The organism is Mucilaginibacter sp. KACC 22773 (assembly GCF_028736215.1).
GTDB lineage: Bacteria > Bacteroidota > Bacteroidia > Sphingobacteriales > Sphingobacteriaceae > Mucilaginibacter.
The window spans coordinates 4613722-4729064 of record NZ_CP117883.1 but is presented as its reverse complement, the minus strand read 5'-3'; the positions used below and the strand labels follow the sequence as shown (position 1 = coordinate 4729064).

Sequence of the window (115343 nt, the reverse complement as noted above, 5' to 3'; positions counted from 1 at the left end):
GGTTTTTGCTCCCTTAATGTATCCTGCGAAATGGAGAATAACGACGAGGGTGTTGCCCCGCTGATAGAAGCGTGGCCGGGCTATGCACTCATACGCCTGCAGGCCTTACGCGCAAAGGCCGGTACCCGATTCTATCCCTAACACATCTAAAACCGGGGTACTGACAAAATCCTGTCAGTGTTCGGGCTTATGCAGGCCAAAAGCGGGGATTTGCAATCAAGTATTTAAAAATCAGTTAGTTGTTGAAATGTTGCTTTTTGCGTTCTGTTTTATCCGAACACTTAATTGCTTGTTTTTCAACCATATAAGTGTTCGCCCCCGAACCCCCCTACTTATTTCCTCACAAAACCGAACACTCACAAAAAAGGGAGAACCTATACAGGCCCTCCCTCAAATCAAAACTATTAAATCAAAATGTATTAAACGCCCGGTTCGGTTGTGTTATCAAAATGGAACGGTTGCTTGGGTTGGTTAAATATTTGTTCCTCAGTATGTTTGCGTGGTTTAACTACCATCCAGGCGCCAAAGGCCATGATAGCCAGCGGCCATACTATGCGGTCGGCATCGGGGATGTTGTCGTCGAGCAAAAAGGCAATGCCAATCAGCGTAACAATTATCCATGATGGTTTCCTGAAATTGTATTTGGCACCCATGTAAGTACCCCAGGCAATCATCCACATTGGCCAGCTAAACAGCCAGTCGGGTATAAAAAACAAATCGAATTGGTTTATCAGTAAAAGGCTGCCAGCTACTAATAAAATGGCCCCTGCGGCTACTTTGCTGTTGTTTGGGGCGTTCAGGGTGTTTATATCGTTGTTCATCGTCGTAAGTTTTAAATTATACCCTAAAAGTACTGCGCTATATAAGCCACAGCAAGCCAATATTGGCGAACAGGGTATAACAACCCGGTAAGCAAGGATATTTTGTCGGTGAATGGGGCTATCGTTTTTGCCGCAAAATTTGACAAACAAATGCCGCATTGTATGATTACAATAATTACATTGGCCTACCATAATATTGCGATGGACGATTCTGATATATTGATCATAGGGGCCGGTGCGGCGGGTTTAATGGCTGCACGCACGTTGGCAAAAGCCGGTAAAAAAGTTACCGTACTGGAGGCCCGCGACCGCATTGGCGGCCGCATTCACACGCTCGAAAATGCATCGGGCCAACAACCCCTGGAACTGGGCGCCGAGTTCATACACGGCGATTTACCGCTCACAAAATCATTATTGGATGAGGCAGGCATTGCTTATAACCATGCCGGCGCATCTATGTGGCGGTATGAGGATGGGGAGTTTAAACAGAACGAAACCTTTGTTGAACATTGGGATGCCTTCCTTAATAAACTGGGTGATTTAGAGCAGGATATGAGCATCAACTGTTTCCTGCTTCGCGAATTTAAAGGCGAAAAATACCGGCGTTTGAGGGAATCGGTACGCCAGTTTGTATCCGGATATGATAACGCCGACCCCAAAAAAGCAAGCTCGTTTTCGCTGCGCCGCGAATGGCAATCTGAAAACGATGGAGCACAATACCGGGTACCAGGTGGCTACGGTAAATTGGCAAGTTTTTTGGCCGGTGAGATAATTGCTGCCGGTGGGCAGATACACCTGAATGCTGTAGTAAAGAAAATTTATTGGCAACAGCATTGTGTAAAAGTGGTTAGCAGTGTTGGCTGTACGCATTCGGCAAAGCAATTAATTGTGGCTTTACCCCTTGGCGTTCTGCAGGTTAACGCAGGCGATTCCGGGGCGATCAGTTTTAATCCCGAGATTCCGGATCATACCAAAGCCATCAATGCTTTAGGCTTTGGGGCGGTAATAAAAATCCTGCTGGAGTTTGATGAGGCTTTTTGGGAAGACAAGCAAACCGAAAAGCTGGCCGGCAAAAGCCTCAGTAACATGGGCTATTTATTTAGCACCGAGGAAATCCCCACCTGGTGGACACAGGCGCCCCGGCATACCAATATGCTAACCGGCTGGATAGGCGGCCCCGAAGCTGCCGAAAAAACGGATACCCACAATACCGAAATACTAAGGCAAAGCCTGCAATCATTAGCCAATATTTTTAACCGCGATGAGGAACAACTTAAACAAAGGCTTCGTAACTACCACATAGTGAACTGGACGGCAGATGAATTTGCCCGTGGCTCCTACGCTTATGATACGGTGGAAGCCGGCCAGGCGCGCTCCATTCTACTTGAACCTGTAGAAGATACTATTTTCTTCGCCGGCGAATACTTATATAATGGCACCGCTATGGGTACTGTTGAAGCAGCATTGGATAGCGGGTTGCGCGCTGCGGAGCGGATTAAGCAATTCTGAAAAAGATTGGTCTTTCTACTTTTAAGCAGCAGGTATTAATATTTTCAATTAGGGATACGATAGTAACTAAATCTTTCGTTATAGGCGGATAAGTACCTTATCCAATGTCCAGATTATTCCTGACCCTGCTGTTTTCTTATTTAATTATCGTAAACCCGCGGCCCAAATTGCCGGATAGCAAGCGGGCCAGTGATGTGCGCGCTACGGTATGGCCCCGATTACAAAGAGAATTAAACGATAGGGGTTTCAAAGGGGAAGCACCCATTTACATCCGTATTTTTAAAGACCAGGATGCGCTTGAGGTTTGGAAAAAGGCAGGCAATAAATATAAGTTGTTTAAAACTTACGAGATTTGCTACTACTCGGGTAATCTGGGCACCAAAACCAAAAAAGGCGATAATAAAAGCCCCGAAGGCTTTTATACCATCGAACCAAAACAATTAAACCCGGCAAGTAAATATTACCTGGCCATTAATGTGGGCTATCCCAACAAGGTTGAACAGTTAAAAGGGTACACCGGCGATGCTATTATGATCCATGGGCACTGCGCATCTATTGGTTGTTACGCCATGACCGATGCGCGGATTGAGGAGATTTATACCCTTGTTTATAAGGCTTTCGAAGCGGGCCAGCAAAAAATCAACCTGGATATATTCCCATTCAGGATGGATAACGCGCACATGGATTTTTACAGTCATCAACCGTACATGGCTTTCTGGAAAACGCTTAAGCCCGGATATGAGAAGTTTGAAAAAACGCATATGCCCGTTACCTACTACATCAAAGGAAAGAATTATGCGTTTTAAGTTTTAATTGGAGACCAAGAAAAAAGTCCCCTTGCAATACGCAAAAGGACTTGATTTTCAGAACCCTCTCATTTGTAGAGAGTAGGGTAAAGCTTACGCTTCGCTATTATATTTTATTTCGCCAACATGTTTGTCAATCTGCCAGCGGCCGGTGCCTTCTTCGCCAATAACTTCAAACAGTTCAAGGGCGCGGCGTGCTTTGTATTCTTCTTCGCGCTGCTCTTTCAGGAACCAGTTTAAAAACTCCATGGTTACAAAATCTTGCTCCTTCATGCAGCGGGCATAAATGTTTTTGATAGAATTGGTAACGCTAATCTCCTGGTCCAGGGCCTCCTCAAACACTTCACGGAACGAATTATATTCCTGTTTAATGCCGGTGACCTCCGGAGATGCAGAATTGCCACCCATATCAAGGATGTATTTAAAGAATTTTAACTGGTGCATTCTTTCTTCTTCGGCTTGTTTAAAAAAGTAATCGGCCGAAAAATCGTAGCCATTACGGTTGCACCAGGATGCCATTGATAAATATACAGACGAAGAGTATGCTTCTTTTTTTACTTGTTGGTTTAAAAGCACTTCAATCTCGGTAGAAATGAGGCTTTTTATGCGGAGTAAGTCTTTCATGATGGATTAAATTGATTGGTTATTATATGCTTACGCAGGATGTTATACAATAATACCGCTATAATTTTATATTGTTCAATATAAAGTTAATATGAATTTAATCTAAATAGGTGAGTAGTGAGGTGAATTATGTTAAATATTTAAAACAATCTTCATCAACTTCAACTTGCCCTAATGACTAATGACTAATGACTAATGACTAATGACTAATGACTAATGACTAATGACTAATGACTAATGACTAATGACTAATGACTAATGACTAATGACTAATGACTAATGACTAACTTATCGTGTAATATGTGGTTTAACTCCAACATTACAAAGGTTCCTTCCAGCAGTTCTTTCAGGGCTATAATTTGTACAAGGGTTAAAACGTAGCAGTGGTCGCAGGCGCAAATAAAGATGATCTCCACATCGGGATCTTTGGTGGTATTGAGCAGGGCATGCTCGATATCTATATGATAAACTGCTTTACGGAGCTTTAATAAACAACGATAATCAAATTTGGCAACCTTACCGGCAAAATCAACATACCAGCAACGCTCTTCATCACATTGATAAATGGCTCCTTTTGTTGTTTTAAAAACATCGGTCCAGTGAGTTGTTTGGGCAAGCGTCGCAATCATATAATATTACAAAGGTTGTGTTTATTTATAATTAATCCAAATAGTATTAAGCTTTTTTTTGCAAGCATTTTTCCGCATCAACAATTATTAAAATTTTCGCACAACAAATCAATTTTATTATAAATTTGAAGCGCGGATAGGCCCAAAAGCCGTCCGCAGCCAATTACACTTTTTTTGACCTGTTTTATAGTATGAAAAAAACTTTACTTTTTGCCTTATGCAGCCTTGTGCTTGCGTTGGGTGCATCGGCACAAATGCCTGCTTTAGAGCGTGTTGAGCCTATGTCGTGGTGGGTGGGTATGAGCAACCCTAACCTGCAATTGATAGTGCATGGCAACAACATTGCCGGCCGGAATGTAGTAATTAATTACCGCGGCGTAAAGCTGAAAGCGGTGCATAAAGTAGAAAATTCAAATTATTTATTCCTCGATCTGCAGCTTCTTTCTTCTGCAGTTCCGGGAACGTTCCCGATAAAATTTACAAAGGCCGGCCAAAAGGACCTGGTTTACCAATATACGCTAAATAAACGTGACAAATCTGCCGGCCGCATCCAGGGCGTAACCAGCAAGGATCTGATCTACCTCATTATGCCCGATCGCTTCAGCAACGGAGATGAAAGCAACGACTCATTTGATAATATGCGCGAGAAAGGTGTTCATCGCGATTCGATGTATAGCCGCCATGGCGGTGATATCCAGGGAGTGATAAACCACCTTGATTATTTAAAAGCATTAGGCATTACTGCAATCTGGATGACCCCGGAAATTGAGAACGACGAACCGCACGCATCATACCATGGCTACGCCGTTACCGATTATTATAAAATAGACCCACGTTACGGCACCAACGAGCTATACAAAAAATTTGTTGAAAAATGCCACAGCATGGGCATTAAGGTAATTAAAGACCTGGTGCACAACCATGCCGGTACCGAAGGCTATACCATTATGGATATGCCAATGAAAAGCTGGGTACACCAGTGGCCAACATATACCAAATCAAATTTCAGGGATGCCGCAGTGATGGATCCGCATGCTTCGCCAATGGACCGCAAACTGATGGCCGATGGATGGTTTGATCATCGGATGGCCGATATGAATCAAAATAACACTTACGTACAAAACTACCTTACACAAAACCACATTTGGTGGGTGGAATATGCAGGTATCGATGGTTTCCGCTTAGATACTTACCCGTATAACGATCCGGCATATATGGCCAAATGGGCGCAGGATGTTAAGGCCGAATTTCCAAAGCTTTCCATTTTTGGCGAAACGCTGGTATGGTCGGCAGCAAACCAAGCCTTTTTTACACAGGGTAATACTGTTAATCGCGGTATGGATACCCACCTGCCTGGTGTAACCGATGCCGTATTGAAAGACGCTATTTACGAGGCCTTAAACGGTAATGACGGATGGACAGATGGCGTTGGTCGCCTATACTCCGTTATAGCGCAGGACTTTTTGTACCAGGATGCCACCCGTAACACCATATTTATGGATAACCATGATATGAGCCGCCTGTTATCTGTTGTGAAAGAGGATTTTACGAAATATAAATCAGCCATGGCCATGTTGCTGACCATGCGTGGCGTGCCGCAGTTATATTATGGCGACGAGATCCTGATGAAAAACTATTCTGATCCGGATGGCCTTGTACGTGAGGATTTTGCCGGCGGCTGGAAAGGGGATAAAGAGAATAAATTTACTGCCGATGGCCGTAGCAAAAAAGAAAACGAGGCCTTTAACTATGTAAGCAAGCTGGCCAATTACCGCAAAGGCACAACCGCACTGCAAACCGGAAAAATGATGCAGTTTGTACCCGAAAAGGGAATTTATGTATACTTCAGGTATGATGCCGCCAAAACGGTGATGATTATTTTCAACAGCAGCGATAAAGATCAAACTACAACAACCGACCGGTATTTTGAACGAATTGGCGATGCCAAAAAAGCCCGCAATGTGATAACTGACGAGCCTGTTGACCTGGCACAAGTGAACATACCTGGCAAAACAACTTTGGTGCTCGAAATATTACCCGGCGGTACTCATTAAAAATTATATCTTAGTGGCTTTGAGCCGCGTATCTAAAAAGTTACAATGAACAATATTAAAGCATGTATTTTCGATCTGGATGGTGTAATTGTTGATACAGCCGTTTATCATTATAAGGCCTGGAAACAATTAGCCAACTCCCTGGGCTTCGATTTTACAGAACACCAGAACGAACAATTAAAAGGCGTAAGCCGGGTACGCTCGCTCGAGCTTATTTTAGGCTGGGGAGGCGTAACCAAAACTGCTGCAGAGCAGGAAATTTTGGCTACCCAAAAAAATACCTGGTACATGGAAATGGTTAACCAGATGAAACCCGATGAAATACTGCCCGGTGCAAAGGAGTTTGTAGAAATATGCCGCAAAGCAGGTATCAAGATAGCCTTGGGCTCGGCCAGCAAAAACTCGATGACCATCCTCAACAAAATTGGTATTACCAATCTTTTCGATGCGGTTATTGATGGCAACAAAGTAAGCAAAGCCAAACCCGATCCTGAAGTTTTTTTAGCAGGAGCCAAGGCCCTAAGTGTTGAACCCGAAGAATGCGTGGTATTTGAAGATGCCATTGCCGGGATAGAGGCAGCTAAAGCCGGCGGTATGAAGGTAGTTGGCATAGGCCAGCCCGGCGTACTGGATGCCGATTTGGTAATCAGCGGGTTAGATAAAATGACGTTAGATAAATTATTTAAATTATAAGAAGCCCCACCCAACCCTCCCCTAAAGGGTAGGGCTTTTAAAAGTCTCCCCTTTAGGGGAGATTTAGAGGGGCTTAATGCATTGTTATGAAAAATTACATTAAAGTTGATGAGTGGAAGATAATCGAAGAGGGCTTTGATGCACATCATCACCAGGTATCTGAAAGCATATTTAGTTTGGGTAATGGCCGCATGGGCCAGCGAGCCAACTTTGAGGAGGCATACAGCGGCGAAACCCTGCTGGGCAACTATGTTGCCGGGGTATATTATCCCGATAAAACCCGCGTAGGCTGGTGGAAAAACGGCTACCCTGAATACTTTGCCAAAGTGCTGAATGCCGCTAACTGGACAATTATTGATGTAGTTTTAGGTGGCGAACAATTGGATTTGGCCAAATGCGAGGTTACCGGCTTCCGCCGTGAATTGAACATGAAGGAAGGTTACCTGAAACGTACATTTACCGCAAAAACCGCATCGGGCAAAGAAGTATCGGTTGAAGCCTGCCGCTTTTGCAGTATGGTTGATGATGAAACGGCTGCTATCAGGTACACAATTACTCCATTAAACTTTAGCGGTACCATCGCTATTACCCCGGCTATTGACGGCGATGTGGTGAACAAGGATTCCAACTACGACGAGAAGTTTTGGGACGAGGTGACCAAAGCTAACCAGCCTGATGGCGGCTACATAGTAATGCGCACCAAAAAAACCGGTTTTGAAGTAGCTACCGGTATGAAATTCAGTGTTTTGAAAAATGGCGAAACTATCCGGCCAAAAACAACAACGATATCGAAAGAAAAATACGTAGCATCAAAAATTGAATTACAGGCACAGCAGGGTCAAAGCATCAGCATTATTAAGTACGTCGCTAACCTGTCGTCACAAAATCATAAACCCGAAGAACTGGTTGCCTCGTTGGCAGCTACTTTAAATCGCATTAGCGCTAAGGGCTTTGAAACCATGCTTGCCGAACAGGCCGCTGCCTGGGCCGAAAAATGGAAACACAACGATATCATTATCGAAGGTGATGAATCGGCTCAGCAAGCCATCCGCTTTAATATTTTTCAGCTTAACCAGACCTATACCGGCGAAGACGACCGCCTGAATATTGGCCCGAAAGGCTTTACCGGCGAAAAATACGGAGGCTCGACCTATTGGGATACCGAGGCTTATTGCGTACCTTTTTACCTTGCCACCGCGCCGCAAAAGGTTACCCGCAACCTATTGCTTTACCGTTATAAACAATTGGGCAAGGCTATCGAGAATGCGGCTTTATTAGGTTTTAAAAACGGGGCAGCATTATATCCCATGGTTACTATGGATGGTACCGAATGCCATAACGAGTGGGAGATCACCTTTGAAGAAATTCACCGGAATGGCGCTATCGCTTACGCTATTTTTAACTACGTGCGCTATACCGCCGATGAAGCATACCTGGCCGATTATGGCTTTGAAGTGCTGATAGCGATAGCCAGGTTTTGGTCGCAACGGGTAAGCTGGTCGCAGGATAAGCAACTATATGTAATGCTGGGTGTTACCGGGCCAAATGAGTACGAGAATAATGTAAACAATAACTGGTATACCAGCATGCTGGCCGTTTGGTGTATGAAATATACCATGGAAGCTGCCGAAAAAGTGAAGACAGCCGATAAGGCTAAATACGATGCCCTTGCGGCCAGGATCGGCCTGGATGAGGCTACAGAGTTTAGCCGTTTTGGCCACATTGTTGAAAATATGTACCTGGGCCACGATGAAAAGCGGGGCATATTTTTACAGCAGGACGGTTACCTGGATAAAGAACAGATATTAGTAAAAGACCTGCCGGCAACAGATCGCCCGTTGAACCAGAAATGGAGCTGGGATAGGATACTGCGCTCCTGCTACATTAAACAGGCCGACGTATTACAGGGCATTTACTTTTTTGAAGATGATTACGATATAGATACAATCCGCAGAAATTTTGATTATTACGAGCCACGCACGGTGCATGAGTCGTCATTGTCGCCATGTGTGCACGCTATTTTAGCTGCCAAATTGGGTGATGAGGCTCGTGCTTACGAATTTTACCTGCGTACTGCCCGCTTAGATTTGGACGATTACAATAACGATACCGAAGATGGCTGCCACATCACCTCAATGGCCGGCACGTGGATGGCTGTTGTGGAAGGTTTTGGCGGTATGCGTGTAAGAGATGGCAAACTGTTGTTCCAGCCGTTTATCCCCGAAAAATGGGCGTCTTTTTCGTTCCATATCGGTTTCCGTGGGGCTTTGCTAAATATCAAAGTAAGCAAGGAAGGCGTGCAAATCAAAAACCTGTCTGATGTGGCAACCACGGTATCTGTTTACGGAAAAGATCAGTTGGTAAATGCCAACGAGGAATTATTGGTTGAGGCATAATGAAAAGCAATAAACTTTTCTCCTGTTTTATAGCGGTATCAATGATTCCGTTAATTTCGCTTGCGCAGACGAAACATCACCCTAAAAAAACGAAAATGGAACAAACCGCAGCCAATCATAAGCTGATCATATACCAACTATTGCCACGGCTTTTTGGCAATACTAAAACACTTAACAAAACCAATGGCTCAATTGAAGAGAATGGCGTTGGCAAGCTAAACGACATTAACGATAAAGCCCTTCAGGAAATTAAAAAAATGGGCTTCACCTATGTTTGGTATACCGGCGTAATTGAGCATGCCACCATGACTGATTATTCGGCTTACGGCATTAAGGCCGACGATCCGGATATTGTGAAGGGCAGGGCAGGTTCACCGTATGCCATTAAGGACTATTATGATATTGATCCTGATCTGGCCGTTGACGTGAAAAACCGCATCCGTGAATACGAGGAACTCATCAAACGTACCCATGCCAGCGGTTTAAAGGTGTTGATGGATTTGGTACCCAACCACGTGGCCCGTACTTATGCATCAGATGTAAAACCGGCCGGCGTACGCGACTTCGGTCAGGATGATGATAAAAGCAAAGGCTTTAGCCCGCAAAATGACTTTTACTACATACCAGGGCAATCATTTACGGTTCCGCCGGGATACAATCCCGGCGGCGATGAATTTAAAAGCCCTTTAAAGGATGGTAAATTTGATGAGAATCCAGCCAAAGCAACTGGTAACGATGTGTTCAGCGCATCGCCATCTATTAATGATTGGTTCGAGACGATGAAGTTGAACTATGGGGTTGATTACATGGATCATCGCCGAGGCCACTTCGACCCGGTGCCACCGCTTTGGAATAAAGTTTACGATATTTTAAAATACTGGACTGCCAAAGGTGTTGATGGTTTTCGCTGCGATATGGTAGAAATGGTGCCTATTGAATTCTGGGCTTGGGTAATTCCAAAAATGAAAGCGGAGCATCCCGGCATCGTTTTCATTGGCGAAGCATACGATAAAGGCAAATACAGCGATTATATATTTAAAGGACATTTTGATTACCTGTACGATAAGGTTGGCTTGTACGATACTATCCGCAACTTAACCCGTAACGATTACCACACCAATACCTGGGGAATAAACGCCGTGTGGAACCACGATAGCAAAGGTATAGACGAACATATGCTCCGTTTTATGGAAAACCATGACGAGCAACGCATTGCATCGCCTGATTTTGCGGGCAACCCATGGCTGGCCGTACCGGGTATGATAATAACAGCTACCCTAAATACCGGGCCGGTAATGATCTACTTTGGCCAGGAAGTTGGCGAACCCGGAGCAGGTAGTGAAGGCTTTAGCGGTAATGATGGCCGCAGCTCGATATTTGACTATTGGGGTGTGCCCGAACACCAGAAATGGCTTAACGGCGGCGCTTATGACGGCGGTAAACTATCTGATAATCAGAAAAAATTGCGCGACTTTTATAGTACCCTGCTTAACGCCGTACACAACAGCGAAGCCATTAAAACCGGCGCTTTTTATGAACTGATGATGGCTAATGAGCACCAGCCTGGTTTTGATACTAAAATGTACGTATACCTGCGTTATACCAATAATCAGCGTATATTAGTGATAACCAATTTTAACCGGGATGCCCGCAAATTAAGCGTAAAACTCCCGGATGACCTGTTACACAAACTAAATATAAACGGCAAACAGCAATTTACCGATCTGCTCAGCGGCAGCAAATTCGGCACCAGTGATATTAAAAATGGTGTTGAAGTAACTGTAGGGGCCAGTAGCGGGTTGATGCTGGAGTTTTAGTATTTTTTATATGTTATTGCGAGGTACGAAGCAATCGCGAACTATGCATATCCGATTTGCATCCTTGCGATTGCTTCGTACCTCGCAATGACATATTATGGAGTATGCCAGCCATAAAAGACTAATGAACTAATGAACCAGTGAACCAATGAACCAAAAAGATGAATAAAGTATTACAAAAGCCAAGATTAAGTTTCTGGCAAATCTGGAACATGAGCTTTGGCTTTTTGGGTATCCAGTTTGGCTTCGCGCTGCAAACCGGGTATGCAAGCCGCATATTGCAAACCTTTGGTGCCGATGTGGGTAACCTGTCGTTTTTTTGGTTGGCAGCCCCGCTTACCGGGATGATCATTCAGCCAATTATCGGGCATTACAGCGATCGTACCTGGAACCGTTTGGGCCGGCGTCGCCCTTATTTTTTAACCGGCGCTTTGCTGTCTGGTTTGGCGCTTTGCTTTTTGCCGAATTCATCGGGGCTTGCATTTTTAATCCCGCCCATAATTGTTGGCGCAGGTATGCTCATGCTGATGGATGCATCCTTTAACGTTGCTATGGAGCCGTTTAGGGCATTGGTTGCCGATAACCTGCCCGATAGTCAGCATACTGCCGGGTTTTCCATGCAGACTTGCCTGATAGGCGTGGGCGCCATTATGGGTTCGGTATTGCCATCTGTTTTAAGCGAATGGCTTCATGTGCCTTCAGTTGCGGCAAAGGGCATCGTACCTGATAATCTGCTTTATTCATTTTATGCCGGCGGGCTGATATTAATCGGTTGTATTTTATGGACGGTTGTAAAAACAAAAGAATACCCGCCCGAAGAATATGCTAAATTTCATGAGCCAGATGCAGAAACGGTAAAGCGAAGCGGCATTATGGAATTTATAAATGATTTGGTAAACATGCCCAAAACCATGAAACAGCTTGGTTTGGTACAGTTTTTTTCGTGGTTTGCCCTGTTCTCCATGTGGGTTTGGACAACCCCTGCCATAGCTACACACATATTTCATCTGCCTTCGGGCGATACATCTTCACAGGCTTATAACAATGCCAGTGATTTTGTAGGTAAAATGTTTGGCGTATACAACGGCGTTTCGGCATTGTACGCACTATCATTACCGTGGATAGTTAAAAAGATTAACCGGAAAAGAACGCATGCTTTTTCATTAGCCATGGGCGGTATTGGTTTAATTTCGGTGTTTTTTATTGAAAACCATAATTTGTTGTACTTGTCAATGGTTGGCGTAGGCTTGGCGTGGGGCAGTATTTTGGCCATGCCGTATGCCATATTATCAAGCTCGATACCGGCAAAAAAAATCGGGGTTTACATGGGGCTGTTCAACTTTTTTATCACGTTTCCGCAAATAGTAAGCAGCCTTAGCAGCAGCCTTATTATCAAACATTTGTTTAATAGCGAGTCGATTTACGGTTTAATTATGGGTGGTGTTTTTATGTTTATCGCAGCTATATCGGTGTTTTTTGTGCAGGATGGTAAGAAAATTCAAATAATAGAGGTTTCAAATTGAAGAAAACGTTAAAAACTACCTCGGTTAATGATTTTTCCTCAAATCAAATGTCGTATATTGCGTAGTAAGTACACATTATACATATTTGCACAAACCCCGTTAAATAATTTGAATGGAAAGTAACACACCCAATCCGGAAGAGCTAACCAGTAAGATAGTTGAAATTAAAAACTTGCTGGAAGAAGAAGAGGAAGAGGAGTTTCATCACCTTAATAACCCAGCCGATGGCATAAAACCCATCATCAAAAAATACCTTGGCATACCAAACCATGCCGATCAGATAGGCAATAAATTTTACTTTACAGATGGCGATGCCAAAGTAGAAGTTGTTGTTGTTACCGACGAGATTATCCGTGTAAGATTGGCGCCGCATAGCGTTTTCCTTGAAGAATTCTCATACGCCGTTCCAAAGCTGGAGCATAAAGCCGCAGCCTTCACCCTGTATGAGGATGATAACGAGTTTCGTGTAGCAACTAAATCGATAAATTGTCATATCCGTAAAAAGGATTTTTTCATTTCGTTTTCTGATAGCAATAACCATGTAACCAGTTCAGACGCCGTACCTATGCACTGGGAAGAGAATGTTCAGTTTGGTGGTTATTACGTGTTTTGCACCAAAACATGCGCTAAAGATGAAAGCTTTTTTGGCCTGGGCGATAAGCCTACCGAGCTTAACCTGCGTGGTAAAAGGCTGAAGAACTGGAACACCGATGCATACTCCTTTGCCTGGAACCAGGATCCGCTTTACCGTAGCATTCCTTTTTACATCAGCGTAAACGAGGGTATTGCCCACGGTATATTTTTTGATAATACCTTTAAGGCGCATTTTGATTTTGGCGCCGAAGACAAAACCAAAACCAGTTTTTGGGCTGATGGCGGCGAACTGCAATACTATTATATCCACGGACCCCACATGATGGATGTGGTAAAAAGCTACCACATTTTAACAGGCACGCACCCAATGCCACCGCTTTGGGCGCTGGGTTATCACCAGTGCCGATGGAGTTATTATCCCGAAGCCAAGGTACGTAAAATTGCCAAAGGTTTCCGCGAAAATAAGATCCCCTGCGATGGTATCTATTTAGATATCGATTACATGGATGGCTACCGTTGCTTTACCTGGAATAAGAAATACTTCCCGGACCCGAAGAAAATGATCAGCGAATTGGCTGCAGATGGGTTTAAAACCGTTGTAATTATTGATCCGGGCATCCGTGTTGATGATAACTATTGGGTGTTTAAAGAAGGTAAAGAAAATAGATATTTTTGCCGCCGCAGCGATGATTACTTTATGGAAGGTCACGTTTGGCCGGGTCGCTGCCAGTTTCCGGATTTTACCAACCCCGAAGTGCGCGAATGGTGGGGAGGCTTATTTGAGGAGTTGGTAGATATGGGCGTGGCCGGCGTTTGGAATGATATGAACGAACCTGCCGTGTTTGGAGCAGGCACGTTCCCGGATGATGTTAGGCATCAATACGATGGGCACCGTGGGTCGCACCGCAAGGCACATAATGTTTACGGAATGCAAATGGTACGCTCAACCTACGAAGGTTTGCGCAAGATCATGAAAAACAAACGTCCTTTTACTATAACCAGGGCGGGATACTCGGGCGTACAACGTTACTCATCCGCGTGGACGGGCGATAATGTGGCCTCATGGGAACACCTCAAATTAGGCAACATCCAATGCCAGCGCCTATCAGTATCGGGCATCCCTTTCTGCGGTACAGATATTGGCGGTTTTAGCGGCGAGCCTGATGGCGAACTATTTACCCGCTGGATACAGTTGGGCACCTTCTCGCCTTTTATGCGCGCGCACTCTGCAGGTGATACCAAAGAGCGCGAGCCCTGGAGTTTTGGCGAACCGTTTACCGAAATCAATCGCAAATTTATCGAGCTGCGTTACAGGCTTATTCCGTACTTATACTCTACTTTTTGGGAGCACCACCGCTACGGTTTCCCTATTTTGAGGCCGGTGGTAATGCATGAGCAGGATGTGTTGTTAAACCACTTCCGCCAGGATGAATTTACCTATGGCGATAAAATTTTGGTTTGCCCGGTAATGGAGCCAGGCCAGATAAAACGCAACGTGTACCTGCCAAAAGGTAAATGGTTCAATTACTGGACATTTGAAGTGCTGGAAGGTGGTAAGGAAGTAACCGTTGACACCCCGCTGGAAACCATGCCGCTGTTTGTAAAGGCCGGATCGGTAATACCCGAATACCCGGTGATGCAATACACAGGCGAAAAGGAAATTGAAGAAGTTAAACTGAACGTTTACTATACCGATTACGAAGTAAACTCTTTCCTGTTTGAAGATTACGGCGAAACTTTTGCCTATGAGCAAGATATTTACCTTGAAAAAAAATTTGTGGTAAATGGCAACTCAAGAAAGCTAACCATAGGCCAAAGCATGGAGGGACTGTACACTCCACGCTATGAGGGCTATCACTTTAACGTTATCGGCTTACCATTTAAGCCACACAAAATAATGGTCGACGGTAAAAATGTAACAGCTTTTACCATCAACGCTGATGGCACCATGGAGTTTAAATACAGTAAAAAGTTTAAGCAGATAGAAATCTCAAAATAACAAAGCATAAAAAAGCCGCCCTAAAAAGGCGGCTTTTTTATGCTTTGTACAGTTTTAAATACCAGGTCAATGTCTTAACTCCTGATTCTTGTCTCTTGATTCTTCGCCACCCATCCTGCTTTAAAAAATAAATCCCTTAAACCCTGCATAATGTCATAATCCTGTTATATTTGATTTTATATAAACCAAACTCAATCCTGTAATTTGGGTTATTGTTACAAGCCCCTACAGGTTATCTATATCATGGCCAAAAAAACGAAGACAACCGACACCCCGCTACCGGAAGAAAAGCCTGTAAAAGAAAAAAAAGCAACCAAAGCAAAGGCAAATAAAGTTGAACCCGAAGTTGTTGCAGACACCGCTAAAAAAGCTGTAAAAGCTAAAGCAGCGCCAGTTGCGAAAACAACCAAGCCCAAAACCGCTAAAGTCAAAGTTGCCGAAGCGGTACAAGCCACAAATACTGTAATATTAAAAGCCGTTGAGCCATATAGCCGCTTTACCGATTTTGATATCAGTTTATTTAAGTCGGGAAAGCACTTTAAGCTTTATGAAAAGTTTGGCTCGCACGTGGTGGAATATCAGGGCGTAGTGGGTACCTACTTTTCCGTTTGGGCGCCAAACGCGCAGTATGTATCGGTTATAGCAAACTTTAACGGCTGGAACCGCGGTTCGCACAGTTTGAATGCCCGTTGGGATTCATCCGGCATCTGGGAAGGTTTTATCCCGAATGTGGGCGTAGGCGAAACCTATAAATATTATATAAAATCATCAACCGGCGAAGACCTGGAAAAGGCCGATCCTTTTGCCCTGCGCTGGGAAGTACCGCCAAGCACAGCATCCATAGTTGTTGATACCTTTTACGAATGGACCGATGGCGACTGGATGGCTAACCGCCATGAGCATAATGCGCTTGATAAACCTTACAGCGTTTACGAAGTGCACCTGGGTTCATGGGCCCGCAGCCCCGAAAGCCCCGACCAGTTTTTAACTTATACCGAACTGGCGCACAAACTGGTGCCATACGTTAAAGAAATGGGCTTTACACACGTAGAGTTTATGCCTATAATGGAGCACCCGTATTATCCAAGCTGGGGCTACCAAATTTCGGGCTACTTTGCTGCGGCTTCCCGTTATGGCTCGCCCCAGGAACTGATGTTTCTTATCGAAGAATTTCACAAGGCTGGCATCGGTGTAATCCTGGATTGGGTGCCATCGCATTTCCCGGGCGATATTCATGCTTTGTACAAATTTGATGGCACACACCTGTATGAGCATGCCGACGCCCGTAAAGGATTCCATCCCGATTGGAAATCGTATATATTTAACTATGGGCGTAACGAAGTTAGGTCATTCCTGATTAGTAACGCGCTGTTTTGGCTGGATAGATACCATGCCGATGGTTTACGGGTAGATGCTGTAGCATCTATGCTTTACCTTGATTACTCGCGCAAACATGGCGAGTGGGAGGCAAATATTTATGGCGGTAACGAAAACCTGGAAGCTATTTCGTTCCTGAAAGAGTTTAACGAGGCCGTTTACAGTCATTTCCCATCAACCCAAACCATTGCCGAAGAATCTACATCGTTTACCGGTGTTAGCCGCCCGGTTTATTTGGGAGGCTTAGGTTTCGGGATGAAATGGATGATGGGATGGATGCACGATACCATCGATTATTTTAAAGAAGATCCTATCCACCGTAAGTATCACCATAACGAAATCACCTTTAGTACCATATACGCCTTTACCGAAAACTTTATGCTGCCTTTCTCGCACGATGAGGTGGTATACGGCAAAGGTAGCATGCTGCGCAAAATGCCCGGTGATGAGTGGCAGCAATTTGCCAACCTGCGCCTCATGTACAGTTACATGTTTACGCACCCGGGTACCAAATTGCTATTTATGGGTGCCGAGTTTGGGCAGGGTGATGAGTGGAATTATAGCCAGTCGTTACAATGGCATGTAATGCAATATCCTAATCACCAGGGTATGGCTGCAACGGTTAAAGCGCTTAACCAGCTGTATAAGGATGAGCCTGCGCTGTATGAAAAAGCCTTTGACTTTACCGGCTTTGAATGGATAGACGGTGGCAACGCCAACGACTCGATACTGGTTTATGGCCGTATGGGGCATAACCGCGCCGACGACCTGGTAATTATCCTGAACATGACCCCGGTACCGCGTTATAACTACCGCATTGGCGTACCCGCAGGCGGCAAATGGCAGGAAGTATTTAACTCAGATGCTCAAAACCTTTGGGGCAGCGGTATCATCAATTACGACGCGGTAACTGCCGATGCCGAAAAATGGCATGGCAAGGATAACTCCGTTAACATTACCATACCCCCTTTGGCAGCCACAGTATTTAAAAAAATACCCGATGCACCTGCCAAATACGAACTAAAGCGATAAATAACGCCAAATCGCTATAAATATATTCAACCATTTATTAAGCTTTTGCGTTTAATAAATGGTTGAATATTCATATTATACATTTACCTGCCCATGAATCCCAAATTTCGTAACCTTTTTATTGTAGGTGGCTCGGTAGCCCTGGTGTTGCTAATTATACAGGTATTCATGACCTACCCCGATATAAACGCCGTAAACATATTATTAAACGCCTTGCCCGCCCTGGTGCTTTATTACCTGGCCTATAAAACCTACCATGAGCATAAGGATGGCGAATTGATGTAAAATATATCCATATGCTTAACCTCTTTGTTTTTGGCACAATATCGCTGGCCATGCTTATCCTGGGCTATCAAATAAAATATAAAAAGAAAGCCAGCCTTATATCCGGGTTTGATGAAAACCTGGTGAGCGATGTTAACGGTCTGTGTAACTGGGTAGGCAACCTGATGCTTATCAACGCCGCCATAGCCCTGCTCACCGGTATCGGCATGACTTACCTGCCCGCCCAAATGAACATTGCCTTAATATTTTTTGTGGGCGGCATCCTGGCAACCTCTGTTTTTGCCATTGCAGGCAAGCGCAGGTTCAGGCGGCTGTAATACATAATATAATGCTAGCGCCCTGGGTTAACCTCTCTTGTGCAGGCCTTGGCCACATTAGCCAATATCCAAACTATCACTATTGCTCAAATCGTTTAACAACATTCCTGCCCGTTAGCAAAGCATACTACCGCTCCGACAGATTGAGGGCGGGCAAAAAAAAGCTTGCTTCCAATTTATCGCTTACCATATTTGTTAAAATATTATCCTTAAATCAGAGCTCTCATTCAACCATATCTTAACCCAAAATGGTAGTTAATCCATCTTTTTTTAACAAAAACAGATGAATGAAGCTAAAATCCGGCTAATGATTGCTAAATTGTTAGTTCAATATTTTAGTAATCCACCGTACTTTTGATAAAAATAAGAAACAATGATAACTTTTGACTGGAAAGGCGTATTCCCTGCGGTAACCACCAAGTTCACCGATAACGACGAATTAGATTTTGATGCTTTTGATGTAAACCTTGCAGCGCAGCTTGAAGCTGGTGTTGACGGATTTATTTTAGGCGGTTCATTAGGCGAGGCCAGCGTGCTTACCGATGATGAAAAGTTTGCGTTATTAAAGCATACCATTGATTATGTTGATGGCAAAGTACCTGTAATACTAAATATTGCCGAGCAAACCACCAAAGCAGCTGTAGCCTGTGCTAAAAGAGCTTTTGATACCGGTGCCGATGGTTTAATGCTGTTGCCACCAATGCGTTATAACAGCGAAGAACGCGAAACTTTGGCTTACATAGGCGCAGTTGCCGAAAGCACCGAACTGCCTATCATGATATACAACAATCCTGTTGATTATAAAATTGAAGTTACACTGGATATGTTTGAAAAACTATCGGTTTATAAAAACATACAGGCGGTAAAAGAATCAACCCGGAATGTATCAAATGTTACTAAAATGTTTAACCGTTTTGGCAACCGCTACGCCATATTTACCGGTGTTGATCCGTTAGCCATGGAAAGCCTTGTAATGGGTGCCGACGGCTGGGTTGCAGGTTTGGTTGATGCTTTCCCTAAAGAAACTGTAGCTATTTACCGTTTGGTAAAAGCCGGCAGAATTGCCGAAGCTTTAGCCATTTACCGTTGGTTTTTGCCGGTATTGGAATTGGATATTCATCCAAAACTGGTTCAGTACATTAAACTGGCCGAAGTTGCAACTGGTATTGGTACCGAAAATGTACGCGCACCGCGTTTACCGTTAATTGGCGAAGAACGCACCAAAGTGTTAAAGATCATCAATGATGCATTAGCTGTTCGCCCGGAACTGCCTGTTGGCAGCTGGGGTAAGTTGAGCGAAGTTGAAGCTTAATTAAATCTTTTATAAATAAATATTTGAAGCTTAAGGCTGGCTTTTTGCTTCCGGCCTTAAGCTTTAAGCTTATATATGAGTAGTAAAACATTTTTTTGTATAGATGCGCACACCTGTGGTAACCCCGTGAGGGTAGTGGCAGGTGGCGGGCCAACGCTTAAAGGCGATAACATGAGCCAAAAGCGACAGCACTTTTTAAAAGAGTACGACTGGATTCGCACCGGGCTGATGTTTGAGCCAAGAGGGCATGATATGATGTCGGGAAGTATCTTGTTCCCGCCCCATGATCCGGCAAATGATGTGGCCGTTTTATTTATTGAAACAAGTGGTTGCCTGCCTATGTGTGGGCATGGTACCATTGGTACCATAACCATTGCTATTGAAGAAGGACTGATTCAGCCTAAAATACCCGGCATAGTACGTATGGAAGCGCCGGCCGGCCTTGTTTTGATAGAGTATAAACAGGAAGAAAAAAAAGTTACTTCGGTTAAGCTCAGAAACGTGGCAGCCTATCTTGCTGCCACCAATCTGGAGGTAGAGTGCCCGGATCTGGGTATGCTAACCATCGATGTCTCTTACGGGGGTAATTACTATGCCATTGTTGATCCGCAGCCAAATTTTGCAGGGCTTGAAAATTATACCGCCGGGCAGCTAATAGCCTGGAGCCAGGTATTGCGCAAGCGTATTAACGAAAAATATAAATTTGTTCACCCACAGGATCCTACTATAAATACGTGTACCCATATACTATGGGCAGGCGCAACATTAGATAGCACTTCTACCGCCCGCAATGCTGTATTTTATGGCGATAAGGCTATTGACAGATCGCCTTGCGGCACCGGTACATCGGCACGTATGGCACAATGGTATGCCAAAGGCAAGCTGAAAGTGGGCGAACCGTTTATACACGAAAGCATCATTGGTAGTAAATTCATTGGCAAGGTTGAAGAGGTGGTGAAGATTGGCGAACTGGATGCCATTATTCCGAGTGTTGAAGGCTGGGCAAAAGTTTACGGTTACAACACCATCAAAATAGACGATGACGACCCGTATGCACATGGTTTCCAGGTGATATAATAAAAAAAGAAGTTGGGTGTCATGGTGAGCCTGTCGAACCATAGTGGGCATGGGCAAAGGCTTCTGCGCGCCCTTCGACAAACTCAGGATGACACATACGAATAATAACCGTCATTGCGAGGCACGAAGCAATCCCGAACAATGTGGGACTTAGCATGTAGGGGATTGCTTCGTGCCTCGCAATGACGGTATAAAAAATAAAAAATGGCAAAAGTGCTGATCATAGGTGGTGGAATTGTAGGTTTAAGTTCTGCATATTATTTACAAAAGGCCGGGCACCAGGTTACCGTGCTGGATAAAGGCGACCTGACTGATAGCTGTTCGTTCGGTAACGCGGGTATGATAGTACCCAGTCACTTTATTCCGTTGGCAACTCCGGGTATGGTTTCGCAGGGCATTAAATGGATGTTTAACAGCAAGAGCCCGTTTTATGTAAAACCATCGTTTAACCCGCAACTTATCTCCTGGGGATTAAAATTCCTTCAAAAAGCAAATGCCGGGCACGTAGAGCGGTCTGCAACACCTTTAACCGAGCTTTCTTTACTGAGCAAAAAGCTTTATGAAGATCTGAGTAAAGAATCGGAATTTGACTTCGACCTTGTTGAAAAAGGCATCCTGATGTTTTACAAAACCGAAAAGGCCGGGGAAGAAGAAGCTCACCTGGCCGAAAAGGGTCGTGAACTGGGTTTGGATATGGCAGTGCTTAGCCCGACCGATTGTATCAGGCTGCAGCCTAACCTGGAGCTTGATGTATTAGGGGCGGTGCATTACCGTTGCGACGCACACCTATCGCCAAATAAGCTGATGGCGGCGCTGGTAAAATACCTCAAGAGCGCGGGGGTAAATTTAATTACAAATAAAGAGGTTACTAAAATTGAAACCGTTGCAGGTAAATTAACCAGGGTTTTATCACACAATGAAGAATTTACAGCCGATGAATATATTGTTGCGGGTGGCTCCTGGTCGCCGGCGATAGGTAAATTACTGGGCGTTAAAATATTACTAATGCCGGGTAAAGGCTATTCTTTTAATGTGAAAGAAGAAGTTCCATCCATGCAGATTCCTGCATTGCTGGCAGAAGCACGTGTAGCTATCACCCCGATGAATGGCGGCCTGCGCTATGGCGGTACCATGGAGTTGGATAAAATTAACAGCCGTATCAACATGAACCGGGTAAAAGGCATTGTTGAATCGGTGCCTAAGTATTTTCCAGGCTTGAAACCGGCCGTGCCTGCCGAAAAAGATATCTGGTTTGGTTTCCGGCCATCATCTGCTGATGGCTTACCCTATATCGGCAGGAGCAACAAATTCAGCAACCTTGTTATAGCAACCGGGCACGGTATGATGGGCCTGAGTTTAGGAGCCGCTACAGGGTTATTAGTACAGGAAGTGATTTCGGGCACAAAAACCAGCATTAATATTGAAGCTTTTGCACCGGATAGGAGTTAGCAAAAAGTATAACTGTCGCGACGTTTTAACTCCTAAAAAAAAACAGACTTACGAAGTTTTTAAAACTTCGTAAGTCTTTCGGCGCTGATTCATTACTCCTTACAACGCCTCATCCACCAAATGTTTCAATTCGTAATACCTTTCGTGCCTCCCATCGTTTTTAATGTAAAAACACATCATAAAAGCCGCATAATGCTTATCGTTGTTTACCCAGGGGAAACTGCCAAATAAACCCGGACTACTTACTGCCGGTGTTGGGTTTTGCGGGCCGGACGCTTTCAATACCCACTCGCCGAAACCATAACCGGCATTGCCGGCTTCGTCGGGGGCATAGGCTATTTTTACGTCTTTGGTTATCCGGTCAATCTGCATTTCATTAACACTTTTTTCGGTTAAAACCCGTTTGCCGTTAATAGTGCCTTTGTTTAATATCATCACCAAAAAGTTAAGGTAATCATTAGGGGTGCTCCAGGCGCCGCCGGCGGGGAAGGCTACGGGGCCTTTACCAAAATCGGTATCAACCATACCACAGGGGCTGGCAATGCGTTCGGCAAAAAGGGTTTCAAAACTTTTACCGCTGATTTTCTCCATAACAGCTGCCGCCATTTGCAGGCCCACATTGCTATACCTGAACAATGAACCGGGCTTACCCTCGAGGGGCATATCCGCAATGTTTTGGATGGATTGATCCATACTGTGAATATCTTTCATATCCTGCAACGCCTCTTTTATGGGCGGCGCCTGGATGCCTGTAAGGTGCGATAGGCATTGGCTTATGGTAATACCCCCCTTGCCGGTTCTGGAGAGTACAGGCAGGTATTTGCCTACGGTATCAGTTAGTTTTAGTTTGCCTTCGTCAACAAAAGTCATCACCAAAGCCGCGCTAAACCATTTACTGCAACTGGCGACCGGAATTTTGGTAGTAGTGGTAAAAGCGTCAAGGTTGGGCGTTTTGCCCATTTTACGGGCAACCATTTTTGTAGCAAACCTTTGCTTCATGGTCATTTCATCTTTGCTGCCGGTGTAAATGATTTTGCCATCTTTATAAACTACCAGCACTGTACGGCCACCCATTTTCTCCGTATTATCGGCAAGCCATTGATCAACCTTTTCAAAATGATGCTGGGCCTTTGCATTGGATATAGCACAAAGCAAAAGGAGCACAATTATTAACTTTTTCATAATCTCGACATAAATGTAAAAGGCACTGTAACCCAGGGAGGCTGTACAGTGCCTTAAAAAAGCTATTGTTTTTCTTTAATCTTTTCCATTAGTTTCGCTTTCATCTCCTCCTCAAAGTCCTTGTATTGTTTAAACTGTGCCGGGGTGAATACGCCTTTTAACTCCTGGTCTTTTCCTTCCTGCAAATTCCTGGCTTGTTTCATTTTACTAAAGCGGCCATCGTCGCTTTTTATAATGGCTTGCATTTTACGGGCGTAGGTTAAATTAATGGCCTGTACTTTACTCTCCTGCGCGGCGTCCAGTTTTAGCTTGCTCTTCATCATTTCTGTCTGAAACTGGGCCCGTTGTTCCGGGGTGGAGTTTTTAAAATCGGGCATGCCGGTTTGGGCAGTTGCTGGTTTGCCCATCAATATTGTAACAGTTATTGCAGCGGCTATTAGCCAAAGTGCTTTTATAATTCCTTGTTTTTTCATTAGTCGTAATTTGGTTAAAAATACATTTTACCATTGAATAGCATAACTGGCGCCGCTATTTAAAAGTAGGGTAGCCTTATTGTCGCCAAGAAACGTGATGGTACCTGCAAAACTGAAAGATTTACCAGACGACGACGAGCCTGTTAGCTTAACCGCGGCGCTGCCCGATACTATTTTTAAAGTAGTTTTATCAACCAGTATGTTTGACGATGTAATGCTTAAATTGCTTGTGAAGGTGTATTTACGGGCAATTTTCGAGGTTTCGGTGCCGGTATGGGTAAAAGTGGTGCTTAAGGAATAAGTTGATGCAGATGGCTGCAAATTAGTGAGTACAAAGCCGCCTGTGCTACTGCCGTTTGACGACATGCGCGTGCCATCAAAAGTGTGCGAACCGGTAAAATTAAAGGTAAGCTGGCTGGGCACAATACCGGCGCAGGTGAGCATATAATTCCAGCTGAGATTGTAGCTGTATGACGGTGTTGCACCAGCCGCGCTTGTTTTGGTTAAGGTTGAGTCCTTTTTAACGCCGCAACTTAGTACAACCGTTTTATAGATAGTTACGGAGCTGTTTACCTGTAAGGCAAACCCGCCAGTTGTTGGCGTTACAGCATCGGTAGTAAGTTCTGCCGCGTCGGCTTCGGTAATAGACACGTCGGTGGCTGCAACGCCATCTTTTTTACAGGAGTTTAAACCTAAACCAAGGCTTGATGCCATCAGCAATATCACCATTGTTGTTTTTACGTTTTTCATGATATTAAATTTTAATGTTGTGTATATATTATTCAGTTTGATTTTTGTACGACTAGGGTATTACCTGCTGATAGCTTTGCTTGGCTAACACCGGCTTTTTGAGGGTGATTGTACCTGGGGAGCTCTTCATTTCAGAAAGCTTTTTATTTTTAAACAGATCTATAAACCCGCGGGCAACCAAAACAAATGGATTGTTGCTCACAAAACCGGTGGTTAGGCCATAGTTTACCTTTTCGGTTTCGGGCTGATAAGTGCCAAATAATTTATCCCAGATGATGAACACCCCTCCAAAGTTTTTATCAATATAAATAGGATTGCTGCCATGATGCACCCGGTGCGATGATGGTGTATCCATTACATGTTCTACCACGCCCAATGTGCCAACAACTTCTGTATGTAAAAAGAATTGATAAGCCAGGTTAAGTACATACGATATTACAATAAAGTCTGTTGGCATACCCAATAATGCTGCCGGAATAAAAAACAGCGGACTAACAATTGCCGAAAACCAATTAAGCCTGTAAGCTGCCGTAAGATTCATGTGCATAGCCGAGTGATGGATAAGATGGAAAGCCCAGAGCGGTTTCCAATGGTGCGAGATGCGGTGAAACCAGTAGTAGATAAAATCGGCGGTAAAAAAAGTGAGCAGGAAAACCCAGCCATTGCTGGGTAATGTGAAGGGCGCCAATTTGGCAAAAAAGCCAAGTATGGCTAACTGGTAGCCGGCGAAAAGGTATTTGGAGAACTGGAAGCCAACAAAAACAAACAGGTTTGAAAACGTTTCTTTAACGTCGTAAACGTTTTTATCTTTCTTCCAGTTCCAGATAATTTCGGCCGTTACAAGTAGTGCCAGGAATAATAATATGTATATGCGGTATGGGCCAATTTGATGTTTCATTTTCTTAATCGTTTGAATTATTTTGTCGTTTTTTGATTGACAATATAAAGTTGACCAGAAAATGCGGCTTAAGTTTGATGAAACCCGGCGAAGCTGAAAAACCGGGGGCCGAAGTGACTGTACTCGTTATTTCCGTTTGATAAATCCGAAATCGAACATCCGAAATCAAAAATATCAGCTATCTACCCATTTTTTAAACTCCGGCACCCTCGCTTTGCTGATGAGGATTTTCTCCGGTGGTTCGGGTTTCATTTTCAGCGACAGGCGCCCGTTAAAATAAAAGTCAACTTCGGTTAGCGCCTTGCGGTTGATGATGAACTGCCGGTTGGCACGAAAAAACATATCGGGCTCCAACTGTTGCTCCAGTTGCTCCATTGTAAATTCGATGTTGTATTGTTGGCCGTCTGTGGTTTGGGCGTATACTATTTCATGCGCGGTATAAAACCAGGAAATTTTAGCGGTTTCAACCGGGATCAGCTTATTCCGGAAATGAACCAGGAATGATTTTTTATGCGGTTTTGCCAATATTTTTACCTGTTGCAGCAGTTGCTCAAAGGATGGGTTCGCATCGCTTTTGGGCCCTTGCACTACCAGGCGTTTAAACTTGCTTAGCGACAGCTCAATTTCGGCCTCATCAAAAGGTTTAAGAATATAATCAATGCCATTATTTTTAAAAGCCTGAATGGCATAATCGTTATAGGCCGTTACAAATATCACCGGTTTCAGAATCTCGGCCTGCTTAAAAATATCAAAGGATACGCCATCAGCAAGGCGGATATCCATAAATACAAGGTCGTAGCTATCGGGATTGGCATTAAACCATTCCACAGCGTCTTTTACATCGGGTAGGGATGCCGTAATAATTATATTGTCATCAAGGTTTTGCAGCACATGTGCCAGGTTACGGGCAGTAACAGGTTCGTCTTCAACTATAACAACACGTAGTTTATTCATGTTTCAAAGGGAGCTTAACTGTAAAATGGCTGGTAGTTTGTTCAATGTCTATTTCCCGTTGCATCAATATTTTGTAGCGCTGGTTAAGGTTGGCCAGGCCGGTGCCGGTGCCATCTGCATCTACCGGGTTAAGGTTGTTACTTACAGATAATTCGTCGCCGCACATTTTAATGGTTACCTGCAATGGAGTTTTTAGGGTAGCGGCATTGTGCTTGGCCGCGTTTTCCAATAAAGGTTGTAACGATAAATGTGGCAGCTTATATTGGAGGAAAGCATCGCCCACGTCAATTAATAGCTCGAAGGCATTTTCAAATCTCATTTTTAATAATTGAGCAAATGATTTTACCATCGTTAATTCTTCATTAACTGTAACCAGGTTACTGGCGGGCTTAACTAATGCATACCTGAAAACCGCCGACAGATGTTTAATATATTGCTGCGCCAGGGCCGGGTTTTCGCGCACCACGCCCGATAAACTGCTCAGCGAGTTAAATAAAAAGTGTGGGTTAAGCTGCTCTTTTAATAACTCCAGTTCGGCTGTGGTATAGGCATTTTTAAGTTGCTCGTTTTCAATGGCCTGTTGTTTGTTTTGGCGCAGCAGCAGCACTATCTTTATAATAATACCAATTAGTAAAGCTGCTAAAGCGTACCGGGTTAAATATCCCAGCCAAAAGGCGCCCCTTATTTGGTTGGGGTTAAAGCTAAATACCCGTTTTTGCACGCCGCCTATCAGCACCATACCAACAAATGCAATAAAAAAATTGAGCGACAGATAGCGCAGGTATCTGTTATTGTCGCGATACCTTGCCAACCGGCCGCGGCCCAAATTGAGCGAGAATAAGAAGTAGCAGAAACCAAGCTGCGCCAATAATTGGTAGGCAAATTCCGCAGCGTTAAATCGCCAGTAATGGGCCACAATGCCATTTTCGCGCAGGGCGAGCAACCTCCCGCTATTAAGCATTACGGCTATCAGCAGCGAACAGTAAAACCATAACTGTTTCCCGGTTTTTTCCATCAGGTAAATCTAATTAAAGATAGCTACAGGCAACAGAAAATTTGGGTGAAGCTGAAAATTTGAGGGGCGAAGCCCTACCTAAACAGGCGCACCTAAATCCTCTCCAAAGGAGAGGACTTTAAAGCAGCAAGTTTACAGAAACCATGCAAATCAAAAACCCTTCCGTTTGGAGGGGGCAGTGTGAGTCTTTTCTTATCTTTTTACAAAAGTCCACTTAACTTATCGCAGCTTTTTAACATCTTTACGGTACACATATTTTAAGTACAAATGCAGCATTGGTTAGTAAAATCCGAACCCGTAAAATATAGCTGGGAAAAATTTAATAAAGATGGCCGTACCTTTTGGGATGGCGTACGCAACTACCAGGCACGCAATAATTTAAGATTGATGCAGGAGGGCGACCTGGTGTTGTTTTACCACAGTAATGATGGCAAGGAAGTAGTGGGTATAGCCAAAGTAGTTAAAGAAGCCTACCAGGACCCCACAACCGAAGACCCAAACTGGGTGGTGGTTGATCTTTCGCCGGTAGAAACATTGAAGAAGCCGGTAACATTAGAGACAATAAAAGCCGATGAACAACTGAAGGATGTTGGACTGGTAAGGCAAGGCCGGCTTTCGGTAATGGCATTAAAACGCGAGGAGTTTGACCGTATTTTAGAACTGGGCAGTTAATGGCCACACTATTTCCAATCAGCAGGCGGATACAAACGGTGTTTCTTATATCCATGTTATTTGGTCCTCAAATCACTAAGGCCCAATCGCCATTTGCCGGGCTGGAGAATTTGTTTGCGACACCTGAAAACTACGTGGTAAGGCATATAACAAACGCCCCGGTAGTTGACGGCGATATTAATGATGCAGTTTGGCAGCAAGCAAAATGGACAAATAATTTTGCTGATATTGAAGGCGACCTAAAACCCAAACCGCCTTACAAAACCAAGGTGAAAATGCTTTGGGATAACAACTATTTGTATATAGCCGCCCACTTGGAAGAGCCCCAGGTATGGGCCACTTTAAAAAATCACGATGATATTGTGTATCACGATAACGATTTTGAATTATTTATCGACCCATCCACAACAACCCATTCCTATTACGAAATTGAAGTAAACGCGCTGAACACCATTTTCGACTTGTTTTTAAATAAGCCATATCGCAATAGGGGAGGCGGTTTGATAGGCTGGGATGCTAACGGCCTGCGTTCGGCAGTTAAGGTGCAGGGCACGCTCAACAATGCTTCGGACACAGATGCCGGCTGGACGGTGGAAATGGCTATCCCTTTTAGTGCCATTACCATGGGATTTAAATCGCAGGTTCCTGAAAATGGCACCATTTACCGGATAAATTTTTCGCGGGTGGAGTATGATACCAAAATTGTAGAAGGGCGGAATGTAAAACTGAAGGATTCTGCCGGGCGCGATCTCCCGGAACATAACTGGTCATGGTCGCCGCAGGGCGAGATTGCCATGCACAGTCCCGAACATTGGGGGTATCTTTTGTTCAGCACACATGAGGCCGATGATGTAGCATTTACTATGCCTTATGCCGAGGAACAAAAGAAATATCTTTGGCTGGTTTATTACCGTGAAAAACAATGGTATAGGCAACATCATGAATATACTTCGTCGCTTGGTAAATTGGGTATCCACGGTAAGTATGATATTGCCGGTATCAGCAATAAATTAAAGCTGCAAAGCACCCAAAACCAGTTTGAGGCTTTTATTACCGACGCAAATACAAATAACACCTATACCATAAACCACGAAGGTTTTATAGAGCAATTAAACCCGATACACCATGAATAAGCGCGAATTTTTAAAAGCCGGTTTATTGGCCGGTGTTGCTGCCCAGTTGCCATTGCTAAGCACTGCCGCTCCGGTAAATACCGCGGGCATGAAAAAAAATAAAAAGAAAAACTGGATATGGATAAATCCTAACCTAAAGGATACGGATGAGGATTTAAAAACTAATTATGCAGCTTATAAAGCTAAAGGTATAACAGGAATATTTTTTGAAAACGACAGCGAGCGGCATTTTCGCGCTGCCAAAGCTGCCGGAATTGAGGCGCATCGCTGGATATGGACTTTTAACCGTGCCGAACTGTTAACCGAACATCCCGAGTGGTACAGCAAAAGCCGCAACGGCGATTCATGTGCCGATAAACCACCCTACGTAACTTACTACCGCTGGCTTTGCCCATCGCGCCCCGAAGTACAGGATTACCTGACTACTACCGTTGATAAGATACTGGCTTTAGATTATGTAGATGGCATTCACCTGGATTATGTGCGTTATTGCGATGTTGTACTGCCGGTGAACCTTTGGGACCATTACAAAATTGAACAAACCAAAGAATTGCCCGAATATGATTTTTGCTATTGCGAGGTTTGCCAGGCCAAATTTAAAGAACAATATGGCCTGGATGTAAAAGCAATACAATACCCGGATGCTAGCCTTTCGTGGCGTTTGTTCAGGTATGGTAATATTATCAGGGTGGTCAACAAAATTTCGGAGGTGGCTAAGCAGCATAAAAAAGCCATAACCGCGGCTGTGTTCCCAACCCCCGAAGTGGCACGCCGAAACGTGAGGCAGGACTGGACAAATTTTCACCTGGATGGTGTTTGCCCCATGATTTATCATGGCTTTTATAAAGAGGGGGTAAGCTGGATAGGTGATGCCGTGGCCGAAGGTGTACACTTTTTGGATGGAAAATTCCCGCTGTATGCAGGTCTGTATATATCGGACTTTAAAAATGACGACGAAGTGCGCGCCGGGATACAATATGCATTAAAGAATGGTGCTGCCGGGATTTCGTTTTTTGGTAAGGTGACGCCAACTATATTGGATATTTTGCACGAGGAAACGGGTAAGTAGGTGTGCAGATTATAGATTTCAGATGGGCAGATTGGTCTTTAGAAACTTACGAAGTTTCTAAAACTTCGTAAGTTTGGCCTCCACTATAATTGGTGATTACGATATGAACTACAGAAATTTCAAAAACACACCTATAGCCGAAGTTGGCCTGGGCACATGGCAACTGGGCAGTGCAGATTGGGGTAATGTAAATGACGAGGATGCTTTTGCTATACTAAAGGCATATACCGATGCAGGAGGTAATTTTATCGATACCGCCGATGTTTATGGCATGGGTGTAAGTGAATCCGTTATCGGCAGGTTTTTAAAAACAACAAATAAGGAAGTATTTGTTGCTACCAAACTGGGTCGCCGCGGCGATTCCCCGAATGGCTGGCCGCAAAACTTTACTTACGATATAATGAAGCGGAATGTGGAAGACTCGCTGAAGCATTTGGATGTGACACAACTATTTTTAGAGCAATTGCATTGTATCCCTACCGGCGAAATGAAATCGGGTAAAGTATTTGATCATTTACGTGCCCTGCAGCAGCAAGGCCTCATTAAACACTTTGGCGCCAGTGTAGAAACATCCGAGGAAGCGCTTATATGCCTGGAGCAGGAAGGCCTGGCATCGTTACAGATTATTTTTAACCTGTTCAGGCAACACGTGGCCGACGAGGTTTTTGCCAAAGCGAAGGACAAAGACGTTGCCATTATTGTGAGGGTTCCCTTAGCCAGTGGGTTATTATCCGGTAAATTTAACGGGCAAACCCAATTTGCCGCAAATGACCACCGTAATTATAACGCCAACGGCGAGGCCTTTAATACCGGCGAAACATTTTCGGGCATCGAGTTTAACGAAGGCCTGAAGCTATCTCAACAAATAAAACAAATATTACCCGACGGGAGTATGCCGCAATTGGCTATCCGCTGGATATTGGATCATCCGGAAGTTACCACTGTTATTCCCGGAGCATCAAAAGTATCGCAGGTTGATAGTAACGTGGGGGCATGTGCTTTGGAGCCCTTGTCGTCACATATTCATCAGCAATTAAGGAGTTTGTATGATGCTGAAATTATTGGGAAGATAAGAGGGCATTATTGATCCTCGAAATTTACCGGGTTGAGATCGTTAAATATCGAACACTGAATATCCAATATCGAATAATGAAGGCAAAACTTCGGTGTTGGATATTCAAAATTCATTATTCGATGTTACTACTATCCCAGTGTTTTATTTTAACTAACGGAATAGCATTTTAGATAGACTATTATCCCCTCAATTTATCCAGCAAATCGCTTAACTGAGCAGCTTCGTCAGCGGTGAGGTTATTTTCAAGAACTTTACGGGTTTTAAATTCTTCGTCCATTTTGGCAAGGGTTTCCAGGCCAAGGTCGCTTATGCGGATATCAACAGCCCGGCGGTCTTTATTATTGGTGCAGCGCGAAACCAGTTCTTTTTGGATCAGGCGGTCAACAATGCGGCTGGCGTCAGACATTTTATCAACCATCCTTTCTTTCAATAAATTAATCGTAGCTGGTTTTGGGTACTGCCCCCTTAGTATCCTCAGGATATTAAACTGCTGCTGGGTTAGATTGTACTTATCAAAATGGCAACGAAAAGCATTGTTTAACCACCCTGAAGTATAGGCAATATTGATAACTACTTTATGGTAATTATCCTCAAATTTGTTGCTTTGTATTTCGTCGTCTATCCGCATAATAGTTTATAATAACTAAAGTACAAATATGTTTATTTATTTTTAAAATTGAGGTACCCTAATCAGCTATTAGCTTTGCTAAAGCTTGTCCTCCGGGTCAGTTTTGCTGCTATTTGTTTGGGGTTTGCCATAGTCCCAGGGGCAATGCAGGCATTTGTTTTTACAGCAATAGCCGCGCGTTAAATGATAGTGCTTTGTAAAAACAAAATTGCCATCTTCATTAATATAATAATCAATGCCCTCTTTCAGCATCAGTTTGAATTTAAATATGCGAAATTTAGATGTGCAGAATTCAGGTGCGTATGATTCCAACATTTGCACATTTGAAATCTGCATATCTGCACATCATCAATTGAGTATTTTTACAAAAATCTCATCTTTAAAATGATTCTTCAAATGCCGGCCATCGCCATGCAGGGTCCATACCTGTTTGGGTTGGGTACGGGTTATGGTTTCCAGGATATCATTCCAGTCTACATGGTCGGATATAAAAAGCGTATCCTGGCTGTTTACCTGCAGGTTTTTCCAACCCGATGCAAATAATCGCTTTACACCCGTGGCCCTGATATAGCTATCAAAAGTAAATGGGGGCACTATATATACAAACTCATCCTGCACCTTCATTAGCTTACGGCCATAAACCTGGTATTTACCGGGGCGGTAGCCCATGTTTTCGTAAATGGCGTTAATAGGCATAATTTTATGATGCACCAGGATTTTTTTCCGGGGAGCGTGCTCGGTTATCAGGTTAATAAGCCGCTGGCTTTTGCCCAGTCCATAAGCGCCCAGCAAAATATTGATTTTGATATCGTTGATTTTTTTAATCTCCTCAACCGGATCGGGATGTATAACGGCCGGGTCGGCAAAGGTACTCTCTGTTATCAGTACATCAGTTTTTACCCACTCTATAGGTTCGCAGGTGGCATCAGGTTGTAGTTTGTAGTCGCCTGTGTATAGGTAACGCGTACCCTCGTACTCCATAAGTATTTGTGCCGAACCAAGCATGTGACCGGCAGGTATAAAAGTAATTTTTACCTTGCCTATTGTAAAAGGCTGGTTAAAGGGTACAATATGGAAAACTTTTGCGGCAGTGCGTTCATACCTTAGCTGCATTATAGTTGCCGTGGCGCGGGTGCAATACACATCGGCATTGCCGCTGACGGCATGATCGGCATGCGCATGCGTAACAACTGCATTTTTAGCGGGCAGTTTAGGGTCGAGGTAAAAATCGCCATACTTGCAGTAAAGGCCTTTATCATCTATAAGTACAAAATCGTCGAGTATCATTTTCAAGAGCTAAAAGCTTAAGGCGTACAGCTAAAAGCTAATGTTTAATTCGTTATAAGTTATGAGCAAGGGCTAAATATTTTTGGTGCAGGGCAATTACCTGCGGAATTACCAGCTGGCTATCGTCATTTATGATCACGTCATCGGCCAGTTTTTTCTTTTCGTCTTCGGGCATCTGGCGGCCTTCGCGCTTTTTAACTTCATCAAGGCTAATGCCATCGCGTTGTACAACGCGGGCTATGCGTTTATCCAGCGGAGCGGTTACAATGATAGAGCGATCGCAGGTTTTGTATGAACCGCTTTCGAATAGTATAGCCGCCTCGCGAATGATATAGGGGGCATCTTTTGCTTTCGCCTCAAGTGCTTCAAAAGCACTGAAAACGGCAGGGTGTACCAATGCGTTAAGTTTCTCTAACTCCGCCGGGTTATTAAAAACAATGGCCGCGATATGTTTGCGGTTTAATGAACCATCAGCAAAATAAGATTCAACACCAAAGGTTTGCTTTATGGCATCAATCAGTATAGCATCTGTAACCATAACCTTTTTTGCTTCGTCATCGGCGTAAAAAACCGGTACACCCAATAGCTCAAATACCTTTGCTACAGTGGTTTTTCCGCTGCCTATGTTGCCTGTTAAACCTATTTTAAGCATCTCATTTTTTGATGATAAAATCAATATTAGCCGGGCTTACCCTTACTATTTTACAAAAAGGAGGGAAGCGTGTCAGTTGTACCGGTAGGGTTGAATACCCGTGATCGCGCCAAAGATCAAGATCGGCGGTAGCCTCAAAAAGGTCGTCACTCATATCCTTGTAGCGGTTTAACGATGTGGTAAATGTTACTTTTACTTTTTGAGGAAACACCTTAACGTTGTCGTAATTGTGGTTGTTGATGAGTTTAACCGGGATATCCAAAGTTTTCTCGGTAAACTCGTCCACCGGGACAACCACCTGTACATTTTTGGGGTATATGGTTAAATTACCCTCGCTTACCGGCTGCAAATTAACGCGCGCGATGATGGTTTCATTTACATCGGCGGCTTTTATAGAATCAGTTTTCCATTCGCCTATTTTTTGCAGCCTATCGGCGGGACCGCTTATGGTCACATACGCAGGTTTAATAGATACGTTGCCCGATATGGCAAACTGCTTTTGATATTCGATACCTAACAAAGCCCTTACCGGTACTTTTTTGGTAAGCCGGTTGGTAAAATCAAAATACAGTGTGTCGGGGTCGATAGCTGTAATTTGTTGGTTAGCGTCCCGTTTTGAATTGATAACCTTTAGCTGAGAACTAAGCACAACATAGTTGCGGGTGTCCAACGGTGCCAAATCAACAATAATTGGCTTGTTTTCGGGCTTCAATTTCGAAAACAGCATTTGCCAGCCCGTACCCTGTATGGTAGCTTTCACACTATCGGTCTGTAATGGGTGGAAAGCACGTTTTTGCGGCGAGTTTTTGTAAACAAGAGCTTCATTAACCGCAAAAGGCAACGGACTCGATAGCGTTGTAAAAATCCAGGCAACAATGGCAAGCCCAAGGCAGGTAAAAAATACCGATAGCCGCCGCCGTTCTGTTGTGGATAGTTTTACTATTGCCATGTTGTTGAGGTTGTTATTGAGGTTAAAGGGTAAAGGCGAAAGGTTAAAGGTAAATGTTCACAGGTTGAACTGCTAACTACCAATCGCCTTTCGCCTTATTATTTAGATTAAGGATAAGACACCTTTATCCTTTTAGCTTTTACCTTTCGCCTTTAACGTTTATCCTTTCACCTACTTAACTACAGCCGGTGTATTCAATGCTTTTGACGCATCTAATGATATTGCCGATTTATCGAAACGGATTTTTCCGTTTTCAACTTCAACCAAAAAAGTACTATCATTAAGGTCGATGATGCGGCCATGTATGCCTGCTGTGGTTACAACCCTGTCGCCTTTTTTTAGTTCATCTACGTATTTCTTTTGATCTTTTTGTTTTTTAACCTGTGGGCGTATCATGAAAAAATAAAACACTACGATAATTAATACCATAGGTATTAACGTACCGTAGCTACCAAAAGCACCGCCTGCAGCGGCCTGTAAAAAAATTGTTGCTATCATTGTTTAAATTAATTGAAATTATTTGGTTAAAACCTCGCCAATAAGGTGTACCATAGTTTGGGCCGGTACGGTATTGGCAGTAACCGTAATTTGTTTGTCCTGCAGGCCGGTTTTGCCTGCACTATTAAAAGTAACCTTTATAATGCCGCTTTCGCCTGGTTTAACAGGAGCTTTAGGCCACTCCGGAATGGTACAGCCGCAGGTAGCATGCGCCTCGCTGATGATGAGGGGTGATTTGCCTGTATTGGTGAATTTAAAATCGTAGTTAACCTTATCGCCGGTTTTTATCTTGCCAAAATCATGGCTTTCTTTTTCAAACTTCATTACCGGCGCGTTAGCCGCGTTGGCGGTGGTTGTAGCTGCACTATCGGTTGTAGCCGCAGTACCGCCAGTTTTTGATTGGTTACAGGCCGATAATAGTAAACCTGCTGCTACTAAGCTTAAAAACAGTTTCTTCATTTTATATAGTCGGTTTTTATTTTAAATCTGTTAAAAATCGGGTGTTGAATTTTACAACTTAAAACCCAATACTTATAACTCAAAACTATTCAATCAATCCTCTGCCAATTTTTTTGATCTTATTTTCGGCCTTAAGGTCTATCAAAATCTTGTCTAAGATACCGTTTATAAATGAATTACTCTTAGGTGTGCTAAACTCCTTTGAAATTTCAAGGTACTCATTGATAGTAACTTTTACGGGGATCGAGGTAAAGTTGACAAACTCGGTAATAGCCATTTTCATCAGCAGGGTATCCATCATCGCAATACGGTCTGGTTCCCAATTAGTTGTTTTGGCGGCTATCAATTCCTGGTAAGGTTTATCAAAACGGATGCTTTTTGCAAAAAGGTCAACTACAAATTCGCGGTCTTCGGCCCAGTTACCGGTAATTTCGGCAAGGTGGTTTTGTTTAAAATCTTCGCTGCTAAAGTTTTTAAATGTTTTGGCAATCAAAGCTTGCAAAACATCTCTGTCTACCGGCCAAAAAATGAATTTATCCTCAAAAACCTGCTCGGCCAATGATGATTTTAAAATCACTTTTTTGAAAATAAATTTAATGATGTCTTTATCCGTTTGGATGGTGTCGTCGGTTTTGGCCAGGTATTCGGCATACTCTGGCGATTTTTTAAGGGTGGTGAACAGAGTTTTAGCCAGTTCGGGTTCAAAACCCCAGTCAACCTTGTATTTTTTTGAGGCGATAAGATAATCACGGTTATCATTCAGGGAGAGGATAAACCTGTTGCTGACAATTTTAGTATTGGCATTCAGGTCTTCGGCGGTGGGTAAATGTTTGTTGGCGCGCTCCTCTTTATCATTTGCGGCATAGTTTGCCACCTCTGAAATGAGTGATAACATCCAGATATACATTTCAAAAACTTCATCTATGCTTCCCAGCATGTTTTTTTCATACTGTTTAATGTCGGTGGTTTCCGATTGGTGGAACGCGTATAATGCCTGTAGTACTTTTACCCGTAGGTGCCTTCTGTTTAACATGTGTAAGAACGATTTGGCCGGCCAGATGGCCAGCGGTTTAAACTATAATTAATATGACGATTTTACTTTTTTAATATCCGTAATTCTTTTTTCTGCTATTTTATTTGCTGCTACGATAGTTGAAATGTTTTCGAGTTTCGAAAGCTTTAAAATATTGCGCGTTACCTCGTAAATATTCTCGGTAAGCTGCATGGTACGTTTTTTACTGAAACCCATTAACTCCGAATAGCAATTAATAATGCCGCCGGCATTAATAACGTAGTCGGGCGCAAATAGTATATTTTTATTCAACAACATTTCACCATGAACCGATTCATCCAGTAACTGGTTATTGGCCGATCCGGCTATGATGCTACATTTTAACTTATTGATGGTTTGGGTATTTACCGTGCCACCCAGCGCGCAAGGTGCATAAATATCGGCATCGATATCAAAAATACTGTTGTTTGATACTGCTTCGGCTCCGTATTTTTTAGCTATTTGCCCAACGCGTTCCTCCTGGATATCGCTGATGTAAACTTTTACCTTCTCATCGCGCAGCAGGCGTACCAGGTGCTCGCCAACATGACCCACGCCCTGTACTATTACAGATTTACCGGCCAGCGTATCGGTGCCAAATTGCTCTTTAACGCAGGCTTTTATCCCCATAAAAACACCCTGAGCTGCCACAGGCGACGGATCGCCACTGCCACCAAGAGTTTCCGGAATACCGGTAACATGCTGGGTTTCCATACGGATATATTCCATATCGCGCGGATTGGTGCCCACATCTTCAGATGTAATAAATTCGCCGTTAAGATTTTTAATGAAGCGGCCAAATTTACGCATCAGCGCTTCTGTTTTATCCCGGCGCGAATCGCCGATGATAACCGAATAGCCGCCGCCCATATTAAGCCCTGCTATGGCGCATTTGTATGTCATGCTTTTGGCCAGGCGTAATACATCATTTAATGCATCGCCTTCAGTTTTATAACTCCACATGCGTGTGCTGCCAAAAGCAGGCCCAAGGGTGGTGTCATGAATAGCGATGATAGCTTTCAGATTGGTATCCGGATCGCTGCAAAACACCACTTTTTTATGCCCGAAAATTTCGAGTTGGCTGAAAATGGATTGTTGTGATTGTTGATCGGGCATTAGTTATACTATGGTAAATGTTTTAAGGCGGCACAAAAGTAGATGTTTTTTTGGTTACGGCAAAGTTTATTAAAGCCTAAAGTAGTTAGTTCATAGTCATAAGTTAAATAAGGGCCATTCAATTACCTGAAACGAAATGTTATTAATGCAAACTATGGTCAGCATGTACAAGGATAACCTAAGTTTCCCGAGGGCAATAGCTAAAGAATACTTGCAGTAACGCATTATACTGTATGTCGCAAATGCACCCCGAAATTGTCTGTAACAGCCCATCTTGAAAAGGATATTTAGTTTTAGGTTTGTATATTGATGGTCATTGCTTTGCATTATTTGCTGTGCACCATTGCGTATGTTTCAAAACCCGGATTAATATGTTACTCCAAAACAAAAATGCTATTATATACGGTGCAGGCGGCTCACTTGGCGGTGCGGTTGCAAAAGCCCTGGCGGCGGCAGGTGCAAAAGTATTTTTAACGGGCCGTACGGTCGGCGCGCTGCGAATTGTTGCCGATGATATTATTGCCCTTGGCGGGCGTGCCGAAGTTGCGCAGGTAGATGCATTTAATGCTAACGCCGTTAAGCAACACATAGACACAGTTTTACAAATTGCAGGCACATTGGATATCTCTTTTAATGCCGTTGGGATTGATGTTAAACAGGGTGTTCCGCTGGTTGATTTATCGGCAGATGATTTTGTTAACCCGGTAACCGCTACCCTGCAAACCCGGTTTTTAACTGCTACTGCCGCAGGAAGGGTGATGATGGATCAGGGTTCGGGTGTTATCCTGTCGCTTACTGCAACGCCCGGTGGTATTGGTTATCCGTACACCGGCGGTTTTGCCGCTGCTTGCTGTGCAGTTGAAAGTTTTAGCTGTAACCTGGCATCCGAAGTAGGTCTGCATGGCGTGCGTGTAGTAAATATTCGTTCGGGCGGCTCGCCAGACTCCAGGGTATTTGCGGATGCCATTGAAGATCGGCCGGAAGTAATGGCCACAGTATTGAAACAGATGAAGGCTGATACAATGCTGAAAAAGCTGCCGCTCATGGCTGATATTGCCAATACCGCCGTATTCCTGGCGTCAGATTTAGCGGGCAACATAACCGGTGTAACTATTGATGTAACCGGTGGCACCACGGCGGCCCTCAACTATCGGTCGAACCCGGAAGTTCGGCAGGTGGCACGTCCCAAATTCGACAAAGACTAATAATCCAAAAGTTGGCTAATTTGATAACATAAAAAGTATTAAAAAAATGAAAGTAGTACGCGTACAATACACCACCCGGGCAGAGTTTGCAGCTATAAACCAGGCCAATATAGCAGGCGTTGTTGCCGAACTGAAGCAGTTAAACCACCCGGGGATCAAATACACCTGCTGGCTGCTGCCTGATGGCAAAACCTTTATGCATTTTGATCAGCTGGAAAATGAAGAAGCCCACCAGGCGCTGCAATCATTGGCCTCATTCAAAAAATTTGCCGATGAACTTTGGGCAAGCGAGCTGGAAGTAGAGCCAGTATTGGAGTTGTTGAATTTGGTAGCATCAACAGAGAAGTATTTTGGGTGATCGGTGCTGATTGCCGTTGGCCCGCGATAGTATCTCATTTCGCTAATGTGCCGAAAAAACCTGTGTCCAATACTTCCCGCTGGTGGCTACACCCATTTGGGTAAAATCGCCATTCATAATGTTTTGGCAGTGGCCGGGGCTTTTAATCCAGCCAACCATTACATCAGCCTCATTGGCATAACCTTCGGCAATATTTTCGCCGTAGGTAGAGAAAATATAATTTAGGCTCATCAGCCTGTCGCCGGTGTTGGTACCATCGCTGCCGGTATGGCTAAAGAATTGTTTCTCGTCCATATCATTACTGTGCCTTTGAGCGGCTACCTGTAGGGTATCGTTCCAAACAACGGGGTTAACCGGCGGATAATAAACAGTACCACAGGTGCAGCCCGACGCCCGGTAGTTGTTCACCAAATCCAATAATTTAGCTTTCGACGGATTATCGGGTGCCAGCACAGCCTTTCGGCAGGCGGTCCCCTGTACAATCACGCATACAAGGGGAAGTATCAGTTTCTTAACAATATTCAGCATGCCAGGTTTACCGGTAATAAGCCCCCAATTTAATTTAAAATAAGTTAATAACAACGGTGCCGGGAGTTATTGCGACAGTAATGTCAAGCTCTTTATTCTTTTAAAATAAACAAAGGAGCTACAACCTAAAACCATTGGCATGAAATTTAGACTGTCTGATATATATAACCAATGCCATGAGCAAGAATATACTAATTGTCGACGATGACTCCGAAATGGTTGAACTCATTTGCCTCATACTGATGGAAGAAGGCTACAATGTTTGGACGCTTACCAGCGGCGAAATGATTGAACAGACGATGGATACTTTTAAACCCGACCTGATCCTGATGGATGTAATGCTGGCCGGCCTGGATGGTCGTGAACTGTGCAAAAACCTAAAGGAAAGTGCCGAAACCAATCATATCCCGATAATCCTGATTTCCGGCTCGGACGAATTGCGCCTGGATGGCTACGAAAATAGCGCTCCTGACGATTTTATCCCCAAACCTTTTGATATCGATTCGTTACTGCAAAAAGTAGGTAACCAGTTGGCGGCTTAGGGTATAAAGGTTTGCATTCCCCTGCCAAATATACCTATCCGATTGTTAAATTTGTGGACTAAAAAATGGTCAGCAAAATAGGTTTTGGCGGAAGTTGCCACTGGTGCACCGAAGCTATTTTTTTATCGTTAAAAGGAGTAACGGCTGTTAAGCAAGGCTGGATAGCTTCTGATGGCCAAAATTCCACTTTTAGCGAAGCCGTTATTGTTGAATTTGACCTGAATACGATATCATTACAAACGCTTATTGCCGTGCATTTATATACGCACAGCTGTACTGTAAACCATAGCATGCGGGCTAAATATCGGTCGGCCATTTATACTTTTAATGAAGGGCAGGCAACTGCTGCTCAAAATGCCATTGAAGCCCTGCAACCGGAGTTTGAAGGCGCTATCATCACCAAAGTTATCCCATTCAAACGATTTCGGCTCAATAGCGATAATTACCTCAATTACTACTACAATAACCCCGATAAGCCTTTTTGCCAAAATATAGTGAACCCCAAATTGAGGGTGCTGCTAGCACGTTTTGCAGATGAGGCAGATGTCGGCAAGCTAATACACCTTTGAAGTCGGCCTTACACCTAAGTATTCAGTCTTGATACCTGATACTCGCTACTTGATACTCCTCCCCAAAATTGGCACATTTGTTAAAATTGAATTGTCATGAGTTTTAGCCTCGAGTCGCCGCGCCTTATTATCCGTGCCTTTATACCTGCCGACGAAGCGCCATACGTAAACACACATATGGACCCGGTAGTGAATGTGTATTTACCCGTGCGCAGTGCTGAACAATATAGCGAGCTATTACAGCTAAGCATGGCACAGCCCGATGCCGCGCTTAACCGCTGGGCTATCATTGAACGCGAAACCGGCAATTTTATGGGTAGCTGCCTGCTGCGCGAATTTAATGTGGGTGATGATACCGTTATTGAACTGGGCTACAGCCTGGCTACACCTTATTGGGGCAAAGGCTATGCTACCGAAATGGCAAAGCTGGTTGTTGACTATGCTTTTACTATCCCCCAAACCCAAAAAGTAGTGGCCGTTACCGACCAGGAAAATAAGGGCTCGCAAATGGTGCTGCTCAAAAGCGGCTTTAGCTACCAGGGGCTGGTTGACAGGTATGAGGGGCTTACCCTGTCGTATTTCGAATATCCGAAGAAGTAGCCTTTAGTCGAAAGTCTTAGGTACTAGGTCAAAGGGGATAAATTTAAACTTTTGACTTGAGGTTTGGTACTATTTACTTAACTCACCTGCTCCAACGGCAATTCGGTTACCGTTGTAGCCCGGTCATAAAACCCTTTAAGCAATTTTGTTACCTGTCTTTTCAGCTGCACCGCCTGTTTCTTGAGCAGCGCTACCGCGGTTTCGCCCTGTGTGGCTTCGGCGGCGAAAAGGTCGATAGTTACACTGTTATCGTGCCAGTTGCCAACCGCGTTTTGTACTTGTTCCAGGTAGTCTTCGTTAAATGGCATGTCAAGGTGGTCCCTTACAAGTCGGTAATTGTAAATCAGTATTTTAATTTGCTTGCGGCTGGTGTGCAAATCTTCGGCGAAACGATGCGTTTGCAAACCGGCAGTAATGCTTTCCAGTTGCTGCTGATAATATAAACCGATGTGTAGGTTTTTTAATTTGGGAATACGTTTTTTTACTTTACGCCGCGCCTTGCGCAAGGTAGCCAGGAATTGTGCCCCCTGTGCTTTAAATTGCCCGGCTAAAGTGTCCATTAACTGTTCCTGGGTTTGTATAAAATCCAACTTTATGGCTTGCTGGCCTTTGGCCAACTGAATATTAATGTAAGCGTTGCGTACCTCACCGGCCTGTTTAAAAATTTCGCGCACCGGTTTAAATAGTTTGATTGGGTTATGGTCGTTTTTGACACTTTCGGTCAAAGTAAAAAACGCCCTTAGTTTTTTTACCCCTGTGCGAAAATGGTGTAGGCTTTCCTGGTCGCCGGTTTTTATAAAGGCTTTTAAATGATGTGTCATGGAGCGCCATTCCTGCTCCATATATTTCTTTTCGTCCTTTTTCTTCATTTGGTAATCCGGGTTAATACGGCCTTTAATAACAGGGGTAAATTTGCATACTGCCTGTATGTTTCAATTGCCTGGTTTTGATTGCAATATGAGATGTTTTTTTTGAAACTTTTTAAACTTAAAAATGTCTTTTACATACAATTACTATTAAAATGAAAGCTTTTGAAATTCGCGTTGGCCAGGGCCAGCGGTTGTTAAAATTCCAACCGCAGGATAAAGTTAATCAATTTAAGATTTACGCGGCCGATAAGGCCGAAGATTGGATAGGTTATGAACAATCGCGGTCTGTAGATGTGCCACAGGATGGCTTGCTGGGTACTATTACAGTATATAGCGATCATCATTTCGATTTTGATGGGCCGGGTGCTTTCACCGGCCAGGACTTATTAAGCATTGCCGCGCAAATTGTAAAGCATCCGCAGTTTAAGGCCGAATAAAAAATACAAAAACAGGATAAGCGTTTTTTTAATTATATAAGCCATGAGTAAGAAAAAGACAATGCCCAACGAACCCGACGAAATGCCGGTTAATCCCGAAAGGCCCGAAATAAGGCAGCCAACCGACCCCGGCGAACCTGATATGCCCGAAGAAGGTCCGGAAAATATACCAAATGAATTGCCGCCGGATGAAACCGAACAGCCCGAGTTAAACCCGGATGAGTTTGAGAAATAACAACAATGTTAACAGGATAATGAGTGAAATTTAACTAACCTTTATTTCATTCATTATTTTAATAATACCTTTGACCAATAATTACAGCAGGGGCTAAATGAAAAAAATCTGTGCTTTGGCTTTTACCGCGTTTTACCTGTTATTAACAACAGGTGCTTATGCCTGCCTTTTGCATTGCACAGCCAGTTACCTGTTTACTAATATGGCCGCGTCCCGGCAAATGCACCAATCGCATCAAGACGAGGGTAAAGATCAGGACAAAGATGATGACTGCAAAAGTGGCGACTGCAGTTGTTGTTACCACCACGGTACTTATGTGGTAAAGGAAAATTTTAGTTCCAATTTTGATTTTCAATTTTCAATTGGCCAGGCGGCAGTAATGTTACCTGTTAAAGTGCACCTGTTTTACGTGCCGCAGATAATAGCCAAATCAAAAAACTGGCCAAGGGCCACCGGGCCACCGTTTGTGGCATCGCAACCCATTTATATTTATAACAAAACTCTTCTTATCTGATTCGGGCTTTTGCCGTACCCACCGGCCTTGGTTTTTATTGCCCGATTTTTTGCCCGAATTAAGTTGAAATTGCCGCCATTAATGCATTTGTGTTTGACATTTGCCTGTTCGCCAATCTGGTTTTAACCTGCGGCAAAATCAATAAATAACATAACTTAAAAACCAAATACTGTAAAAGATTAAGCTGACCTCAGGTTAAATTTGTACTGAAAATAAAAAGGAAAGCTTTTTAACAACAATTTAAAATACTGCCGAAACAAGTGTTAAGGCAGGTGATCTGTTTATATTAAATTACTAAAATCATGAAAAAGATATTTTTATTGGTTGCTTTTATCGCAACCGCATTTACCCCGCAACTTTTTGCACAGGATAACAAAGCAACGGCGCTTAGTACATTACTATCATCTTATTACGGCGTTAAAGATGCATTAGTAAAATCAAACACCGCAGATGCCGCTGCCAGTGCCGGCGAGTTTTTAAAAGCTGTTAACGGGGTTGATGTAAAGTTGCTGCCCGCTGCAGATGCTGCCGCTTTTAAGCCTTTGCAGGAAAAGCTGGCTTTTGATGCCAGGCACATATCCGAAAGTAAGGACATAGCCCATCAAAGGGAACATTTTGCCAATTTTTCTGCAAACTTCTTTAAACTGGCCAAGGCCGTAAAACTAACTGATAAGCCTGTTTACTATGCCTATTGCCCCATGAAAAAAAGCTACTGGCTATCGGCAGATGAAGCTATTAAAAACCCTTATTATGGCAATATGATGCTTACCTGCGGCAAGGTTAGTGAAACCATTAGCCCTGCAACAAAATAAATTATTAAATGCTGCCGGATAATTCCGGCAGCTTATTTTTTATTATGAAAAGATCCACAGTAATTTTATTGAGTTTCTTTTTGTCTTTTTCGGCCTATGCACAGCATATGGCTATGAAAATGGACGAAAAGGAGCCGCGCAAACCCTTTTACACCAAAGTGGGCAATCGCGAAATTTATCATTTGTACATTGCCGATACTACCGTAAACTACACCGGCAAAGCAAGGCCCGCCATGGCCATTAACGGCAGCATACCTGCCCCTGCATTGGAGTTTACCGAGGGTGATACCGCCGAAATATATGTGCATAACCAAATGATGATGGAAACCTCTATCCACTGGCACGGGCTTATATTACCCAATCGTTATGATGGCGTTTCGTACCTTACCACCGCGCCAATTGAGGCCGGGCAAACTCATTTTTACAAGTTCCCGCTGGTGCAGCATGGCACCTATTGGTACCACTCGCATACCATGACACAGCAGCAAAGCGGTATGTATGGGGCTTTTATTATCCATCCCAAACAGCCAGCCGAACAAAAGGAGTACACCTTACTGCTGAGCGATTGGACCAATGAAAACCCCGACCAGGTAGAACGATCATTACATAACCAAACTGATTGGTACGGCATTCGTAAAGGCAGTACTCAAAACTATGCGGAAGCTGTAGCCGAAGGGCATCTTAAAACCAAGCTAACCAACGAATGGAAGCGAATGGTGGCCATGGATGTAAGCGATGTTTATTACGATCGTTTTTTTAGCAATGGCAAAGCAGTTAATAACGCCCCCCGGTTTAAAAAGGGCGACAAAGTGAAACTGCACATCATTAATGGCAGTTCATCAACCTATTTTTGGCTAAAGTATGCTGGCGGCAAAATTACCGTTGCGGCTAATGATGGCGAGGATGTGCAACCGGTACCTGTTGACAGGCTGATTATAGCCGTAGCCGAAACTTATGATGTGATAGTTACCATCCCCCACGACGGAAGCTTTGAATTTTTGGCTACATCCGAAGATCGCACCCGGTCAACCTCATTATGGCTGGGAAGTGGACCGCAGTTTAAAGCCAAGCCCTTGCCCCGGCTTAAATATTTTGAAGGCATGAAAATGATGAACGACATGATGGGCATGGATGGCAACATGAAGAAAATGGATGGCATGGTGATGACCAACCAGGTAATGGACATGAATACCGTAATGTATCCCGAAATTACCGGCGACGGCACAGCCCCAAATGATACCACTGCAACCGCAAAAAAAATGAGCGATATGCCTGGTATGGATATGGGGGGCAGCACCGATATAGTTACCCTAAATTATGGGATGTTAAAGGCTATTAAGCCCACTAATTTACCTGCCGGCCCGCTAAAGGTTTTGCACTTTAACCTTACCGGTAACATGAACCGTTATGTTTGGACGATAAACAATAAAACGGTTTCCGAATCGGATAAGATACTCATCAAAAAGGGCGAGAACGTGCGCATCATCTTGTACAATAATACCATGATGCGGCACCCCATGCATTTGCATGGGCATTACTTTAGGGTACTAAACGGGCAGGGCGATTATTCGCCGTTAAAAAACACGCTGGATATTATGCCGATGGAAACTGATACCATTGAGTTTGCGGCTACGGCAAGCGGCGATTGGTTTTTTCATTGCCATATCCTTTACCATATGATGAGCGGTATGGGCCGTATATTCAACTATGAAAATTCGCCGCCTAACCCCGAACTGCCCGACCCGGCAAGCGCCATAAAAAAGATATATGCCGATGACCGCCGCTTTTTTCCGGCCGCTAAAATAGGCTTGGAAAGCAATGGCAGCGACGGTACCGTTAGCATAGCCAATACCCGGTGGAAATTATCAACTCTATGGCACCTGGGCGTAAACAACCGCAAAGGCTATGAAAGTGAAACCATGGCAGGCCGCTATTTTGGGCAAATGCAATGGCTGTATGCATATGCAGGGTTTGATTACCATTACAAAAACACAAACGATCAGGAAAAAAACCTGTTTGGCCAGCAAAGCAATAAAAACAACCGCCATACCGTAGTTGCAGGGGTATCATACATATTGCCCATGTTGTTTGTTGCAGATGCCCGTGTGGATGGCAATGGCAAATTCAGGTTTCAATTGGGGAGGGAAGATATCCCTTTAACCAGCCGCTTAAGGTTTACGCTTATGGGTAACACCGATAAAGAGTACACAGTTGGTATGCGGTATATTTTTACCAAATATTTCTCTTTATCATCGCATTACGATAGCGATATGGGCCCTGGCGGCGGGTTAACAATAACTTATTAAAATATAGATTAATATAATGATTTTGATCACATATCAGCGTGTTGATGGTCATTTGACCAGGGCTTGAAATAGAGGAGATTTGAATAAATTAAATTTCACAATTATGAAAAAGCTACACTTCCTTTTATTCATATTAACCATCACCGCGGCGGTTACGGTTAATGCCCAGGTTAAAAAAGATACAACTTTTAAAATTATCATTACCGATAAGGGATGGATCAGGGATGCAGGGGGCACTCAATTAGGCCATATTGATAAAGACAATATTGTGCGCAACAATAAAGGGCAAAAACTATATTTTATTGATGCCGGCGGTAACGTGATTGACGCTAACGGGAAAAAGTTGGGGACGGCAAAAAAGAACGGCTCCTACTATAATATCAATGGCGAAAATGTGCTGAATACCAAAGATCTGGATAAAGAAAAATGCGCCATTTTAGATCCAAAGGGGCATAACTTCGGCACGGCTCACCAGAATTATAAATTGCACGCATGTGCCGCACATTGTTATTTCCTGGAGCAGGAGAAGAAAAAGGCTGAAGCAAAAAAAGCCAAGGTTTAACAGTCTTTTTTTTTAACACGCGTTAGGAAATATTCGGGTTGGGTTTCGGTAAGCTCAGCCCCGGCTTGTTGAAATGATCTGTATAGGTTACAACTATAAAACTTAAAAGCTAAAGATGATGTATTACGGAATTTATGGAGGAATGCACCTCATATGGTGGATTGTTTGGATGGTATTACTGTTCTGGATATTTGCAACGCCCTATGATATTCCGGGGCAGCGGAGGCGAAAAGATACACCGCTGGGTATTTTGCAAAAGCGGTTTGCCGCAGGCGAGATAACTGCCGAAGAGTACAAGGAAAAGAAAAATATACTCCAAAAAGACAAGGCTGATTAATATGGAGATGAACAAAATGCAGGAGGGGATGGAGCATCATAAAATGCACGATAGGCATGATCAGCACATGGGAATGTCAGAGCATGACCACCACGCCATGATGATTGCCGATTTTAAAAAAAGGTTTTACGTGGTATTGGCGCTTACAGTCCCTATCATGTTGTTATCGACCATGATCCAGCATTTTATGGGGGTTAGCTGGCAGTTTAAAGGTTCATCCTACATTTTGTTTGCCTTATCGTCGGTGGTGTTTGTATATGGCGGCTGGCCTTTTTTAACAGGTTTGATAAGCGAGGCAAAATCCAGAAATCCGGGGATGATGTTCCTGATAGGTTTTGCCATTACGGTGGCCTATAGCTACAGTGTGGCAATCGTTTTCGGTCTTAAGGGGATGGATTTTTTTTGGGAGTTGGCTACCCTTATCCTCATTATGCTTTTAGGACATTGGATAGAAATGCGATCGGTAATGGGGGCGTCAAATGAACTTGAGCTGCTGGTTAAGCTCATGCCGGCAGATGCCCACATGGTAATGGGAGACAGCGTACACGACGTTAAAACAGATACGTTAAACGCTAATGATATTATCCTGGTAAAACCCGGAGAAAAAGTAGCGGCGGATGGTATTATACTGGAAGGCGAAAGCTACCTCAATGAATCTATGCTCACGGGCGAATCAAAGCCGGTACAAAAAGTAAAGGGTGATAAAGTAATAGCCGGTTCCATTAATGGCAACGGGTCGTTTAAAGTAACCGTTTCACATGCCGCTAAAGATTCCTACTTATCGCAGGTAGTTAAGTTGGTTGACGATGCGCAAAAATCAAAATCGCAAACGCAATTACTGGCCGATACTGCTGCAAAATGGTTAACAATTATAGCCCTAATAACAGGCATCGGCACATTTATGTACTGGTTTTTAACGGGGCAAACCATGGCCTTCGCCATGGAACGGATGGTAACCGTTATTGTTATTTGCTGTCCGCACGCTTTAGGGCTGGCTGTTCCGCTGGTGGTGGCCAAATCAACAGCATTATCGGCTAAACATGGCTTGCTCATTAAAAACCGAACCGCTTTTGAAAATGCCCGTAAAATAACCACCGTAGTATTTGATAAAACAGGCACACTTACTGTGGGCAAGTTTGAGGTATCCAAGGTGGTTTCGTTTAATAAAGAAATCAAACAGGACGACCTCATCCGCCTGGCTTCTGCCTTAGAACAAAACTCCGAGCATCCCATAGCCACGGGTATCCTGCAAAAAGTTAAAGACTTAAAAATTGCCATCCCGCAGGCACAAAACTTTAAGGCCATAACCGGCCAGGGTGTTGAGGCAACGGTAGATGGGAAAAAAATATTGGTGGTTAGTCCGGGTTATTTAAAAGAAAATAAGCTGGCCGTTCCCGGTGAATATAATGCCAACGATACCGAAACGGTGGTATTTGTAATGGTTGACCGGCAACTGGCCGGGTACATTGCCTTATCGGACGAGATCCGCCCCGAATCGGCAGATGCCATTAAAACCTTGAAGCAGGAAAACATCAGGTCTGTTTTGTTAACCGGCGATAACAATAAAGTGGCGGCAAGTGTAAGCAAAACTTTAGGTATGGATAGTTTCATCGCCGAAGTATTACCCCATCAAAAATTAGATAAAATTAAAGAACTGCAAAGCAAAGGCGAATTTGTGGCCATGACTGGTGATGGTGTTAACGACGCCCCCGCGCTGGCCCAGGCTGATATTGGCATTGCCGTTGGCTCGGGCAGCGATATTGCTGCCGAAACTGCCGGCATTGTACTGGTGAACAGCAACCCGAAAGACATTGTAAGCCTGATACTGTTTGGCAAGGCAACCTATCGTAAAATGATCCAGAATTTGATTTGGGCAACCGGGTATAACATTGTGGCGCTGCCCCTGGCTGCGGGTGTGCTATATAGCCAGGGTATTCTTTTAAGCCCGGCAGCGGGGGCGGTGTTAATGACAGTAAGTACCTTGGTTGTAGCTATAAATGCAGGTATGCTAAAAGTGAAAGAATAACAAACCCTAAACCAGGCTCCATCAACAAGCAAAATATTAACCAATATAAACCACCAGAAAAATGAAAAGAATGATGATTGCCCTGATTGCTGTTACCTTAAGTTGTAGCGCTATGGCACAAACCAAAACAACCGACACTACCATGCACAAGATGTCGCATAAAATGTCGCACAAAATGTCGCAGAAATCAATGCACAAAATGTCGCACATGTCGATGGATAAAATGCACGATTGTGTAATGATGAAAGATGGTAAAATGATGACCATGATGAATGGCAAAACCATGCCCATGACCGAAGCTAAAACCATGACAAACGGTACCATTGTTGAGGCCGATGGAACCTGTAAAATGAAGGGAGGCAAAACTATGAAGCTAAAAGAAGGCCAGTGTGTAATGATGAACGGCGAGATGCCAAAAATGCGGATGAAAAAAGATACTGCAGGGCACAAAATGTAGACTGGATTTAAAGAGCGGCTTATCGTTATTTGGTAAGCCGTTTTTTTGTGCCCGGCTGGGCACAAACTGCAGGTAATAATTCGGAATGTTTTGTTTTACTTAAAAATATTAACCATCAGTGGTGTACCACCCCGTACCAGGGTGTTTCACCCCGTACCAGGGTGTCTCGTCCGTACCGGTACAGTACACTTTGGTATGTCTCGTCCTAAAAAAAAGTTTACAGTTTGTCTTGTGTTATGCGGGTTTTCAATGAGTTAAAAAAAAAAGACTTCGGCGGGCCACTTACTTTTTGTGTAATGTGATATTATTGACAGCTGTAAGTCGGCATATGTTCAATTACCAGGACAATTCAGTATATTAATTAGCTTTTTTGTGTGATTAAACCATTAATAATTAAGCCGATGTTAGCACCATCATCTTAATTAAAAACCTAAAATAATGGCTAAAAAATATCACCGGGTTTATTTAAATAATAACAGGTTGGCTTTTGCATTTGTTGTTTTCATGTTATTGTTTTCAAATGTGCTTTTTGCAACTACTGTTACTGTATCTTCAATTGCCGGTTTGCAAAAGGCCATCAATTTAGCTAAGCCTGGCGATCGGATTTTGTTGGCCGATGGCGTTTATACAACAACAGAAGATATTGTTGTGAGTAATAAAGGTACCGAAAAGGAACCCATAACCATTGCCGCCCAAAGCCTGGGCCGGGCCGAAATTAGCGGACAAGGGGGCTTTAGCCTGATGAATCCGGCTGCATATATTACTATCCGCGGCTTTAAATTTACACACGTGGCGGGCCGCGCTAAAACTGGTATAGGCACAAACCATTGTAGGTTTACCCAAAATATTTTTGAAAACCCGGGTGATGGCGAGGAGCTTACCGTGGCCGGCAGCGACCACGAAATTGACTATAACACTTTTCAAAATAAAAATGCTATGGGACGCTTTATAGCAATCCGTGGCGAGGGGAAGCAAATTGCCGAAAGATTGCACATCCACCATAATTATTTTAACAATTTTGCAAGCCAGGGGGGTAAAAATGGCGCCGAAGCACTTCAGTTTGGCTTAAGCGGATTTAGCTTATCATCAAGTAATAGTATAGTTGAATATAATTTATTTGAAAAATGTGAAGGCGAGAATGAATTGATTTCGGTTAAAGCTTCGGCGGTAACGCTTAGGTACAATACCATTCGTGATTGCCCGGCACAGTTCACTTTACGGCACGGTAACAAAAGTTTGGTTTACGGCAATTATTTCTTCAATACACCGGGTCTTCGAATTTTTGGCGACGACCACCTGATTTTTAGTAATTATTTTGAAAACTGCAGTTCGGCTATTGTGGTTGGCAACGGTGATGGGGAAGTAGCTGATGGTGCACTGCTAACCGCTCATGACCGGCCCGATAGGATATTGATTGGATTTAACACCCTGGTTGATAATAAGCAAAATATTATTCAAGCAGAACGTAAGAATGGAATGGGGGCCACATATGTTTCGATAGTTAACAACATTATCCAGGGAGGGGGAGCAGCGGCAACTATTTCGGGGCCTTATACCAACCCGCAATGGGCAGGCAATATTTTGTACAATGTAAAAGATGCAGGCAATATACCGGCTGAAGGCTATAAAACAGTTGACCCAAAATTGCTTAAAACATCTTCAGGTACTTATCACGTACAAACCGGCAGCCCTGCCATCGATCAGGCAACTGCATCTTATCCCGAGGTTAAGGTTGATATGGACGGGCAGCCCCGCATTGCACCTTTCGATATTGGTGCAGATGAACTTAGCACGGCAACGGTTAATGCCCATGTTCTTAATGTCGCCGATGTAGGTTATAACGCTAAGCATTAAGCATAAGCGGACTTCCTAATTTAATCCTAAATGTCTCTTTGCATTATAAGAGATTAAATAATCGGGGTCGTTAATGTATTTTTTAATAAAAGCATCTGTCTTATTATCATTGAAGCTTTTTAAGTAAACAAATGCCGGTATTTTTTGATACTTATCATTAAATGTTAAAAATAGATCGATGGCTATATCGACCATTGCGTAATCTAAACTGATTTTAAAAATTGAAGTTGCAATTATCAATTTGACGAAATTATCAGGAGAGGTTATTAATAAATTATTAAATACAGGCAGGGATTTAGTTGATTTCATATAGGCCAATGTTTCAACTATTAATGTGTCGGCTGATTTTTTTTCAATTAATTTTTCCATTAACAATGATTCTACAAGCAGTCGTTCAGAATAACTTAACTGATCAATTATATGCATATTCGTAAAGCCTTCCCTATGCTGCCAATCTGACGGAGGAATAATTTGATTGATAAGTTGCGCTATTTCCATATGTTAATTTATTGCGATATCCGGGAGTTGTCTATTCAATGCTTTGTATGTCGTTGACCAAGGGCCAAAAGGCTAAAATTCTGTGCGGCAGCGATAAACGGCTACTCAGCTGGCGCAATTACTTAGTGGTTACAAAATGGATATTCGAAACTTTGGACTACATTCTTTCTGAAAATTTTAACTGTTAACTCCCCCTTTGCCTTAGAAATACTGTCGTTTAGTAAGCTATATTTCCAAAGTTGTTTTTTGATCGGAACACATGTGCATAAGTCTTTAATGGTATCGATGTTGTTCCCATGCTTTATTACAATATCCGCAAAACAAGGAGGGGTATCTATCTTTTCTACAATTATCCCATTAAACGATTTATCACGTTTCTCATCAATATCAGGTCCACAACCCAATATATAGATCAGCAATATTAAACCAACATTTTTCGCGATAGCTTCTATTTTTTTCATATTACCTATTGCCTAAGTTCTTCAACTTCTTTTCTTTTTTTGCCGATACTTATTCACTTTATAATAGAACGACCTAAAAGGTGAAACTTTCAAAATAACCCTTGGTCGCGCATATTAGCGACGAATATTTAACCTCCAATCAACTATCACTAATCCAAACGCCTGTATAGGCTTGCAAATAGGTATGCTGATCCATTGGGCATGGAGAAGTCTTTTGGCACATCTACCCTTACATTGGATGGGGGCTGAAAATTAACATCCTGGGGATAAATACAAAAGCCTTCGTTTTTTATATCAGGATCAACCAAATATCCAGGCGCTATTTTGTCTGTTTCAAAAATAAAAATCAACTCTTTACTGTCTTGCTTTTTACAGATATAAAGATTTGCAAATCCATTTTTTTGCTCCCGATCTTTTACAGGGTAGGCTTTAAGCAAGACTACCATTGTGCAATTTTTCTCTGTCGCTGCCATGGTGTAATGTTTAAGAACGATATTTAGCGGCGCGATGTTCTTACCATTATTTCTGCAACCGATAACAGCGAAAGTCAACACGAAAAATAATGCCACGCACGTTCTATTTAAAATTCCGCTGTTGCCGCAAACCCTACAGTACATTTAACCTCCTTACCACAATTAAAAATACAATATATAAAAACATCAGCCCGATTGCTGTTGGTTTCCTGTATTTTTCACTCACAACATTACAAGGCAAACGCATCTAAATAGTTAACAGCGATAAGCTGTTATTTATAATAGCTAACGGAATAAGCTTATAGCGTCGGGAAGGTATAAGCGTCAAACGATACCTTGTTTTTATTGGCTGATCGTGGTTAAATGATCCAGGTACCAAAAGGACTTGTATTGGCCAACAACGGGCACAAATATTTGGATGCACCTAAATTGCGTGAAAAGTTCAGTGTTAACCATGATAAAATATAAAATATTGATTATCAAATACTTATAAAAAATATATCTGAAATGTGTTAAGTTATGTTAACCCAAGTAAACGCATTGCCCTGTCATTTTAGGTATCTTCTTCGCAAATGTGACAATTATTTAATAACTTAGTATTGTGAAACGCACAGCACTCATTTTAATCACGGCTATTTACCTGTTATCCTGCGTGGGTATCGGGGTTAACCGTTTTTATTGCTGTGGCAAGCTGGCTTCTGTTACCCTCATTTATGGCGCAGCCGACAACGAGGCCCATAAAAAAGCGGATGACAGTTGTTGCAAAAACGAAAAGCAAAGCTTTAAAATTAAGGATACCCATGTAAACACCTCGTCGGTTGCATTACAGGCTTTATCGCCTGCGTTGTTACCGGTCGTTAACCATTGGATAGCAGCCATTATTGTTAAAGAATTGCCATCCGCTATCGCTTATCAGGCAAATGCCCCGCCGGGGAGCACTGATATACCGATTTATACCCTTAATTGCATTTACAGGATTTGATCCTGTTCCCTCTCCTTTTTTAGCCGTTACCCTATGTAACCGGGTTAGCCTTTAAATTAAAATACATCATCTTAATTTATAATTCACGCATAGGTTTTAATCTATGTTATTTATCCACTTTTCAATTTTTTTAATCCATGAAAAAAGTAATGCTGATGGCGGTAGCCATCCTGTTTTCTGCGGCAACTGTTTTTGCAGCCGGTGTACCAAACGGTAAAATGAGCGCCGATACCACCAAAAAGGCCAAGCCTGCAAAAGTGCAGTACACCTGTACTATGCACCCCGAGGTATTGAGCGATAAACCCGGCAAATGCCCCAAATGCGGTATGGCCCTGGTAAAAAAATCACCTGCTAAAAAGAAACCGGCAGCCATGAAAATGTAACTCATTAAGCCTGGCCGCCAACCAGCGGCCGGGCTTATCAAAACCATTAAGATGATTAACCAACTTATTAGCCTGTCGTTAAAAAACAGGTATATCGTTTTGTTTATTGCAGTTGCCCTTTTTGCCTGGGGTGCCTACGCGGTAAATGAAAACCCTATTGATGCTATACCCGATCTGTCAGACAACCAGGTCATCGTGTTTACCGAGTGGCAGGGCCGCAGCCCGCAAATTATGGAAGACCAGGTAACCTATCCGCTGGTAAGCAACCTACAGGGCATCCCGAAGGTTAAAGCCATCAGGGCAACCTCGATGTTCGGGATGAGCTTTGTTTATATTGTTTTTGATGATAAAGCCGATGTGTACTGGGCGCGCAGCCGGGTGCTGGAGCGGTTGAACTACGCCCAGCGTTTATTACCGCAAGGCATTACACCCACCCTTGGGCCGGATGGCACGGGCGTTGGCCATATATTATGGTACACGCTCGACGCCAAAGGCATCGACCTGGGCGAACAGCGGGCCCTGCAGGATTGGTATGTAAAACTGGGGCTGCAAACAGTACCCGGTGTAAGCGAGGTAGCCTCCTTTGGCGGTTTCGAAAAACAATACCAGATCAGCATCGATCCGCATAAACTCAACTACTATGATATTTCCCTGTCGCAGGTACTTAAAGCAGTTAAAAGCAATAACAATGATGTAGGCGGCCGCAAATTTGAAATGAACGGCACCGGCTATATTGTACGCGGACTGGGCTATATTAAATCATTGGCGGATGTAGAGAACATAGCCGTTGGTGTTAATAAAACCATCCCCGTTAGGGTAAAAGATATTGCCACCGTGCAAATGGGCGGCGACGAACGCCTGGGTATTTTTGATCAGGATGGCCAGGGCGAAGCCGTTGGCGGAATTGTGGTGATGCGTTATGGCGAGAATGCCGATAGGGTGATCCATGCGGTTAAGGATAAAATGGCTGATATTCAAAAAGGATTGCCGCCGGGCGTAAAATTTAAAATAGCCTATGACCGGAGCGAATTGATTGAAAGTGCCGTTAAATCGGTTAAGCATACACTGTTAGAGGAAATGATTACGGTATCCATTATCGTTATCCTGTTCCTGTTTAGCTGGCGCAGCGCTTTAAGCATCATCATCCAGATCCCGATAACTATAGCGGCCAGCTTTATACTGCTCAACGCGTTTGGGATATCCTCCAATATCATGTCGTTAACCGGTATTGCATTGGCTATCGGGGTTATTGTAGATAACGGCATCGTAATGGTCGAAAACTCGCACCGCAATTTATCCATCGCACAACAAAAAGAGCAATCATGACCACAGCCGAAAGAATCAAGATCATAGAAGCATCCTGTAAACAGGTGGGGCGCGGCGTTTTTTTCTCTACCCTTATTATTGTTGCTTCGTTTTTGCCCGTATTTTTATTAGATGGGCAGGAGGGGAAGCTGTTTGGCCCCCTGGCCTGGACAAAAACTTTTATCCTGGCCATTGATGCCATATTAGCCGTAACACTGGCTCCGGTACTTATCTCTTTTTTCCTGAAAGGGAAGTTAAGGACCGATGACCATAATCCCATAAACCGTGCGTTAGAAAAAATATACCGGCCAATACTCAGCTGGTGTGTAACCTGGCGTAAAACCACCATCGGCATTAATGTGATAGCATTGCTGGTAAGTATCCCGCTTTTATTGAGTTTGGGCAGCGAATTTATGCCGCCGCTGGATGAAGGCACTATCCTTTTTATGCCGGTTACCCTGCCCGATATTTCCAACGCCGAGGCCAAGCAACTTTTGCAGGTTCAGGACAGGATCATTAAAAGCATCCCCGAAGTAAAAAATGTGCTGGGCAAAGCCGGCCGGGCCAATACGGCTACGGATAATTCGCCCATTAGCATGGTTGAAACTATTATCCTGTTAAAACCCGCTGCCGAATGGCGCAAGGGAATTAAAAAAGAAGACATCATCAATGAACTGAATGCCAAACTACAAATACCCGGCGTGGTAAACGGCTGGACACAGCCTATTATTAACCGTATCAACATGCTCTCTACTGGTATCCGTACCGATGTGGGCCTAAAGGTGTACGGGCAAAACCTGGATACCATTTATGCTTTATCGAACCAAATGAAGCAGGCGTTGCAGGGTATAAGTGGCGTAAAAGACTTATATGTTGATCCGATAACCGGCGGCAAATACCTGGATATCCTGGTGAACAAAGATGCCATAGGCCGGTATGGATTAAGCGTCGATGATGTAAACGAAGTAGTAGAGAGCGCCCTGGGTGGCATGAACCTTACCCCAACCATTGAAGGGCGCAGGCGCTTTAGCATAAACCTTCGCCTGGCGCAGGATTACCGGAGTAATTTAGAGGATATTAAGCGCACACTGGTACAAACAACATCCTTTGGCCCGGTACCGCTATCGTCTGTGGCAGATATCAGCATCAGCGATGGCCCGGCCATGATCCAGTCAGAAAACGCACTGCTACGCGGCACCGTCCTATTCAACGTGCGCGACCGCGACCTGGGCAGCACCGTTCAGGAAGCGCAGGCCCGGTTAAATGCCATGGTTAAACTATTGCCCAAAGGCTATTTTATTGAATGGAGCGGCCAGTACGAAAACCTGATCCGCGCCGAGCGTACTTTAAAACTGATACTCCCGGTTGTGCTCATTATCATATTTGCCTGCCTGTATTTTGCATTCCATTCCATCCGCGAGGCCTTTTTTAGCCTTATCAGTATCCCCTTCGCTTTAATAGGCGGGGCATATATGGTATATTTTTTCGGGGTGCATTTATCGGTAGCGGTGGCTGTCGGCTTTATCGCTCTGTTTGGTATCGCTGTAGAAACGGGAATTGTCATGGTGATATACCTTAATGATGCCATGCAGCAGCTGGTTGCTTTAAGAGGGAATTCAAAAGAAAACATCAGCAGAAACGATCTGCGCGAATACGTAATGAACGGGGCGGTAAAACGGCTGCGGCCAAAGCTCATGACGGTTTGTGTTGCCTTATTTGGCCTGGTGCCCGTGTTGTGGGCAACCGGCACCGGCAGCGATGTAATGCTGCCCATTGTACTGCCTATGATAGGAGGCGTATTAACATCTTCCACCCATATTTTACTGGTTACGCCCCTCATCTTTTTGATGGTGAAAGAGTACGAGCTAAAAAAATATGGCAAGCTGGAAGTATTGGCTGTAAAGGAATAAAACCATGAAAACTAAGTATCAAATTATATATACACTGCTCATCTGCCTCACCGGCGCAACCGCGCGGGCACAGGAGCGCTTGCCGCTGGATAGTGTTTTGGCTAAAATAAATGCCAACCCGGCCTTGTTGGCATACGATGCCACGATAGGTGCGCAGGATGCCTACGCCACCGGTGCCAAAAACCTGGATGCGCCAAAAATCAGCGCCGGGCAATATCAAACACCATACCGGCTAAACCCAAATGGAGGGGCCCTGATGATACAGGCCGAGCAAATGTTTACCAACCCCGCCAAGCTGAAAGCAAAAGAGGCTTATATGCAGGGAATGTCTAAAGTAACCGCAGCCGATAAAGGCTATATGAAAAACCAGCTCATGGCGCAGGCCCGGCAATATTATTATGAGCGGGTAGTGCTCGAAAAAAAACTGGACCTGCTGCAAAATACAGAGGGTTTGCTGCAATACATGCTTAAAGACGCCAATATCAGGCTCACCTATGGCAAAGAAAAGCTGCCTAATATCTACAAAGCCAAAGCCGAACTGTTTGAGCTGGATAATACCCGCGAACAACTGAATAATGACATAAACCAACGAAACATTATGCTGAACACGCTGATGAACCGGGAGCGTCAAACCGCTTTTACCGTAGATACAAATGTTATCTACCAGGATTACGAAACCGCTATAGTTGATACCGTTGCATTGGCCGCGCAGCGCAGCGATATAAAAGGAATTAGCCGCAGTATCGAGCTGCAGCAATTGAACGCCCTGGTAGAATACAGCAAGCGTAAACCCGATTTTGGCATCCAGGCGGCGCACATGCAAAGTTATGGCGGGTATGCCAACCAATACGTTTTGATGGCTTCTGTTACGATACCTATTGTTCCATGGGCGTCTAAAGAATATAAAGCCAACCTGAAGGGCATCCGTTATGAGGTGGCAGCATTGCAGCAAAAAAAAGCCGACCTGCTTAACCAGACCCAGGGGCAGTTAGCCGGTTTAAGAACCGATATCGGCAGCAAAAAAAGACAGTTGAACAACTATAACCGGCATATCATTCCCGCACTGCAAAACGCTTATAAAACTGCTTTACAGGCCTACGACCAAAATACGGGCGACCTGCCCACCGTACTGGATGGCATAAAAAGCCTGCAAACAGCCCGTATGGCCGCCCTTGACCGGTTACAGGAACTTTTAACACTACAGGTAGCTTATGAAAGGGAGTATGAAAGCACTAAATAAAATCTTTGCAGTATCGTTGGTGGTTGCATATACGCTGTTGAGCGCCTGCAGCAACCCAAAGCCAGCCCCCGCTACACAAACCCAGGCCAAAAACGATGTGAAATATACCTGCCCCATGCACCCCCAAATTATGGAGGACCATCCCGGCAGTTGCCCCATTTGCGGCATGACCCTGGTGAAAAAAACAGGCCAGGCCAGCGAGGGATCGGGTATCAGCCTGGGTACGGTTTTACAGCCGGTTAACAGCAGCGTTGTTTCGTCGGCAACTGCTATTAAGCCGGTTCAAAAATCAATCGCTACCGAAATTTATGGCGATGGCTACCTTGATTTTGATACCCGCACATTTAATAATATAGCATCCCGGTTTTCGGGCCGGATAGAAAAACTGTATATCAAATATGCTTTCCAGGAAATACATGCCGGGGAGCGCATTTTTGATATTTACAGCCCCGATATGGTTACCGCCCAGCAGGACCTGGTATACCTTACCCACAACCCGCAACCCGAGCCCGAACTGCTCAACGCGGCCCGCCAAAAACTACTGCTGTTGGGCATGACCATGGCGCAGGTAAACCAGGTAGCTAAAACCGGTAAAGCTTTCTACAGCCTACCAGTGTACAGTCCTTATAACGGCCACGTACATGATACGCAGCACAGCCAGATGGCAGGAGCACCCGCCACGGAAACGCCTGTTAATTTTGCGGCTAATCAACCATTAACTATCAAAGAGGGCATGTATGTAACCAAAGGCCAAACCTTGTTTAATGTTGTTAACCCGCACAGCCTGTGGGCTATAGTTAAAATAGACCGGTCATCAGTCTCGGCTTTAAAATTAAACCAGCCGGTTCAATTGCGGCTGCCCGATATACCCGATAAAATCATCAACGGTAAAGTGAATTTTATTGAGCCAACCCAGCAGCAAGGAGATAAAACCACCAGTATCCGGGTTTATGTGGATAATATGGATCATAGCCTTAAAGTAAACAGCCTGGTAAAAGCAAAAATACAAACCGGCCGGGCCGAGGGTTTATGGATACCCAGGGAGGCACTTGTCAGCCTTGGGCAAACACAGGTGGTATGGCTAAAAAAGGGCGCGGCTTACCGTGTCAGCCAGGTTAGTACTGGTCTGGTAAATGGCAATTATATCCAGGTTACCCAGGGCCTGGCCCTTACCGATAGCCTGGCCTCCAACGCGCAATATTTAACCGATAGCGAAAGTTTTATTAAAATACAAGGCCATGAACAGTAACCAGTTTTTAAAATATTCATTTTTGATGCTGCTGGTGCTTAGCCTGTTTGCCGCCTGTAAGCAAAAGCCACCGATACAGGTTGCCAAAACAGCGGTACGGCCCAATGCTTACTACACCTGTTCTATGCATCCGCAGGTGCATGAGGAGCATCCCGGTAATTGCCCCATTTGCGGCATGAAGCTGATTAAGGTTGAGCTTACCGCCGCCGCCAATGCCGCTCATGTAAGCATCAGTCTAACCGCCACGCAGCAGCAGTTAGCCGCCATACAAACAGATACCATCGGCACAAAAAATACCGCTGGCGCAAAAATGCTTACAGGTACGGTAACTACCGACGAAACCGCCGCCCAGGAATTTAGCGCCAGGATTGCCGGACGGGTGCAGCAACTTTTTGTACGTGCCATTGGCGAGCAGGTAACCACGGGCCAGCCGGTTTATTCGCTTTATAGCGAGGATTTGCAGGAGGCCGAAAAAGAATACCTGCTGGCCCGGCAGCAACAAAAAATGCTGCACAACCCCGATGTTGATTATAAACAACTGATTGCCTCGGCCGAAAGCAGACTGCGGTTACGGGGGCTGTCGCAAACACAGATCAATAATTTGGCTGCTTCGGGCAAAGCCGCGGCCACAACAACCATACTGAGCAATGTAAGTGGAACCGTAAGCGAGATAGCGGTACACGAAGGCGATTATGTTACGGAAGGCATGACCGTTTTAAAAACCCAGTCGCTGAATAATTTGTGGGTGGAGGCCCAGTTGTATGCCGGTGAAGGCGGCAGCTATAAAGTAAACGACCAGGTAACCCTATCGTTCCCCGACCTGGACGGGCAAACCATCGACGGCAAAATAGCATTTATCAACCCCGAAATATCAGATGCCTCCAAAGTAAACCTGGTACGCATCAGTGTGCCAAACCCCAATGGCTTAATAAGGCCGGGCATGCTGGCTTACGTAAGCGCGGCTACAGGCAACCATCAATCGCTGGCAGTACCCGCATCGGCCGTTTTAACCGATGGCAAGGGCAGCAAAGTATGGATAAAAAATGCCAACGGCAGTTTTTCGCCCAGGAAGGTTACCGTAGGCCCCGGCAACCGGCAATACGTACCGATACTTTCCGGCCTAAACAATGGCGACGTGGTAATAACAAACGGTGCTTATTTATTGAACAGTGAAGCGGTGTTTAAGAATCTTTAATGTGAACTGCGGGTATACAAAAACACCCGGATGAAATTAAACATCCGGGTGTTGCATATTCACTACTTAGCATGGAATTTACCTATCAGCGGGCCACAAGGCAGGAGCCTTGCGGCAGCGAAAGTACTTACGGTAGCTGGGATGTAAAAACACCCGGATGAAAATTGACATCCGGGTGTTTTGTAAGTCAAAACTTCTCTCTTTCAAATGCTATTGCTTCATGAAAGGGCTTTTTTAGTACTTATCTTGATGAAAATCCAATCTTTCAAAGATACAAGGACAAAAAGAACTAAAAGATTGTTCAGTGATGCTTCATCTGCTATTTGGGTTCTGCTATAGGTCAGGTTATTAAAACAGATCATAACCAAAGTAGAGAGAAACAAACAAAATATATCCAAAGCTAAAAGATATATAACAGTATATTCTTTGAGCATACTTTTCCGAATGATCCTGTAATCAGCCCTGTAACACAATATTGAAAAAAATATTAAACCAGTAAACACATACTGTGCTACCGATATCGAACTTGTATAGCGGACGATTGATAACGATTCCACTAAGAACCGTTGCACAGGAAAATAAGAACGGTCAACGATTATGTAAAAAAAAATGAAAGCTGTGATATGAAATCCATATCTAAGCAGTGTTATTACTAAAAAATTATTTTTGAAACTCTCCATAATTAAATTTAGGTAACTGGCTGGCTGTCGGTATTGTAACAGGAAATATTACTTTATTTTCGGACCACACTTTTTGGCTTACTGTATCATAAATTTGTTCGACTCTCATCGTAAAAATAGAAACCCTAACCTTTTCGCTTCCATAATATTGAACCGCTTTCAATCGACCAGTTATACCATTAAACTGTACCTTTCCATACCACCTTTCAGCGGATACTGATATTGTGACATCCTGATATCGATAAACGAGGTCAAATAAGTAAAGTCCAGCGGCAATACCAAGTGCATCGAATGCAAAGCTACCACTTTTTTGGTATTTACCGTACCCACCAAAACCAGAACCTCCTGCCTTGGTTATTTTACCAATAATAAGTCCGATATCCGCTTGGACCATTTTTGTGGTATTAAGATCTATAGTCCAAGGCGATTTAGTAGTTTCTCTATCACTCATATCAATAGAAGAAAGATTAGTAAACTCTGATCCCTGTACATATTCAGATTCCATAATCCAAGGCATGTACCAAATAGGTTTTTCGTTTATGTATCCTTTGTGTTTATCCGAAAATGTTGACCCATGGCTGCCATCACCTCCACTATATTGGGCATCAGCTTGTCCCATTCCATTTTGCACGGTTTCCTCAATATGCGATGATACATCATGCCATCCCTGATGCGAGCGAATATATTCTTCAGCTAATGCCCCTGTGTAATATTCGTTGCCACCACCCACTGATCCTAAATTTGTATCCATGCCATCCGGATCAGTATTCCTGATCGGGTTATTCTCGACATAATTATATGGCGACCATCTCCTGCTTTTCTCAGCCAGCGGATCCAAATTCGTCCACCTTGCAATTGCCGGGTCATAAAACCTTGCGCCATAATCGTATACATTCAACTCGTCCTGCATCTCTTTGTTATTGTAAAGATACTTATTTCCCGCATTTTGCTGGCGGTGCACGTTTAAGCCAAAAGGGTAATAATCATCTTCGCCAACCTTACCATTTTTTTGATCAAACGTTACCCGGTTATTCCCCAGGTGATCTGTCAATGTATACTCATAGTTCGGCGAAGTCGTCGGGTTAAGCACCCGTCCTTCCTCTGTTTGTACAAAGTCTATTGTTGTTCCGGTGTACTGTATGCCGCTTATGTATTCCGTAACGGTGGTGCCCGATACCTTCCGCAGTTTTTGGCCCGAAGCATCGTAAGTATAGGTCAGGCTTTTTCCCGGAATGGTAGCAGGCAAATTCAGCAGGTTATAGTTGATCGTATTTCCCTGGCCATCGCTGGTTGCATTGCCGTTAACGTCATAGCCGTAATTCCGGGTAACGCTGTTGTTATTGCTGGTAACCCCTTGCAACTGGTTGCCGCTATAAACATAACTGAGTGTGCCGCTATTTGGCCCATAACGGGTTATCCCTTGTATATTGCCGTTCGCATCATACGTAATGTTATTTTCGCTAAATGCCTCTGCCGAATTACCCGCTGTTAACCTGTTCAACTGATCGTAATTGTAGGTAACAAATTTTTGCCCCAGGCTGCCCTTGTTATATAACTGTTCGGCGATGTTGCCATTATACTGCGGGCTCCCGTTATTCGCCGGCACCGGCGTGTTGTAATTAAGCGCCATGCTAAACAGTTTATCCGCGGCAGGGGCCACATTAGGATCGTTAATTTTGGAAAGCCAGCCGCGCTCATTATAAGCATAGCTTGTGTTTTGCAAAAATGATGCTCCGCTATTAGTGCTATGGAGGTGTTTGGTTTTTAATTGTCCTATCTCGTTATAATCTGCCTGGCTTAACAATACCTCCGTTCCGCCGTTAACCTGTTCTTTGGTTTGGGTCTTACGGCCCATATGGTCGTAGTAATATGTGTTGGCTATGGTCAGTACCGGGTTCGCGGTATTAGTAGTGTTATAATGTTTTCGCGTAGTATTGGCTACGGCATTAGTAAAGTCATAACCATTGGTTATCACATCATAATTGTTTACGTTAGGAGTGCCGCCGCCCAGGTAGTGTTGTTTATAAGTTTGGATGTTGCGCCCCAGGTCATCATAATAGCTTACAGCCCAAAGCATGTTGGCGGTGCCCAGTATATTTACTTTACTGCCGGTAAGCAGGCCTGTGGTTTGGCTGCTGGCCCCCGATGGCATGGTATTAAACACCGCGGGCAGCCCGGTGATATTACTAAAACTGTAATCATCATAATAATTTATGCTCAGGAAACTGTTAATGGCGGGATAGCTGCTGATGGCCGGATCATTGCTGATGACATATCCTATATTAACATCAGTTTTATCGCGGGTGTCCCATTGAACGGCAGCATAAATACTGGCCTGCAAAGTAGATTGCGCTATAACTGCGCCTGCATTCCACAATCCGGTCATTACTACCCTGCCTAAAGCGTCATACTTGGTTACTGTCCATTGGTTGGTTAACCGCTGCATAGCATTCTGGGTGAGTACCGGCTGGTCCAGTTTGTTATATACAACGTATTCCCAGCCCTTGCCAGGCAGTTTTTTTTGAATTAACCGGTTTTGCTCGTCGTAATTGTACTGGTAGCAAAGGTTATCAAGCGTAGTTTGTACAGGCGATACATTATCGGCATTGCTCATAGGCGGCAGTACAAAGGCAAGCTGTCCAAAATCATCATAAACATAATAAGTAGATAAAAACTGCAATACACCCCCCTTGTAATTAAAGGTTCGTTTCAGCACAACATGCCCCGCATTGTCTTTATATTCTTCTGTAGTGCCGCCCCGGCCGCTTTTCCAGTTTTCATCCTTTAAAACAGTTACAGACAACTGATTGGCCAAATAAGTAGCACCATTATTATTGAACAGTGTGCGGCTATGATCAGTGTTAACGGTTGCTGTATAGAGTAGTACCAGCATACTGTTAGCCGTATCACTTAAGGGAAGATAATTGTTGAACGTATAGGTTATTTTTTTGGTATGCCCGGTAGTATTACCGGCTACCGGTTGCCAGTCGCTACCCGGAGCACCCTGTTCTGTTGCCCGGTTCAATGGCGATGGTTCAAAGTTGGTTACTGCAAAAGGTTTGGGGTTATAAACTATGCCGTTGCTTTGCTGGGCGCCCGAAGCTGCAGTACTACCCGTAGGGTAATAAAAACTCAATACCCCGGCACCCGCAGTAAGGGCATCTGTTTTGTAGCCGCCATCAGTTGTAGTTGCCGCGTAGGGCAGGTATTTGTTTACTTCCCGGCCAAAAATGTCATATGCAAAAGGCTGCACAACATCTTTGTCTAAAGGAGAACCTTTAATCTGGATGTTTTGCAGCTGACGGCCCAACCCGTCAAAGTATTGAACTGTTTGCATCAGCTCGCAGGTACTCCGGTTAGCTAAACCGGCAACCGTGGTAATGCCGCCAATGCGCGGTACGGAGGTTAGTATATAATTTTTATTGGCGCTTAAAGCCGTGGTTTGCGGTACGCAATCGGGGTTAACGATATATAAGCTAAGGCTGCTTCCGCTGCCGGCTGCAAAGCTAAAAACAGGATTAAGCGTAATACTGGTATTGCTGTAATAGGAACCAGCTGTTGGTGTACCCGTCATGGGAGTGTTTACATAGGTTTGGGCTTTTGCGCCTATAGCAGGCAGCAAAAGGCCTAAAGCTAAAAGTACCAGCCTTAGCTTTGATTTTATAGTGATATGGAAAATGGCCATATGATAATGGTTTAAGGTTAATGCTGTGATTTAGTTCCTTGGTAACCTGTCGTTTTAATATATCCCGACATTTCTTTCAGCCCCGGTGCCGTTGCTAATATTTACATTTGTAAAATTGGCGTTGCTGCCAACAACGGCTGTTCTTCCACCCACATAAAAATTATGGGTAGTACTTGAATTAATGGTAGAAAGCGATACATTATAAGTTCCGGCAGGTAATACCAATGAAGAAGAACCCGGAGGGCATACATAACTCCTGTTATACCCGGTACCAGCAGAAAAATTTATTCCTGTCGAAAAATTTATTCCAATAGAATCTGATGTTGAATTACTAAATGTAACCGTTATCGGATCGGCGCATACGCAATTGGCATTGGCATAATTTTGCCCGTTGGCATTAACATCGTTTTGAGCCTGGTTGTCAGCATCGGCTTGCGAAATAAGTGAACTATAAGCTTGGGCCGGCACAACATAATATACTTGTCCCGGTGTTGCGCCGGCAGTACAGTTATTCCTTGTAAAAAGTACGGATAAAGCCGAATTGAAATATTTCACGACGCAAGTTCCGTTCGTATTGGCATATGCCTGGCCATATGAATACGCCGACTGTCCGTTGGCGTACATATCACTCACAACCTGTGCATCGGCATCTGCCTGGGATATTAAAGACGTGTACTTGCCGGCAGGAACTGTATAGGTTACCGCAGGGCCGGATACATAATTTCCCATGGGGCAATCATTCTTTAAAAAGCTTGCAGACTGCGAAGTACTTAAAAAAGGCGTGGTATAATGATAGGTATAGTTTTTAACGATATTACTATTCTGATCTTTAACGTTTACAAGTCGTGTAAATTCGTCGTATTCAAAATAGCTGCTTTTATAATTGGCATCTGTTGTACTCTCAACTCCAACCCCTTTGTAATAATTAGCGGTTATCATTTGTGCGCTTTGCGGACTTAACGCCACCTGGTCAACTAAATTACCATTGGTGTTAATGGTTACGCCAGTAATTCCGGTTAGGGCCCATTTGTATAGGCTCCAATTACTATTAATAGCAGTGCTTATGCCATTTACCGTTACAGAACCGCTTCCTTTTGCCCATAAGCTTACATTATAGTTACCGGACAATAAACCGCTTTTGGTGATAGAGCCGCTATAGCTTTTTGAGCCCGATTTACCTGAAGATGATGAAATACCGCTTAACGGGTAAGTCCAGTTACCTAAATCGTCCGTTTCAAACCCAGAGTAGGCAATGTTACTGAATGATGCGTTATCAGCTTTAGCCAAGGTATTTCCCGATTTATCTAAAATAATGGCTGATTTAATACCTCCCGGGTTTTCAAATTCGACCAGACGGCTCTTGTCATCATAAGTATTACAAGTTAAAACAGGTTGAAAATTATGATCTGCTGGCAATAAAACAGCGCCCGAGAATGAAATCGGTGTTAATAAGGGTCGTATTAACCGCGCGGTGTAAATTTTAAGAGGCCTGACAACACCGCTGTTTAGCGTTTGGTACTCTGTTACATTAGCTTGTGTCAGGTAACTACCTTCAGGTCTGGTTAGCCAAGATTCTGTTAACACCGGTTGATTAATTATGTTGTTGGTGACAAGTGTAGATAATGAGCCGCCCAGATTATAATCAAAAGGATAATAAAAATATTTTTTTACCGTATTGCCATCTGAATTTAACTGCGACGATGTACGAAGCATAAAATAATTGGCATCATAGGTGTTTTGCGTAAGCACTTCATTTGGCGTAACTGCACCGGTTGATGTGTAATTATATTCATGAGTAGCCCTCAGTTCCGCGCGCCCAACTATCGGATAGTAATTGCGATAAGTAAATATGTTACCTGAAAATGGGGCATTTACATCAGCCGGTGTAAAGTTGATTTTAGCATCCATTGATACATACAGCGATCTGTAATTATCGTCAATTTTTTGTTGTTGAAATACGTTATACTCATTTACAACCTGCCTGGTCATGGGCCCAGCCGAAGAAAAATAAGTTGTTTTTAATGGCAAGCCAACGGCCCAATTAGGCCTGTCTACCGGGCGGTAGGGATAATAGTCATTAGGATCCCAGGGGGTAGCGTAACTTAAGTCCGAATATTCATAAACAATCTTGCCATTACTGGAGCTGCCGTTTTGAAGCCATTCTTCAACCCGACGATATCCAGCAAAACTTCCATCTATACTGGACAGAGGGTTTGCTGGCTGTTCAAAATTATAGGTAGTGGTATTTGCCAAATGTGGGTTGGAAGGCCATCCGCCATCGTCATAATATGTGGATGCTACAAAGGTAAACAGTGGCGTTTCTCCTAAAAAACCGGAAGAAAGCCCATCTGTCTCCACATACTTATATTGTTTTACAATATCATTTTGTGAGCTTATTCCGTCATGCAGGGTACGTTTACTTATGCGTAATCCGGCAACGATAACATTTCCGCTTGTTCCGCGTTTATTGTTAAGTTCGTATTCAAACTCTTCTGACCCTCCTGTTGGGTAAACAATTCTTTTTATTATCCCTAATTTTGCATAATTCAAATCCGGACTTCTGTCTGCAGCAGGTCCCCATTGGGTTGCTACCATATAAGGGGTAGCATTTGTTTTACCATTATAATAGCCCCAATAATCATAACCGTTAGATACGGAGAATTCATTTAAGTTTTGATCTAAAAAATAATCAAAAGCATATATTGTTTGATGACTATTATTACTGCCGACTATATCAACCGTATTTAAATAATCGTTAAATCTTGTACCATCCTCGGGCCTTGCATTGCTATATTCAAAACGCCCTGGATGATTCTCACTAATACTCCAATGCTTGTAATTTAAAGCGTAAGTTTTAATTACTTCCTGTTGGGGGTTAAGAATTTCGACCGACTTTAATAATGGATCAAAGGCTGTCAGACTGGTGCCATCTAAAAAATATTTAAAGTTTATTTTGCTTTGGTCCGAAAAAGTGATGCTTTGAATATCAACTTCTTTTGCCCCGGGGCCCCCGGAACCCGATAGATCCCCCCAGGGTAAATCGGATCTTTTAACATATATGCCATTTCCAGATGCACCATGCCATATATCCCGTTGTATATATTGATAGGTTATGGTTTCTTCGGTAAAGGGGGCTGCTACTTTAGTTAGTAACCAGGATGAGGGGTACTCTTTATTGTAGTACTCGCCCTCGGGAGTTATGCCGGAGGTCCCTTCCTTTGTTAATTCAACCTGGTTAAAATAATATTTAATACCAGCTTCATCAATTATCAAAAATGAACCCAATTTAAATTCGGGAATTGTGCTGTTTGTAAAGTCTGGTATGATCTTTATTTTACTATCAGTAACTACTACAATCTGCTTGTCTTTCCCGATATAAAACTTACCCGATTTTCCCGGGATATTAAACTCAAAAATATCGTGTTGCGAGTCGGCGGTTCCGTTTGTATAATCAAATGTCGGATCACTGGGTGTTATCCTTTGAGCCCCGTCGGGTTTATAAGTTACCCCGCCGTTATATAAAACGCCGTTATACCTAATAGGGATGGTTCCATTATCTGAATTTGGGCCTGCCTGGTAATCATCAGGAATTCCCCTGGTATGCCTGATAATAACTCCACCTGCATGAAGCAACCAACCTTTGCCTACAATGCCGGGTTCATTGTCTTTTTTTAGCCCACCGCCGCCCGTATAAGTAAGCCCCATATTAAAGCTTAAAATAGACATTTTCTTTTCGTACAGCGGCAAATTAATGTTTGCCATACCCGTAAAATTATTCATCGGGATATTGTCGATCTTACTAAATGCAAACGCGTTAGGGGAGTGGGTACTAAAATTCCGGGTATAATCAGATTGAGCCTGGAGGGCTCCCACTATAAAAGAGGTGAAGAATAATACCAGCAATAAACGGTAAAACATAGTTGTTAGGTTTAAAGTGTGTGAAAAGGTTTTATTGTGATAAAAATCATTTTGGTAATTACAATGGTTGTATTCATTAAATCAATACATTGTCAAGAATTATTGCTAACGGTTAATTGGTTTTAATTTTTGATAGCAGACATGACTTTATTTGATTTTATTGACAAGCAACTCCATTTTCTTGTTTAACTGATCAATTTGTTCCTGCTGTATTTTTAGTTTTGTCTCAAGAGTATAATTATTTTGCTCCTGTGCTTTCACCTCTTTATCCTTCTCAATCAAATACAAAGTCAATTCCTCCACTTTTTTAAGCAGCAGCTTATTCATCTCGCCCAGGTTAATGCCATCTTTCTCAACTTGCTGCGCTGATGGAATTTCGGGCAGGTGGTGGTTTTGGTCGATATAGGTTTTTACCTCTGTTAGGGATGGTAAACGGTAGTCTTTATTAAACACATAATCGGCCCAATCGGCGTAAAGTTTAACGGTTACTGCTGTGGCTATTATACCGCCGTTTACACCAAGTTTATAGCCTTTGGTATCGGCAGTACCGATGCCCACATTCCCGCTGCCCGAAATAACAAGCTTATCTGATACGGTTCCTGCGTTATTGGTAGCAAAGCGCAACGAAGTAGTTGAAGTAGCATTTACAGCGCTTTCTCTGAACGAGTATATCTGTGCCCCCAAAGCATCGGGCGAAGGGGTTACGGGTGTGTAAAAATTTATGGCCGCGCCTTCGCCGGCCAGTTCATCGCTGTTATTTCCCCTGATTTCTAAACGCAACATCTCGGTAACAGCGCCCGGTGTCATCAGCTTACTTACATGCAAAGGTGCAGCAGGGGTTGTTGTGCCAATACCCACGTTGCCATTGTATAACCATGACATCACTTGCTGATCGGGGGCGCCATTTGTATTACTCGCTCCATTCACAAACAGATCTAATTTGCTACCCGATAGGCTTGGTCCGCCATGTCCTATCCTGAATTCAGCGCTTTCATTATAAGAATAATCAGAAGTTCCATTTCTCATAAGTTTAAATACAGATTTCGTTGGTGCAACAACTCCACCAGGTTTACTGTCCGATGATTCGAAAATCTGTAAGTTACTTGTAGGGTTGGTTGTACCAATGCCCACATTACCGGCCCCGGTGATCCGCATCCGCTCGGCGTTGACGCCGTCGGACCCTGCCAAATTGAACAGGAGTGCTCCCGGTACAATGCCGCTTGATGGAGCGCCATTGGCTACAAGGACAATCTGGCCCGAGCGTTGAAACGAGGTGCCATCATGTCCATAAAAGTCAAGCCAGCCAAGATAATCTCCACTAATCGTTGCAAGTGGTGCAGTTGCCGTGCCCCGGGCCCGTCCGAAATACAGGTGCGATCCCTGCCACCCGGTGTTGTTGAAAGATTCAATACCAAAATCGGCATACGAACCGCTGTTGGTACTTCGTGTAGTAGTATTATATATATGAAATGGGTAAGCAGGGGTGGTTGTACCAATGCCAACCGTATTAGTAATAGTGGTTGGGGTACCGGTTGTAGTCCATTGGGCATAAGAAAAATGGCAACCGAAAAGCATTATTGCGAGTGATAATAGATTTTTTTTCATTTTTTATTTGTTTAGGGGGTTAATTTATTTCGAGTTATTTTTTTCCAATTCACTTACCCGGGCCTGTAGTGCTTGTAGCAGCTTGTTTTTTTCAGTGTCCTGTTTATCCTTCTCAATCAAATACAAAGTCAACTCCTCCACCTTTTTAAGCAGCAGCCTATTCATCTCACCCACATTAACGCCGTCTTTTTCGATTTGCTGTGCTGACGGGATTTCGGGCAGGTGCTGGTTTTGGTCGATGTAGGTTTTTACATCGGTTAGGGAAGGCAGGGTGTAGTCTTTTTTGAAAACGTAATCGGGCCATCCGGTTGTTTGAACGGCTATGGCCTTTGCGTATGTGGTGCCGTTAGCATCAACGCGAAAAGTGATGTTATTCTTGATGTCAATATCCGTCAGCGTACGGGTAGTGGTACCGACTGAAGGTATCGGAGCTAAATATAAAGTCCCGGCAACATCAGAGTAAATTACACCACCGCCGTTGTGGCTACCGTCTCCTTCAATCGTCCAGTTTGCAGAATTACCGCGCCCTATACGCGCAGCGTTAAAGCCGATATAAGCCGTGCCATAATGCAAATCGCCGCCCGGGCAGCCCCCCGCAGAAAACTTGTAAGGGCCGCTATTAACCTGGAAAGTAGAAATAGGGGCTGGAGCAGCGACACCTACATTGCCGCCCGAACTGATCCGCATCCGCTCGGCATTGACGCCATCCGAGCCTACAGTTGTAAACAGGAATGCCCCAGGAACAATGCCGCTTGCAGGGGTTCCGTCAACCTTAAAAATAAGCTGTCCTGCACGTTGCGCCGTAGTGCCGTCATGACCATAAAAATCAAGAAGACTAAGGTAATCTCCGTTTTGTACTACCAAAGGAGCAGCTAAAGTGCCGCGGGAGCGCCCGAAATACAAGCGTGAGCCCACCAAGTTATTGTTGTACGAATCGAGGCCGAAATCAACAGAGCCCCCACTATTTGTACTTCGGGCTGTAGTATTGTATAAATGAAATGGGTATGAAGGAGCAGTAGTACCTATACCCACGGTATTAGTAATAGTTGTGAGGCTACCAGTTGTTGTCCACTGAGCATGGGCAAAAACAGAAACCAAAAGAAGTGCGATAGTGATAAAGATTGATTTTTTCATAATTAAAAAAGGGGATAATATCGAATGATAAGTTGATTTAATGATTTAAACAGGCACAGCCAGGGCGTGAATTAACAAGGATAATTCATGCTGACAATGCGGTAATTCCGGATAAATACAGTTGGTGAAAACATGCGAGATACGGGGCTTTTGAAGCCGGGTAGTACTTTAATCGCAATGGATTTAGTGGGTGTCGTCATTTTGATAAGGTTGTTAGGCGGTACTAAAATAGCTATCTGAATTGAATTGCAAAAGAAATGGAGATAAATATTTTTATATTTAATTAATAATATAAATGCGTCTAATGGAGGTTAAGAGTCAGGGGGCATGGAAAGAAGGATTGGCGCCCTAATATTAAACTCGTTCAACTTTTCGTGAACCCTAAATCTCTTGCCCGGATGCTACAAATTTAAACGGTCGGGTTAAAAACGGCGGTGACGCAACCTTGTCAGTAATTGATTACCAGCAAGATAAAAACGCGTTAGGGATAGCAGTGGAAAGCCCACAGCATGCGCGGGCCCTTGTGCGCCTCCGGCCTGCGAGGACTTGGAACGGATAGCCCGGTCCGCAGGCAACGCCATTAGGTAAGTTAAAAGTTAAAAATGGGCCGTGGGGGAAAAGATCTTTAATGGTATCCGAGGCGGGTGCAATCGGGTTTTAGATTTGCCAACCTCTTGGCGATCGGGCTTCAAAAATGTGGTGTATTGGAATATTTTTGATTATCCGTAACTACGGTGTGGTGGCATGCGTCTACATTGTATAATTAATACTTTTAGCTATGACAATGCCCCGTTTATTTTTCCGCATATTTTTTTCGGTAATGTTTGCCCTCGCGGGCAGTTTTAGCGCTAAGGCCCAATCTGCTGTTTTTAGGCCTAAGGATGCCGCATTGTTTAAAACTATTGTACATATGGATAGTGTAATGTTTGATGCCTTTAATAACCGCAACCTGGATGTGATGAAGGGCTTATTTACTGCCGATGTGGAGTTTTATAATGATGGCAAGGGCCTTACCGGTTATGATGGCACTATGGCCGGCTTTAAGGGTATTTTTGAAAACAAACAAGCCGCCGACCTACGCCGCGACCTGCTGCCCGAAAGCCTGGAGGTGTATCCCATGCCTGGTTTCGGCGCTATTGAAATGGGCACTCACCGTTTTACCCATACCGAAAACGGTAAGCCGGTAATTGGCATAATGAAGTTTGTACACGTTTGGCAGTTAAAAAACGGCCAATGGAAGGTTAGCCGGGTTGTGAGCGTTGGGCATTGATAAAAACTGTAAATTTTTAAAACCAATGGCTTAATAACCGGAGATGGTTGTTTGTTTATTGCTCTTATTTGATATTTTTTAACTGTTTTCCGGCTGCCTCAATTGCGTGTAAGCTACCAGCGGCCAGGAATTCCCGGCCCGTCGTAAGGATGCTCGAGCGCATTGATGATGCGCATGAGGCGGTGCCTGGCGCCGGCATGTTTAACTTCGGTGCGCATGGTTTCCAGGTTGCGGGCCACGGCTTCTTTCACGTCGTGCTGGGTGGTTGCCCTGTCAATTCTTAAAGTTTGGGGCAAATCTGCGGTTTCAAAATAAGCTGTCAACTCCTGCTCTGTCATGTGGCAAAGGTAAAAAAAGGAATCCGGGAATTGACCGGCTTTTGTCTTTTGCTTTTCTTCCTTTCGCCTTTCATCTTTTACCTTTCTCCTTTACACTTGTTATTTTCTTACATCAATGTTACTTTTCGGCCGACAACAATCCCCTCAAATTTTAATACTTTTGGTCAGCATAAATGAAAGACCTCGCATACCTCAATAAGTTTTTTTACAAATACCGCTGGCGGCTAATCCCGGGAGTGTTGTTTGTAATTATATCCAATATTTTTGGTGTACTGCCGGCCCAGGTTATCCGCGTAGCCTTCGACCTGGTTACCGAGAACATTGGCGCCTACCATCTTTTTGCCGGCTTTAACCGGCAGGGTATGATCTATGATATTTTTGGCAGCAGCCTGATGCTGTTTGGCGTGCTGGTACTGGTGCTGGCTTTGTTGAGGGGCCTGTTCCTGTTTTTTATGCGCCAAACCATTATCCTGATGTCCAGGCATATCGAGTATGATTTAAAGAACGAAATTTATAGCCATTACCAGCGCCTGTCGCTGGCATTCTACCGGCGCCACAACACCGGCGACCTGATGAACCGCGTTACCGAAGATGTAAGCCGGGTGCGCATGTACCTTGGGCCGGGCATTATGTATACCATCAATACCGTGGTGCTGTTTGTAATGGTAATTTATGCCATGCTTACCGTAAATGTGCGGCTGGCAGTATGGTCGGTATTGCCGCTGCCTGTATTAGCGGGCATCATTTACTATGTGAATAATGTAATTAACTACCGGAGCGAACAGATCCAGGAACGGCTGTCGGGATTGTCGAGTTTTGTGCAGGAAAATTTTTCTGGCATCAGGGTAATCAAATCCTATGTCAGGGAAGCCTTTGTACGGGAGAAATTTGCAGCCGAAAGTGAAAATTATAAAATGCATTCGATGGCCCTTGCCAAAGTGCAGGCAATGTTTTACCCCATTATGTTGTTGCTGGTTGGCCTGAGTAACGTAATTACCATGTATGTGGGTGGGGTAGAGGTAATGAAGGGCAATATTACATCGGGCAATATTGCCGAGTTTATTGTATACCTGAATATGCTCAATTTTCCGGTGATTGCCCTGGGTTGGGTAACTTCGCTGGTGCAGCGGGCGGCTGCCTCGCAAAAACGGATCAATGAGTTTTTGCATCAGCAGCCCGAAATCATTTCGTCAAAGGCGCCAGTACATGCTATTAAAGGGGCGCTTGAATTTGATAATGTATCGTTCACTTATCCTGATACCGGCATCCGGGCTTTAAAAAACGTTTCATTTAAGGTTGATCCGGGGCAAATGGTTGCCATTATTGGGCGCACAGGCTCGGGCAAATCAACCATTGCCAACCTGGTTATGCGCATGTATGATACTACCGGCGGACAGGTTTTGGCAGATAATATTCCCCTGCAACAACTTAACCTGGAAGGGTATCGGTCGCAAATTGGCTTTGTGCCGCAGGAGGTTTTCCTGTTTAGCGATACGATTGCCAACAATATCGCTTTCAGCGCCGATGTGCTTGATTTGCCGGTGGTAGAACAGGCCGCCCGGGATGCAGCTGTTTACAATAACATTATGGAGCTGGAGCACGGCTTTACCACCTTAATTGGCGAGCGCGGCGTAACCCTGTCGGGCGGGCAAAAACAACGAGTATCTATTGCCAGGGCCATTTTTAAGCACCCCCAGGTGTTGATATTTGATGATTGCCTTTCGGCTGTTGATACCCGTACCGAAGAGGAAATATTGAATAACCTTGGCCGTGTTATGCAGGGTAAAACCAGCATCATTATAGCGCACCGCATATCAACCATAAAAAATGCCGATAAGATACTGGTGATGGATAATGGCGAAATTGTTGAACATGGTAACCACGAATACCTGATGCAGCTTAAAGGAACCTATTTTGAACTGTATGAAAAGCAGCTGTTAGAAGAAGAGCAGAACGCCTAACTCCTCTGGTTGACTAACATCTAAGTTTCGCAGCAATAATAAATTTAACTTGCGCACAAAAAAATCATTGTTTTGTTTTAAAAGTTGCAATAAAAACGAATAAAATACTTGCACTTTGAATTTTTATTTATATTTATGCCAACCAAAACTAATTTCAGGGATATTTATGGGAGATTTTGACAATAGAGAACGTGAAGAGGTATTTTCTAAAAAGGTGAGAGCCGGGAAAAGAACGTATTTTTTTGATGTAAAAGCAACCCGCTCAAACGACTATTATGTTACAATTACAGAGAGCAAAAAGCGTTTGGAAGACGGCGTTTTTATTAAACACAAGATTTTTTTATACAAAGAAGATTTTGAAAAATTTGCCGAAGGTTTGAAAGATACTGTTGACTACATCAGGGCTAACCAGGATGTAGTGGAAAAGCGCTATGAATATAATGAAAATCCTGAAGTTGCCAAAGCTTCTGCCGATGAGGATTTTTCGTTTGAGATTTAACAACAAAAAGAATTAACGCTAAACTAATATAATTGAACCCTGCCCATAAGGCAGGGTTTTTATTTTAATGAAGCACTATTACATTCCGGCAGACATATCTTTTGCCATAGTTGCAGCAAATACTACAAAACATACTATTGCTAATACGTAAACGCAAATGAAAACTATGGTTACAATTCCCCATAGCTTAAAAAACGATTTTAGCTTGCCCAGCCCGGCTGTTATGTGGGCTGTATCCTTAAAGTTTACCCCTGCCTTTATTTTCACCGCAAACTGGTAAATATAAAGCGCGAAGAAAAAGTATAGCAGATCAATTAACAGGTAAAAAATAGTAACGTCGCCGCCAAAACCTGCCATCATTTTCAGGCCGGGATTGTATGGCATCGTTTCGGCCATTTTTGAAAAAATGGTACCTATTGATAAGGCTAATAAAGCAAATAAGCCACAAAAAATAAAGCCCAGGATACCTAAAAAGGTAGCCCATTTACCTGCCGATAGTAAATAGCTTTGCGCTTCGGCTGTCAGAATGATTTCGGTTGAACCAGGAGGGGTGATGTAGCTTTCGTCAGTTTCCATTATTAGTGTTTTAAGTTTAAGTATTTATTGTACTAAAGGTATATAAATATTTAAGCAAACAATAATTTTGACAGCAACGAAACTACAGCATTGTCCCCTTCATGAAAATTATGGCAACTGTAAAATAGATGATCAGGCCGGTAACATCTACCAATGTGGCCACAAACGGGGCAGAAGAGGTTGCAGGGTCGGCGCCGCATTTTTTGAGTATTAGTGGCAGCATTGAGCCAGCTAATGATCCCCATAAAACTACCCCTACAAGGGCGCTGCCAACGGTAAAACCTACCAGGATCCAATGAGGGCCATAGACAGGCGAAAACAGGTGCCAGATGTAGATTCGGGCAAAACCAATAACGCCTAAGGTTGCGCCCAGCATCAGGCCCGACATGATTTCGCGGCGCATCACCAACCACCAGTCGGCAACGGTAACTTCGCCCAGGGCCATGGCCTGTATAATAAGCGTTGATGCCTGCGAGCCGCCGTTCCCACCGCTTGATATGATGAGGGGAATAAACAGGGCCAGTACCACCGCTTTTTCAATCGAGCCCTCAAAATAGCCCATAGCTGTAGCGGTAAGCATTTCGCCAAGAAACAGGATGATAAGCCAGCCAACGCGTTTTTTTACCAGCCGGAATAAGTTGATATCAAGGTACGGCTCATCAAGAGCTTCGGTACCACCTATTTTTTGAATATCTTCTGTGTATTCTTCATTAGCTATCCATAAAATATCATCTACAGTTACTATGCCCAACAAAATATTCTCTTTATCAACAACCGGCAAAGCTGTGCGGTTATTCATTCTAAAAATATTGATAGCTTCTTCTTGCGGGTCGCTGGCGCTTAGGGCTATCAGGCGGCCGTCCATCAGGTCAGATACCTTGGTTTCGGGTTTTACCAATAGTATTTCGCGGATACGGATATCATCCAGTAAAATTCCATTTTCGTCAATAACATAAATTACATCGATGGTTTCGGAGTTTTTACCGTACCGGCGGATGTGCGACAACACCCTTGTAACATCCCAGTTTTTTTTAACGGCGATATAATCGGGTGTCATCAAACGCCCAACGCTATCTTCTTCGTAACCTAAAAGCGACAATGCCTCTTTACGGTTTTCTGGTGATAAATGAAGGATCAGTTTTTTAACAGCGTCGCCATGCAATTCGGCAAAAAGGGCGGTACGGTCATCCGGGGGGAGTTCGTTAACCAATTCGGCAACCCTTGGGCCCGATAGCTTTTTAATGATGCGCTCCTGCGTAGGGAAATCCAGGATACGGAATACATTAACGGCGCGGTTAAGCGAAAGTATTTCGATAAATAAAGGGCCGTGTTCAGGAAGTTCATCAATCAGTTCTTCAACATCCGATATATTAAGGCTGTTCAAATATTCCTGTAATTGGGTATTGTCTTCCTGTTCCAGTAACAATTCTATTTGCTCAACCATCTCTTCCATATAATTGCCCTCGTTTTTACATCGTATTATTAATGTGATCCTGTTTTTTAACGAGGGCAAAAGTCGTTTATTTTTTCAAATAATCGGGCAAAAAATTCTGTTATCTTTGCAGCCTTTTGGTTCATGGTTGATAGTTCATGGTTCATAGTCTTTGATGCTGTTTCAGACTGTTTATTTGGCCATGATCTATGAACCATCAACCATGAACAATTTTAGAAATTAGAATTTAGAGTTTAAAACAATGGGTTTACAATGTGGGATAGTAGGTTTGCCAAATGTGGGGAAATCAACACTTTTTAATTGCTTATCAAATGCCAAGGCGCAGGCGGCTAACTTTCCGTTTTGCACCATCGAGCCAAACGTGGGCGTAATTACGGTGCCGGATGAGCGCTTAACAAAGCTTACCGAAATAGTTCAGCCCAAAAACATAGTGCCAAACGTTATCGAGATTGTAGATATTGCCGGCCTGGTAAAAGGTGCCAGCAAAGGCGAGGGCTTGGGTAACCAGTTTTTGGCCAACATTCGTGCTACTAATGCTATTATCCACGTATTGCGCTGCTTTGATAACGATAACGTGATCCATGTTGACGGCTCGGTTGACCCAATACGCGATAAAGAGATTATCGATACCGAATTGCAGCTAAAGGATTTAGACTCAATAGAGAAAAAGATTCAGAAAGTTGAAAAAATGGCCAAAACAGGTGGCGACAAAGAGGCTAAAAAAACCTTTGATGTTTTAACCGTTTATAAAAACCATTTGCTTCAAGGCAAGTCGGCCCGTACAGCACCGGTTGCCGAAGAAGACAAAGAATATATTGCCGACATATGGCTTCTTACCGCCAAACCGGTAATGTACGTTTGTAATGTTGACGAGGGATCTGTAAGTACAGGTAATGCTTACGTTGAACAGGTGAAAGCCGCCGTAGCTGAAGAGAAAGCCGAAGTGCTGATCATATCGGCACAGATTGAAGCAGAAATTGCTGAATTGGAATCATACGAAGAGCGCCAGATGTTTTTAAACGATTTAGGGCTGACAGAATCGGGCGTTAACAAACTGATAAAAGCTGCTTACCGTTTGCTAAACCTGGCCACCTACTTTACAGCCGGTGTACAGGAAGTTCGTGCCTGGACAATTACCCAGGGCTTTACAGCACCGCAGGCAGCCGGCGTTATCCATACCGATTTTGAAAAAGGCTTTATCCGCGCCGAAGTTATTAAATACGACGACTTTGTGAGATTTAACGGTGTTGAAGCTACGATAAAAGAGAACGGTAAATTGGGCATCGAGGGTAAAACCTACATTGTGCAGGATGGCGATATTATGCACTTCAGGTTTAATGTTTAACTAAACCGGTAGCTGTTGAACAGCATAGAGCAGGAAATTAAAGGCGTTATCAAAAATAATTAATTCGTCTTTACGGCCGTGCTACAACAAAAAAGGGAAATGTGTCGAAAAGCATTTCCCTTTTTTGTGCTGAATTACGCATACAATAACCTCACCGCTGTGCTGTCAAAACCTCCTGCCGATAATGATTTTAACAATCGCTTTATCGGTATTTGAAGTAAAGCCGTAGCCTATGCCACCGTTAACTTCCCATTTGGGGTCGAAGTTGAGGTCGGTTGCTACAAATAGTTGGTGGTCCTGTTGGTTAAATGCATCATAATGAAAGAAGGGACCGGTACTTCCGTAGTACTCTAATCCAAGCGCTACTACTTTGGTTACATCGTAACTGCCTTTTACATTGGGCGAGAAGGTAAACCCACGGTTAACATCGGGGCCGGCGAAGCTTTTTTCTAATGTTGGATTGACGGAAATATATAATTTGTTCCATTTTTTATCCACAATAGGCCTTATTTCCAGTGTGCTTGTATTGGCAGAGAACGCGCTTTTTTGAAACCCAAATTCGGTTGAGATACTGACGCCCACCGGCCAGTTCCAGCTTTGTGGGGCTGCTACCCTTGGCCTGATGTGCGAGCCTACGTACGCAGTCCGCCCCCCATCACCTATTGAGTTGAAAAAATAAAAGCCGGTTTCAAACCATGGGGTCCAGCCGTGGGTTATCTCGATAGTTTCATGTACAACATGGTTGGTTGGTAATTCGCCATTGGTAGCTGTGTTACTTCCGTTAATGGTATAATTACTATGAAGCTCTACCATGGTATTGCCTTTTTCTACCGTTTCTGAACCATATACCTGGATTTCGTAATTATCCTGCGCTTTAAGTTGCAGGGTGATAAAGGCAAAGGCCAGTAAGCATAAATATTTCATTGACTTTGTACTTTTATAATGTACGCCAACGGCATACACGATAAAACTATAATGACAATCTGAAGCAAAACTGTAGTTAGCTGCTAAATGCTTATTGTATCACTAAGGTGACAAAACACCATCTAAAACGTAATTACAAAAGCGTGTAAACCCATTTCGTGATGATAATGGATGGTATAGCCGTAATGCTGGCAAATGTTTTTTACCAAGGTTAACCCCAGGCCGGTGCCTTGCGATTCTTTACCTTTTTGAAATCGCTCAAAAATCAGGTCGGTGTTTAAAGGATTAGCACCCCCGCTGTTTTTTATCGATAACAAATGCGCTGTTAATTGGATAATAACTATCCCCCCGGTAATGTTATGCCTGATAGCGTTGCTGAACAGGTTGTTTAACAAAATATCAACCAGGTATTTGCTGGCTAATATCTGCTTAGGTTCAAGTTGGTGCTGAAACAAAAGATTTTTGCTTTGCATCAATTCCTGAAATTGCTGCATCTTTTCGGCCAGCATAATGTCAAGCTCAATGGGTTCTTCCTCGGTTATGAGTTTGTTTTCCAACTTGGCAAGCAGCAACAATGAATTGTTAAGCCGGCTTGATTTATTAATTGAGCTATAAATATCTGTTATTTGTGCCAGCTGATCGGCACCCAAAGTTTCGTCCTGGATCAGTGTATCCAGTTTGGTTGTTACAACGGCCAGCGGTGTCATCATTTCATGCGATGCATTCTCTGTAAACTGTTTCAGTTTCAGGTAATCGTGCGTTACCCTTAACGACATCTCTCTGATGGCTTCATTTAGTTCGGTAAATTCATCCACCTGGCTTGGTTTTCCGGTAAATTGGTCAACATCAGCAATATTAAATTGCTTTATTTCCTTTAAAGTTAGCCGAAAAGGTTTCCAAAGGTCGTTAAGCAGGTATTTATTTGTTATAAAGAGCACAGCCAGCAGGCCGGCAAGCAGGGTAAGGGTAATAATAGTTATAACCTCAATAAGATACTTTTGGCCGGCCCTGGAAATGGTGATAACCACCTTGTAGTAGTTGTTATTGTTTACTTTAACCAGGTCTTCCACCGCGCGGCCGGGCTCTGCCCGTTGTTCCTTAGGGTTAAAATAAGTGGTATCAAAAAAACGCTTTTGCAATTGCTGCCGGTTTGTTTTTACAAATATGGCATGATCCCTGTCCAGGTCATACAATTGCGGGTTCTGGTCATTACTCCTGGCGTATTCTTCCGCTTCAGTTAATTGTTGCTGGAGGCCCCGGTCAAGCTGTTGCTGCGCTATATAGTTAATTGCAAAATAATAAATAACCGCCCCAAACAGTAAAACAGTTAGGGTGATATATACACTTGTCCGGGTGTAATGCTCAGATAGTTTCATGAACTCACAAATTTGTAACCAAGGCCGTATATCGATGTCAGATAATCTTTACCACCGGCATCCAACAATTTCCTGCGCAGGTTTTTGATATGGGTGTAAATGAAATCGAAGTTATCGTGCATGTCCATCTCATCTCCCCAAAGGTGCTCGGCAATGGCATTTTTGGATATTACTTTGCCCTTATTAGCAATAAAATAAAGCAGCATTTCATACTCCTTACGTGTAAGTATGATGGCGTTATCGTTAACTTCAACCGTTCTGCCCGGTATGTCAATTGATATTTCATTAAATACCACTTTGTTATTGGTATTTAATGCTTTCCGGCGGTATACAGCCATTAAGCGCGCTTTTAACTCGGCAAGATGAAATGGTTTGGTCAGGTAGTCATCGGCACCCAGGTTTAGCCCCTTCAGCTTATCATCTAATGAGTTTCGGGCCGAAATGATCAGCACAGCCTCGTTTTTGTGGTGGGCTCTTAAAAATTCAAGCACATCTAAACCTTGCCCGTCGGGTAAGCCTATATCCAAAAGCACGCAATCATAGTCATAGTCTGCTAATCTTTGCAGTGCCGTAGTCAGTCCGCCACAGCTTTCGCATATATTGCCGTCAACATTCAGGTAGCTGGTGATGTTTTCACGTAAGCTTTGCTCGTCTTCTATTACCAGGATTTTCAATTCGGTTTTTGTTCAAAGATAAAATGCGAAATTGAAGATAAACTGAAGTACGCATACCCATTTGCGGATAAAGATGTAGTAACTACAGATTTGCTTCATATTCTTGTGGTAATTTACAAAAAAAACAGCCTCAAAACGTCACTATACTGTTATCATCCAAAAAGATAAATCCTCCTTTATAACAATGCAGAAGGTACGGGCAGATCAAATTGGTTTGATAAATGGAATTGATTATCTTTTGGGCAAAACAGGCAGCTAAATAAAATTAACATGGCAATTATCGAACCTATCCGTGAAGATGTTACCCATCCGGGACATATCAAAAAATATTCGGCGCCCCTTCGCCTTTGGCATTGGATTAATGCCATTGTCATCAGTGGTTCGCTGCTTACCGTACTAATCAATGCGACTATTACCGACAGAAGGCCGGTAACAGCACTGGTTAAAGATGAGTTAAAACACGCGGGTGCCGTAGTAACCGACGACCAGGCCGGCTCTGTTGCCCATGCACTTGGCGATAGCGTATGGAGTATTCATACCTATTTTGGATATGGCTTGGCTGTTTTATTATTATTTAGGCTGGTGCTGGAGTTTTTTCAGTTGGCCGATCAAAAATTCATTGGCAAAATAAAAGGCGCTTACCGGCAATTTCAAACTATCAAAAAGGAAAGAGAGCTGGCGAGGCACGAACTTGCTGTGAAAAGCATTTACGCGGTGTTTTATTTGCTGCTTATTATTATGGCTGTAACCGGTTTATTCCTGGCTTTTGAAGATCTGCTGGCGCCATTCAAATCTATCAGGCACAGTGTTAAAGATGTTCATGGCTTTTGCATGTACCTTATTATTGCATTTATTGTTGTTCATATTGCAGGCGTTTTCCTGGCCGAGCGAAAAGATGACGGCAAAGGCATTGTTTCGGATATGATCAACGGAGGTAAATCATAGTGTCGTGACGGATAGTCTTTAGCCCAAAGTCTTAAGTTCTAAGTCAAAAATGAAAATTCAGACTTAGGACTTCAGACTTAACAATAGTACGTTTGTTATTTTCCGGTAATTAACTTTGCCATCAGGAAAGCGGCCCCAGCGGCAAGTGCGCCAATTATTACTACTTTAAAAGCGCCGCTTAATGCCGGCTGGCCTGTCATTTTACTTTTAAAATAACCAAATATGAACAGGCATATCAGCGTGACACCACAAGAGTAATATAAAGCCTCCTGGGCATGGTCGATGATGAGATAGGGAGATAAAGGGATAATGCCGCCAACAATGTAGGATAAGCCAATGGTAATGGCGCTTTTGGCCGCGCGGTTTGCATTGGGTTCTTCAAGGCCAAGTTCATAACGCATCATGAATTCCACCCATTGCTTTTTGTCTTTAGCAAGTTCATCGGCAATTTGTCGCTGCAATGGTTCAGAAAGGCCGAACCCGGCAAATACTTCCATTACTTCGGCTTTTTCCTGCTCGGGTAGTTTCTCTACTTCCTCATACTCCCGTTTTAATTCAGATTGGTAATGGTCTACTTCCGTGCGCCCGGCAAGGTAACCGCCTAAGCCCATGGCAATTGATCCGGCAACAATCTCGGCAATACCCGCAGTTACTACAAGGGTTGACGAACTGATGGCTCCGCTTAAACCTGCCGCCAAAGCGAAAGGAACCGTTAAACCATCGGACATACCGATAACAATGTCCCTGATGGTTTCCGAACTGGTTACATGGTGTTCATGGTGCATTTGCGCTGGTTTTTTAATAACGAATATACTATTGTTAAATAATAGTAGTAAGGCTGAATTATAAGTTAGAATTATTCTTGATTTAGAACCTAAAGGTTTCGACCAATTCTGTTCATGTTTTGAGGGTGGCAAACTAAACGGTGTTAGCTTGTCATTTTGCTGTTACTATGGAAATAACAAAGGACTACTCTTTTTTGAATAGTCCTTTGTTTAAATATCAAACGATAATTAGTGCTCCCGACGAGATTCGAACTCATATCGATGGTACCGGAAACCATAATTCTATCCATTGAACTACGGGAGCAGCGGCGCAAATATATAAAATTGATTTAATCCTTTTATCGTATTCCGTTTTCTTTTAACAACAGGGAAGAGCCAAATGAATTATGAAACGGGAATTACGATTCTTTAAGGTTGGTGCATACGAAAAGCTAATTAACCAAACCGCGGATACTTTCATAATACGCATCGCTCACCGGCAATTCAATATCCGTTAGTTGCGCCTTACGATTTTGGATGGATTTTATTTTACTTACAGGTACAATATAGCTGCGATGAATACGCTGAAATTTATCAGCGGGCAGCTTTTTCAACACTTCCTTTAATGTCATTAGAGTAAATACCGGTTTGTCGTTAGTTAAATGAATTCTTATATAGTTTTCCATGCTTTCAATATATTCAATGGCGCTCAGGTCAATCTTTACAATCCGGTATTCAGAATGGACGTACAGGCTTTCGTCTGCAGTATTCAATTTTTCATTTGCCCGGTTCTTATATTGATAAAACGCAAGGGCTTTTTCTATAGCCCTGGTAAAACGTTCAAATTCTATTGGTTTTTCAACAAAATCTACCGCCTCCAGTTGAAAGCCTTCATAGGCATAGTTGCGGTAGGAGGTGGTGAAAATAACCATGGGTTTTACAGGCAGCGACCTTAAGAGGTCGATACCCGAGATATCGGGCATGTTGATATCCAAAAAAAGGAGGTCGACCGCCGTGTTTTTTAAGAATTCGGCCGCCGAAATTGCGTCTTCGAATGTTTTAATGAGTTGCAGTTTGGGAAACCGCGATACATATTCGCCAATAAGCCGTAACGCTAAAGGTTCATCATCAATGGCTATGCATTTAAGGATCATGGTTAAGTTGGTAAAGTTAGCTGAACAATGTACTCCTGGTTATCGTTGCTGATATTTAATAAATACCTGCCGGTATATAAATGTTCTAAACGTTTTCGGGTGTTTTTGATGCCTATGCCGGTGCTGTGGTTATCGCCGTTACTTAAACCGAATATCCGGTTTTTACAATAAAAGTACAGGGTAGTTTCGCTGATAACCAATTTGATTTGGATAGTTGTGCTTTCATGTTTGCTAACACCGTATTTGAAAACATTTTCAATAAAAGTCATTAGCAGCAGGGGGGCTATTTGTTTTCCATCTATGTCGCCGTCTACCTCAAAATTAACAGCCGTAAGGCTACCTGTGCGTAAACGCTGTAGTTCAATATAGCTGCCTATACAATCAACCTCGCGCTGCAGGGGTGCAAAATTCCCGGTTACATCTTCGGTAACGTAACGCATGATTTTTGAAAGTCGCAAAACGCTGTCGGCTGCATGATCGTCCTTTGTTAAAACCAGCGTATAAATATTGTTCATGGTATTGAACAAAAAATGCGGATTGATTTGTGCTTTCAAAAAAGAGAGCTCGGCGGTCGCTTTATCCGCTTCGGCGCGGGCGGCCCTTTGCTCGGTAAGCAGCCATTCCCGGATAGTTTTAATGGCCGTACTAAAGGCTATTACCGTAAAAAAAATAAAGAAACTGGTAATATCCAACGGCTGCCCAAACGGCGACCGGCTTAAAGGTCTATCGCGATAGGATGGCAAGTTGGGGTTTCGTCCCGGAGGCTCCACGGGCTGATAATTCACGTTGCCGGGCCCATTGAAAGGCGGCCGGTTATTAGGCCGTCGGCTGTCGTCCTCTTTTTCCCTGATATGCAGCAAGCGGTCAAATGGCCTGATGCAGTAAACACCGAAGAACAGGGAAAAAACAGCAATTCCAAAGAAAATATGTTTTTTACGGAGCAGCAGCCGCGGAACAAAAAAGTAGGCGTTGCTGTAAAAAACCACCATAAAAGTAAGTCCGAATAACCAATAGTCGGGGCTTTGCAAAAGGACGATGTCACCGTCAAAGCTGCCGCCTCTATGCAGAAATATGAGCGGGATGGCCATGAGCATAACCCAGCCGGCAAAATGCAGGATGATGGAAATAGCTTTAATTTTTGACATAGAGGTAAAGTAACACAATCAGTCCGGCATGAAAATAAAAACATCGGTGGTTGACTTGAATGTATAGATGAAATGGCAAATATACAGTTTAACAGTTGTTTCCCCCCTTATTGACCCCGGCAACATGACTTGAAATTATACAGGGTTTGAGCAACAATAGCCCACTCACCACTAAAAAAAGGCCATTCATCTATACACCCTGTTTTAAATTATGGTTTGCCGCTACGTTTACGCTGGGTTTAAAAAACACCTGTGTATTTATCAATTTAACAAATAGTTAACTCATGAAAACTAAATTATTTATCTTATTACCGGCCATCAGCCTAAGCGTATTGCTGGTGATCCAGGCCTGCAAAAAAAGCAGCAGCGATTCCGGCACCACTACAACTACGGCATCTGTAAGTGCTTTAACTTGTGCCAGCGCAACAATTTCAGGAACGGCTTATGCCTCAACTGCATTTACCGGAACAGCAGCGGTACCGTATACGGGCGGAAACGGGAAAACTTATGCCGCGGGTACCGCTATCTCATCAACGGGGGTTACCGGGCTAACAGCAACTTTAGCCGCTGGTACATTAGCCAGCGGGGCGGGCAACATTACGTATGCTATTGCAGGTACACCAGCGTCGAGCGGTACTGCTTCTTTTGCTATTACCTTCGGCGGGCAAACGTGCAGTTTTGCAGTTACTGTAAATGCCGCAAGTACAACAACCACAGGGTGCTCTACATCGGCCACCACCGCATCAAAAGTAGTATGTTTAGCCAATGCTTTTTTAGCAACGCTTACCACTGCGCAGCAGTCAACTGTTGTACTTACGCTGAACCTTACCAATGCCAAAAGATGGTCGAATCTGCCATGTGGGGTTTCGTGCAGAAACGGATTGGCATTTAGTAGCTTAACCACCACACAATTAGCGGCTGCAAAAGCTGTTGCAGCGGCAGCCTTCGGTACAAGTAGCGGTGAAGGTTATGACGAGTTTTCACAAATTATGGCCGCCGATGATTACCTGGGGCAAACTGCTTCCGGCTATTCTTCAGGTAACTATATTATCGCATTTTTGGGAACCCCAAGTACAACCGGAAAGTGGATGCTACAGATTGGTGGCCACCATTACGCGCAAAATATTACTTATGACGCAGGCAGTGTTACCAGTATTACACCTTTGCACCAGGGAGTAGAACCAAAAGGATCATTTACTTTAAGCGGAACTACTTATAGCGGCCCGCTGGAATCAGAGCATACGGCAATGCAGGAAATGCTGGGCTCTTTCACAAGTACAGAGCTGGCTTCGGCAAAAATATCCAGTACTTTTTCCGACTGTTTGATGGTACCCGGTTCAACCACCAATACATTCCCAACCACTAAACAGGGAATTAAAGTAAGTGCGTTGAGCAGTGCGGCACAGGCAAAAGTGCTGGCAGCCATGATGCCATGGATCAACGATGTGGACGCTACTGCCGCCGCCGCCTTTACTACAATTTATCAAAATGAGCTTGCAGATACATATGTTACATATGCCAGCAATACCTCTGCCGTTGCCGGTACGGCCAGCTCATTTTTAACAACCAATACCGATTACGTCAGGATAGATGGGCCAAGTGTTTGGATAGAGTTTATTTGCCAAACAGGTGTGGTGCTTTCGGGAATTCACTACCATACTGTTATGAGGGACCATACCCGTGATTACATAGGTTTATAAAAAAAATAGAAATTATGTGTAACATTTTTTCAATAAACAGTCGCCATAAAAACAGTTGGCGGCTGTTTATTTTTGCAACTATTTTTGCCGTTACAGCATTAAGGCCAACAATTGCCGCTGCGCATCAAACGCCAAATACGCTTGTTTTTTTAGATGCAAGTCCTCATAGGGTTGCACTTGAGCTGCAAATGCCGCTATCAGAACTGGAACTTGCTTTTGGCAACAATATATCTAAAAATCCGGAAACGCTTATCGAAAAATTCGGGCCTCAATTAACAGAATACCTCAAAGCCCACATTCATGCCTACACAAAAAAAGCTACTCCATGGAATGTTGAAGTAGAAGCTTTGAGGATGGACAAAGGAAAATTTATCGAGAACGGCATCGATTATTGGGAAGTAGTTGCCAGGGTAGTTATCATACCGCTGCCGGGCGAGAGTACCCGGAAGTTTATGCTCGATTATGATGTGATTATGCACCAGATTGTTAACCATGCAGCCCTTGTTTCTATCCGCAGCGATTGGGAGACAGGAAATTTAAATACATCGTCGGCAGATGCAATGGTAATCAGCTGGAATACCAAAGATAATGTGATATATCCTTTGGAAATAAATTTACAGCAAGGAAGCTGGTTTAAAGGTTTCAATAGCATGCTTGCTTTAGGCATGCAGCACATCAAGGAGGGAACCGATCACCTGTTGTTCCTGATTGTGCTATTGTTGCCATCTATGCTTTTACCTGTTAAAAAGCATTGGGGTGGTTTTGGCGGCGTTAAATGCAGCCTCAGGAACTTGCTGAAAATTGTAACGGCGTTTACCATCGGTCATTCTGTTACCTTGCTATTGGGAGCTTTAGGTTGGCTCAGCCTCCCCGCGCAACTGGTAGAAGTATTGATCGCCGTTTCTATCCTGGTTTCGGCGGTACATGCAATCTATCCTATATTTCCTGGCAGGGAGGCCCTGGTAGCAGCAGGTTTCGGGCTTATACACGGATTGGCATTTGCTTCGGTTTTGTCTAATCTTAATTTGACTGCCCTCACATTGACGCTAAGCATCCTTGGCTTTAATATTGGTATAGAAGTGATGCAGTTGTTTGTAATCGCCATTATCGTTCCATGGCTGATGCTGATGAGCAGGACGTTGGTTTATCCTTTTTTCAGAACCGGCGCCGCCATACTGGCCGGTATAGCGGCTTTGGCCTGGATGGCCGAAAGGGTTTTCAATCAGCCTAACCTGATTACCCAGGTAATACTAAAATTTACCAGCTACGAATTGTGGTTAGTATTTGCTGTCGCAATATTTTCTGTTACCGCATTTCTATCGGCCCGATTTAAAAAAGCGCTGTTTGTTTAATAACCCTTTCATTTTATGCGTAGTTGCCTGCTTATCGCTGTTCTGTTAATTTGTAGCCGTCACTCGTTTTCGCAAACAAGTCATTTAACAGGCAGGGTAATTGACAGTGCCACACAAGTTCCGTTAAAAGGTGTAACTATTATGCTGCAACCGGGGAACAAAACCGGTATTACTGATGAAACAGGCCGATTCTTTTATCAAAGCATACCTGTATCAGTTAAAACTATTTCTATAACTGCAATTGGCTATCAAAAAGAAACCTTGCTGCTAAGTGATTTCAGGAACGGACAGGTAATTGTTATTAGCCAGCAGCAAACACAGCTGAGCGATGTGATTATAACGGCCAATGCGGCCAACCCTTATAAAGTCATCAGCGAGACGGACATCAAAATGAGGGGAGTAGCTAATTCGCAGGAGATGCTGCGTATAGTGCCAGGCCTGTTCATAGGCCAGCACCAGGGCGGCGGTAAAGCCGAACAGATTTTTCTGCGCGGTTTTGATAATGACCATGGTACCGATATCAATTTGAGCGTTGATTATATGCCGGTAAATATGGTTTCGCAGGCACATGGCCAGGGTTATGCCGACAGTCATTTTATTATCCCCGAAACGATAGAAAGCACCAACTATCAAAAAGGGATGTATAATGTGGATAAAGGCGACCTGGCCGTGACCGGCTTTGTGAACTTTAACACTGCCAACGCGATTGACGCTAACCAGGTTAAAATAGAAGGCGGACAGTTTAATACCTACAGGGTGTTCGGCATGGTTAACCTGCTTGGCCAAAAAGCTAAAGCCAATAACCAATCCTGGTACGCCGCTTCGGAATACCGGTACAGCGACAGTTATTTTGATAACCCGCAGCATTTTAAACGCTTTAACTTTTTTACCAAATATCATGGCCGGCTAAACGCCAACAACTGGCTAACCGTTAGTGCATCCACTTTCTACAGCGCATGGAAAGCATCCGGGCAGATCCCGGAAAGCGCGGTAAGCGATGGCACCATCGGGTTTTACGGCGCACTTGACCCCAACGAGGGCGGAGTAACCTCGCGTACCAACTTGAACGCACAGCTTTTAACCCGGCTGTCGAATCATGACATCGTCAAAAACCAGCTCTACTATTCGCGCTATAAATTCGACCTGCATACCAATTTTACATTTTACCTGGTAGATACAGTTAACGGTGACGAGATCCGTCAGCGGGAAACACGCAATTTGTATGGCTATAACGGCAGCTACCAGCATGAAGGCTATATTGGGAATACTAAACTGACAACGGAAGCGGGAATTAATACCCGGCTGGATATGACCAAAGGTTCAGAATTATCGCATACCGTCAACAACTTCACGGTTATCGATCCGGTTAAATTGGGTGATATTACCGAACTGGGTGCCGGAGCCTACCTGGGTGAAACATTTCAATTCAGTTCAAAATTCTCGATGAACGCAGGGGTAAGGTTTGATCAGTTTTATTACAGGTATAACAATAAACTGGCCACCGATAGTACGCTTAATGGTATCGGTGTGTATACCGCCAATAATAATATAGTTAGTCCCAAGCTGAATTTTTACTACCGTGTTAACGATAAAACCGAATTGTATTTATTAACCGGCAAAGGCTTTCATTCTAATGATACCCGGGTGGTAGTGGCGCAGGGAGGTTTGCAAACCCTGCCCGCAGCATATGGTGCCGATTTGGGTACGGTATTTAAACCGGCCAAAAACCTGTTGTTCAACGCTGCGTTGTGGTATAGTTACCTGCAAAAAGAATATGTATACGCAGGCGATGGAGGTTCGGTAGAATTTAGCGGCCGCACCCGCCGCATTGGTTTAGACCTGTCTGGCCGTTACCAGCCGCTTAAATCCCTGTATTTTGACGCAGATGTAAATTACGCCCACGGCAGGTCGCTGGACGACCCGGCCGGAGCAAATTATATTCCTTTAGCACCGGTTTGGAGCAGTACCGGCGGCATAACCTACACTTTTAAAAACGGCTTCAATGGCAGTTTGCGCTACCGGTATCTGGCTGACCGCGCGGCGAATGCCGACTATAGCCTGGTTGCCAAAGGTTATTTTATCAACGACCTGGTATTAAATTATACCAGGCCCAAATACGAAATTGGCTTAACCATAAATAACCTGTTTAATGTGCAGTGGAAAGAAACCCAGTTTGAAACGGTTACCCGGTTAAAAAACCAGGCACCGGTTGATGGGATTGCTTTTACTGCCGGAACCAAATTTGCAGCTTTGCTGCATCTCAGTTACTTTTTTAAATAAATTGCTTCAAACGTAATTTTGATTTTTGCCGAAAAGAAAAAAGCCCCGTGAGTGACGATGGTTAAACCTGAAGATGGTATATTCTTTTATAAATACAAATTCACCATTTGCTTCCAATATCGTGGCCGGTGCGCATAATTATCCCAAATGTATAATTGATGCGGAATGCTTTTGCCTGTAAGCAAGTCGCTAAAGTCGCGGTTGCTGTGTACAAATGGGTCTGTTTCGCCCACTGCCATAATGATCTCGATTTTACGAATAGCATCTAAAATGGCTCCATCATGCAGGTTGGCCATAAATTGCTGGGGCATATTAAAATAAATATCCTCATCGCGATAGCCATCAAACAGATCTTTAAAGTCGTCTATTTGCAGCGTGAGATCGTATCGCCCGCTCATACATATTACTTTCTTGAAAACAGATGGGTGTTTCATAGCTATATTGATGGCATGGAATGATCCCATACTACACCCGGCTACTTCCAGGTAATCGCCGCCATTTTGATTTTGCATGAAGGGTAAAACCTCGGTAAGAATATACTGTTCGTATTGCAAATGACGCGCTATACGTGTGGCCGGATGCACCCAGTGGTTATAAAAACTTTCGGTATCAATACTATCTACACAAAAAAGCTGCAGTTCGCCATTTTCAATTTTGGTTTGCAGCGCTTCAACTATCCCCCAGTTTTCGTAGTCATAAAACCGCGCCATCCGGGTAGGAAAAAATAACACAGCCTTGCCTGCATGACCAAATACCAATAGCTCCATAGTACGATGTAAATTGGCGCTAAACCATTTGTGGTATCCTCTGTTCATTTGTGGCCCGGCCTTTTGCTGCGAAATTTCCAAAACAAATGTTAATCAAAATTAAATAAATGGTAATGCTTACCTGTTAATATTAGCTGTAATAACCTGTTTCCATAACTGGTAACCAAGCGGGCTTAAATGCAGCCCGTCGCCTACAAAATATTCTTTTTTAGGGTAGCCTTTGGCGTCAATCATCTCTTTATAAATATTAATAAATCGCCAGTTATTGGTATTTTTAACTATTTCTGTCTCGATAAGGTTATTGGCATATTTAAATTTATCAATGATGTTCCACCGGCTAAGGCTTGGTTTTAATGAAACATAATAGCAGGGCAAGTCACCAAAACGGTGATGCACTTTGGCAACCAATTGCTGAAAAAATATAAAAACTTCTTCGGGATGGCGGCCATCGCCCAAATCGTTGTCGCCGGCGTATATTACCAGTCTTTTGGGGCTGTAGCTTTCCATTACCCGCTCAAAAAACCAAACGCAGGCAGCCAGGGTCGAGCCGCCAAAACCCAGGTTTGTGGGTTTTAACTCCTTAAAATCGTCCTTAAGGCTTGTCCACATCCTTACCGACGAACTGCCATAAAAAATAGTTTCGGGTTCGTATTCCTTGTTCCTGCTAACTTTTTCAAGCTGCTTTATATCTTCTTCGTACCAGTACATTAAACTATTTTAGTGTGTGCAATTAATTAATGGTTGTAAATTACTCAATTAATTTAATTACAGGCACAGCGCTTGCTTCAAAATGAAAATTGCAGTGCTTAGTAAAGCTCAAATTTGCGGGTATAAATCAATTTATCGGCATAATAGATATTCAATTGCCAGGTGCCTTTTATTACTTCAAAGTCATTATCGAGTGCGTAGGTGCTTGCATCGGTTGCATTTACCGCTATATCAATTGGGTACCTTACACTTTTAAATGATTCTTTTTTCGCAGTGTCTACAATCTCTGCGGGGAAAACCCATTCAATATCTAACCTTGCAATATTGCCATGCTTTCCGGTTATTTTATATTCAACACCAAATTGGGTTCCTTTTTTAGCCTCAATTCTGTTTGTCTTTTTACCGAATACCTGATTTGCAATAATGGAATGATCACCCGATGGTGAACCAGGCATCTCTTCTTTAAAAACTGTTGTTGATGTTGCCGGGCCAAAAGTGATTTCAGTGAACTTTACCCGCGGGGCTGTCTGTTGAGCGCCAACATTTAAGCAACCCAAAAATGAAAGAAGCAAAAATGCAAACAATGTGATTTTGGTCATGATATAAGGTTAAATATTTCGGGGGCAATATAGTACTTTCATATATCTTGTATATTAACCAAGTAGGTAGTTACCACGACCGCGCGCCGGCGTGGCCTGATATACTTTAACCAGGAAGCCGATGAACCGACCCTTAGGAATAGTACTTAAGCCCATGATTTGGGCATCAGGAGGGCAGGTTACTTCAAATTAGGAAAAGGTATCCGGTACGAAACCGAAAGCTTTTGTCCGTTAACTAAAACAGCCTGGTTTTCTTTTAAGGACGAGTTTAGTTTGATGAAAGCCGGAAAGTATTTTTTATCCAGGTAAACGCTATATAAATCGTCGCCCCTTTTTATGGTTGTTTTGTTTTTGAGATCGGGCCACGCAACTGGCCAGGCCAATGGTTTTTCGGGAGAATGGCTGTAGTTTGTCAGCATCACCTCAATACTATCCGGCAACCATTCTTTAGCCCCGCCATGTTGATATTTGATAAGGTTATTAAAAACATTAATAAAACAGGCTGGCGCTTTATCGCGGTCGGGCGCCCAACGCAACTGTCCGTAGACGCTAATGATTTTCACAGAATCGAGATTAAGGAACAATTTAGCAGTGGGCTGATCCGTTGCTATAGAAACGTCGATGTGTTTAGGTAGTTTTTTTAAACAGTCATTGATACCCAGGTTATTAATCGTTTGTAGCAGATCCTCATGGCTTAGATTAACCTCGTAGTATTCGGCTTTATCATCTGTCATTTTTTTGTAAATCACCTGCCCGTTTTCGTAAATAGCTATAGTAGGTGAATCGGACCCCACAACCATTAGCCAGGGATTGGTTTCCGTTAATACCACCAACGGTGATCCGTATCCTGTTTTGTGTTGTGATTTGCAAGAGATGGCTACAATACAGATCGATAACAGGAGTAGTAAAATTTTCTTCATGATGTTTAAGTAACACTATAACTTATTTACCTGATCTTTATTACGCCCGTTTTATACAGATCTATAGCCAGCTTCAAAATTGCTTCAAAAGTTTCAAGTGGCAGGTCTTCATCCGGGTTAAAAAGCATGATTTTCATACGCGACCGTTTTTCGATAATAAGCGCCGGATGATCAAAACGCTTGCCTTCAACAATACCGATATAAGGTTGCAGCAATTTTTTATGCACCCACAGGTAGCAAAACATTTTGCCCTTGTAGCAAAAACACGGCATCCCGTATTTCCAGGCTGCGGTGATATCGGCATCTTGTTTCAGGATGATTTGGCGCAGGGCTAACAGGCAGCCTTTTACGGGTTCATCTTTTTGCAGATAAAAATTATCCAGTTGCGTTAGCATATCATCAATCATAATAATTCCAATCGTAGGGAGAAGGGCTGGTTAGCTTTAAAATTGTTTTATCCCTGTCAGACAAAGACCAATAGTATTGAGCATATTCCATCGCTACCTGTTCGCCTTTTCCCATACCCCAAAACATGCCCATCGATTCAACTCCCGGGAATACCTTCCACGGTGGGGGAGCTAAGGGGGCAAATGCTTCGAAATGGCCGAATCCCTTTAAAAAATCCCTTACTTCCATCAGCGCGAAGCCCAAAAGGTTTGGCCCTCGCCAGCAATAAATATTATTCGCATCTTCATTATCCTGTGCCAGGCCAATACCCCATATCGTATCTGCCGGGCTGGCTTCTACCAATACCCTGTCGCCGGTATTTATCAGGTATTCGGCGAATTCGGGATGCTGGTTAAACTTGTGGATATTGCCGGTAACAACTATCTCAAACCGTTTTTGTGCCCATATAATTTCGTCGAACCCCAAAACCTGCCGCCCCAGCTCCTTTACCTCGCCGGGGCTGTTGGCGGCAATTATTTTTTCGCTGATTTTTGGATTGCCAAACAACATGGCTTTGTTGGCCATCATCCAGTGTTCGGCAGTTTTGTAGGTAATGCCATCAACCACAAAGGGCAATTCAAACCATTGGCTAAAACACGATTTATCAATTTCGGCCCGTTTGCTCCGGTGGCCCCAGAAGAACAGGTATTTAATATTATCGCCGTTTTCGAATTTATCGGTGAGCCATTGCAGGCTATAGTGTTGTTCCATCTTATAAATCTCGTTTTACCAATTCAATTGCCATATCCAAAACCTGTTTAATTATATCTGCAGGCAACTGTTTCCCCGCATCTAATATCATTATTTTTATCCGCGACCGGTTTTCGAAAGTAAGGTTAGGGTGCTCCATCCTTTTTCCTTCATTAAAACCAATAAATGGCTGCTGAAGTTTTTTATGCGTCCAGATGTAGCAAAACATTTTGCCCTTATATAAAAAGAAAGGCATATTGAATTTCCAGGCGTTGGTAATGTCTTTATCGTGTTGCAGGATGTTATCCCGCAAGGCCAGGAAGCAACTTTTTAAGGGTTCGTTCTGCTCAATGTAAAACTGATCTAATGGTGATAACATATCCTGTTTTTTAATGGCGTCCACGTAGCGAAGCAGCGTATTTGGTTTACAGGGCAAACGCGATATATCAGTTTAATGTTAACCTTGTAAAAGTATAAAATATTGATTATCAAATGTTTGTGAATTTTTTATCTGAAATATGTTAAGTTATGTTAACCCAATTAGATGCCTTGACCCTGATTTGATTTACAGTTGATCAGGTAAAATAAATTTATTGTTTATGCAATGCCTCGTATCGATAACGATACAAGGAACATTATACTGCAAATTGCCAATAAAAAGTATATGAATTTTCCAATGTCGTTAAAAGTACGTCCTTCCTTTAGCACCAGGTTTTGGAACGGGGCGGATAAAATAAGCGTTAAACAAATTAATACCATAAAGCCCGTTGCCAATCGCATGCCCATGAACATATCCTGAGGCCTGTTTTGAACGACTACGCGGTATAACTCCGGGGTTGCGAGCGCATTCCAAATTACTACGATAATAATTAATGCCGGCACTTTCATGGCAAAACCACCTTGCAATTGTAAGCTGGTTATTGTTGTATCAAGCTCAATTGGCAAAGTTTTTTTATTACCTGTAAAGCCGGTCTGCGCTATCTGGCCTATAGTTTCGCGTACGTCGCCCGAAGGCCTAAAAACAACCGGCGTTTTATAATGAGGCACGGTATGATTAATAATCAGGCCGTTTGTAGTAAAACCACGATTATACGGCTCAATTGATAATACATCAGCGGGCCTGAAATACAGGGTACATAATGGCAAGTTTAAAATGAGCTGATTTTCGGTAACAGTTAAGGTAGCTAAAGGCCAGGTTGCGCTCAGCAATGCATATCTTGCGCCGCCGGTTTGTTTAAATTGGTAAGTATTCATATGATAAGGCAATGATTGACGCGTACCATAAAGCTAAGTTTTTAATTTGGATTTCGAAATTTTGAACTATTTATCCCGCTTTTGCCTTTCACAACCGGGGGACGGGGCTTTTACCTTATCTTTGCCCCACAATGATAAAGCAAGCGCTCGAAAACCTTAAGATAACAGCCCTGAATCAGATGCAGGAGGCAGCCATCAACGCGGCCAAAAAAAGCGATGTGATCCTGCTATCGCCAACCGGCTCTGGTAAAACGCTCGGGTTTTTATTGCCTTTGCTGGGTTTGCTGGATGCCAATATCCCCACAGTGCAGGCATTGATTATGGTACCATCGCGCGAACTGGCTTTGCAGATTGAACAGGTTTTCCGGACTATTGGCAGCGGCTTTAAAGTTAACTGCTGCTATGGCGGCCACCCGGTTAAAATAGAGCGGAATAATCTTTCGCAGCCGCCGGCCTTGCTTATAGGTACGCCGGGCCGTATAGCTCACCACCTGCGCCGCCACAGTTTTAGTACCGATACGATACATACCCTGATATTGGATGAGTTTGATAAAGCGCTGGAATTTGGTTTCCAGGAGGATATGGCTTTTATCATTAAGCAAATGCCCAACATCAAAAAGCGGATGCTGACATCGGCCACCAAAATGGACGAGATCCCTTCATTTACCGGCATGGTGAGGCCAATAGAATTGGATTACCTGGCCAATGCCACCAACAAACCCGACATTAAACAAAAAGCTGTAATAGCCGAAGCCGCCGATAAACTGGATGCCTTGTTTGCATTGATTTGCAAAATAGGCGACCAGGCCACATTGGTTTTCTGCAACCATCGCGAAGCTGTTGAACGCATCAGCGATCTGTTGTATGACAGGGGACTACCACACGATATTTTTCACGGTGGTATGGAGCAGGACGACCGGGAACGGGCCCTGCTAAAATTCAGGAACGGCAGCCACCGTTTATTAATCACTACCGACCTGGCATCGCGCGGGCTGGATATCCCCGAAATTGACCATGTGGTACATTATCAGCTCCCTCATAACGAAGAAGCTTACCTGCACCGCAACGGCCGCACTGCCCGTATGCATGCCAAAGGCACATCGTACCTGATATTGGCGCCCGATGAAAAGCCGTCCTATTTAAAAGAGATGCCGGAGGTTGAGGAATTGCCCGAACATCCTGTGGTACCCAAGCCATCGCCCTGGGCAACGCTTTATGTAGCTGCCGGTAAAAAAGACAAGGTAAATAAAATAGATATTGTTGGTTTGCTGCTAAAAAAAGGCGGGTTGGATAAAGAGGATGTAGGCCTGATAGAGGTACTTGATTACACCTCATATGCCGCCGTGAAGCGCAACAAAATTGAAAAAGTTGTACAGCAGATTAAGGCCGAAAAGATTAAAAATAAAAAAGTTAAAATAGACATTTCGATATAATTTAATACCAATAGTATGAGCAATAATGATATCATGAAAAAGCTGAGGGTAGCTATGAAGTTTACCGACGATGATATTGTAAAAGTATTGGAACTGGCCAACTTCCGGATTACCAAAACCGAACTGGGCGCTATTTTCCGTGCCGATGACCACCCCAACTTTAAACCCTGTGGCGACCAGATCCTGCGCAATTTCCTGAACGGCCTTATCGTCTACAAACGCGGCCCTATGCCTGATAAACGCGCGCCTAAGACTGAAGTGAAGAAAGAGGAAAATAAATAAGCTTTTTGGCGGCAAAGCCAGCTGTGGGGACACAGCTGGATGGGAAAAAAAATAATATTATCCCGTTGGCTGTGTCCCCACAGCCAACTATATCCTCGCAAAAAATCGGCTGTTAGGACATAGCCGATGGGATAAAGGTTGTATTGTAATGAAGATCAATATTTTTGGAGCATCCGGCTCCGGTTCAACCACTTTGGGGAAAGCCCTGGGGCAGGCGCTTGGTTATCCCGCTTTTGATGGCGATGAATACTTTTGGATGCCATCGGAAACCCCGTTCACCATTAGGCGAAAGCCGGAAGAACGAAATGCCATGCTTAACCTTGATACATCCCCCCACAAAAACTGGATACTAAGCGGTTCGATAGTCAACTGGAATAATAACTGGGATTTCGACCTCTCGGTATTCTTATATATCCCAAACGCAGTAAGAATGGAAAGACTCAAAAAACGTGAGTTTGAACGTTATGGCGATAAGATATATACCAACCCGGAACGCGCCGCCTTTTATCATGAATTTTTAGATTGGGCCAACGGCTACGACGATAATACCACCGATGGCCGCACCCTGCAGGTACACCAAAACTGGATGAAAAACCTTAAAAAGCCCTTGTTGCTTATTGAAGGAGATACTACTGTTGATGAGCGGGTATCTGCCGTATTGCGGATGCTGGAAGAATTGAAATAACTTTCTATGGCATTATGAATTTGATCATGCGCCGGGGAGACTCAAAAAAGGCGGGGAATGTGCGATTCCTTCCTTGGGGAAGGAGGAGGTAGGGGTTAAATCAGGCGTTCAAGTCGCTTTACAACTCATCGCGCGTACAAACCCCTCCCTGCCTTTGCGCTCGTGACCATCACACCCCTCCCCGCGGAGGGAATTTTTAAAATCTCATTTCTTCTTCGAACATATCGATAAACAAAAAGAGCGACGATCCTAAAATCACCGCTCTTTATAAGTCTCAAATCTAATATCTCACATCTAAAAAGATTTACCTCAAGTCCACCACTTCAACGCCGGGGTGTGCTTTTGCGTCCCAGCCAAAGGTGCTGTCGGCAACGGGAGCGTTGGGGGTAAAGCTCTTCACAACATAGTTGTATTTGTTGCCGTTTTTATCGAATAAAAGAGCGCTGTAGATCTGTTTTTTGGCTTTATCAACCAATAGGCGCACTTTAAAAATGCTCGCTTTTTCGTTTTCAGGCGTCAGGTCGATAGCCTGGTATGCTTTGCCGGCAATTTTTTGTTCGCCTGTGTAAAGGTATTTGTAGCCCTTTTCATAGATGGTGAAAATTTGTGAAGGATTGCTTAAACCATCACCGCCTTTACCGGCATCGCCCACCTGCACTTCTTTATCTTTTTTAAGGTAAGTCCACTGGCTTTTGCCATCGCTGATGATCTCTTTATCTACATCCTTTGCTGTCGCCGAGCTATATAAGGTAACCTTGTACTTGCCGGCTTTGGCTTTGGATATCAAGGTACCTGTCTGGGTTTCTTTTACCCCGGCCTGCTGGTTATCAAGTGTGAAAGAAAAATCGGCTTTAATAAGATCGTATGATTTGTATTTGGCGCTTACCTGGTTTAAGATCGCTTTAGCCTGGGCGTCTTTCTGGGCAAAAGCATTGGTGCAGATAGTTAGCGCTAATAGGGTATATATGATTGTATTTTTCATGTTTGTTTTATCATCAACAACTATTCATGTTAATAGTTATTGGTTTAGAGCATATTTATTGTATTTGGTTTAATCTTTAGATTTTTGAAGGGTTTCCAGGTAACGTTCAAGGCTATATTCGTCGGGGTAAAGTACATCACGGGCTTTGCTGCCTTCAAAGGCGCCAACAATACCGGCGGCTTCCAACTGGTCAATGATCCGCCCGGCGCGGTTGTAACCCAGTTTCATTTTACGCTGTATGAGCGATGTTGACCCTTGCTGGTGCAATACAATCAAACGTGCGGCTTCTTCAAACATCGGGTCACGGTCATCCGGGTCATATTCTTTAGGGCTGCTGGTTTCGCCTTCGCCAAGGTATTCTGGTAGTAACATGGCGGTAGGGTAGCCCTTTTGGTTACCTATAAAATCAGATATGGCCTCAACTTCGGGTGTATCCACAAACGCGCACTGCAGGCGGATAAGGTCGCTACCGGTCGAAAATAACATATCCCCGCGGCCAATCAGCTGGTCGGCGCCGCCTGCATCCAAAATGGTACGCGAGTCTATTTTAGACAGTACCCTGAATGCCAGCCTGGACGGGAAGTTGGCCTTAATAGTACCCGTAATAATATTTACCGATGGCCGTTGCGTTGCAATAACCAGGTGTATACCCACTGCGCGGGCCAGCTGGGCAATACGGGCTATAGGCACTTCTACCTCTTTACCGGCGGTCATCATCAGGTCGGCAAACTCATCAATTACCAGTACGATGAATGGCAGGTAACGGTGCTTTTCGGGATCGCTTATTTTGCGGTTAACGTATTTGGCATTGTACTCTTTCAGGTTACGTACCTGCGCATCCTTCAGCAAGTCATAACGCTGATCCATCTCGATACAAAGCGAGTTGAGGGTGTTCACCACCTTTTTGGTATCGGTAATAATGGCGTCGGCCTCATCGGGTAGCTTGGCCAAAAAGTGCCTTTCTATCTTACGAAAAAGTGTAAGCTCTACCTTCTTAGGGTCAACCAGTACAAATTTCAGTTCGGCAGGGTGTTTTTTGAATAGCAAAGAAACCAATATAGCATTTATACCTACCGATTTACCCTGGCCGGTAGCGCCGGCAACCAGTAAGTGGGGCATCTTGGCCAAATCGGCTATAAAAACCTCATTTGATATGGTTTTACCCAAAGCAATAGGTAAATCCATCGTGGTATTCTGAAACTTCTCGGTCATCAGGATCGACCGCATCGACACCATTTCGGGGTGTTGATTAGGCACCTCGATACCAATAGTTCCCTTACCAGGCATAGGCGCGATGATACGGATACCCAAAGCGGCCAAACTCAGGGCGATATCATCTTCCAGGTTTTTGATTTTGGAAATGCGGACGCCCGGGGCCGGTATAATTTCGTACAGGGTAACCGTTGGGCCAATGGTGGCTTTTATTTTATCAATCTCGATATTATAATGGTTCAGCGTTTCAACAATTTTGTTTTTGTTGGCTTCCAGCTCTTCGGCATTAACCGAAATTTTGTTTGAACCATGGTTTTCCAGCAAATCGAGGTGCGGAAATTTGTAGGTAGCAAGGTCAAGTCGGTGGTCATAAATGCCAAACTGGTTTACAAGTTCCTGCGCTTTTAAATCGTCGGCCTTTTCAACGCTTAACTCTGGTAAAGGACGGTTAACATCAATGGTAAGAGGTAGGCTGTCATCCTCGGTCCCCATCTTGTCGGCGCTGGTAGGTGTTAAAACAATGGGCTCATGATAAAGCGGGGTTTGTTCCAACGGCTGCTGTTTTATAGGTTCGGGTTTAACAACATTAACCGGGCTTAGGGGGATATCTTTTACACGGTTGCCGCGGGGCCATTCAACAGGCAGGTCAATTTCGTCGTCAATCAGCTCAACAGGCTCGGGTGATACTTCGTCAACAGTTATCGGGGCTACCTTTTTTTCCTTGCGGGATGGTATTTTAAAATCGATGTTATAGGCTATAATCAATACCGTAAGTGCCGCGAATACCAGCAGGCCGCCGGTACCTGCCGGGCCTATCTGGGCATCAAGTAACCGGTTGCTCCAATAGCCGAAGCCGCCCTCTAAAAAATGAGGATAATCTATAATAAACGCGTGAAAATAGCCTATGGCTGTTGAGATGAATACGATACTGAAAATGGAGTAAGCAATTGTTTTAGAGAGCGAAAAAAGCCTTACCTTAAACAGCAGGCGATACCCCAAAACAAAAAATATAAACACAAACAAGAACGATGCTACCCCAAACCACTCATAAATAAATTGGTTGCTTAGCAGTGCGCCAAATTTACCCAGCCAGTTTTGGGCAATATGCGGCGTACCGGTATCGGCAATTTCCTGTACGGTTTTGCCGGTGGCCAGGTTATGCCAGCCGCCATTGGTTGATGAAATATAACTTTGATCTTCTTGCCAGGTAAACAGGTACGATGTAAAGGCGATAAGGAAATAAATAGCCAATAGAAGCGAAAATAAGCCCGCTATTTTTACGCCACGCCCATTTTCCATATCAAAGCGGGGCATTTTAGGGAGCAGTTTTTTTGCTTCCTTCTCTTTTTCGGCCCTGCCGCCTGGTTGGCGTGGCTGATTATCGTCCTTAAAACTATTTGATTTAAACTGATTTGCTTTTACCGGCATCCTGATGTAACATCCTTTAACTGCAAACTTACATAAAATTTCACCTATGTAAACTTTGCAAAAACAACATATAAATTTTTATCTACTGCCAAGTCAAAAGCATTTAATCGCGGGTCTTTAGCCCAAAATCGTAGGTTCTGAGTCAAAAATGACAATCAAACTTAATGGCTTGCAACTAATTACTTATGACTTAACATTACCCTCATCAACCACCCAAAAAATACTAAGTGTTGAAATATAAAGTTAGCAGATTAAACAAATATTTAGGCGTATTTTTATTTTTTTAGTATAATTGAAACAATGGTGCGCTTTACGTTCAACGCGTAGGTTTTGCCTTTATTTATGTGCAGATAATGAGTATAGAACAGGTTGAAGAGTACATTGCTACTGCCAATTTAACCGGACTGGCACAACTGCTTGCCCAAAATCCGAAGCTGGCCACAACATTAACCAGCCAGCGGGTTTCGCCGCTGATGTTGTCATGCTATTACAAAAAGCCCGGTGTAACCGAGTTGTTGTTAAAATACGCCGGCGAGCTTACCATGTTTGAGGCCGCCGCTGCCGGTAAACTGGATTTGATAGCCAACCTTATTTATGATAAGCCCAACTCGCTTGACGATTATGCCGACGATGGCTTTACCGCCCTTGGGCTGGCCTGCTATTTTGGCCACTATGATGTAGCCCGCTACCTGGTGCTAAAAGGGGCCGATGTTAACAGGCCTTCAAACAACGGGTTCCATGCGTATCCCTTACATTCGGCCTGTGCGGGCAACTATACCCAGATAGCCCGGATGCTGATAGAAAACGGGGCCCTTATCAATATAAAGCAACAGGCAGGTGCCACACCGCTGCACTCGGCAGCTCAAAACGGTAACACCGAGCTGCTGATACTATTACTGGAAAACGGCGCCGAAATTAATACCCGCATGGAAGGCGGCAAGCTCCCCGCAGATTTGGCCAGGGAAAAAGGTTTTGATGAGATAGCGGAGATATTGGAATAGGGGGGAAGGTAGAGTCAGGCATCAAGAGTCAAGAATCAAGATGGAAGGGGCTGGATGAGACAATATTAAACATATTTCATTGCCACGCTATCGCTCGCAACGAAATAATTGTTGTGAGGGCCTGAAGCCTAGAAAAATCCCAGACTTACGAAGTTTTAAAACTTCGTAAGTCTTTCGCCGACAAATATTCTGTTCATTTTTAAATTCTGAAAATTCTGATTCAGACAAAATGCGTAAGGGATTGGCGCGGATACCGGCCAATGTGGTTAAGGCCTGTGCAGTATGAGCAAAAAGCCCGACCCCAACTTCTACCAGTTGGGGTTACGCCCTGTTACATTAATACACTTTCTTCTTTTTGTTTCACCTGGTTTTTCTGCTTCTCCATTTCCTCAAAATATTTTTTCTTTACAACGGTGGTCATTTTATGGTCGCCGGTGTGGCTCCAGCCGGGTGGCATTACGATGTACAGGAATTTATTTTTGATACCGGGGGCCTTGTACACATCTTTGACTAAAGCAACTATTTCGCCAAAGTAGGCATCCAGGAAGCTGTTTTTAATCATGGGGCGGCTGATGCCGTATTCTATGGGGATGTTGCGGTCTTCGTTTTGGTAGGTGCCAAAAACACGGTCCCATATGGGGAGCAGGTTGCAAAAATTGGTATCCATATAGGTTACGTTGCGGGCATGGTGCACCCGGTGGTGCGATGGCGTAAGGATAATGTTATTCAGGAAACCCAGGCGGGCATCTTTCATCGCATTTTCGCCAATGTGGATAAAGGTGCCCCAAAAACCATCAATAAACATGATAACGCCCAGCATAACCGGGCTAACGCCTAACAAAATACAAACCGTAGTACGGATAAAATCGGCATACGGAGCCTCTAAAAAGAAATGAGCATTGCTGATGGCGATATTCATGCTTTCGGGCGCGTGGTGAGTGGAGTGCAGGCACCAGAACAACCTTACCTTATGGCCAAAATAGTGGTACAAAAAGTGGGCAAACTCCCAAACAATATAGCCATATATAAACCAATACCAGGTGAACGAGGTTTTGAAAAAGGCATACTTTTCAAACAGCCCTATACAAAGCATCACCATGGCAATTTTAATATACGTGCCGATAAAGGAGTTTAAAACGAACGAAAAAAACGACAGCTTATAATGGATAACTTTAAAACGTTTATAAAAAGCGCCGCGAATTATCTCGAGCAGCAGTAAAAAAGGCAAGATGGGGAATAGCATAGCCCGGAAACCCTCGTAGGTAAGTAGCCTGCTGTAATTGCCCGATTTAATGATGTCGGTTAAGCTACCCCAGCTGCCCCAGCCAAAAAAGCCTTTAAAAAGATCAAGTATGTAATGGAAAAAAGTGCTCATCTGAATTTTTATAATTGGTATAACCGGCAGGTTAATGTATATACATTACAATATTATAAAAATAGATTTGTAAAATGAAAAGATTTGAGTGTTCTGTAATGTAACAATTGGCGTGTGGTGCGGCGTTTAATAAACAAAGGCTTCCATGTGCTGTACGTATTCTTCAAACTCCAGCAGGAAATTGGCATCCTGTTCAAAGTACCTGGCCTTTTCATAATCTTTGCCGGAAAACAGTTTAATTGATTCAAATGAATCCCATTTGGTAACCGTCCAGAAATGGCAAACGTCGCCGTCTGTTTTTCGCCATATTTCGGCAGATAGGTTGCCTTTTATGTTTTTGTATTCGGCGATGCCGGTATCTTCAACATATTTAAGGTATATGTCGGCATCGGTGGCTTTTGTACGACCGTGCCAGATACGTGTTATCACTTTTTTCATAATCTATTAACGCCGGCTTTAAAAGTTTGTTTAAGCGGCCAATTTGATTTGACGTGTTCATTTAAAACAGAATGGATATGTGGATGTTATTTGCTCAGTGATATAAATTAAAAAACGCCCCCAAAGGCGTGGCGTAAAAACACAATTATGAATGTTTATCAACAAAAATGGCTAACGGTATTGCACCACACCAACTTACCCGGATGGAAAATTGAGGCACAGGGAGATGATATTTTTATTGAAATGCCCCACGTTACCGATCTGAAACTAATACGGGATAATCTGCCCGAAACACTGGCTTTAATGTCGTTAGACATCGCCGGGCCTAAAGAAAGGTTGAAATTTATTATTCACAATGGTTATGAGCAGTTTGATTACCTGCTAAACCCCGGGAAAGCCGATTTATAAGGAACCTATTAACTGATTTCGCATTTGGTGAACGTATTTAATTAACAATCACTCATTAGCTTTTAGTTTCTGTATAAAGAGTGAACATGCGGTAACGGCCTTTTATGATTGAAAATGGGTGGTTTTCCCGTTTCAGGTACTTTGTATAACCAACAAAGTGTGTGTACCACCTGGCAATGAAACACCCTGGCACACCCTGGTACGGGGTGGTACGGGCTGAAACACCCTGGTACGGGCTGAAACACCATGGTACGGGGTGGTACACTTTAATGATGTGAAACTAATTAACATAGAACATATAAATAAAACTTTGCTTGCTGTAGTGAAATAGCTGCCAAATGGGTTTTCCTGCACTTTGAAGATGGCAAATATGTGAAAACTTTAGTGCGAGATAACACAACCTGGCCGGCGCCGGTAAAAAAAATGCGTTCCGTATCTCACCCCGGAACGCACCACATAAATGTGTCAACTAAACCTCGGATCTCAGCTTATGATCCCCAAGCTCTTTACTGCGAAACCGGTTTTATATCACTCATTTCTCAGGCTCTTCACCGGGTTTGCTTTTGCCGCTTTTATTGCCTGGAAACTTATTGTTACAAGTGCAATAATTATGGCAGCTAAGCCGCCTGCGGCAAGTAACCACCAACTAATGCTAATGCGGTAAGCGTAAGCTTGTAACCATTGGTGCATGTAATACCATGCTATGGGGGCCGCAACAGCAAAAGCAATTGTAATGAGTATGACAAATTCTTTCGAAAACAAATAAACTATACTGCCCGAGGTAGCACCAAGTATTTTACGGATGCCAACTTCTTTTATGCGCTGCACCGTCATAAATGAGGCTAAACCATATAATCCCAAACAGCTAAGGAATATGGCAATGGCAGCAAAAATTTTGTACAAAGCGGCCAACTGGTTTTCCTGTTTATAAAAACCTGCAATTTTATCATCCAAAAACTTGTATTCATAAACAAAATCGGGAATTGACTTCTCAAATATTTGTTTAACAGATTGCATCGTCGAAAAAATATTTGTCGTTTTAAGTTTTATGCCTACCTGGTTATACATGGTGCCGTTTGTAGCAACAAGTAATGGCGCAAGGCCATGCCGAAAAGACCTGTCGTTAAAATCTTTTAACACACCAACAACCGGACACTTGATAACACCATCCCAAATGCTGATTTCTTTATTCAATATATCTTCGGGGTTTTTAAGCCCCAAGCTTTTCACAAGCGATTCATTCACCAGGAATTCTCGGGTAGTCATGGAAGGCTGCAAATTTCTTCCCGCTATTAATTGTAACTTATACACCGGAATATACCCTTCGTCTGCAAATTTGGTGATAGCCTTAAAGTCCGATTCTTTAATTGAATGGTTAAACTTTATAGTACTCCAGGTATCGTTATTATTTTCAATGGGCGTATTTGAACTGTAACTCACGGCCTGCACGCCGTTTATCGCTAATAACTGGTTCCTCAGGTAATCATACCTGCTCATGCGAAGACTATCTATGCGGAACGGAATATTTACAACGGCATCTTTATCAAAACCTAAGGGTTGATCCATAAAATAGTTCATTTGCCTTACAATGATGATTGTGCCAATGATGAGTGCCTGTGCAATAATGAATTGAAATACCACCAATCCTCTGCGTAGCGAAATTCCGTTTGCGCTATTGGTTGAAAGTTTACTCTTTAAAGCATTAACCGGACTAAAACGCGATAAAATAACAGCCGGGTAAAAACCTGCCAGCGCGGTTACAACAATGGTTATTGCGAAAAGAAATAAAATGATTGCAGGATTGCTAAATATATTGAACGAAAGCGAAAGCTCTAAAAGCCGGCTTACAGCAGAAACTGCAAAAAATGTAATAACTGCTGCAAGTATTACAGCGCCAGCAACTATCAAAAATGTTTCTACGATGAACTGAATTTGTAGTTGGGGTTTACTGCTTCCCAAAACTTTTCGTACACCAATCTCCTTTGCCCGGTTAACAGCTTGCGCGGTAGAAAGGTTGATGAAATTTACGCAGGCAATTGACAAAATGAACGCCGCAATAAGCCACAATACATTAAGTAGCTGACGACTGATTGACTTATTGCTGTAATTAGCTACCTGGGTATCATAATGTACAGCGTTTAAAGGCTGTATTATTTGAATATCCTTGTTAACGGTTGATTTAACCTTTTTTGAATATGCGCTCAGCTGCTGATTGAAATTACCGGCAGCAACATTCGGCGGTAATAAAATATAGCAACCAAAATCGGCTACCGTTCTGTCCCAGTCGGTTGATTTGGCCAAATAATCTCCGGTAAACCCTGTTCCAAAACTAACCACAAGTTTTAGCTGAAAGTCGGAATTTGCAGGAATTGTTGCCAGGATGCCCGAAACTTTTAATACATCGGTGCCGTGCTCAAACATAAACCCCCCCATTTGCAGTTTAATAGATTTGCCTATTGCCGTTTTCCAGTCGCCAAAATATTTTTCGGCGGTCTCTTTTGTGAGCAATACGTTGTTCGGATCTTTTAACGATTCATAAGAACCTGCAAGCAGCGGAAAATCAAATATTTTAAAGAAAGAAGGCTGTGTATAAAATAGCCCCCGTTCCTCTTTAAATACTTTTACCGTAGTTCCGTTATTATCAGGTATCAATAACTGATCATTTTGGCTTGCAAAAATTGGCGCTACCTGTTCTACCTGGGTAAAAGCAGTCTTCAATCCAAGTGGTAGTGGAAACGGGAGGTCTTTTCCATATGATATATTTCCTGCGTCCTGGTGATGATATTCGGTTAGCACACGGTAGATGCGATCTTTTTTGGAGTGAAAAGCATCGAAGCTTGTATGGTATTGTATAATGATAAAAATCATCATACAAACGGCAATGCCAACAGCCATGCCAATAATATTAATAGCCGCGTAGCTTTTATTGCGCGTAAGATTGCGCCAGGCTATTTTAAAATAATTTTTGAACATATAATTGCGATTTAATTTGTGAGTAGACCACGTAGGTGTGGTTTCCTGGAACGAAATTACCTTCGCAAAGCGGGGCGAACGCCCCAAACTATAAGATGGGCCTTCTTTTTTTTGATGATTTTTATATTCAGCCGGGCTTTTCCCGGTTATTTGTTTAAAGGTGCGGTTAAAAGTAGTTTTAGAGTTGAAGCCCGATTCAAAAGCAATACCCAGCAGCGTAATGTGATCATAAGCCGGGTTTTGCATTTTTTGAACAACAGCTGCAACGCGATACTCACCAACGAAATCGTTGAAGCTTTTCTTGAGTGCTGTATTGATGATGCGCGATAACTCATGAGGGCTCAGTTCAAGCTTTTCGGCCAGCGAAGCGAGGCTTAGGTCAGGGTCCTGGTAATACAAGCCGGCTTGCACGGCTTTTTTTAGCCAGGTACCCCTTTGCTTCATTTCGGCAGGAAGCGGTGCGCTGAACAACGCGGGCGACTCGGCCGGTACACTTGTTTCCTGCCTGAAAAAAGCAACTGCCGACAGCCAGGTGGTCATTGCCGCTAATAAGAAATACAGAGGATAATAGGCATGTATACCTAACTGATGATGATAATAAAAATAATCTATGGCGATATAAGGCACCCACAATAGCCATAACAGGCCAAAAATGGTTAGCAAGCGATGCAGCCACCGCAGCTGGTACCGGTAACGATCGTTCACCGTATTAAATTCCAGCTGTTGGTAAAAACGTTCAATCAGCCTGAAAGAGAGGTATAAGTATACGGTGACAGATATAAACGCGGACAGGTCCAATACCGGGCTCAGTTGCCGAAAGATCAGTGTATCATAAGTGGCGCCTCCCGTCGTGATGCTCTCCATGATCTCCAATACCCAAACGGCCAGTTGCAACAACCATGGGCTAAAATGCAGCAGATTCTTCCAGCGGAATTGATATTCCGGCCGGGTTATTTTAAGCACATAAAAATAGATGAAGGGGCCAAGCGTGATGGAAAATTGCAGCGGTAACCAGCTCCACCGGGGGAAATAGCTATCCAGCCTGATGTCAATGCCCAATACCCAGGCCATCCACAAAACGATAGTTGCCAGGGCCAGGCCAATAAACCGGTTTGCAGCCCGGTTCACTCCTTTGGCAAACCATAACTGCAGGCTAAAAGTTAGCCCAATAAAAATGGCTCCCAGGAAAACCAGGTCGAACAAGCTGATATGGAATGTGTATGGATTCAAATGAGGTAAATAACTTCCAAATTACGAATATCTTGACATATAAGGATGGCCTGTTTTATAAATTCGTTTCAGCGTGGCCGGAGTTCTCTAAATGTGAAACACGCTTCTTCATGTTTATATTTTCAATAAAACAACCTCGCCTAAAGGGAGGTTGTTTTATCGGACTAAGAAAGAAAATCACCAGTTTGGCAGATATCGCTATGTCGGCTAAAACTCCACATGCGCCCTGATACCCAAAACATTGACCGGCCCGCGGTCTTTGTTATAAGCTGGATTTATTATAAACTGGTAATCAGGCGATAACCATAATTTATGCTGATAGGCGTTAATCTTGTAATAAAGCTCGGCGATCATTTCGGGTGCATAATTCAGTTTACCGTCCCCGATCAGGAACCCATAACCGCCTACGGCTAAATAATCCTGGTGCGGCTGCGATAACCCATTGCCAATAAAAGCTACACCCAACTCATCGTCGCCACGTTTCCAGGATGTACCTTTTAACACACCACCAAAACTAATCGAACGGTCGATCTCCGTAAAATACCAGGTTTCGGTATGGCCGTCATTCCAGCTTGCTTTAGCGAACACCCCGAAATCTTTGGTCAGGTACTGGTCGGCACTAATGCCAAAACCATATTTATGCCTGCCATAGGCCTGTGTGGTATCTACATTTGGCGCAACAGGGCTTAAAGCCAGCGCCTGCCGGTAATCCCCCATTTTACCATTGTTCCTGAAACCTAAGAGGCGCACGGTACCTTTTTGTCCGCTGATGGTATACCTTTTTTCATATTCTAAGGTCTGGGTATTGGCTTTACCAACTTTGGCATCCCATATTGCACCATTAGCTTCCGTAGTAGACATGGTGTAAGCAAATCGCAACGTCCAGTTCGGTTGTCCTAATTCAGCAGTGGCACCGATCACATAACCACGGGTATTGGCCGGGTAATCCCAGGCAGCATTATCCATCAGCGCCCAGTTCATAAACTGCGCGCGGGGATCATGGCTAAATTCGTTACCGTCAAAGAAATCGGCCATGCCATACTTACCCACCACGATAGAAAAATAGCGTTTGCTTTTGATGCCAGCCAATTGGTTCACGTCATCGGTCAGCGTATCTTTCTCGGTTCCCCATTCAAATTGCTGCTTTAAATAAAGTCTGGCAATATAAATTTCAGGGGACGCGCTGCCCACCCGGAACGTTTCGCCGTTGGGGAAACCTGCCACGCCCAATGTTTTACTTAAACCGGCACCGCCCGACATCTCCGGGTTAAAGTAAGCTTCTGCGCCCTTCCATAGCCGGGCACCTCCAAATAAGGATGTCGTAATGGAACTTTGCGTTTCTGACCCGGTGAGCAGGCTGTTGTCGCCGCTGTATTTAGCGCCAAAAGCCGGTTTGTATTGCGTAATGACTGTTTGCTGAAAGTGCAAATTAAAGCGTTGCTGTTTTACGGTATCCTGTGCAAAGGTGAGCTTAATCGTATTAAGCAGTATGATGGTGATGAGTACGTATTTTTTCATAACGTATGATTTTGGATGTGTATTTAAAAATTGAGTTAATGGCGCAGGATTAACGATGATGAAAATGATTCATCAGGTAGTCGACCAGCGCCACGAGTATGGCCATGCCAATGATGGCCAATACCATTTTTTATTATTCTTATTTAGAGCCATAAAGAGAATTTTTTAATGAACCAGGTTTTAACCAGTTGGGTTAACAGGCAGTAGGTAAATAAAATACCGATTAGCCACGGAAAAAATGCTAAGGGTAAGGTTTCCATTTTAAAAGCCGTGGCAAACGGAGAAAACGGAATAAATATCGCTATCGCCATAATTGCTGATGTTAACGCCACCACGGGTGCGGTCGCCCAGCTTTGGATAAACGGTATCTTACGGGTACGGATCATGTGTACGATTAAAGTTTGGGAGAGCAGGCTTTCCACGAACCACCCGGTCTGAAACAGGCTTTGATGTGCCGGGCTGTTGGCCTTAAATACGAACCACATGACCGCGAACGTGGCATAATCGAATATGGAGCTGATCGGGCCAATAAACAGCATGAACTTACTGATGCCCCTTGCATCCCATTTTTGCGGTTGCTCAATAAAATCATCATCCATGCTATCCCAGGGTATGGAGGTTTGAGAGATATCATACAATAAATTGTTTACCAAAATCTGGATCGGCAGCATTGGCAAAAATGGAAGCAGGGCGCTGGCACCCAACATGCTGAACATATTTCCAAAATTGCTGCTGGCGGTCATTTTGATGTATTTGATGATGTTACCAAAAGTCCTCCGGCCATAGATCACACCTTTACGCAATACCATCAGGTCTTTTTCCAGCAAAATAATATCCGCGCTTTCTTTGGCGATGTCCACGGCGGTATCTACAGAAATACCCACGTCGGCATCCCGCAAAGCTGCCGCGTCATTGATGCCGTCACCCATAAATCCTACAGTATGGCCTTTGGCCTGGAGCAATTGAATGATCCGGGCTTTTTGGATAGGGCTCAATTTGGCCAAAATACTGGTTTCATCAAGCTTTAAGGACAAGTCCTTATCGCTCATTTGTTCCAATTCTTTGCCTGTAAGGACATGCTGCACCGGAATGCCTACGTCACGGCATATCTTTTTGGTCACAACCTCGTTATCACCTGTCAATACTTTGATGCTTACCCCTAATTTCTGTAACCCTTCAATAGCAGGTTTCGCCGATGGTTTGGCCGGATCCAGGAAGCCGACGAATCCGGTCAGCACCATATCAGTTTCATCCGCCACAGAATAAGTCAGCGGGCGTTCGTCATATTCCTTGATGGCGACGAGCAATACTCGCAAACCTTCCTCGTTGAGTTTGCGGGAGGTATTTAAGATGATTTGACGCATCGCGTCATCCATCGGCACGATCTTGTCGTTCTCGATATGCAGTTGCTTGTCTTCACCCGGATCAAAGGCACGGGAACAGAGGTCAAGCATTTCCTCGACAGCACCTTTGCAGATCAATAAGTGTTTCCCGTTCTTTTCTTCCAGGATCACGCTCATTCTCCGCCTTTGGAAATCAAAGGGTATTTCATCGATCTTTTTAAAAGACTCATCAGCCTTAACACAGCTATGTATTTCCGCATGTTCCAATACGGCTACATCCAGCAGGTTTTTTAGCCCGGTTTGATGGAAGCTATTGAGATAGGCCCATTTCATCACCTCATCATCGGCATCTCCAAAAACATTCAAATGCCTTTCCAATACGATCTTATCCATCGTCAGGGTGCCCGTTTTGTCAGTACAGAGGATGTCCATCGCGCCGATATTCTGGATAGCATTCAGCCGTTTAACAATAACCTTACGCTTGCTCATGTTTTTTGCCCCTTTGGCCAGGTTGGCGGTAACGATCATCGGCAGCATTTCAGGCGTTAAGCCGACAGCCACAGAAATGGCAAACATCAGAGCCTCAAACCAATTGTGTTTGGTCAGCCCGTTGATCAGGAAAACCAGTGGAACCATCACCAGCATAAAGCGGATGAGCAGCCAGCTTACCTTATTAACGCCTTTATCAAAGCTGGTTTCGTTGCGTTTGCCGGTAATCGCCTTACCGATGGTACCGAAATAGGTGAGGTTACCCGTGGTAACCACGATGGCGTGTGCGGTTCCGCTCACC

Annotated in this window: 104 protein-coding genes and 1 tRNA gene (1 of these 105 running past the window's edge); 53 read left to right on the top strand and 52 right to left on the bottom strand. The window is 43.6% G+C overall.

The features are described 5' to 3' along the window. Nucleotides 1-419: 419 nt before the first annotated feature. Nucleotides 420-821, bottom strand: a complete 402-nt coding sequence (locus PQ469_RS19295) for a LiaF transmembrane domain-containing protein (RefSeq protein WP_274209149.1) — start codon at nt 819-821, stop codon at nt 420-422. Between the two features lie 162 nt (nt 822-983). Here PQ469_RS19295 and PQ469_RS19290 point away from each other — a divergent pair, with 162 nt between their 5' ends. Together PQ469_RS19290 and PQ469_RS19285 are read left to right on the top strand one after the other, a co-directional pair. Further along, nucleotides 984-2330, top strand: coding sequence for a flavin monoamine oxidase family protein (locus PQ469_RS19290; RefSeq protein ID WP_274209148.1), 1347 nt, complete (start codon nt 984-986; stop codon nt 2328-2330). A gap of 104 nt (nt 2331-2434) precedes the next feature. After that, complete coding sequence (locus tag PQ469_RS19285; RefSeq protein ID WP_274209147.1) at nt 2435-3136, top strand: L,D-transpeptidase family protein; 702 nt, start codon at nt 2435-2437, stop codon at nt 3134-3136. Nucleotides 3137-3229: 93 nt separating this feature from the next. On the opposite strand, the gene PQ469_RS19280 is transcribed toward PQ469_RS19285, so the two are convergent. Both PQ469_RS19280 and PQ469_RS19275 read right to left on the bottom strand, forming a co-directional pair. Next, complete coding sequence (locus tag PQ469_RS19280; protein ID WP_274209146.1) at nt 3230-3760, bottom strand: ferritin; 531 nt, start codon at nt 3758-3760, stop codon at nt 3230-3232. Between the two features lie 269 nt (nt 3761-4029). After that, entirely contained in the window at nt 4030-4389 is a 360-nt protein-coding gene (locus PQ469_RS19275; protein ID WP_090644364.1) for a hypothetical protein, read from the bottom strand. Nucleotides 4390-4580: 191 nt separating this feature from the next. Here PQ469_RS19275 and PQ469_RS19270 point away from each other — a divergent pair, with 191 nt between their 5' ends. The 12 genes from PQ469_RS19270 to PQ469_RS19215 all read left to right on the top strand — a co-directional run bounded on the left by PQ469_RS19270 (nt 4581) and on the right by PQ469_RS19215 (nt 22314). Further along, complete coding sequence (locus tag PQ469_RS19270) at nt 4581-6443, top strand: glycoside hydrolase family 13 protein (RefSeq protein ID WP_274209145.1); 1863 nt, start codon at nt 4581-4583, stop codon at nt 6441-6443. 45 nt (nt 6444-6488) lie between these two features. Further along, the gene (gene pgmB / locus PQ469_RS19265) at nt 6489-7136 is read left to right on the top strand and encodes a beta-phosphoglucomutase (protein ID WP_274209144.1); all 648 of its coding nucleotides are present in this window, start codon (nt 6489-6491) and stop codon (nt 7134-7136) included. Between the two features lie 86 nt (nt 7137-7222). Next, nucleotides 7223-9532: a glycoside hydrolase family 65 protein gene (locus PQ469_RS19260; RefSeq protein WP_274209143.1), complete on the top strand. Its 2310-nt coding sequence runs from the start codon at nt 7223-7225 to the stop codon at nt 9530-9532. A 95-nt stretch (nt 9533-9627) separates the two neighbouring features. Continuing rightward, nucleotides 9628-11349 carry an alpha-amylase family glycosyl hydrolase gene (locus PQ469_RS19255; RefSeq protein ID WP_274209142.1) on the top strand — a complete coding sequence of 574 codons (1722 nt, stop codon included), beginning with the start codon at nt 9628-9630 and terminating at the stop codon, nt 11347-11349. A 161-nt stretch (nt 11350-11510) separates the two neighbouring features. Beyond that, nucleotides 11511-12872, top strand: coding sequence for an MFS transporter (locus PQ469_RS19250; protein WP_274209141.1), 1362 nt, complete (start codon nt 11511-11513; stop codon nt 12870-12872). 112 nt (nt 12873-12984) lie between these two features. Next, nucleotides 12985-15465 (top strand): glycoside hydrolase family 31 protein, encoded by a 2481-nt coding sequence (locus PQ469_RS19245; protein WP_274209140.1) that lies wholly within the window; start codon nt 12985-12987, stop codon nt 15463-15465. Nucleotides 15466-15708: 243 nt separating this feature from the next. Continuing rightward, complete coding sequence (gene glgB, locus PQ469_RS19240; RefSeq protein ID WP_274209139.1) at nt 15709-17874, top strand: 1,4-alpha-glucan branching protein GlgB; 2166 nt, start codon at nt 15709-15711, stop codon at nt 17872-17874. Nucleotides 17875-17967: 93 nt separating this feature from the next. Continuing rightward, nucleotides 17968-18159 (top strand): hypothetical protein, encoded by a 192-nt coding sequence (locus PQ469_RS19235; protein WP_274209138.1) that lies wholly within the window; start codon nt 17968-17970, stop codon nt 18157-18159. A gap of 11 nt (nt 18160-18170) precedes the next feature. Further along, on the top strand, nt 18171-18476 hold the full coding sequence (locus PQ469_RS19230) for a DUF3784 domain-containing protein (protein ID WP_090644399.1): 306 nt from the start codon (nt 18171-18173) through the stop codon (nt 18474-18476). 373 nt (nt 18477-18849) lie between these two features. Next, a complete protein-coding gene (locus tag PQ469_RS19225) occupies nt 18850-19788 on the top strand; it encodes a dihydrodipicolinate synthase family protein (RefSeq protein WP_274209137.1) in 939 nt (312 codons plus the stop codon). A 75-nt stretch (nt 19789-19863) separates the two neighbouring features. Next, nucleotides 19864-20865, top strand: coding sequence for a 4-hydroxyproline epimerase (locus PQ469_RS19220; RefSeq protein WP_274209136.1), 1002 nt, complete (start codon nt 19864-19866; stop codon nt 20863-20865). A gap of 204 nt (nt 20866-21069) precedes the next feature. Further along, entirely contained in the window at nt 21070-22314 is a 1245-nt protein-coding gene (locus PQ469_RS19215; protein ID WP_274209135.1) for an NAD(P)/FAD-dependent oxidoreductase, read from the top strand. A gap of 99 nt (nt 22315-22413) precedes the next feature. On the opposite strand, the gene PQ469_RS19210 is transcribed toward PQ469_RS19215, so the two are convergent. The 6 genes from PQ469_RS19210 to PQ469_RS19185 form a co-directional block, all read right to left on the bottom strand. Further along, a complete protein-coding gene (locus tag PQ469_RS19210) occupies nt 22414-23496 on the bottom strand; it encodes a serine hydrolase domain-containing protein (RefSeq protein ID WP_274209134.1) in 1083 nt (360 codons plus the stop codon). A gap of 62 nt (nt 23497-23558) precedes the next feature. Next, nucleotides 23559-23969, bottom strand: a complete 411-nt coding sequence (locus PQ469_RS19205; protein WP_274209133.1) for a DUF4890 domain-containing protein — start codon at nt 23967-23969, stop codon at nt 23559-23561. 27 nt (nt 23970-23996) lie between these two features. Continuing rightward, on the bottom strand, nt 23997-24719 hold the full coding sequence (locus PQ469_RS19200; protein WP_274209132.1) for a hypothetical protein: 723 nt from the start codon (nt 24717-24719) through the stop codon (nt 23997-23999). 52 nt (nt 24720-24771) lie between these two features. After that, nucleotides 24772-25617, bottom strand: coding sequence for a sterol desaturase family protein (locus tag PQ469_RS19195; RefSeq protein ID WP_274209131.1), 846 nt, complete (start codon nt 25615-25617; stop codon nt 24772-24774). 174 nt (nt 25618-25791) lie between these two features. Further along, entirely contained in the window at nt 25792-26571 is a 780-nt protein-coding gene (locus PQ469_RS19190; protein WP_274209130.1) for a LytR/AlgR family response regulator transcription factor, read from the bottom strand. Continuing rightward, entirely contained in the window at nt 26564-27586 is a 1023-nt protein-coding gene (locus PQ469_RS19185; protein ID WP_274209129.1) for a sensor histidine kinase, read from the bottom strand. Before PQ469_RS19185 ends, PQ469_RS19190 begins: the two co-directional genes overlap by 8 nt. Before the next feature lie 267 nt (nt 27587-27853). On the opposite strand from PQ469_RS19185, the gene PQ469_RS19180 reads away from it, so the two are divergent. The 4 genes from PQ469_RS19180 (at nt 27854) to PQ469_RS19165 (ending at nt 31547) form a co-directional block, all read left to right on the top strand. After that, nucleotides 27854-28258 (top strand): EVE domain-containing protein, encoded by a 405-nt coding sequence (locus PQ469_RS19180; protein WP_090644444.1) that lies wholly within the window; start codon nt 27854-27856, stop codon nt 28256-28258. Continuing rightward, nucleotides 28258-29391: a carbohydrate-binding family 9-like protein gene (locus tag PQ469_RS19175; RefSeq protein WP_274209128.1), complete on the top strand. Its 1134-nt coding sequence runs from the start codon at nt 28258-28260 to the stop codon at nt 29389-29391. The genes PQ469_RS19180 and PQ469_RS19175 overlap by 1 nt, the downstream gene beginning before the upstream one ends. Continuing rightward, on the top strand, nt 29384-30460 hold the full coding sequence (locus tag PQ469_RS19170) for a family 10 glycosylhydrolase (protein WP_274209127.1): 1077 nt from the start codon (nt 29384-29386) through the stop codon (nt 30458-30460). Before PQ469_RS19175 ends, PQ469_RS19170 begins: the two co-directional genes overlap by 8 nt. Before the next feature lie 103 nt (nt 30461-30563). After that, nucleotides 30564-31547 (top strand): aldo/keto reductase, encoded by a 984-nt coding sequence (locus PQ469_RS19165; protein WP_274209126.1) that lies wholly within the window; start codon nt 30564-30566, stop codon nt 31545-31547. Nucleotides 31548-31713: 166 nt separating this feature from the next. Here PQ469_RS19165 and PQ469_RS19160 read toward each other — a convergent pair whose 3' ends face one another. The 9 genes from PQ469_RS19160 to PQ469_RS19120 all read right to left on the bottom strand — a co-directional run bounded on the left by PQ469_RS19160 (nt 31714) and on the right by PQ469_RS19120 (nt 38175). Then, nucleotides 31714-32163, bottom strand: coding sequence for a MarR family winged helix-turn-helix transcriptional regulator (locus PQ469_RS19160; RefSeq protein ID WP_090644459.1), 450 nt, complete (start codon nt 32161-32163; stop codon nt 31714-31716). 78 nt (nt 32164-32241) lie between these two features. Then, nucleotides 32242-32499 carry a C1orf53 family protein gene (locus PQ469_RS19155; RefSeq protein WP_274209125.1) on the bottom strand — a complete coding sequence of 86 codons (258 nt, stop codon included), beginning with the start codon at nt 32497-32499 and terminating at the stop codon, nt 32242-32244. 12 nt (nt 32500-32511) lie between these two features. Beyond that, nucleotides 32512-33450: an MBL fold metallo-hydrolase gene (locus PQ469_RS19150; RefSeq protein WP_274209124.1), complete on the bottom strand. Its 939-nt coding sequence runs from the start codon at nt 33448-33450 to the stop codon at nt 32512-32514. Nucleotides 33451-33502: 52 nt separating this feature from the next. Further along, nucleotides 33503-34102: a dephospho-CoA kinase gene (gene coaE / locus PQ469_RS19145; protein WP_274209123.1), complete on the bottom strand. Its 600-nt coding sequence runs from the start codon at nt 34100-34102 to the stop codon at nt 33503-33505. 1 nt (nt 34103) lies between these two features. After that, nucleotides 34104-35051, bottom strand: coding sequence for a CdaR family protein (locus tag PQ469_RS19140; protein WP_274209122.1), 948 nt, complete (start codon nt 35049-35051; stop codon nt 34104-34106). Nucleotides 35052-35222: 171 nt separating this feature from the next. Continuing rightward, a complete protein-coding gene (yajC, locus tag PQ469_RS19135) occupies nt 35223-35549 on the bottom strand; it encodes a preprotein translocase subunit YajC (protein ID WP_274209121.1) in 327 nt (108 codons plus the stop codon). 18 nt (nt 35550-35567) lie between these two features. Beyond that, nucleotides 35568-36008, bottom strand: coding sequence for a DUF1573 domain-containing protein (locus PQ469_RS19130; protein WP_274209120.1), 441 nt, complete (start codon nt 36006-36008; stop codon nt 35568-35570). A gap of 85 nt (nt 36009-36093) precedes the next feature. Continuing rightward, complete coding sequence (locus PQ469_RS19125) at nt 36094-37041, bottom strand: transcription antitermination protein NusB (RefSeq protein ID WP_274209119.1); 948 nt, start codon at nt 37039-37041, stop codon at nt 36094-36096. Nucleotides 37042-37089: 48 nt separating this feature from the next. Then, the gene (locus PQ469_RS19120; RefSeq protein WP_090644484.1) at nt 37090-38175 is read right to left on the bottom strand and encodes a Glu/Leu/Phe/Val family dehydrogenase; all 1086 of its coding nucleotides are present in this window, start codon (nt 38173-38175) and stop codon (nt 37090-37092) included. Nucleotides 38176-38546: 371 nt separating this feature from the next. Between PQ469_RS19120 and PQ469_RS19115 the strand changes: the two genes are divergently transcribed. Then, entirely contained in the window at nt 38547-39380 is an 834-nt protein-coding gene (locus PQ469_RS19115) for an SDR family NAD(P)-dependent oxidoreductase (protein ID WP_274209118.1), read from the top strand. A gap of 46 nt (nt 39381-39426) precedes the next feature. Continuing rightward, entirely contained in the window at nt 39427-39738 is a 312-nt protein-coding gene (locus PQ469_RS19110) for a hypothetical protein (protein ID WP_274209117.1), read from the top strand. Between the two features lie 42 nt (nt 39739-39780). On the opposite strand, the gene PQ469_RS19105 is transcribed toward PQ469_RS19110, so the two are convergent. Further along, entirely contained in the window at nt 39781-40266 is a 486-nt protein-coding gene (locus PQ469_RS19105; RefSeq protein ID WP_143065399.1) for a CAP domain-containing protein, read from the bottom strand. 176 nt (nt 40267-40442) lie between these two features. Between PQ469_RS19105 and PQ469_RS19100 the strand changes: the two genes are divergently transcribed. The 3 genes from PQ469_RS19100 (at nt 40443) to PQ469_RS19090 (ending at nt 41977) form a co-directional block, all read left to right on the top strand. Continuing rightward, the gene (locus PQ469_RS19100) at nt 40443-40808 is read left to right on the top strand and encodes a response regulator (RefSeq protein WP_274209116.1); all 366 of its coding nucleotides are present in this window, start codon (nt 40443-40445) and stop codon (nt 40806-40808) included. A 65-nt stretch (nt 40809-40873) separates the two neighbouring features. Next, nucleotides 40874-41377: a peptide-methionine (S)-S-oxide reductase gene (locus PQ469_RS19095; protein WP_274209115.1), complete on the top strand. Its 504-nt coding sequence runs from the start codon at nt 40874-40876 to the stop codon at nt 41375-41377. Between the two features lie 96 nt (nt 41378-41473). Continuing rightward, nucleotides 41474-41977: a GNAT family N-acetyltransferase gene (locus tag PQ469_RS19090; protein WP_274209114.1), complete on the top strand. Its 504-nt coding sequence runs from the start codon at nt 41474-41476 to the stop codon at nt 41975-41977. A gap of 77 nt (nt 41978-42054) precedes the next feature. On the opposite strand, the gene PQ469_RS19085 is transcribed toward PQ469_RS19090, so the two are convergent. Further along, a complete protein-coding gene (locus PQ469_RS19085) occupies nt 42055-42846 on the bottom strand; it encodes a CHAD domain-containing protein (protein WP_274209113.1) in 792 nt (263 codons plus the stop codon). A 152-nt stretch (nt 42847-42998) separates the two neighbouring features. On the opposite strand from PQ469_RS19085, the gene PQ469_RS19080 reads away from it, so the two are divergent. The 10 genes from PQ469_RS19080 (at nt 42999) to PQ469_RS19035 (ending at nt 52386) form a co-directional block, all read left to right on the top strand. Next, nucleotides 42999-43283 carry a hypothetical protein gene (locus PQ469_RS19080; protein ID WP_274209112.1) on the top strand — a complete coding sequence of 95 codons (285 nt, stop codon included), beginning with the start codon at nt 42999-43001 and terminating at the stop codon, nt 43281-43283. Between the two features lie 43 nt (nt 43284-43326). After that, nucleotides 43327-43518 carry a hypothetical protein gene (locus PQ469_RS19075; RefSeq protein ID WP_274209111.1) on the top strand — a complete coding sequence of 64 codons (192 nt, stop codon included), beginning with the start codon at nt 43327-43329 and terminating at the stop codon, nt 43516-43518. A 97-nt stretch (nt 43519-43615) separates the two neighbouring features. Next, nucleotides 43616-44032 carry an HYC_CC_PP family protein gene (locus PQ469_RS19070; RefSeq protein WP_274209110.1) on the top strand — a complete coding sequence of 139 codons (417 nt, stop codon included), beginning with the start codon at nt 43616-43618 and terminating at the stop codon, nt 44030-44032. A 302-nt stretch (nt 44033-44334) separates the two neighbouring features. Continuing rightward, entirely contained in the window at nt 44335-44844 is a 510-nt protein-coding gene (locus PQ469_RS19065) for a DUF3347 domain-containing protein (protein ID WP_090644524.1), read from the top strand. Between the two features lie 44 nt (nt 44845-44888). Further along, on the top strand, nt 44889-47150 hold the full coding sequence (locus tag PQ469_RS19060; RefSeq protein WP_274209109.1) for a multicopper oxidase domain-containing protein: 2262 nt from the start codon (nt 44889-44891) through the stop codon (nt 47148-47150). A 103-nt stretch (nt 47151-47253) separates the two neighbouring features. Further along, a complete protein-coding gene (locus PQ469_RS19055; protein ID WP_274209108.1) occupies nt 47254-47712 on the top strand; it encodes a 5-fold beta-flower protein in 459 nt (152 codons plus the stop codon). Nucleotides 47713-47827: 115 nt separating this feature from the next. Continuing rightward, nucleotides 47828-48049, top strand: a complete 222-nt coding sequence (locus PQ469_RS19050; RefSeq protein ID WP_274209107.1) for an SHOCT domain-containing protein — start codon at nt 47828-47830, stop codon at nt 48047-48049. Nucleotide 48050: 1 nt separating this feature from the next. Beyond that, nucleotides 48051-50075 (top strand): copper-translocating P-type ATPase, encoded by a 2025-nt coding sequence (locus PQ469_RS19045; protein ID WP_274209106.1) that lies wholly within the window; start codon nt 48051-48053, stop codon nt 50073-50075. A 61-nt stretch (nt 50076-50136) separates the two neighbouring features. After that, nucleotides 50137-50532, top strand: coding sequence for a DUF6799 domain-containing protein (locus PQ469_RS19040; RefSeq protein WP_274209105.1), 396 nt, complete (start codon nt 50137-50139; stop codon nt 50530-50532). Nucleotides 50533-50970: 438 nt separating this feature from the next. After that, entirely contained in the window at nt 50971-52386 is a 1416-nt protein-coding gene (locus PQ469_RS19035; RefSeq protein WP_274209104.1) for a polysaccharide lyase 6 family protein, read from the top strand. Nucleotides 52387-52401: 15 nt separating this feature from the next. On the opposite strand, the gene PQ469_RS19030 is transcribed toward PQ469_RS19035, so the two are convergent. The 3 genes from PQ469_RS19030 to PQ469_RS19020 form a co-directional block, all read right to left on the bottom strand. Then, nucleotides 52402-52884, bottom strand: a complete 483-nt coding sequence (locus tag PQ469_RS19030) for a hypothetical protein (RefSeq protein WP_274209103.1) — start codon at nt 52882-52884, stop codon at nt 52402-52404. A 122-nt stretch (nt 52885-53006) separates the two neighbouring features. After that, nucleotides 53007-53345, bottom strand: a complete 339-nt coding sequence (locus PQ469_RS19025; protein ID WP_274209102.1) for a hypothetical protein — start codon at nt 53343-53345, stop codon at nt 53007-53009. A 149-nt stretch (nt 53346-53494) separates the two neighbouring features. Next, the gene (locus PQ469_RS19020) at nt 53495-53914 is read right to left on the bottom strand and encodes a hypothetical protein (protein WP_143065403.1); all 420 of its coding nucleotides are present in this window, start codon (nt 53912-53914) and stop codon (nt 53495-53497) included. 505 nt (nt 53915-54419) lie between these two features. On the opposite strand from PQ469_RS19020, the gene PQ469_RS19015 reads away from it, so the two are divergent. The 7 genes from PQ469_RS19015 to PQ469_RS18985 all read left to right on the top strand — a co-directional run bounded on the left by PQ469_RS19015 (nt 54420) and on the right by PQ469_RS18985 (nt 62082). Beyond that, the gene (locus PQ469_RS19015; RefSeq protein WP_274209101.1) at nt 54420-54800 is read left to right on the top strand and encodes an HYC_CC_PP family protein; all 381 of its coding nucleotides are present in this window, start codon (nt 54420-54422) and stop codon (nt 54798-54800) included. 137 nt (nt 54801-54937) lie between these two features. Continuing rightward, nucleotides 54938-55183, top strand: coding sequence for a heavy metal-binding domain-containing protein (locus PQ469_RS19010; RefSeq protein WP_090644563.1), 246 nt, complete (start codon nt 54938-54940; stop codon nt 55181-55183). 51 nt (nt 55184-55234) lie between these two features. Next, the gene (locus PQ469_RS19005; protein WP_274209100.1) at nt 55235-56509 is read left to right on the top strand and encodes an efflux RND transporter permease subunit; all 1275 of its coding nucleotides are present in this window, start codon (nt 55235-55237) and stop codon (nt 56507-56509) included. After that, nucleotides 56506-58398, top strand: a complete 1893-nt coding sequence (locus PQ469_RS19000; RefSeq protein ID WP_274209099.1) for an efflux RND transporter permease subunit — start codon at nt 56506-56508, stop codon at nt 58396-58398. The genes PQ469_RS19005 and PQ469_RS19000 overlap by 4 nt, the downstream gene beginning before the upstream one ends. Before the next feature lie 4 nt (nt 58399-58402). Next, complete coding sequence (locus PQ469_RS18995; protein ID WP_274209098.1) at nt 58403-59638, top strand: TolC family protein; 1236 nt, start codon at nt 58403-58405, stop codon at nt 59636-59638. Then, nucleotides 59622-60887, top strand: coding sequence for a heavy metal-binding domain-containing protein (locus PQ469_RS18990; RefSeq protein ID WP_274209097.1), 1266 nt, complete (start codon nt 59622-59624; stop codon nt 60885-60887). The genes PQ469_RS18995 and PQ469_RS18990 overlap by 17 nt, the downstream gene beginning before the upstream one ends. Further along, entirely contained in the window at nt 60877-62082 is a 1206-nt protein-coding gene (locus PQ469_RS18985; protein WP_274209096.1) for an efflux RND transporter periplasmic adaptor subunit, read from the top strand. Before PQ469_RS18990 ends, PQ469_RS18985 begins: the two co-directional genes overlap by 11 nt. A 660-nt stretch (nt 62083-62742) precedes the next feature. On the opposite strand, the gene PQ469_RS18980 is transcribed toward PQ469_RS18985, so the two are convergent. From PQ469_RS18980 to PQ469_RS18965, 4 genes are all read right to left on the bottom strand, one after another. Continuing rightward, complete coding sequence (locus tag PQ469_RS18980; RefSeq protein ID WP_274209095.1) at nt 62743-66447, bottom strand: DUF6443 domain-containing protein; 3705 nt, start codon at nt 66445-66447, stop codon at nt 62743-62745. A 54-nt stretch (nt 66448-66501) separates the two neighbouring features. Continuing rightward, nucleotides 66502-70365, bottom strand: coding sequence for a DUF5977 domain-containing protein (locus PQ469_RS18975; protein WP_274209094.1), 3864 nt, complete (start codon nt 70363-70365; stop codon nt 66502-66504). A 147-nt stretch (nt 70366-70512) separates the two neighbouring features. Continuing rightward, nucleotides 70513-71970 (bottom strand): prefoldin domain-containing protein, encoded by a 1458-nt coding sequence (locus tag PQ469_RS18970; protein WP_274209093.1) that lies wholly within the window; start codon nt 71968-71970, stop codon nt 70513-70515. Between the two features lie 24 nt (nt 71971-71994). Continuing rightward, entirely contained in the window at nt 71995-73104 is a 1110-nt protein-coding gene (locus tag PQ469_RS18965; protein WP_274209092.1) for a hypothetical protein, read from the bottom strand. Between the two features lie 784 nt (nt 73105-73888). Between PQ469_RS18965 and PQ469_RS18960 the strand changes: the two genes are divergently transcribed. Continuing rightward, nucleotides 73889-74374, top strand: coding sequence for a nuclear transport factor 2 family protein (locus tag PQ469_RS18960; RefSeq protein ID WP_274209091.1), 486 nt, complete (start codon nt 73889-73891; stop codon nt 74372-74374). A gap of 113 nt (nt 74375-74487) precedes the next feature. Here the strand turns inward: PQ469_RS18960 and PQ469_RS18955 are convergent, their stop codons facing one another. After that, nucleotides 74488-74712, bottom strand: a complete 225-nt coding sequence (locus PQ469_RS18955) for a DUF6965 family protein (protein ID WP_274209090.1) — start codon at nt 74710-74712, stop codon at nt 74488-74490. Nucleotides 74713-74885: 173 nt separating this feature from the next. On the opposite strand from PQ469_RS18955, the gene PQ469_RS18950 reads away from it, so the two are divergent. Together PQ469_RS18950 and PQ469_RS18945 are read left to right on the top strand one after the other, a co-directional pair. Then, on the top strand, nt 74886-76673 hold the full coding sequence (locus tag PQ469_RS18950) for an ABC transporter ATP-binding protein (RefSeq protein WP_274209089.1): 1788 nt from the start codon (nt 74886-74888) through the stop codon (nt 76671-76673). A gap of 166 nt (nt 76674-76839) precedes the next feature. After that, complete coding sequence (locus PQ469_RS18945) at nt 76840-77172, top strand: DUF3276 family protein (RefSeq protein WP_274213831.1); 333 nt, start codon at nt 76840-76842, stop codon at nt 77170-77172. A 78-nt stretch (nt 77173-77250) separates the two neighbouring features. Here PQ469_RS18945 and PQ469_RS18940 read toward each other — a convergent pair whose 3' ends face one another. Together PQ469_RS18940 and mgtE are read right to left on the bottom strand one after the other, a co-directional pair. Further along, complete coding sequence (locus PQ469_RS18940) at nt 77251-77748, bottom strand: DUF5362 family protein (RefSeq protein ID WP_274209088.1); 498 nt, start codon at nt 77746-77748, stop codon at nt 77251-77253. Between the two features lie 82 nt (nt 77749-77830). Continuing rightward, the gene (mgtE, locus tag PQ469_RS18935) at nt 77831-79201 is read right to left on the bottom strand and encodes a magnesium transporter (protein ID WP_090646157.1); all 1371 of its coding nucleotides are present in this window, start codon (nt 79199-79201) and stop codon (nt 77831-77833) included. A gap of 241 nt (nt 79202-79442) precedes the next feature. On the opposite strand from mgtE, the gene ychF reads away from it, so the two are divergent. Further along, the gene (gene ychF / locus PQ469_RS18930) at nt 79443-80546 is read left to right on the top strand and encodes a redox-regulated ATPase YchF (RefSeq protein WP_274209087.1); all 1104 of its coding nucleotides are present in this window, start codon (nt 79443-79445) and stop codon (nt 80544-80546) included. A gap of 165 nt (nt 80547-80711) precedes the next feature. On the opposite strand, the gene PQ469_RS18925 is transcribed toward ychF, so the two are convergent. The 3 genes from PQ469_RS18925 to PQ469_RS18915 all read right to left on the bottom strand — a co-directional run bounded on the left by PQ469_RS18925 (nt 80712) and on the right by PQ469_RS18915 (nt 83520). Next, entirely contained in the window at nt 80712-81470 is a 759-nt protein-coding gene (locus PQ469_RS18925) for a hypothetical protein (protein WP_274209086.1), read from the bottom strand. A gap of 122 nt (nt 81471-81592) precedes the next feature. Further along, a complete protein-coding gene (locus PQ469_RS18920; RefSeq protein ID WP_274209085.1) occupies nt 81593-82846 on the bottom strand; it encodes a sensor histidine kinase in 1254 nt (417 codons plus the stop codon). Then, the gene (locus tag PQ469_RS18915; protein WP_274209084.1) at nt 82843-83520 is read right to left on the bottom strand and encodes a response regulator transcription factor; all 678 of its coding nucleotides are present in this window, start codon (nt 83518-83520) and stop codon (nt 82843-82845) included. Before PQ469_RS18915 ends, PQ469_RS18920 begins: the two co-directional genes overlap by 4 nt. 270 nt (nt 83521-83790) lie before the next feature. Between PQ469_RS18915 and PQ469_RS18910 the strand changes: the two genes are divergently transcribed. After that, nucleotides 83791-84465 (top strand): cytochrome b/b6 domain-containing protein, encoded by a 675-nt coding sequence (locus PQ469_RS18910; RefSeq protein ID WP_274209083.1) that lies wholly within the window; start codon nt 83791-83793, stop codon nt 84463-84465. Between the two features lie 95 nt (nt 84466-84560). Here PQ469_RS18910 and PQ469_RS18905 read toward each other — a convergent pair whose 3' ends face one another. The 4 genes from PQ469_RS18905 to PQ469_RS18890 all read right to left on the bottom strand — a co-directional run bounded on the left by PQ469_RS18905 (nt 84561) and on the right by PQ469_RS18890 (nt 87528). Continuing rightward, nucleotides 84561-85250 (bottom strand): VIT1/CCC1 transporter family protein, encoded by a 690-nt coding sequence (locus PQ469_RS18905; protein WP_274209082.1) that lies wholly within the window; start codon nt 85248-85250, stop codon nt 84561-84563. Between the two features lie 232 nt (nt 85251-85482). Beyond that, nucleotides 85483-85554 (bottom strand) — tRNA-Arg (locus PQ469_RS18900). Between the two features lie 127 nt (nt 85555-85681). After that, on the bottom strand, nt 85682-86383 hold the full coding sequence (locus PQ469_RS18895) for a LytR/AlgR family response regulator transcription factor (protein ID WP_274209081.1): 702 nt from the start codon (nt 86381-86383) through the stop codon (nt 85682-85684). Between the two features lie 2 nt (nt 86384-86385). Beyond that, on the bottom strand, nt 86386-87528 hold the full coding sequence (locus tag PQ469_RS18890; protein WP_274209080.1) for a sensor histidine kinase: 1143 nt from the start codon (nt 87526-87528) through the stop codon (nt 86386-86388). A 284-nt stretch (nt 87529-87812) separates the two neighbouring features. On the opposite strand from PQ469_RS18890, the gene PQ469_RS18885 reads away from it, so the two are divergent. Genes PQ469_RS18885 through PQ469_RS18875 form a run of 3 tightly spaced genes read left to right on the top strand, consistent with a single transcriptional unit; the run spans nt 87813 to nt 92860 of the window. Continuing rightward, nucleotides 87813-89228, top strand: coding sequence for a DUF3500 domain-containing protein (locus PQ469_RS18885; RefSeq protein ID WP_274209079.1), 1416 nt, complete (start codon nt 87813-87815; stop codon nt 89226-89228). Between the two features lie 14 nt (nt 89229-89242). Then, nucleotides 89243-90580, top strand: coding sequence for a HupE/UreJ family protein (locus tag PQ469_RS18880; protein WP_274209078.1), 1338 nt, complete (start codon nt 89243-89245; stop codon nt 90578-90580). A 15-nt stretch (nt 90581-90595) separates the two neighbouring features. Beyond that, on the top strand, nt 90596-92860 hold the full coding sequence (locus tag PQ469_RS18875) for a TonB-dependent receptor (protein ID WP_274209077.1): 2265 nt from the start codon (nt 90596-90598) through the stop codon (nt 92858-92860). 86 nt (nt 92861-92946) lie between these two features. On the opposite strand, the gene PQ469_RS18870 is transcribed toward PQ469_RS18875, so the two are convergent. The 8 genes from PQ469_RS18870 to PQ469_RS18835 form a co-directional block, all read right to left on the bottom strand. Beyond that, nucleotides 92947-93675 (bottom strand): esterase family protein, encoded by a 729-nt coding sequence (locus PQ469_RS18870; protein ID WP_274209076.1) that lies wholly within the window; start codon nt 93673-93675, stop codon nt 92947-92949. Between the two features lie 69 nt (nt 93676-93744). Beyond that, nucleotides 93745-94335, bottom strand: a complete 591-nt coding sequence (locus tag PQ469_RS18865; RefSeq protein WP_274209075.1) for a GDSL-type esterase/lipase family protein — start codon at nt 94333-94335, stop codon at nt 93745-93747. Nucleotides 94336-94433: 98 nt separating this feature from the next. Beyond that, nucleotides 94434-94934 (bottom strand): DUF3859 domain-containing protein, encoded by a 501-nt coding sequence (locus tag PQ469_RS18860; RefSeq protein WP_090644683.1) that lies wholly within the window; start codon nt 94932-94934, stop codon nt 94434-94436. A gap of 179 nt (nt 94935-95113) precedes the next feature. Continuing rightward, the gene (locus tag PQ469_RS18855; protein WP_274209074.1) at nt 95114-95854 is read right to left on the bottom strand and encodes a hypothetical protein; all 741 of its coding nucleotides are present in this window, start codon (nt 95852-95854) and stop codon (nt 95114-95116) included. Between the two features lie 26 nt (nt 95855-95880). Further along, entirely contained in the window at nt 95881-96249 is a 369-nt protein-coding gene (locus tag PQ469_RS18850) for a DUF1801 domain-containing protein (RefSeq protein ID WP_274209073.1), read from the bottom strand. Between the two features lie 4 nt (nt 96250-96253). Next, nucleotides 96254-97012, bottom strand: a complete 759-nt coding sequence (gene ybiA, locus PQ469_RS18845; RefSeq protein WP_274209072.1) for a riboflavin biosynthesis intermediates N-glycosidase — start codon at nt 97010-97012, stop codon at nt 96254-96256. 1 nt (nt 97013) lies between these two features. Further along, nucleotides 97014-97370, bottom strand: a complete 357-nt coding sequence (locus PQ469_RS18840) for a DUF1801 domain-containing protein (RefSeq protein ID WP_274209071.1) — start codon at nt 97368-97370, stop codon at nt 97014-97016. A gap of 218 nt (nt 97371-97588) precedes the next feature. Next, entirely contained in the window at nt 97589-98245 is a 657-nt protein-coding gene (locus tag PQ469_RS18835; protein ID WP_274209070.1) for a hypothetical protein, read from the bottom strand. Between the two features lie 131 nt (nt 98246-98376). On the opposite strand from PQ469_RS18835, the gene PQ469_RS18830 reads away from it, so the two are divergent. The 3 genes from PQ469_RS18830 (at nt 98377) to PQ469_RS18820 (ending at nt 100645) form a co-directional block, all read left to right on the top strand. Further along, nucleotides 98377-99678, top strand: a complete 1302-nt coding sequence (locus PQ469_RS18830; RefSeq protein ID WP_274209069.1) for a DEAD/DEAH box helicase — start codon at nt 98377-98379, stop codon at nt 99676-99678. A gap of 15 nt (nt 99679-99693) precedes the next feature. After that, a complete protein-coding gene (locus PQ469_RS18825; protein WP_274209068.1) occupies nt 99694-99960 on the top strand; it encodes a DUF1456 family protein in 267 nt (88 codons plus the stop codon). Nucleotides 99961-100108: 148 nt separating this feature from the next. Beyond that, nucleotides 100109-100645: an AAA family ATPase gene (locus tag PQ469_RS18820; protein WP_274209067.1), complete on the top strand. Its 537-nt coding sequence runs from the start codon at nt 100109-100111 to the stop codon at nt 100643-100645. Nucleotides 100646-100949: 304 nt separating this feature from the next. Here the strand turns inward: PQ469_RS18820 and lolA1 are convergent, their stop codons facing one another. Continuing rightward, complete coding sequence (gene lolA1 / locus PQ469_RS18815) at nt 100950-101627, bottom strand: outer membrane lipoprotein periplasmic chaperone LolA1 (protein WP_274209066.1); 678 nt, start codon at nt 101625-101627, stop codon at nt 100950-100952. A 69-nt stretch (nt 101628-101696) separates the two neighbouring features. Next, nucleotides 101697-104267, bottom strand: a complete 2571-nt coding sequence (locus PQ469_RS18810; RefSeq protein ID WP_274209065.1) for an FtsK/SpoIIIE family DNA translocase — start codon at nt 104265-104267, stop codon at nt 101697-101699. A 353-nt stretch (nt 104268-104620) separates the two neighbouring features. On the opposite strand from PQ469_RS18810, the gene PQ469_RS18805 reads away from it, so the two are divergent. Continuing rightward, nucleotides 104621-105268, top strand: coding sequence for an ankyrin repeat domain-containing protein (locus PQ469_RS18805; protein WP_274209064.1), 648 nt, complete (start codon nt 104621-104623; stop codon nt 105266-105268). Between the two features lie 331 nt (nt 105269-105599). Here the strand turns inward: PQ469_RS18805 and PQ469_RS18800 are convergent, their stop codons facing one another. Next, nucleotides 105600-106643, bottom strand: coding sequence for a sterol desaturase family protein (locus PQ469_RS18800; RefSeq protein ID WP_274209063.1), 1044 nt, complete (start codon nt 106641-106643; stop codon nt 105600-105602). 126 nt (nt 106644-106769) lie between these two features. Beyond that, nucleotides 106770-107081, bottom strand: a complete 312-nt coding sequence (locus PQ469_RS18795) for a hypothetical protein (RefSeq protein WP_274209062.1) — start codon at nt 107079-107081, stop codon at nt 106770-106772. A 147-nt stretch (nt 107082-107228) separates the two neighbouring features. Here PQ469_RS18795 and PQ469_RS18790 point away from each other — a divergent pair, with 147 nt between their 5' ends. Continuing rightward, nucleotides 107229-107489 (top strand): hypothetical protein, encoded by a 261-nt coding sequence (locus PQ469_RS18790; RefSeq protein WP_090644733.1) that lies wholly within the window; start codon nt 107229-107231, stop codon nt 107487-107489. A gap of 528 nt (nt 107490-108017) precedes the next feature. On the opposite strand, the gene PQ469_RS18785 is transcribed toward PQ469_RS18790, so the two are convergent. The 3 genes from PQ469_RS18785 to mgtA form a co-directional block, all read right to left on the bottom strand. After that, nucleotides 108018-111692 (bottom strand): ABC transporter permease, encoded by a 3675-nt coding sequence (locus PQ469_RS18785; RefSeq protein ID WP_274209061.1) that lies wholly within the window; start codon nt 111690-111692, stop codon nt 108018-108020. 207 nt (nt 111693-111899) lie between these two features. Next, nucleotides 111900-113210: a carbohydrate porin gene (locus PQ469_RS18780; RefSeq protein ID WP_274209060.1), complete on the bottom strand. Its 1311-nt coding sequence runs from the start codon at nt 113208-113210 to the stop codon at nt 111900-111902. Between the two features lie 143 nt (nt 113211-113353). Beyond that, a protein-coding gene (gene mgtA, locus PQ469_RS18775) for a magnesium-translocating P-type ATPase (protein WP_274209059.1) crosses the window boundary here: on the bottom strand, nt 113354-115343 show its 3' portion. 713 nt of this gene lie beyond the right edge of the window; the window shows 1990 of its 2703 coding nt (coding positions 714-2703); its start codon lies beyond the right edge, outside the window; its stop codon occupies nt 113354-113356.

Bases quoted from the DNA above. Each gene is read 5' to 3' on its own strand.
- PQ469_RS18835 (WP_274209070.1), bottom strand. From the start codon at position 98,245: ATGAATACTTACCAATTTAAACAAACCGGCGGCGCAAGATATGCATTG.
- PQ469_RS19130 (WP_274209120.1), bottom strand. From the start codon at position 36,008: ATGAAGAAACTGTTTTTAAGCTTAGTAGCAGCAGGTTTACTATTATCG.
- PQ469_RS18820 (WP_274209067.1), top strand. From the start codon at position 100,109: ATGAAGATCAATATTTTTGGAGCATCCGGCTCCGGTTCAACCACTTTG.
- PQ469_RS18855 (WP_274209074.1), bottom strand. From the start codon at position 95,854: ATGAAGAAAATTTTACTACTCCTGTTATCGATCTGTATTGTAGCCATC.
- PQ469_RS19140 (WP_274209122.1), bottom strand. From the start codon at position 35,051: ATGGCAATAGTAAAACTATCCACAACAGAACGGCGGCGGCTATCGGTA.
- PQ469_RS19045 (WP_274209106.1), top strand. From the start codon at position 48,051: ATGGAGATGAACAAAATGCAGGAGGGGATGGAGCATCATAAAATGCAC.
- yajC (WP_274209121.1), bottom strand. From the start codon at position 35,549: ATGATAGCAACAATTTTTTTACAGGCCGCTGCAGGCGGTGCTTTTGGT.
- PQ469_RS18980 (WP_274209095.1), bottom strand. From the start codon at position 66,447: ATGGCCATTTTCCATATCACTATAAAATCAAAGCTAAGGCTGGTACTT.
- PQ469_RS19275 (WP_090644364.1), bottom strand. From the start codon at position 4,389: ATGATTGCGACGCTTGCCCAAACAACTCACTGGACCGATGTTTTTAAA.
- PQ469_RS18885 (WP_274209079.1), top strand. From the start codon at position 87,813: ATGAAAACTAAATTATTTATCTTATTACCGGCCATCAGCCTAAGCGTA.
- PQ469_RS18860 (WP_090644683.1), bottom strand. From the start codon at position 94,934: ATGACCAAAATCACATTGTTTGCATTTTTGCTTCTTTCATTTTTGGGT.
- PQ469_RS18955 (WP_274209090.1), bottom strand. From the start codon at position 74,712: ATGACAGAGCAGGAGTTGACAGCTTATTTTGAAACCGCAGATTTGCCC.
- PQ469_RS18890 (WP_274209080.1), bottom strand. From the start codon at position 87,528: ATGTCAAAAATTAAAGCTATTTCCATCATCCTGCATTTTGCCGGCTGG.
- PQ469_RS18990 (WP_274209097.1), top strand. From the start codon at position 59,622: ATGAAAGCACTAAATAAAATCTTTGCAGTATCGTTGGTGGTTGCATAT.
- PQ469_RS18830 (WP_274209069.1), top strand. From the start codon at position 98,377: ATGATAAAGCAAGCGCTCGAAAACCTTAAGATAACAGCCCTGAATCAG.
- PQ469_RS18965 (WP_274209092.1), bottom strand. From the start codon at position 73,104: ATGAAAAAATCAATCTTTATCACTATCGCACTTCTTTTGGTTTCTGTT.
- PQ469_RS18780 (WP_274209060.1), bottom strand. From the start codon at position 113,210: ATGAAAAAATACGTACTCATCACCATCATACTGCTTAATACGATTAAG.
- PQ469_RS19190 (WP_274209130.1), bottom strand. From the start codon at position 26,571: ATGAATAAACTACGTGTTGTTATAGTTGAAGACGAACCTGTTACTGCC.
- PQ469_RS18920 (WP_274209085.1), bottom strand. From the start codon at position 82,846: ATGAAACTATCTGAGCATTACACCCGGACAAGTGTATATATCACCCTA.
- PQ469_RS18910 (WP_274209083.1), top strand. From the start codon at position 83,791: ATGGCAATTATCGAACCTATCCGTGAAGATGTTACCCATCCGGGACAT.
- PQ469_RS19000 (WP_274209099.1), top strand. From the start codon at position 56,506: ATGACCACAGCCGAAAGAATCAAGATCATAGAAGCATCCTGTAAACAG.
- PQ469_RS19160 (WP_090644459.1), bottom strand. From the start codon at position 32,163: ATGCGGATAGACGACGAAATACAAAGCAACAAATTTGAGGATAATTAC.
- PQ469_RS18950 (WP_274209089.1), top strand. From the start codon at position 74,886: ATGAAAGACCTCGCATACCTCAATAAGTTTTTTTACAAATACCGCTGG.
- PQ469_RS19170 (WP_274209127.1), top strand. From the start codon at position 29,384: ATGAATAAGCGCGAATTTTTAAAAGCCGGTTTATTGGCCGGTGTTGCT.
- PQ469_RS19025 (WP_274209102.1), bottom strand. From the start codon at position 53,345: ATGAAAAAAATAGAAGCTATCGCGAAAAATGTTGGTTTAATATTGCTG.
- PQ469_RS19175 (WP_274209128.1), top strand. From the start codon at position 28,258: ATGGCCACACTATTTCCAATCAGCAGGCGGATACAAACGGTGTTTCTT.
- PQ469_RS19285 (WP_274209147.1), top strand. From the start codon at position 2,435: ATGTCCAGATTATTCCTGACCCTGCTGTTTTCTTATTTAATTATCGTA.
- PQ469_RS19060 (WP_274209109.1), top strand. From the start codon at position 44,889: ATGAAAAGATCCACAGTAATTTTATTGAGTTTCTTTTTGTCTTTTTCG.
- PQ469_RS18865 (WP_274209075.1), bottom strand. From the start codon at position 94,335: ATGTACTGGTACGAAGAAGATATAAAGCAGCTTGAAAAAGTTAGCAGG.
- PQ469_RS19110 (WP_274209117.1), top strand. From the start codon at position 39,427: ATGAAAGTAGTACGCGTACAATACACCACCCGGGCAGAGTTTGCAGCT.
- coaE (WP_274209123.1), bottom strand. From the start codon at position 34,102: ATGCTTAAAATAGGTTTAACAGGCAACATAGGCAGCGGAAAAACCACT.
- PQ469_RS19290 (WP_274209148.1), top strand. From the start codon at position 984: ATGATTACAATAATTACATTGGCCTACCATAATATTGCGATGGACGAT.
- PQ469_RS18985 (WP_274209096.1), top strand. From the start codon at position 60,877: ATGAACAGTAACCAGTTTTTAAAATATTCATTTTTGATGCTGCTGGTG.
- PQ469_RS19105 (WP_143065399.1), bottom strand. From the start codon at position 40,266: ATGCTGAATATTGTTAAGAAACTGATACTTCCCCTTGTATGCGTGATT.
- PQ469_RS18940 (WP_274209088.1), bottom strand. From the start codon at position 77,748: ATGGAAACTGACGAAAGCTACATCACCCCTCCTGGTTCAACCGAAATC.
- PQ469_RS18960 (WP_274209091.1), top strand. From the start codon at position 73,889: ATGCCCCGTTTATTTTTCCGCATATTTTTTTCGGTAATGTTTGCCCTC.
- PQ469_RS19245 (WP_274209140.1), top strand. From the start codon at position 12,985: ATGGAAAGTAACACACCCAATCCGGAAGAGCTAACCAGTAAGATAGTT.
- PQ469_RS19270 (WP_274209145.1), top strand. From the start codon at position 4,581: ATGAAAAAAACTTTACTTTTTGCCTTATGCAGCCTTGTGCTTGCGTTG.
- PQ469_RS18970 (WP_274209093.1), bottom strand. From the start codon at position 71,970: ATGAAAAAAAATCTATTATCACTCGCAATAATGCTTTTCGGTTGCCAT.
- PQ469_RS19030 (WP_274209103.1), bottom strand. From the start codon at position 52,884: ATGGAAATAGCGCAACTTATCAATCAAATTATTCCTCCGTCAGATTGG.
- PQ469_RS19230 (WP_090644399.1), top strand. From the start codon at position 18,171: ATGCTTAACCTCTTTGTTTTTGGCACAATATCGCTGGCCATGCTTATC.
- ybiA (WP_274209072.1), bottom strand. From the start codon at position 97,012: ATGGAACAACACTATAGCCTGCAATGGCTCACCGATAAATTCGAAAAC.
- PQ469_RS19295 (WP_274209149.1), bottom strand. From the start codon at position 821: ATGAACAACGATATAAACACCCTGAACGCCCCAAACAACAGCAAAGTA.
- PQ469_RS18795 (WP_274209062.1), bottom strand. From the start codon at position 107,081: ATGAAAAAAGTGATAACACGTATCTGGCACGGTCGTACAAAAGCCACC.
- PQ469_RS19085 (WP_274209113.1), bottom strand. From the start codon at position 42,846: ATGAAGAAAAAGGACGAAAAGAAATATATGGAGCAGGAATGGCGCTCC.
- PQ469_RS18800 (WP_274209063.1), bottom strand. From the start codon at position 106,643: ATGAGCACTTTTTTCCATTACATACTTGATCTTTTTAAAGGCTTTTTT.
- PQ469_RS19260 (WP_274209143.1), top strand. From the start codon at position 7,223: ATGAAAAATTACATTAAAGTTGATGAGTGGAAGATAATCGAAGAGGGC.
- mgtE (WP_090646157.1), bottom strand. From the start codon at position 79,201: ATGGAAGAGATGGTTGAGCAAATAGAATTGTTACTGGAACAGGAAGAC.
- PQ469_RS19035 (WP_274209104.1), top strand. From the start codon at position 50,971: ATGGCTAAAAAATATCACCGGGTTTATTTAAATAATAACAGGTTGGCT.
- PQ469_RS19180 (WP_090644444.1), top strand. From the start codon at position 27,854: ATGCAGCATTGGTTAGTAAAATCCGAACCCGTAAAATATAGCTGGGAA.
- PQ469_RS19280 (WP_274209146.1), bottom strand. From the start codon at position 3,760: ATGAAAGACTTACTCCGCATAAAAAGCCTCATTTCTACCGAGATTGAA.
- PQ469_RS19195 (WP_274209131.1), bottom strand. From the start codon at position 25,617: ATGAAACATCAAATTGGCCCATACCGCATATACATATTATTATTCCTG.
- PQ469_RS18805 (WP_274209064.1), top strand. From the start codon at position 104,621: ATGAGTATAGAACAGGTTGAAGAGTACATTGCTACTGCCAATTTAACC.
- PQ469_RS18850 (WP_274209073.1), bottom strand. From the start codon at position 96,249: ATGCTAACGCAACTGGATAATTTTTATCTGCAAAAAGATGAACCCGTA.
- PQ469_RS19100 (WP_274209116.1), top strand. From the start codon at position 40,443: ATGAGCAAGAATATACTAATTGTCGACGATGACTCCGAAATGGTTGAA.
- PQ469_RS19185 (WP_274209129.1), bottom strand. From the start codon at position 27,586: ATGGAAAAAACCGGGAAACAGTTATGGTTTTACTGTTCGCTGCTGATA.
- PQ469_RS18825 (WP_274209068.1), top strand. From the start codon at position 99,694: ATGAGCAATAATGATATCATGAAAAAGCTGAGGGTAGCTATGAAGTTT.
- PQ469_RS19120 (WP_090644484.1), bottom strand. From the start codon at position 38,175: ATGCCCGATCAACAATCACAACAATCCATTTTCAGCCAACTCGAAATT.
- PQ469_RS18810 (WP_274209065.1), bottom strand. From the start codon at position 104,267: ATGCCGGTAAAAGCAAATCAGTTTAAATCAAATAGTTTTAAGGACGAT.
- pgmB (WP_274209144.1), top strand. From the start codon at position 6,489: ATGAACAATATTAAAGCATGTATTTTCGATCTGGATGGTGTAATTGTT.
- PQ469_RS19255 (WP_274209142.1), top strand. From the start codon at position 9,628: ATGGAACAAACCGCAGCCAATCATAAGCTGATCATATACCAACTATTG.
- PQ469_RS19165 (WP_274209126.1), top strand. From the start codon at position 30,564: ATGAACTACAGAAATTTCAAAAACACACCTATAGCCGAAGTTGGCCTG.
- PQ469_RS19005 (WP_274209100.1), top strand. From the start codon at position 55,235: ATGATTAACCAACTTATTAGCCTGTCGTTAAAAAACAGGTATATCGTT.
- PQ469_RS19075 (WP_274209111.1), top strand. From the start codon at position 43,327: ATGAGTAAGAAAAAGACAATGCCCAACGAACCCGACGAAATGCCGGTT.
- PQ469_RS18905 (WP_274209082.1), bottom strand. From the start codon at position 85,250: ATGCACCATGAACACCATGTAACCAGTTCGGAAACCATCAGGGACATT.
- glgB (WP_274209139.1), top strand. From the start codon at position 15,709: ATGGCCAAAAAAACGAAGACAACCGACACCCCGCTACCGGAAGAAAAG.
- PQ469_RS19225 (WP_274209137.1), top strand. From the start codon at position 18,850: ATGATAACTTTTGACTGGAAAGGCGTATTCCCTGCGGTAACCACCAAG.
- PQ469_RS19080 (WP_274209112.1), top strand. From the start codon at position 42,999: ATGAAAGCTTTTGAAATTCGCGTTGGCCAGGGCCAGCGGTTGTTAAAA.
- PQ469_RS19235 (WP_274209138.1), top strand. From the start codon at position 17,968: ATGAATCCCAAATTTCGTAACCTTTTTATTGTAGGTGGCTCGGTAGCC.
- ychF (WP_274209087.1), top strand. From the start codon at position 79,443: ATGGGTTTACAATGTGGGATAGTAGGTTTGCCAAATGTGGGGAAATCA.
- PQ469_RS18875 (WP_274209077.1), top strand. From the start codon at position 90,596: ATGCGTAGTTGCCTGCTTATCGCTGTTCTGTTAATTTGTAGCCGTCAC.
- PQ469_RS19220 (WP_274209136.1), top strand. From the start codon at position 19,864: ATGAGTAGTAAAACATTTTTTTGTATAGATGCGCACACCTGTGGTAAC.
- PQ469_RS19095 (WP_274209115.1), top strand. From the start codon at position 40,874: ATGGTCAGCAAAATAGGTTTTGGCGGAAGTTGCCACTGGTGCACCGAA.
- PQ469_RS19125 (WP_274209119.1), bottom strand. From the start codon at position 37,041: ATGTTAAACAGAAGGCACCTACGGGTAAAAGTACTACAGGCATTATAC.
- PQ469_RS19010 (WP_090644563.1), top strand. From the start codon at position 54,938: ATGAAAAAAGTAATGCTGATGGCGGTAGCCATCCTGTTTTCTGCGGCA.
- PQ469_RS19205 (WP_274209133.1), bottom strand. From the start codon at position 23,969: ATGAAAAAACAAGGAATTATAAAAGCACTTTGGCTAATAGCCGCTGCA.
- PQ469_RS19115 (WP_274209118.1), top strand. From the start codon at position 38,547: ATGTTACTCCAAAACAAAAATGCTATTATATACGGTGCAGGCGGCTCA.
- PQ469_RS19210 (WP_274209134.1), bottom strand. From the start codon at position 23,496: ATGAAAAAGTTAATAATTGTGCTCCTTTTGCTTTGTGCTATATCCAAT.
- PQ469_RS19155 (WP_274209125.1), bottom strand. From the start codon at position 32,499: ATGCAGATTTCAAATGTGCAAATGTTGGAATCATACGCACCTGAATTC.
- PQ469_RS18840 (WP_274209071.1), bottom strand. From the start codon at position 97,370: ATGTTATCACCATTAGATCAGTTTTACATTGAGCAGAACGAACCCTTA.
- PQ469_RS19215 (WP_274209135.1), top strand. From the start codon at position 21,070: ATGGCAAAAGTGCTGATCATAGGTGGTGGAATTGTAGGTTTAAGTTCT.
- PQ469_RS18895 (WP_274209081.1), bottom strand. From the start codon at position 86,383: ATGATCCTTAAATGCATAGCCATTGATGATGAACCTTTAGCGTTACGG.
- PQ469_RS18995 (WP_274209098.1), top strand. From the start codon at position 58,403: ATGAAAACTAAGTATCAAATTATATATACACTGCTCATCTGCCTCACC.
- PQ469_RS19150 (WP_274209124.1), bottom strand. From the start codon at position 33,450: ATGATACTCGACGATTTTGTACTTATAGATGATAAAGGCCTTTACTGC.
- PQ469_RS19055 (WP_274209108.1), top strand. From the start codon at position 47,254: ATGAAAAAGCTACACTTCCTTTTATTCATATTAACCATCACCGCGGCG.
- PQ469_RS18790 (WP_090644733.1), top strand. From the start codon at position 107,229: ATGAATGTTTATCAACAAAAATGGCTAACGGTATTGCACCACACCAAC.
- PQ469_RS19065 (WP_090644524.1), top strand. From the start codon at position 44,335: ATGAAAAAGATATTTTTATTGGTTGCTTTTATCGCAACCGCATTTACC.
- PQ469_RS19200 (WP_274209132.1), bottom strand. From the start codon at position 24,719: ATGAAAAACGTAAAAACAACAATGGTGATATTGCTGATGGCATCAAGC.
- PQ469_RS18870 (WP_274209076.1), bottom strand. From the start codon at position 93,675: ATGAACAGAGGATACCACAAATGGTTTAGCGCCAATTTACATCGTACT.
- PQ469_RS19250 (WP_274209141.1), top strand. From the start codon at position 11,511: ATGAATAAAGTATTACAAAAGCCAAGATTAAGTTTCTGGCAAATCTGG.
- PQ469_RS18975 (WP_274209094.1), bottom strand. From the start codon at position 70,365: ATGTTTTACCGTTTATTGCTGGTATTATTCTTCACCTCTTTTATAGTG.
- lolA1 (WP_274209066.1), bottom strand. From the start codon at position 101,627: ATGAAAAATACAATCATATATACCCTATTAGCGCTAACTATCTGCACC.
- PQ469_RS19070 (WP_274209110.1), top strand. From the start codon at position 43,616: ATGAAAAAAATCTGTGCTTTGGCTTTTACCGCGTTTTACCTGTTATTA.
- PQ469_RS19090 (WP_274209114.1), top strand. From the start codon at position 41,474: ATGAGTTTTAGCCTCGAGTCGCCGCGCCTTATTATCCGTGCCTTTATA.
- PQ469_RS19050 (WP_274209107.1), top strand. From the start codon at position 47,828: ATGATGTATTACGGAATTTATGGAGGAATGCACCTCATATGGTGGATT.
- PQ469_RS18925 (WP_274209086.1), bottom strand. From the start codon at position 81,470: ATGAAATATTTATGCTTACTGGCCTTTGCCTTTATCACCCTGCAACTT.
- PQ469_RS19040 (WP_274209105.1), top strand. From the start codon at position 50,137: ATGAAAAGAATGATGATTGCCCTGATTGCTGTTACCTTAAGTTGTAGC.
- PQ469_RS18880 (WP_274209078.1), top strand. From the start codon at position 89,243: ATGTGTAACATTTTTTCAATAAACAGTCGCCATAAAAACAGTTGGCGG.
- PQ469_RS18945 (WP_274213831.1), top strand. From the start codon at position 76,840: ATGGGAGATTTTGACAATAGAGAACGTGAAGAGGTATTTTCTAAAAAG.